Source organism: Citromicrobium bathyomarinum (assembly GCA_001306305.2).
In the GTDB taxonomy this organism is placed as follows: Bacteria; Pseudomonadota; Alphaproteobacteria; order Sphingomonadales; family Sphingomonadaceae; genus Alteriqipengyuania; species Alteriqipengyuania bathyomarina.
Genome location: CP155577.1, coordinates 1,007,164 through 1,120,536 on the forward strand (window position 1 = coordinate 1,007,164; position 113,373 = coordinate 1,120,536).

The following is a 113,373-nucleotide window of genomic DNA, read 5'->3' on the forward strand; positions in this document are numbered from 1 at the left end:
TCGTGGGCGTGGGCAAGGTCCGCGCGGAAGTCTCCGCCGAAATCGACCGCGATCAGACCCGCGAAGAGTCCGAAGTGTTCGATCCCGACACGCAGGTGATCGCCCGCCAGATCTCGGTCGAATCCGGTGACCAGAACCGTGAAAACGCTGGTGCTACCCCGGGCGTCACGGTGGGCGCGCAGCTTCCCGAAGGCGGCGACGTCATGGGTGGCGGCGGTGACACCCGCGAGAGCGCCCGCAACGAAACCTCCGAAGACATTACCTTCCAGAACAGCAGCCGTCGCACGCTGACAACCCGCACGCCGGGCAAGGTTTCTCGCCTGACCGTGGCCGTGATGGTCGATGGTGGTGAACAGGGTCTGCCTGCGCCGCAGGTCCAGCGCCTGACCCGGCTGGTCGAGAACGCCGTCGGCTATGATGCAGAGCGTGGCGACAGCGTGATTGTGGAAAGCATGCCTTTCGCCCAGCCCGATGAAATTGCCGATGCCGAAGGAGACTTTTGGTCCGACCTTCCGCTTGGCCAGCTGTTCGATCTGGGCAAGCTGCTGGTGATCGCAGTGGTCGGCCTGTTCGTCCTGCGGATGCTGCGCCCCAAGAACGTGCCCGCGTCCGCCGCCGGTCAGCTGCCGTCGCCAGAGCAGAACGTGATCGACCTGACCCCCGAGGGGCGGGGCGGCGAGGAGCAGCTCGAAAACGACGGGGCCCCCGCGCTGAGCGGTCCCGAGCTGGATGACGAAATTGCGCTCGCTCAAGTCGAAGGCAAGCTCAAGGCCTCGGCACTCAAGAAAATCGGCGATGCCGTTGCCGCCAGCCCGGCCGAATCCGCCGCCGTCGTTCGCCAATGGCTTAGCGCCTGAAGGATACTCTCATGACCGAAATGGACAATGACATCGCCGCCGCTCCGATCGAGCAGAACTCGGAAGCCTTCGTTGACCTGCCGTCTCTTGGAGAGACCGCTGCGCCCGAACCGCTGGAGGATCTTGCCGTGTACGAGGGTGACGGTGGCGCGCTTGGGCTCGACGCGGTCCACGAAGTGCCGGTCAAGATGCAGGCCGTGCTGGGCCGCGCCCGTATGACCGTCTCCGAACTGATGAGTATCGCTCCGGGACGCGTGGTCGAACTGGATCGCAAGGTTGGCGAGCCGGTCGACATCTTCGTCAGCAACCGCCTGATCGCCCGTGGCGAGGTGGTTCTGATCGACAAAGCGCTGGGCGTGACCCTGACCGAGATCGTGCACGAAGACGACTGATGAACGGATCTCTCTCAACTCCGGTGCGCATGACGCTGGTCGGCGCGCAGCACTCGATCTTCCGGCAAGCGGCGCATATGGCGCGCGAGACGGGTGCTCTTGTCACCATGGCGGATGACGAGCGCTCGGCAATGGACCTGCTGCGTCGTGCTGGCGGGGATCTGGTGATGATCGACGTGGCGCTGGACGTGCCCGGCTTCATTGCCGCGCTGCATGCCGAACGCATCGCTGTTCCCACGATCGCCTGCGGCATCGATGCCAGTGCCCAGAGGGCTGTGGCCGCCGTGCGCGGCGGCGCGCGCGATTATCTGCCACTGCCGCCCGACCGCGATCTGATTGCAGCGGCCATCATGTCCGTCGCGCGCCCCTCTCGCCAGATGATCGGCGCGTGCGAGGCGATGCGGCAGGCGATGGAGTTTGCAACGTCCATGGCCGCCACCGCCGCGCCGATTCTGATCCGGGGGGAACCGGGGACCGGCAAGGAAGTCATGGCCCGGCTGGTTCATGCCAGCTCTGGCAGAGCAGGCCATTTCGTGACCGTCGAGTGCCATGGCGTGTCGCCCGAAATGCTCGAATCGGAGCTGTTCGGTCACGAGCCCGGCGCTTTTCCTGGCGCGATTGCGCGTCGGGTGGGCCGTGTGGACGAGGCGGAAGGCGGCACGATTTTCGTGCGCGGTGTCGAAGCACTCTGCCCGACCTTGCAGGCGCGGCTGCTCGACGTGCTGCAAACGAGGCAAACCCGTGCGCCGGGAAGCACCCGCCAAGGCGCGCGCCTGATCACCAGTTCAACCGTGGATCTCGGGTCGCTGGTTGAGCAGGGCCGGTTCCGCGCGGACCTGCACGCCCGGCTTGGCTTGGCAGAGATCGGGATGCCGCCGCTGCGCGCCCGGGGGCAGGATGTCATTGAGCTCGCTCGGCATTTCGCTGCGCAGTTCGCCGACGTTTACGCGATGCCGGTGCCCGGCTTCGATGACACGGCAGCTCGCGTGCTTGCAGGCTATACCTGGCCCGGCAATGTCAGCGAGCTTGAGACGACCATTCATCGTGCCATCCTGCTCGCGCGATCGGGCACCATCGGTGCCGAGGCGCTGGTGCACGCCGATGGTTCGCCGATCGAGCCTGACCGTCCGGTCGGCGAAGACGGTCTCCATGTCGAACAGCTGGTCGGCCATACGGTCGCAGAGGTCGAACGCGAGCTGATCCTCCACACGCTGGAGCGGTGCGGCGGCAATCGGACGTCTGCCTCGTCGATCCTGGGCATTTCGGTGCGCACGATGCGCAACAAGATCAACAGCTTCGTTCAGGCGGGCATCAGCGTCGCCCCGTCCAAGTAATACCCTCGTAACAGGTCGCCCGTGCCATGCCCCAGAATCTGACCAGCTTCCTCGAACGCATCGGTGCCAACCGCGATCTCGCGCTGGCGATCGGTGTGATCGGCATCATTGCGATGCTGATCCTGCCGATGCCGGCGTGGTTGCTCGATTTCGGGCTCGCGATCTCGATCACGCTGTCGGTGATGATCCTGATGACCTCGCTGTTCATCGAGAAGCCGCTGCAGCTTTCGGCATTTCCGACGATCCTGCTGATCGCGACCATGCTGCGCCTGGGCCTGAACCTCGCGTCCACCCGGCTGATCCTGGGCCACGGGCACGAAGGGCCACAGGCCGCAGGCGGCGTGATCGGCGCTTTCGGGCAGTTCCTGATCGGCGGCGAGACCGTCATCGGCCTCACCATCTTCATCATCCTGGTGGTGATCAACTTCGTCGTCATCACCAAGGGCGCCGGGCGCATCGCGGAAGTCGCCGCACGCTTCAGCCTCGATGCGATGCCGGGCAAGCAGATGGCGATCGACGCCGATCTGGGCGCGGGGATGATCAGCGAAGAACAGGCGCGAGAGCGTCGCAAGGAACTGGAAGCCGAAAGCGGTTTCTTTGGCGCGATGGATGGTGCCTCCAAGTTCGTTAAGGGCGATGCCATCGCCGGGCTGCTGATCACCGCGATCAACGTGATCGTCGGGCTGATCGTCGGCGTGGCGATCCACGGCGTCGAGTTCGGCGAAGCCTTCACCACCTATACTCTGCTGACGGTCGGTGATGGACTGGTCAGCCAGATCCCGGCGCTGATCGTCTCGACCGCTGCGGGCCTGCTCGTCTCCAAGGGCGGCATGTCGGGCAAGACCGGCAATGCGCTGGGCGAACAGCTGGGCCGTTATCCCAAGGCGTTCGCCATGGTGTCTGTGCTGATGGGGGCGTTCGCGCTGCTGCCCGGTTTCCCCTTCCTGCCCTTCGCCTTCGTGTCCGCCGCCAGCGGCTATTACGGCTGGTGGGCCAGCCGCAAGCACAAGCAGCAGCTTGCGCACGAACAGGCCGAGAAGGCCCAGGCCGAGATCGCTTCGGCCGAGACCGAGGAACCCATTGCCAATACCATCGCGATCGACGCGGTGCGGGTTGAGCTGGGCTATGGCCTGCTGCCGATCATCAAGGGTTCGGCCGCCGAGCCGCGGCTCGACGATCAGGTGCGCGCGCTGCGCCGCCAGATGGCGACCGATTATGGCTTCGTGCTGCCCGCCGTGCGCATTATCGACAATATGGGGCTGGGCGCGCACGACTATCGCGTCTTCATCCGCGAGACCGAGGTCGCGGCGGGCGAGCTGCGGCTCGACAAGCTGATGGTCATCAACCCGGGCGGCGGCGATGTCGGCCTGCCGGGCGACCCTGCGCAGGAGCCGGTGTTCGGCCTGCCCGCGCTGTGGATCGATCGCGAACTGCGCGACGAGGCGGGCCTGCGCAATCTGACCGTGGTCGACTGCGGCACCATCGTCACCACCCATCTGGCGGAACTGGTGAAGGACAATATCGCCGAGCTTCTTTCGTACACCGAAACGCAGAAACTGCTGAACGAGGTGCATACCGACGCGGAGAAACTGGTCGCCGACCTGGTGCCTGCGAAGATCAGCATCTCTGGCATCCAGCGGATCCTGCAGAACCTGCTCGCCGAAGGGGTCTCCGTGCGCGACATGGCGACCATTCTGGAAGCGATCGCCGAAACCGCTCCGCTGACGCAGAACCTGACCCAGATTACCGAGCACGTCCGCGCCCGGCTGGCCCGGCAGATTTCCGCCCAGCAGACCCGCGACGGTTTCATCCCGATCCTGACCCTGTCGCCCGACTGGGACCAGCAGTTCGCCGAAAGCATCATCGGCGATGGGGACGAACGTCACCTCGCGATGGCTCCATCCAACCTGCAGCGCTTCATCACCCAGGTGCGTGAACTCTACGACACGCTGGCCGCGAGGAACGAGATTCCCTGTCTTCTCGTCAGCCCGTCTATCCGCCCGTTCGTGCGCTCGATCATCGAACGCGTGCGCCCTGCGACCGTGGTTCTCTCGCAAAACGAGATCCATCCGCGCACCCGCGTTCGTTCGGTTGGCAGCATCGGTCAACAAAATGTGCTCGAAGCGCCCTGATCGCTTTCATCATCCTATAATGCTCTTAGGCGCCCCCCGGGCGAAAGGACCGCATGACCCAACTCCTCTCGCTTGTTCCCGGCAACAGCTCCCCTTCTGGATTGTCTGGGGGCGCCACCCCATTCCCTTCGCAAGGCCCCTCCTTCGCGGCACTGCTGACTGCGCCTTCGTCGCAGCAGGCGACGCAGCTGAGCGGGTTTGCAGGCCTGCGCAATATGCCGGGCATGATCCTCGACGGTAGCCAGCAGCTTGCGCGCCCTGGTGTGATCCCGGGCCAGCTCGCCGCTGCCTCTGGCATGGCGGGCCAGACATTGATGCCCGATCCCGCAATGCCGCCGGTGGCGACCACTGTCGCGGCCGACGTATCTGCCCAGCCGGTCGATGCGCCGCCCGCCGATAATCCCGGGCAGAGCGCCATCCAGCTCGCCGATCTCCAGCCTTCGCCGGAAGGCGAGGGCTTGCCGACGTCGCTGGGCGTCCAGGCCGAGGGGGACAGCCCCGTGACTGCGCCGGCTGAACAGGTGCGCGATGCGGAGCCCGTCTCGCAGCCCAACCCTGCTCGCCCAGACCCTATCTCGCAGCCGATTGCGCAACCGATTGTGCAGGCAACGCCCGAGCAGGCTCTCGAACAGCCCGCCCCGCCTGTCGGTGAAAACACCGACACCGCGATCGAACAGGTGCCCGTTCACACGGATGCTGAGCCTGTGCCGGTCGATCAGCCCGAGAGCGATCCCGACGTCGTCCCGAGCGCTGAGGATACGCCAGAGGCGCGCGACGTTGTTGTGGCGATGCCCGCAGATGCTGTGGCCGAGGCGATCCCTGCGATCCCCGCGCGGCAGCCTTCTGTGGTTCCGGATGAACCCATTGCGGACGATATTGCTCAGGACGACAGCAACATTTCGGTGTCCCCTCGTGACACTCGCCAGGCCCCCGATGTCGCTGCGCCCCGCTTCACGGCGGCCAAGGCACCTGAAAACGGTAACACCGGCGATTTTGCCCAGCTCGTGAAAGAGAATGGCGCAGATGCCGCCGCCCCTGCAAGTGAAGGCGGGGAGGGCACGGCTGACATGCTGGCCCAGCCCCGGCTTGATCCTGCCAAGCCGGCTCTAGACACCGTCAGGCCCGCCGCCTCGGTTCCCGGAACCGTCTCCGCCCGGCCGGGCGAGATCGGGCATCAGCTTGGCGTCGAGATCGCCCGGCACAGCCGCGATGGTCGCGACAGCCTCACCATCCGCCTCGATCCGGCGGAAATGGGCGAGATCCACATCCGCCTGCAGTTCGACGACAAGGGCACCATGCGCGCGCATGTGACCGCAGAGAGCGCCGCGGCGCTGGATATGCTGCGGCGCGATAGTGGCGATCTGGTCCGTGCGCTGGGTGATGCTGGCGTGCGTACCGATGCCCAATCCTTCCAGTTCGAGGCGCGCAGCCAGGGTCGTGGCGACCAGCAGGGCCAGCAGAACCGCCCCGAAACTCCTTCCGGTGCGAATACCGCACAATCCGAAACCGAGGGCGATGACGGCGCGCAGCCAGCCCGCGCGAAGCGCCTCGGTAGCGGAAGCCTAGATCTCTTCGCTTGAGGACCAAGACATGACAGTAATTTCCTCGATGACGTCCGGCGTGCCGGGCAATGGCACCGGCGGTGCGGCGGGAGCCGAACTGAACGCCAATTTCGACATGTTCCTGAAGCTGCTGACCACGCAGATGCAGAACCAGGATCCGCTCGATCCGATGGAAACCTCCGAATATACCCAGCAGCTGACGCAGTATTCGCAGGTCGAGCAGTCGATCCAGCAGACCGCCGCGCTGAAGGATATTCTCTCTGCGCTTTCGACACAGGATATCGCCCAGTCGGCGAACTTCCTGGGCCAGCGCGCGGAACTCGACAGCAGCACCGCCGGCCTCTCTGGGGAAACGCCCGCGCAGTGGGCCTGGTCTGCCGATCGCCCGATCCAGAGCCTGACCGCGACCATTACCGATGCGCGCGGAAGCGTGGTCGAAACGCGCGAACTCGATCCGGCGACCGCTGGCAATTTTGTGTGGGATGGTTCGCTTACCGGCGGTGGCTCGGCCTCGGAGGGGGCCTATACGCTCTCGCTCAGTGCGGTCGACGGCGCAGGGCAGGACGTGCCGGTGGGCGTTCGCAGCACCGGTGTCATCGACGAGGTGGTGACGCGCAATGGCGCGGTGTTGCTGGGCATCAACGGCCTGAACTTCCCTGCCTCCGTGCTGGCTCGGGTGGTCGCAGGTCAATAAAGATTGTGCGAGCGCGTCCCTGCGCCCGCACAATCCTCTATAATGTAACAAGGTCGGCAGTTTCCCAGTCTCCCTCTGCCAGGCCTGACTTCCGGGGCACTCTCCACCTCCCTCTTGCGGCGTAGAGATGCGGTTCCGTCTCTCGCCCGCCCCGGAGGTCAATTTTTTTTCATTCTTTTGCAGACAAGGCCACCGGATTGCCGGACGATGACCGCGTGCAATTTTGCGCCGCTCGTTCGCCCGTGCCCGTGGCCGCGCTGATCCTGTGCAAGTCTGAGATCTGGGCCCCGGATCGACCTTGTTCGACAGCACCCTGGGCTGCCCCGCGACAGACGCCTCGCAGTCAGTGAAGGTAGGACTGCCGCCCCCGGCCCAGCTCGCGCGCATGCGCGCAGACTATGCACAGCTCGGCGTATACGCGATCCCACAATGCCAGGACGATCCTGAGCGGTTCATCAGCATTGAGCTGGTCGATGATCACCGCTGCCTCAGGCTCGGGCTCCAGCTGGAAGCGGGTCGGAAAGGCGCCCCCGATCTCTTCTTCGGGCATGGTGCCCGGCACGGCAAGGCGGGCCGACATGATGTAGCCGAGCAGGATATCCGCGCCGTAGGCATCGAGCATGACTTGGCCCGACTGCGGGGCATTGGGTCGATCTATCAGAATCAAGGCCCCACCGGGATGGGGCTCTACGCTGATCCGCACGACTTCCCCGTAGGGATCGGCAATTTCGCGAATGCGGGGAAAGTTCGTCGCCAAGGGTACTGATACCTGCCTGATGTTCTTGCTGCCGCATTCGGCAGCGTCGGCGGCGCTTCATGCATCGCGCGACGGGAAAACAAAAGGGGCCGGACTTGCGCCCGGCCCCAGGTGGCCTTCCCCCCGAAAGGGGAAGGACTTCGTCGACCGATTAACGGAAGAGCGAAGTGATCGTCTGCGGCGCCTGGTTGGCGATCGACAGAGCCTGGACACCCAGCTGCTGCTTGACCTGCAGGGCCTGCAGCTTGGCCGATTCCTTGGCCAGATCGGCATCGACGAGGTTGCCGATACCGCTCTCGATCACGTCGGACAGCTTGCTGTTGAACGACAGCTGCCCTTCGATCTTGCGCGAAGCCGAACCCAGAGTGCTCAGCGTCGACGTCACCGTGGCGGTCACGGTGGCGATTTCGGTCAGTGCGGTATCGGCATCGGCTTTGGTTCCGAGACCGGTGCCAAGGGCGGTGGTGACGTTGGTGTCGAAGGCCTGGTTGGCCACGCCGATCGTGCTCGTGGTATCGAGCGACTGCAGCGCGGAAACCTTACCGGTCGAGGTCGCGTCATCCTTCAGAACGTTCGTGCCGTTGAACTCCGACGAAGCGATGATCGTGGTGATCTGCTCCTTCAGAGCCGTGTAGTCGGCATTGATCGCGGTACGGCTTTCAGCATCCAGGCCGTCATCCGACGCCTGAATGGCCTTTGCCTTCATCTGATTGAGGACGTCGGAGATCTGCTCCGCACCCGCAATCGCCACGTCGACGGTGCTCTTACCCCGGTTGAGCGAGGAATTGACCGCCGAGAGACCACCCACGTCGCCGCGGAGAGACTGTGCAATCGTGAACGATGCTGAATCGTCCTTGGTCGATGCGACGTTCAGGCCGGTGTTGATACGGCTCTGAACCTGCGACAGACCCCTGTTGGTCTGGTTCAGGCTCTGCAGAGCTGCCATCGCGCCGGTGTTGGTATTGACTGAGAACGCCATTTTTCATTTCCTTCTTGGATAGGCGAACCGCATTCTGCGGTCCCGGCCAGAAGCGCTGGCCACGACGCACAACAAAAACTGCGGTGCGCCTTTCATTCTGGAAAGAAATGGCACTCCATCCCAAGCGGATCGGCAGATATTTTTGCCTCTCCGCGAAGACGTATCAGAACGGGAACAGCGCTTCGTAGATCTGCTGGCCCCAGCGCGCCTGCTGCACATCGGTCAGCTGGCCGCGTCCGCCATAGCTGATCCGCGCCTCGGCGATCTTGCCGTGCTGGATGGTGTTGCCCTTGGCGATGTCCTGCGGTCGCACGATGCCGGTCACGATCAGTTCGCGCAGCTCGAAATTGACGCGCATCTCCTGCCGTCCGCGGATCACCAGATTGCCGTTGGGGAGCACGTCGGTGACGATCGCCGCCATCGTCATGTTGATCGTCTCGCTGCGGGTGGTGCTGCCCTGACCGCCCGAGGCCGAGTTCGACGTTGCATCGACCGCCTGGGCAGGATTGCCGGGAAGGAGGTCCTGCAGGCCGAGCAGGGCGCCGATGCCCATGCTTTCCGAGCCACTACGCGAGCGAGAGGTCGAATTGCCGAACTCGGCCTTGTCGGCGATGTTGATCTCTACCGTCAGGATGTCGCCCACGCGCGAGGCGCGCTGATCCTGAAACAGTTCCCCAGCGCCGGCGCGAAACAGCGAGGCGTTGGGGGCCTGAGCTTGGGCAGGAGCTTGCGGAGCGGGCGCGGTCGGCACGGTTCCACGCATCCGGACTGGGTCCGTGCTTGCGATGGACGGCTCGTAAGCAGGGGTGGTGTAGGCCTCTACCGGCGACATGGACGGTGCCTTGCCGACATTCTTGAGGCGATCGATCGTGCCGCAACCCGACAGCAGCGACGCCGTGACGGCGATCGTAACGACTTTTTTCATCTGAGTTTCCTTGGCTTGTGGCTCAGGGGGCGAGCACACGAACGGTGCCGGCGCCTTCGACGACACCCTGAAGCGTCTGGTTGGTGGCTTCGCTGAAGACGCGCACCTGCTCGCCCAGCGCGGCATCGGCCAGCGCGCGGCCCATGGCGGTGATCGTCAACGCGCCTTCGCGCACGCTGATCTTGACCGTCTCGCCCCGTTTGACGAGCCGCGGTTCGGCGAGGTCGCTCGCGCGCACCGGCATTCCCGCGCGCAGCGTGCGCCGCGCCTCCATGCCTGCCGCCTGCTGCGCGGCGAGGCTTCCCCGCGCCTGCGCTGCGGTGACTTCCTCGGGCGCGAAGTCGCGCTCCGACAGCAGGTCGCCGCGCTGGATCGGGCGGGTGAGAACGTCTGCCACCACGCCATCGCCCGTGCTCTGTGCGTGGAGCGCGCCGCATGGCAGCAGCGCCAGCCCGGCGAGCAGCGGGGCGGTGAGCAAGAAACGCCGGGCCATCAGCGCAGCTGGCTCGTCGTGCCGAGCATTTCGTCGGCGGTCTTCACGACCCGGCTGTTCATCTCATAGGCGCGCTGCGCGGTGATGAGCGCGGTGATTTCCGCGACCGGATTGACGTTGGAGGCTTCGACGAAACCCTGTGCCACGCTGCCGAAGCCGGGTTCGCCCGGCGCTGCGATGGTCGGCTCGCCAGACGCTGCCGTGGCGAGGAACAGGTTGTCGCCCTTGGCTTCCAACCCGGCCTCGTTGACGAAGGTGGCGAGTTCGATCTGGCCGACGGTCTGCATCTCGGTCTCGCCGGCGATCTTGATCTGGACCTCGCCCGTGCGCGACACCGCGACATCGACCGCGCCCTGCGGAATGGTGATGCCCGGCTCCACGACGAGACCCTGCGAGGTGACCAGCTCGCCCTGATCGGACAGCTGGAAGGTGCCGTCGCGGGTATAGCCGATCTCGCCGGTCGGCATCTGGACTTGGAAATAGCCAAGCCCCTGGATCGCCAGGTCGAAGCGGTTGTCGGTCTGCACCAGCGCGCCCTGTTCGGCGATGCGATAGACGCCGCCGGTGCGCACGCCCGCGCCGATCTGAATGCCCGTGGGCGCGCGCGCCTCGGGCCCGGCGGAAGACGCCCCGGGACGGGAGACCTGCTGATAGAGCAAATCCTGGAACTGGGCGCGCTGACGCTTGAACCCGGTGGTGTTCATATTGGCGATGTTGTTGGAGATAACGTCGACATTGGTCTGCTGGGCGAGCATGCCGGTGCCGGCGATCGAGAGCGAACGCATGATTTTCTATCCTTCTTCGAGATTGTCTTTGTGAGGCGGGTCAGCCGACGCGGCCAAGCCGGTCGAGCGCGCGCTTGCGCATGTCGTTGAGGCTTTCGGTCATTCGGACGCTGTTCTGGTAGGACCGCAGGATGTCGATCATCGCGGTCGTCTCCACGATCGGCTGGACGTTGGACCCTTCCACTCCCCCGCTGCGAAGCTTGGTTTCCTCGGCGGGGAGCACGCGGCCTTCCGCACCGGCGTAAAGTCCGTCGCCCTTGGGGGCGAGACCGGTTTCGTCGTCGAATACGGTGACCGCCAGGCGGCCGAGCGCTCCGTTCGCGCCCATGACGCTGCCATCGGCGGCGATTGAGACGCGGCCGACTTCTTCGGGCGGCACCACGATCGGCTGCCCGCCTTCGTCGAGCAGACGCTGGCCGCCAGCGGTGGCGAGTTCGCCGGTTTCCAGAACGCTGACGAAGCCTGCGCGTGTATAGGCGGTGCCTGCACCGTCGGGCAGTTCCACCGCGAGGTAGCCCGGCCCGTCGATCATCACGTCGAGCGGATTGCCGGTCGGCTGGAAGGCGCCGAGCGACGTATCGTGAATGGCGCGCAGATCGAGCACGAACGAGGTCGGTTTGGCATCGTCGATGATCGCCTCGTCGGCGCGTTCCACATATTCGCGGAACATCGGCTGTTCGCGGCGAAAGCCGACGGTCGAGGTGTTGGCCAGATTATTGGCGACGATGTCCATCCGTCGCCTCAGCGCCTGTTCCTGGCTGAGCAGAACGTATGAGGAAATATCCATCGGCTTGCCGCTCCGAAAAAACTGCTTCGAAAATCGCCACTGGGCAAATCTTGCCGGGTGACGATCCTATAATAGGAGAAAATCACCGCCGACGTTTCGACCGCCGGCTTTTGGTAAAGAAAGGCATTCGAGCCATGACCACCGACACTCAGGACGAGGCCAAGCCCGAAGAGGGCGCAAAGCCGCCGCGCTTTTCCAAGAAGAAAAAGATCATTGCTGCGGCAGGCGCGGTCTTGCTGGTTGGCGGTGGTGCCGGGGCCTTTCTTATGGGCGGCGGCAGCGATGCCGAGGCCAAGGAGTCCGGCGATCATTCGGGCAAGGAAGCCAAGAAGGATGCGGGCCACGGCGAAAAATCGGGTGGTGGCCACGGCGAAGAGGGCGGGAGCGGGCTGGTCGAAGTCGCCCCGCTGATGGTCAACCTGCGCACCAATGATGGCCAGGCCCGGTTCCTGAAGCTGCGTATCATGCTGGCACCGGGCTCGCCCGAGGATGCTACGACGATCGAAGAGAACCTGCCGATGATCATCGATCGCTACCAGCCGTTCCTGCGCGAACTGCGCCCGGAAGATCTGGCCGGATCGGCGGCGGTCTACCGGCTCAAGGAAGAACTCATTTTGCGCGCAGCGGACACGGTGGGCGAGGGCGTGGTCGCCGACGTTCTTATTCAGGACATGGTCCAGCAGTGATGACCGACGACGATTTCGAAGAGTTCGACCTTCCCGATCCCCCGGCAATGGACATGCCGGAGGGGGCGACGTTCGACCAGGCCAGCATCGATGCGCTGTTCGGCGATTCCAGCTCGGACCTGCCGCAAAAGAGCGGCCTGCGCGCAGTGATCGAATCCCGCGTCGTCAGCCATGCCCGGCTGCCGATGCTGGAAGTGGTGTGCGAACGCATGGTCCGTTCCTTCGCCACCAGCATGCGCAACCTTACTTCGGACGCGATCGAGGTCTCGCTCGACGATATTGCCTCGGTCCGCTTCGGCGACTTCATGAACCGCGTTCCGCTGCCTTGCATGATCGCCGTATTCAAGGTGCCCGCGTGGCAGGACTACGGTCTGGTCACGATCGAGGCGAACCTGATCTATGCCGTGGTCGATGCGCTGCTGGGCGGACGCAAGGGCGCTGCCCCGCGCAAGATCGAGGGGCGCGCCTTCACCACGATCGAGACGACGCTGGTATCGAAGATGATCGAGCTGGTGCTGCGCGAATTCAGCACCGCATTCGAACCGATCGCGCCGATTACGATGGAGCTCGAACGGATCGAGACCAGTCCGCGTTTTGCGGCCATTGCAGGCCCCACCAACGTCGCATCGGCCGCAACCTTCGCCGTCGATATGGACGGGCGGGGCGGCAACTTCACCATTCTGCTGCCCTTCGCCACGCTGGAGCCGGTGCGCGGCAAGCTGTCGCAGCGCTTCATGGGTGAAAAGCTGGGCGGCGATAACACCTGGCGCGATCACATGCGCAACGAGATTCTCCGGACCGAGGTCGAAATCTACACCGTCCTTGGCGAACGCGAGATGCGGCTCGCCGACGTTCACTCGCTGGAAATCGGCCAGACGATTCCCTTCGACGTGACGCCGGACGACCCGTTCGAGGTCTGCTGCGGGGGCGTGCCGCTGGCACGGGCGCAGATCGGTCGCCAGCGCAATCACGTCGCCATCGGCATCGTCGACACCATCAAACAGGGTCAATCGCAATGAGCTTCACCGTCTTCACCAATGTCATCACGGTCCTCTTCTGCATCGCGGTGCTCATCCAGAGCGTACGGATGATGCGCAGCCTCAAGCAGGTTCGCGAGGGCCAGCTCGATCGTACCGTTGGCGCTCTCGATACGGCCACGGCGAAGGCGCAGGGCGTGCTTTCGGAGCTGAAGCAGACGCTGTCGATCGAAGGGACGGCCCATGCGCGCGCGCTGGGCGATGCGCGCGAGGTGCGCGAAGAGCTCCATCTCATGATCGGCATTGCCAATGCGATGGCGGAGCGCCTGATCGAGGCCGCCTCCGTTGGCTCGGCTCAGGAAACCAAAGCGGCCAAGGTGGCCAAGGCGACCCGTCCGGCGCGCACGCGCAGCACCAAGCCGACGCAGTCCAAGGCCGATACGCCCAAGGCGACCAAGGCCGCAGATGCCAAGACCAAGAGAGCTACGAGCACGAGCGCCACCGCTCCAAGTGCGAAAGCTCCGAGCGAGAAGACACCCTCCGCAAAGCCCACCACCGCGCAGCCGACGGCCGCCACCGCGACCGCAGCGAAGCCTGTGGCGACCAAGAAGACTCCGGCCCGCACGTCGCGCAAAAGCTCCACGCGTGCTGCCGGTGTTAAGGAAGCAGCATGACCATCAAGCGCCCCTCTTTGTTGATGCTGATGGCAGGTGCCGCCGCGCTCTCGACGCTGGCCCACGGCGTCAGCGCCTCGGGCACAGGCGAAGAGAAGGCACCGGCCAAGGCGTCGCAGTCGCGGCTTGGCTCTGCCATCCAGTCGGAACTGAGCGAAAAAAGGCAGACCGCCAAGGAGCGCGAACGTGCGCTCGACCTGCGCGAACAGGCGATCAGAGCGTCGGAGAAGCGGCTGAAGGACAATCTGCAGAACCAGCAGCAGCGGCCCCAAACCGATGGCGCGGCCGCGGCCAAGGCCGACGCAAAAGCCGATAAGGCGGCCGAGGAGGCAGAGACGCTCGATCAGCTGGCGCGGATCTATCAGTCGATGAAGCCGAAGCAGGCGGCGGTGGTTTTCGAACAGCTGGACATCGATGTGCAGATCGCCGTGGCGCGCAAGATGCGCGAGCGCTCGACCGCGCAGATCCTCGCTGCGATGACGCCGGCGGCTGCGGCGCGGCTGAGCATGGCGCTGGCGGGCAAGCGGCCTGCGCCGCCCAAACGGGTAAGGCCCGAACCCGTCGGGTGAGCTGAACGCTCGCCCGGCGGCAATAACGTTAAGTGGAAGCTGAGGGTCAGGAGGTTCGGGCAGCCACCTCTACCAGCAGCACCCTGTCGATCCCTTCGTAGCGTGCGTGCAGGGCTTCGGTCAGTTCGTCCGACAGCCGCTGCGCATCCACCGCCAGGAATGGCGACGCCCGCAGGCGGGAAAACTCTGCCCCCGTGGCGAGGGCTTCGGCACGCAATCCCGGCAGCTCTGCGGCAATTTCCTTGGCCGCCTCGGCGTCGTGCGCCTCCAGAACGATGCGGAATCGCAAGGTACCCTGAAGCTTGGCACCGTCGACGATCGGCACTGCGATCGCCTCCATATCGATCAGGTCCTCGGCGGCACCCTTGCCGCCGCCGCCTGCCCCCGAGGCGCTGCTAACAGGCACCGCAGCGAGGAGGGCGCCGCCCAGCAGGAGTTTCTTGCTATTCATGTCGCGCTGCCAATCCGTTCGAAAAAGGGGTGCTGCAGCCGGCCTGCAAGCCGGTCTCTACCCTATAATAGAGGATATCCCGACCGGAGCGGACATGAGCTACGACCAAAAACCCAGCCGCATCAAGCTTGTCAGCACTGGCGGGTCGGCGCGCGCGCCTCAAAATGCGCCCACCGACACCCAGCCGCTGCAGCAGGCAATCGAAGAAGCACAGCGGCCCGAGGTCGAAGTCGCGCCCGCTCGCCGCTTCTCGATCCTGTCCGCAATTCTGTTCCTCGCCGGTTGCGCCGTTGGTGGCGCGGGTCTCGTCGCCTGGCCGCATCTGGTCGGCTGACACATTCATGCGCAAAATCGTAGCCCTGTCTGCCACCTTGACGCTGGCGTTGGCCGCTTCGGCATTTGCCGAAGACGGCACGCATGGCCATGAAAAACCCGCCGACGGTCAGGCCGAGGCAGACGCCGCCACCCAGGGCGATGGCCCGCTCGACGCGCCTACCGGGGACGCGATGCCGAGCGTTCGGCTGCCCGGCTTCGCCGCCGCGCTGGCCAACCAGCCGCTGGCTCGGGATGCCGACGGCTGGCCGGTCGTGTCCGACCACGAGGCGTGGCAGGCGATCGCGGGAAGCAACGAACAGACGCGCCAGGCGGCCCGGTGGCGCTATGCGCGCAGCCTGATCGGCAAGGGCCGCGCGGCGGAGGCCTATGGCGTGCTCGTCACGATGGCGAAGGACGATCCCGATCTCTCGCTCGTCCCGGCGCACCGGCTTGCGCTCGGGGCCACGCTGGTGGAACTCGACCGGCCGATGGACGCGCTCGATATGTTGGCGACCGAGCAGCTCGCGCAGAACCCCGAAGCGTGTGCCTGGCGGCTGCGGGCGATGGCAGCGCTGGACATGACCGCCGAAGCGGTCGGCGAGTGGACCTGCGCGCGGGGGGCTATCGCTTCGCGCACTCCGCAGCAGGGTGGATCCTTCCTGCTCGCCGCGGCGCAGGCCGCGCTCGATGAAGGACGCCCGCGTAGTACGCTCGCTTTGCTCAAATATCTCCCCGATGCAGACCCCGATGCCAATCTGATCCGTGGTCGCGCGCTCTTCAGGCTCGGCAGCGAGCAGCAGGCGCGGCTCCGGCTCGACCGGGCTGCGGAGAATGGCTCCCAAGAACAGCAGATCGATGCGCGGATCTCTTTGCTCGAAGGGCTGGTCGCGCAACGCCGCGCCAAACCGGGAAAGGCGCTCGAGCAGCTTGAACGGCTCGGCTACGTCTGGCGTGGCGGGTCGCTCGAACGACGGGGTCTCAAGCTGAGATTCTCGCTGGCTGAAGAGCTGCATGACGACCGTGCGGCGCTGGCCGCCGGTGCGGCGCTCCTGCGCTATCATCCGGTATCAGTCGATACCGGTGAGATGCTGCAGGTGCTGCAAGGTCGGCTTCAGGCGATCCTTGCGCCGGATAGCAAGGTACCCCTGCCTGAGGCGGCGGGGTTGTTCTGGGATTACCGTGATCTCAGCCCGAGCGGGGCTGGCGGCGATCTGCTGGTCAGTCGACTGGCCGATCGGCTGCAGGGCGAGGGGCTGTATGAACGCGCGGCGGAACTGCTGGACTATCAGCTGATGGCCCGGGCCAAGGACGTTGCGCAAGGCCCGCTCTCTGTCCGGGTGGCGAAACTCTATATTCTGGCAGACAAGCCGACCGATGCCGTGCGGGCGCTGCGCGCTACCGATGGCAATATCTATCCCAACCCGATGCTGTGGGCACGTCTGCGGATAGAGGCGGTCGCGCTGCACAAGCTGGGACGGACCGACGAGGCGCTGGCGGTTCTCGACGGGGTGCCGCAAGGCGATGCCATTCGCGACGAGATCGAATGGGGGCGCCAGAACTGGCAGGCACTGACCGGTTCGGACGAAGTGTTACCTTCGCAAAGCGGGGGCCTGACCCAAGTGGAGCAGACCGTCGTCCTCCGGCGCGCTGTCGCGCTCGCCATGCTGGGCCGCGAGACATCCCTGCAAAGCTTGCGCGCGCGCTATGCCACCGCCTTTGCCGGGAAGCCGACTGCGGCCGCGTTCGATCTGCTGACAGGTCCGGTTGAAGATCTGGATCCTGCCGCAGTCGCGCAGGCCATGGCCGCTATGCCGACGGCGAGCCCGGCGGGCGAATTCGCCGACCTGCTGGCGGGCGAAACCCGCAAGGCAAAGACCAAAACCAAAAAATCCTAGCTAGCGCCCGGGGGCGGCATGGCTTGCCATGCATCCCCCGCGCGTAGTCGCTGGCCTTTGGCTAGAGGTACTTGGTGAGATTGAGCTGGCTGAGCTGTGCGAAGACGGAATAGCTCGCCTCCAGCGTGGCCTTCTGCTGCGCGAGGTCGACCGCGACCTGGCCCAGATCCGCGTCTTCGTTCGCCGCGATGATGTCGCTGAGGACCAACGAACGCTGTTCGGCACGTTCGCCGAGCGTTTCCACGCGCGCCTGCTTGCGCCCGTTTTCGGCATTCGCAGCGCGCAATCCGACAGAGCCCGTATCGATCTGCACGAGTGCGTCCTGCAAGGCGGTTTTCTGTGCATCGGTCAGCCGTTCGCCGATCGGGCCGGCGGCCGCCAGAGTGCGAAACGCTTCGTAGATTTCTGCACCGAGATCGCTGGCCGTAATGCCATATGTTACCGAAGTGCCCTCGGAGAGATGCGCGACGGCGCGCACATCGTCGTTCCTGAACGCGTCGGACGCCGGCGTGGCGGCCACGTCGGCCAGGCTTTCGGGGGCGAAGGGCAGCACATCGGTGCGCGAGCCGCCGAATAGTGGGATACCGCCTTCCTTGGCGTTGAGGCTGCTGCGGAACTGTTCGAACGCGCCCTTTATCGTTTCCTGCAGGCCCGAGGAATCTTCCGTCCCGATCGCGGTTGCCATGCGGGTGCGCAGGTCGATCAGGGTGTTGTCGAGGCCGGTGACGTGCGCATCGTAGATCGCGAGCGAAGTGGTCACGTGCTTGGAGACGACCGCCTGCGCCTCCTGCTTGGCGAGCATCGAGCGTGCCGACATAGTGCGCACGGCTTCGGTACCCAGGCCCGCATAATCCTGCGCCTTCTTGCCGGTCGACAGCGAGGTCTGCGTCTTGGCGAGATTTTGCTGAGCGCGCTGGATGGCATCGGCCATCGTGCGTTGCAGCGGAATGGTGGCAACCCGGGTCATTGGATGTCCTTTCAGCGGACCATATCGAGGAGAGTGTCGTACATTTGGGTGGCGGTCGTCATGACGCGCGCGGCGGCGGAATAGCTGTTCTGGAGGACCACCATCTGCGAGAGTTCCTCATCCAGATTGACGCCGGAGAAGCTGTCGCGCCGGTTGATCGCGTCGTCGCGCCGCGCAGCGGCATCCACCAGCATGTCCTGCGCGCGCGCGGCCTGGGTTCCGGCGCGGCCCATCAGCAGGCTGGAGAAACGCTCGATCGTCGCCGACCCGGCCTTGCCGAAGTCGATCGGCTTACCCAGCGCTTCGACAAGGGCACCGGCAACCCGCGTGTCGCCACCGCCCAGCGCAGGCTCGCCAACGGCGGCATCCGTCCGCAGGCGGGAGAGCGGCAGCCGGTCGGCGCTGGCCAGAACGTCGCTTCGCACGCCTGCTTTGTTCAGCCCGCTGGCACTGCCGGTCAGCCCGGAGAGCGCGGTAAAGGATACGCCGGTGCCGAAGCGGTCGGTCGAATCCGTGGGGATGGAAAGCAGTGCACCGCTGGCCCCCGGGGTGGGCGTAAAGGATATGCGGCCCCGGTCATCCAGCGCAAAACTGCCGAACTTTGCCAGCGGGCTCTGCCCCAGCTCGGTGACCAGATCGCCCATGGTCGGGCCGACCGTGCCGGTAAGCGTGGTGGTCGCGAGAGAGCGGCCGGTGGCATCGCGCAGCACCAGCTGCGCGGACTGTCCGGCGCCGAACCCGTGCGGATCGCTGGCGACGAAACCCGGCGCGACGAGCGTTGCGGACTCGCTACGGACCACGTCGTTGAGGCCGAAATAATGCGAGAAGCCGTTACCCGCGCGCGCGCTTGGCGGATCGCCCTGCGCCACCGCGACCCCGTTGCTGCCGCTTGTCGCGACGAAGGACAGGCGCCCGTCCTGCAGGGCAACGGTGGCATTGCCTGCCAGACCACCATTGATCGCGGCGATGGCATCGTCGACGGTAGCCAGTGGCCCCAGCGCGTCGAAATCGACCGTGGTGCTCGCGACGAGAATGCCGCTCTTGTCGGTTACCGCGAAGGTTGCCTGTCCGGTGAACCCTAGGCGGTCGCCGCCAATCAGCCCGGTAGGCCGGCCGTCAAGCCGGTTAGGAGGCGGGACCGCGGTGCCCGAGTTGGACACCGAATTGAGGGTTTCGGCGAGGCCGCCGAACAGCGAACCGATCTGGTCAGAGAATTCCGGCAAGGCACGATCGCGCAGGTCGAGCAGCCCGCCAAGCTTGCCGCCGATCGCAGAGGAATCGAGCTTCTCGCCCGTCGCAGTGGTCGGCTCACCCGCCTCGTTGGTGAAACGGATGTCGATCACCGGGTAGGTCGGCTGCGCGACCCCGTCGCCAGGGCTCGGGTAGGACAGCTTGCGGAGCCGACCGTCGAGCAGGACCGCGCCATTGGCGGAGTCGATGTTGACCCGGCCATCGGGCTGTTCGCGGATCGAGATCTTCATCATTCCGCTCAATTCCTCGAGCGCGGACATGCGCTGATCCTCGGCCCCGCCGGCACTGCGGCCAAGGCCGCGAAGCTGCGCGACCGTTGCGTTCAGCCCGTGGATGCGCTCGAGCAGGTCGTTAACCGTCTCGATCGAGTACCCGACCTCCGATTCAACATCGCCACGCAGCACCTGGATATCGTCGTCGAGCTGGCGCAGGGAGCCGATCGCATCCTGCACCTCGGCGACGAAGTTCGACGCGTTCTGCGATGCGCTTCGCCCGCTCGTCAGCGCGATCGCCGATGCACTGATCGCGTCGAGCCGCGCGGGCACGCCGCTTTCGGCCCCCGGTGCGCCCAGGAATGCCTGCAAGCGATCCATGTAGTTCGCGGTCACCTCTGCGCGGCCCATGTCGCCCGCGCGAAGATATACCGTCTGCTCCAGAAAGCGGTCGGCGATCCGGGTGGGCTCGCCGATGACGACCCCGTTGATACGGCCCTGGGTCACACCCGTAGAGAGGGATACGCGCTCGCGCGCGTATCCCGGCGTACTGATGTTGGCGATGTTGTTGGATACCGATCTGATGCCGGCCTGCGACGCCGACAGGCCGGACACCGCCGTTCCCAGGATATTGCTCAGCGACATTAATCAGTTCCTCGCCCGACCAGGCTCTAGCGCTTGAGCGCGCTGACTTCCTGGAGCATGTCGTCAACCGTGGTGATGATCTTGGACGATGCGCTGTAGGCCCGCTGGAAGCGGATCATGTTGGTGAATTCCTGCGCCAGATCGACGTTGGATGCTTCCAGGGTGCCGGCCGAAATCGTGCCGCTGCCCAGCTCTCCCGGGCGCCCGATGGCGACATTGCCCGACTGCTGAGAGACAGTGTAGGCATTGCCCGGCAGGCGCGAGAGACCGTCCGGATTGGCGAAGGTCGCCATCGGCAGCTGGAACACCGGACGCGAGGTGCCATCGTCGAAGACGGCGCTGACGATACCGTCCTTGCTGACTTCCACCGAGACGAGATTGTTAAGCATGCCGCCGTCGGTGCTGGATGCGATCAGCGCCGAGCTGCTGCCGAACTGGGTCAGCCCGTCGAGCCCGTCCTGACTGCCAAGGTTGAGGTTGATCGGAGAGGAGCCGGCCTGGTTGGCCCAGGAGACGTTGAGCGTTCCGAACAGGGCAGGCGAGGAGTTGGCGAGATCAAGGCTGCCGTCGGGGTTGAAGGCGACGTTGCCGCTGGCCAGCAGGCCGTTGGCCGCGGTCACATCGGCGGGGTCGCCATAGATCTCCGAAACCCACTGGTTGGGGCCGGTCTTGACGAAACCCATCGTTACCTGGTGGCCGCCACCCTGCGCATCGAAAATCTCGAAGGTGCGAGAGAAATGCGGCTCCAGAGCGCCAGTCGCCATATCGCCTGCGGCATAGGCACCGGTGAACGGCTCCTGCGTCGATTGCAGGTTGATGCGAGCGGTGAGGCGGGTGGTGGCCGTGGCGGTGCCGGTCAGCCCGCTCAGTCGGACAGGTTCCAGCTCGCTCACGCCGCCGGTGCTGGTGTAGCCGCCGGTCGTGTCCAGCCGCCAGCCCTGCAGGAAATAGCCACCAGTATTGCGCAGATAGCCCTGCTCGTCCGGGCGGAAAGCCCCGGCGCGGGTGAATGCGATGCCGCTATCGGCGCCGCTGCCCGTGCGGGTGACGAAGAAACCGCCCCCGTCGATGCCCAGATCGGTCTGGCTGGAGGCTGCCTGGAGGAGCCCCTGCTTGGAAATCATCGCGCGGGGTGCCGCCGCAACGCCGCCAGCCGAATAGCTGCTCTTCAGACGTCCGTCCGTGACGAGAGTGCGAAAGTCCGCCTCTGCGCCTTTGTATCCCACGGTGTTGATGTTGGTGATGTTGTCGGCAACCGTCGCCATCGCGCTCGATTGGGCACCGAGGCCGGACACACCGGCGTACAGGGCAGAATATAGGCTCACTGAATTGCAACTCCTGCTTGGCGGGCACGCGCGCCCGGTCACAAGAGCATTGTAGGAGAGCGGCATAGGCAAACCCAAAAGCAGGCAATTTTTTCCGACCCGGCCCCGGCACCACTCGCACCCCTCTATAATGGTCCCATCAATCAGAAGGGACATGCGATGCTCCATATTACTCTTCGCGAAGGCGAAAAGGTCGTCATCAACGGTGCGGTGCTGCGCTCGACCGGTCGCGCAGAGATCGTCGTCGAAAACGCTGCGGCAATCCTGCGCGGGCGCGACGTCATGTCGCCCGCAGAAGCGAACACTCCGGCGCGCCGGCTCTATTTCGCGTGCATGATGGCTTATCTCGATCCGGCCAACCTGACCCAGTATCAGGGCCGCATCCTTTCGCTGTTCGAGGATCTCGTCGAAGCGGTGGAAGCACCCGAAGCAAAGGCGCACTGCGTGTCGTTCGCGCGCAGCGTCGCCTATTGCGATTTCTATCGCGCGCTCAACGATTGCCGCGCCCTGATCGCCTACGAAACCCAGGCGCTGGCCCGTTTCGCCCCGGTCGAAGAGGCCGAAACCGTCCAAGCGGCCAACGCGGCCTGATCCTTTCGCCATGCAGACGCTGGCATCCGCCGCGCGGGCAATCCGCGCGTTTCCGCCCGATCGGCACTTCGGCTCCGTCGCCGCCGTACGCGGCGCGCTGATCGAGGTCGAAGGGTTGGTCGGCTCCGCCCGGATCGGGTCGCGCATAGCGATCGAGTGCGAGGGCGGGACCGTGGATGCAGAGATCACCGGGCTCGACCGGCAGACCGCGCATTGCCTGTCGTTCAACGATCCGCACGGGATTGCCACTGGGACCCGCGTTGACCTGATGCCAGGGCAGTCGATGCTGCGACCGACCGACCAGTGGCTGGGCCGCGTGGTCGACGGGCTTGGTCGCCCGATGGACGACAAGGGGCCCCTTCCTGTCGGCCCTGAAGCGCGCCTGTTCAAGGCCGACCCGCCGGCAGCTGCCAACCGCACCCGCGTGGGGCGCAGGCTTGAAACGGGAGTGCGCTCGCTCGACCTGTTCGCGCCGCTTTGCCGGGGGCAGCGGCTGGGACTGTTTGCGGGCTCGGGCGTCGGCAAGTCGACCCTGCTGTCGATGCTGGCGCGCTGGGTCGAAACCGACATCGCGGTGATCGGCCTGATCGGCGAGCGCGGCCGCGAAGTTCAGGAATTCATCGAGGACGATCTGGGGCCGGAAGGTCTGGCGCGCAGCGTGGTGGTCGTCGCGACCTCCGATTCGCCCGCGCTCATGCGTCGCCAGGCGGCCTGGACCACGCTCGCCATCGCCGAGCACTTCCGTGATGCGGGCCGCGACGTGATGTGCCTGATGGATTCGGTCACCCGCTTCGCCATGGCGCAGCGCGAGATCGGCCTTGCCAATGGCGAGCCCCCGGCGACCAAGGGCTATACGCCCACCGTTTTCGCCGAACTTCCGCGCCTGCTCGAACGCGCGGGCCCCGGCGGTCCCGGTCAGGGATCGATCACCGGTCTGTTCAGCGTGCTGGTCGACGGCGACGATCACGACGAACCGATCGCCGATGCGGTGCGCGGCATTCTGGATGGTCACATCGTCATGTCGCGCAAGATTGCCGAGCGTGGTCGCTTCCCCGCTATCGACATCCTCAAATCGGTCTCGCGCATGCTGCCCGACTGTCACGAGGAGGAGGAGAACCGGCTGCGCCTCGCGGCGCTGCGGCACCTCTCCAACTATGCCGACATGGAAGAGCTCGTCCGGCTGGGTGCCTACAAGTCCGGCTCGGATGCAGAGGTGGACGAAGCAATCCGCCTCGCCCCGGCAATCGAGGACCTGCTGAAGCAGCGCAAGGACGATCGCGGATCGCTGGCCCACAGCTTCGCCCGGCTCGCCGAACTGATGACGGAGACTTCGCAGTGAAGACGCCCTTCGACACCGTCCTGCGCATGCGGCGCCGGGAAATCGACCGCACCCGCATCGCCATTCACATGGAAACCACGCGGCTCACGGAGATCGATCAGCAGAGCCGCGCGCTGGAGGAAGAGCTGGCGCGCGAGTACGAGGTCTGCGCGCAGAGCTGGGCCTCGTCTGCCGAGGCATTTGTCCGGCGCAGGATGGCGCAGCAGGCGGACCTGGTGGCGCAGCGCGTCGCCGTATCGGAGGAAATCGGCCGCCTGAGGCGCGAGGCGGTCGACGCCTATGGTTCGCAGCACGTGCTGGAAAACGCCGCCGAGGCGTTTCGAGACGATCACCGGCGGCAGCAATCGCGGGCCGAGCAGCGCGAAACGGACGATCTGTGCGCGGCGCGCGTGGTTCCCGCCACGCGCACACGGACCGAGCCTACCATTCCGCAGCTTACGGCCCGGTGACGTGCGATGCAGCAGGTAGGACTCGAATCGCTCTCCCCGCAGGACCGGGCACGCGTCATCTATACGCAGGCCCGTTCCGAGATGACCGACCGCCTGTGGCAGGCGGCCATCGGCAGTGCGCAAGACGATAAGTCAGGCGCGCAGGGGCCGTGTCGCCACGGTCCCATGGGGCTCCCGATGGGGATGATGGACCTGTTCGGCACCGGTCAGGATGCCAGCGCGCTGGCGATGGCCTTCGAAGCCATGCAAGGAGCCGGTGCGAAGCCGGGGATCGGGATCGACTCCATTCGACCCCCGGTGGCCAAGCCCGAGATTAGCATCGAACCGATCGTTCCGGCGGTGACCAAGCCGGGCCTCGGTTTCGATGCGCCGTCGCCCTCCAGCCCCGTCATCAAAGAGAGTTCCGCCAGCGGCCCACTGGGCAGCCTGGGGGCCAATTCCGGCTACGCGGCGACCTTGCAAAGGGCTGCCGAGCGTAGCGGACTGCCCGCGACCACGCTTGCCGCGATCGTCGATGCAGAGGCGGCCAAACGCCCGGATGGCAGCTGGAATCTGATGTCGCGCAATCCGCGTTCGAGCGCGGCGGGGCTGGGCCAGTTCCTTTCCGGCACATGGATCGGCATGGCCCAGAAGCCCGGCACCTGGCTGTATGACGTGGCACAGCAGAAGGGTTGGCTGACCGAGAGCGGCCGCGTCGCTCCCGCGGCACGCGGATCGCTACTCGCGCTGCGTTACGATGCGACGGCGTCGATCAACAGCATCGCCGATTATGCCACATCCAATATCGCGACCATTCGCAGGTCGGGCGTCAGGACTGGAGACGATCCGCAGGCGCTCGCCCGGATTGCCTATCTCGGCCACCATCTGGGGCCGGGAGATGCGATCCGCTACCTAAAGGGCGGATTGGCGGAGGGTCGGGCCACCGTTTTACTGAAGGCGCAGATCGGATCGGCATCGGCGCGCGAGCGGATCGCCCGTACCGGCGATGCCGCGCAGGCGCACCGTGACTGGCTCAACGGCTACATCGCCCGCAAGATCAGGCCCGATCGGTTTGCCGCCCTGCCGCAGGCGGCCAGCAGCTGATCCAGACAGACAGACAGACGGACTGCCGACAACCCGCAGGATGCCTGATTTTCCGGGGAAACCTGCCGGCCCCGGTGGCCTGCGATGCGCCCCGAGGCGGGGCTCCGAAACCGTCCGGGCATGACCGTAGTGGCCCTTCCGTAAAAGTACTGAAGCCAAGTTCGGTATGGTTCCTTAAAGGAGAAAACCGGAACCGCCAAGAAAGAGGTCGTTTATAGGCGGGCTACTATCCCTTGATCGTCACAAGACAGCATTTGACGTAAGGGGAGCGTACTCATGTCGAAAAGTACTGAAGCACTGGAAGTCGCGGTAGCCGAAGTTATCGCCAACATGAATTCGGACGGATCGCGTGGATCCGCTCGTCAGCGCGCAAATATCGACCGCGCTTTTATCAGAATTCTCAAGATCGCAGCGCCGCGTATTCGGCACTTCATTCGCCAATACGGCCTGGCTGCTCATTATGAAGACGCCGAGCAGGTCTGTGCGATTGCAGTCCACCGCGCGATCGAGGCCTATGACCCGACCAAGGCCAAGTTCACCACCTTCCTCAACTGGCAGATCCGTGGCGAACTGCAGAGCCTGCGCTTCCGCCTGATGACCGATCAGCGGCCGTCCGCCCGCAAGGTGGAAGCGGTGACGATCGCTCTCACCACCGGGTCGATCAGCGACGATGGCGAGGAAACCAGCCTCGAAGCGCTGATCGAAGACGAAGCGGCGCTGGAGCGGACCGAGAGCTCCGCCTCGGAACATCTCGCCAATCAGGCCTGCATCGCGCTGGTCGACGCCTATATCGAAGCCGAACGCAAGACAGGGGTCGAACAGTTGCGCAAGCGCGCCCGGACCCGTCGTCCCGCCCGTGACATCCGCGAATCCCGCCCCGATCTTCCGGCGAGTTTTCGTGCCCACATGGCAGGCCCCGACCCGGTCGAGCTGGAAAAGCTGCACGAACGGCTGGAGCGCGATCGTGCGATTATCGAGCGCAGCATGTTCTCGGGCGATACCAAGTTGGCGCTGAGCATCGATAACAGCCTAACCCGCGAGCGGATCCGCCAGATCGTGCGCCGCGCTGGCAAGCACATGGCGCAGCTGGTGCAGACCGATCCCCGCTTCGCCATGCTGGCAGAGCAGGCCGGGGTCGCGATCGAACCGGCGACGGCGACACGCCCCGCAACTCCTGCGGCACCTGTCGGCATGCTGCCGTCCATGAACCAGCCGCACAATCAGACGATCACCGTTTCTGTTCCGGCGGAGCCCGCTGCGGATCGGCGTGCGGTGCGCGGTCCTTCGGTCACTCCGGTGCGGCACCAGTCGGGTGGGCTGTCTGCCTGACGTCGGCGGCACCGGATGCCAGGAAGTGGCCTAACGCTCACCCTTTCAACAAAAGAGGCCTCCGCCCCTTGGAACAGGGCGGAGGCCTTTTATTATGCCCGCAATGCGAGCACTCGTGGCGCCAGTGGCGCAAACCGCACCGGCTCAGTCGACCATCGTTGCTACGATCTTTCGTAGCTCGGGGGTTGGGATTGTCGCAGGGGCGGGCGCGTGGCCCGTGAGTGCCCGTGCATGGACTGCGCCATAGCGCAGCGAAAGCTTGGCGCGAGGCGCGCCGTGCGAATTCGAGATATTCATCTGTAAGTATGTCCGGCGGATATTTTCCCGCCGCCTTCTGGTATTGTCAGCGCCTGCCACCGCGGCTGCGCGCACCGGCGGGCCCTTGCCCGGGTGTGCGCTCGCGGAAGACGATCCGGCCTTTGCTCAGATCGTAGGGCGTCATTTCGACATGTACGCGGTCTCCAACGACCGATCGGATACGATAGCGACGCATCTTGCCAGCAGTGTAGCAGATGATGCGATGCTCATTATCGAGGGTGACGCCGAAACGTCCGTCAGGCAGGATCTCGTCGATCGCGCCTTCCATCGTGATGAGCTCTTCTTTCGCCAAACCATAGTCCTTAGCGTACGTAAAATCATCCGTGCGGACGTATTCCGTCACGGAGCCGTGGTGTGTGAAAAGGAATTGGTGCCGAACTTGCGCTCAGGCGCATATCTCGGCGGTAACAATCCGTCGCAAACGACGTCAGGCAACATCAATATAGCAGTAAGTGAAAAAATTACAATGGCGCTGGATTGGCTTTTGCATTTGAGCGGCTGCCAGCAATATTTTTTCTGGCCTGGGGGCGGGCGGCCTCTTCAGCGACGCGGGTTCTGATCGAAGCTCGCCTCCTAACGCCAGCGGTCCTTGCGCTTGCGTTTGCGATCGCGCCTGTAGGCAACGATGCCGAGCGCGGCCGATAAAATCAGAAGCGCGATAATCGAATAGGCAATTATGAGGCGAGTTTCCATGTTTCCTCCGGAAAGCGGAGGACAGGATTATCCGGCGCAGCTGCTGGTACCATGTGGCAATAAATAAACAAGAAAATATAGGCGACATGGATAAGCCGCGCCGTTAGGCGAAGTAAGGGGGAATCGCTGCGTATATCGCGAGGGAATTCGTCCGGGTATATAATTGACCGGAAGGCTTCATTTTTGAGCGTCCCCCCCGGTGTTTCGATGTTCCGCTTCAACAAGCCCGCGTCGCTTGATCGGGCGCGACCGCCACCGCGCCGCTTGACGAATCCGCCGCCATATCTACTGGTGCGCGCGGGATTTTTCGCCGACGGCCTGATGCTAGCTGGATGATCGCAGTGGGCAGGCCAGGGGGGAAGCGAGTGCTTTGCGTTGATCCCCCATCCTCCCTCCACCGGTCCGGCCCATCCGGGCTGGCGAGGCGCGCCAGGGTTCGAAAAGGCTGCTGACAGTGCTGTTTACTGACCCGGCCTACCTCTTCCTGTTCCTGCCGATCGTCGCCTTCGTGTGTGCAGGTGTGCGCTCGCGCTTCGGGGTCGAGTGGGCGCTGGCCTTCCTGTTCGTCGCCTCTTGCGCATTCTACGTCGGCTGGGGCGTCGACTATCTGATCATGATGCTGGCGAGCATCCTGGTGAACTGGGCCGCGTCGCAGTCGCTGATCCATCTGGGGGACGATCGCAAACCGCTGCGCAGGGCGATCTTCTGGGCTGGCATCGCGTTCAATTTCGGTGCGCTGATCTGGTTCAAATACTCGTGCTTCTTCCTGAATTACGCGGAAAGCTCGGCCGCCTTCAACGCCGGGCTGGTGGCGATCCCGGTCGGCATTTCCTTCTACACCTTCCAGCAGGCGGTCTTCCTGCTCGACGCGTACCGGCGCGACCGCGAGGTGATCGACTATCTGGGAACGGAGCGCGGCGCGCGCGGACGGGCGCGCGGCTTCGTGCGCTACGCCGCCTTCATCGCCTTCTTTCCCCAGCTGGTGATCGGCCCGATCGTCTATCTGAAGGAATTCGCGCCGCAGGTTCGCAATGCCGATTTCGGGCGGCTGGTGCGCATCAATATCGAAGTCGGCCTGTTCCTGATCATCGTCGGCCTGTTCAAGAAGGTGCTGATCGCGGACAATATCGCGCGCTATGTCGACCCCGTGTTCGACATGGTCGCGGTGGGCGGCGAACCCAATCTGATCGACGCATGGACCGCCGCGTTCGGCTACTACGCGCAGCTCTATTTCGACTTTTCGGGCTATAGCGACATGGCGCTCGGCTCGGCTCGCATCCTCGGCATCATCCTGCCGATCAACTTCGCCTCGCCGCTCAAAGCGAACTCGATCGGCGACTTCTATCGCCGCTGGCACATCACGCTGACCCGCGTGATCGCGCTTTTCATGTACACGCCGCTGTCGCTGTTCGGCGCGCGGTTCGCGGCGAGGCATATCAAGCGGAAGCCGCTCGCCCGGTTCCCGCTGATCTGGCTTCCGCTGCTGGTCAATTTCGAGGTGATCGCACTGTGGCACGGCGCGACGATGACCTTCGTGCTGTTCGGCCTGCTGCACGGGTTGTGGTACGTGCTGGAGATTGAGGCGAAGAAGACGTCGGCTTGGCGCACGTGGAAATCACGCTCCAGCGAGACCGCGCGCAACATCATCGGCCGGGTCGCCTTCACCGTGCCGATGGTGCTGTGTTTCGCGCTGTTCCGGTCCGAAAGCGTCACCACTTGGAGCCATATGGTGGGCGCCATGTTCGGCCAGCAGGCGCTTCCGCTCGATCAGGTCGGTCTGCGCGATTTTGGCGAGCTGGCGCTGGTCTTCGCCATTCTCGGCTTCTGCTGGTTCCTGCCCAATGCCTACGAACTGGCGCGCGATCACAAGCCGGGGCTGTTCACCTGGACCTACCCGGCCAACCGCAACCTGCTGGCGCGGATCAAATGGGCGCCCAACATCATCTGGGGCGCGATCATGGCGGGGGCCTTGCTCGCCACGCTCTATTACGTCAGCCGTCTTCCGCCGTTCATCTATCTGGGATTCTGAGCGACCGTGACGAAGCCCGACGACAGCACGACCTCTCCTGCCGAACGCCAGCGCGGTCGCCGGATCCTGCGCTCTCCCTTCATCCTCGCGATCCTGTCGGTGGTCGCGTTCTTCTGGGTGGTGACCGGGGCGGTGATCGCGATCGACCCGCTCGACCTCTATGACTGGGGTGAGCCGCCGCGTCTGCTGCCGGACTATAACCGCCACACCAATCGCGAGATGTACATGGTTGCGGCGCGTACCGACGTGGACGTGCTGCTGCTCAGCAGCTCGACGCTCGCCGCGATCACCAGCGATGAGATGGAAAAGAGCTTCGGCGTCGAAAAGGCGTTCAACTTCGCGGTCTCCGGCCCACGCCCCGCAGACCGCCGTTTCCTGCTGGAGCAGGTGGCCGCCCATTCGCCCGCCGAGCGGGTGATCGTGAGCTTCGACTATCTCTTCGTGCTGCCGCCCGACTACGCATCGGATCTGTTGCCGACCTATCTGTACGACGACAATCCGCTCAACGACCTCAGGATCGCATCGCCAAACGTGCTTCGGCTGACCATGCAGAAGCTGAAGGGAGAGCCGATCAGGCTACCTGGATGGGAGTATTCCACCGCGTTGGCGGCCGAACGGCAGGAATATGCGGCGTTCCAGCAGAAGCTGACAGAAGAGCGCGAGGACGACCGGCACCGGGCATCCGCCGCAGATATGGACAGCGCATCGCAGGACTGCGCGGACTACCCGCTGGTCTCGCAGATCCTCCCGGAACTGGTCGACCGGATGACCGCGCGCGGCAAGACAGTCGATTTCGTGATCCCGCCCTATTCCCTGCGGCTTTATCGCAGCTGGCAGGATTATGGCGTCGCGGCGGAGGTTGCCATGGCCGAACCCTTTCTGCCAAAGCAGATCGCGATCCGCCGCTGCCTCGTCCGCGCCTTTGCCGGGCGTGACGATGTCAGGGTGTTCGCTTTCGACAACGAGACCTGGATTACCGGCGACCTGACCAATTATCGCGACGAGGCGCACGTACAGAACCCGGCCATCTACCGCTTTATTCTGAACAGCATGGCGCGGGGCCGCCATCGCCTGACGACCGGGAATTTCGAGAATTACGCAGCTAGGCTGACCCGCAATGTGGAGCAGGGCGCGGGCACAGAGATGAACCAGAAGGGGCCGACGACATGAACAGGCTGGAACAGCATTCGACCTTGTCGCGGCTTTATGCGCTGCAGCTCGAGGTGTTTCCCCAGCATGAGGATTTCCTCAGCCGCCGGATCGCGAACAGTTCCGACGAGCATCTCGTCGAACTGGAGCATCTGGCGCAGGTGATCGCGCGGATCGGCGAAGGCAAGCTGGAGACGATCGCGCGCGACTATGCGTGGCTGACCAACGAGATGCTGGAAGAGGAATACTACTTCCGGCGCCATGGCACCTATCGCCTCTCCACCTTCGAGGAGGCGGAGCGCACGGTCTACGCCAATGCGGAGTTCATGCAGAAATACATGAACGGGGTGCTGTTTTCCCACCTGTGGTGGGGCAATCACTCGCGCGTGATCATCCACTTCCATCGCGAATTCCTGTCCCGCATCAAGCAGGGCGCGCATCATCTGGAAGTCGGGCCGGGCCACGGCCTGCTGCTGTATCTGGCCGCCAATTCGCCGCGCACCGGATCGGTGACCGGCTGGGATGTCAGCGCGACCAGCCTGCGCGACACGCGCCACGCGCTCGAGGCGATGGGTGTGCAGAAGCCGGTGACGCTGGAAGCGCACAACATCGTCGATGCGCCCTCGGGCAAGTTCGACAGCCTGACCTTCTCCGAAGTGCTCGAACATCTGGAACAGCCGCGCGATGCGCTGAAGACGCTTCGCGCGCTGCTCAACGACGGGGGCAAGATTTTCGTCCACGCGCCGGTCAACTCGCCCGCGCCCGATCACATCTATCTGTTTCGCGAGCCGGAGGAGATCGTCGAGATGGTGCGGGATGCGGGCTTCGCGATCGACGAGACGGTGAATTTTCCCGGCATGGACGCCTCGCTGGAGCGGGCGCGCAAGCTGAAGCTGACGATCTCGACCATCGTCGTCGGGACCGCGATCTAGAAAGGGTGCAGATGACCAGGGAAGACGTTTACGCAAAGCTCGAACCGATCTTTCGGGAGCTGTTCGATCAGTACGAAGGGCCGATCACCGACGAGCTGACGGCCAATGATGTCGAACAGTGGGACAGCCTTGGCCATGTGCAGCTGGTCGTCGCGCTGGAGCAGGAATGCGGCGTGCGCTGCGCTCCGCAAGAGGTCACCGGACTGCCCGATCTGGGCGCGCTGGTCGATCTCTTCGCCGCCAAGACCCAGGCCTGAGCCGCGCCGGGGCGGGCGGTGACGTGATGGCGGGCTGCTGAGAATGGCGATGCTCGAATGGAAGCCTCCGCTTTCGCCGCAATGGGGCGAGCGGAAGTCTACCGCCGATGCGCTGCTGACCGAGGCGGGAAACGGCGCTGAGCTAAGTCCCGACGCGCAGCGGCAACTGGCCGAGTGCCTTCACCGCATGGCCAGCGAAAAGCTGGGGCCCATGCAGCAATTGCAGCTGGAACGGCTGGCGCGCCGTGCGGTCCAGGCCGTGCCGCAGCTGGAGCCGTTTCGGTTTCTGAGGGTCGGCATCGTCTCCGATCGCACGCTCGATTTTCTGGCCCCCGCGCTTCAGGCAGCCGGGCTCGCGCGGCTGCTGCTGATCGAGCCGGTGCTGGCACCGCCGGGCAGCGCGGCATCGCTGGCGTTCGGCGCAGGCGACCCGTTCGACGGACCGGTGGACATCGTACTCTACTGGCACGACGCCACGATGACCCACGCCCGCACCGCGCTGCTCGACACGCAGGCGCAAGAGGCGGCGATCCACGCGAGTACGGCGGCGCTGCGACAGACGGTCGAAGCCCTGCAGGCAAAGTGCCGCGCGGACGTGCTGGTATCGACCACACCGCTGCCGCCTGCACAGCGCGTCTCTTCGATCGACGCAATCACGCCCGGCTCCATGGCGGCGCATGTCGCACAAACCAATGCGGCGGTGTTCGAGGGCGCGGCGCGCGGTGACTGGACATTGATCGATATCGCCGCGCTCGCCGCCGATGTGGGGCACGCGAGCTGGTTCGATCCGATGCGCCTGTTCGATCTCAAAGTGCCCTTCGCGATGGAACTCAATCCCGTGGTCGCGGACCATGTCGCGCGCCACCTGGCGGGGGCGTTCGGAAAGGCGCGGCGTGCGCTGGTGCTCGATCTCGACAACACGCTGTGGGGCGGGGTGATCGGCGATGACGGGCTGGAGGGGATCGAAGTCGGGCAGGGCAGTGCGGCGGGCGAGGCCTACCTTGCGCTGCAGCAGCTCGCGCTCACCCTCAAGGATCGGGGCGTTGCGCTGTGCGTATGCTCCAAAAACAACGACGAGACTGCACGCCAGCCCTTCGCAGAGCATCCCGACATGCTGCTGCGGCTGGACGACTTCGCCGTGTTTCATGCCTCCTGGGACGACAAGGCAAGCGGCGTCAGGGCCATCGCGCAGGCGCTGCGGCTGGGGCCGGAATCGCTCGTCTTCATGGACGACAATCCGGCGGAGCGCGCGCGGGTGCGGCAGGAGCTGCCCTTCGTCTTCGTGCCCGAACTGCCCGAGCAGCCGTTCCGCTACGCCACGATCCTCGCCGCGTCGGGCGCATTCGAGCATGGGTCGCTCAGCGGCGACGATCTCGCCCGCGCGCAGTCTTACGGCAGCGATGCGAAGCGGGTCGAGATGCAGGCGGCCATCGGCAATTACGAGGATTACCTGCGCGCGCTCCAGATGGAGATCTCCATCACCCCGTTCGACGATATAGGCCTGCCGCGCATCGCGCAGCTGGTGGCCAAGTCGAACCAGTTCAACCTGACCACGCGGCGCTACGGAAAGGACGAACTCGCCCGAATGCAGGCATCAGGCGATGTGCTGTGCTGGCAGGTGCGCCTCAGCGACCGGTTTGCCGATCACGGCATGATCGCGGTCGTCATCGTGGCCAAGCGCGGGGATGACTGGGTGATCGACACCTGGCTGCAATCCTGCCGGATTTTGCAGCGCGGGGTGGAGCAGGAGATCGCCAACCGGCTGGTCGAGGCTGCGCGTCGCGAGGGCGCGGGCCGCGTGCTTGGCGAGTATATCCCAACCAGCAAGAACGCGCTGGTTGCCGATCTCTTCCCCCGACTGGGCTTCGCAGCCATCAACGCACCGGCATACGGCGACGAGGCAAGCGAATGGTTCGCCTGTGAGGTGGATGGCTTTACAGCGCATGCGACCTTCTTCGGGTCGCCGGATGCAGGCCACCCGTCCTGACCCGCTAGGGCTTCTCCAGCAGGGCGAGCAGAGCGAAGCTCGCCAGCCAGTGCTCTCCCATATAGTCGCCGGTCACATGGGGCAGCGCGGCTTCGAGGTGCGCGGTGGCGCAGGCATCGATCAGGTCGCGATCCTCGGCATGGCTGAGTGCGGGGAGGATCGCGCGCAGCGCCCAGGCGCGGCTGAGATTGAGCCCATCGAGATGGGCGATCTTGCCGTCGCTCCGGTCGGAGACGCTGGCGGGCCGAAGCCGCTCAAGCCAGCGATTGTCGAGCACCAGTCCGGCGAACCAGTGAGCAAAATCGACCCGGGACATGACGTTGCGCATTAGCAGCGAAGCGCTGAGCACGGGGGAGAGAAACTCGTCGCCGCCCGGCTCCCATCCGGCATAGTTGCTGCGCTCGGCGAATACCCGATCTGCCCAGGTATCGATCGTTTCGACCAGTTTCGGGTCGCGGGTTTCGGCCCACTCGCGCGCCAGCGTCAGCGCGAAGGCAGTGTTGTAATGCGTGCCGACAAAGACGGGGTAGGTGAGGACGCCCAGATAGTCCTTGAACGCCTGCGCGAAATGGCGCGCCAGCGGCTCCAGCCGTGCGGCCCATTCTTCGTCATGGCGCGCGGCTTCGTGGTGCAGATAGAGCAGCCAGCCCCAGCCATAAGGCCGTTCGAACCCGCGCGACGAAGGCCGCTGCGCATAAGCCAGCTCGACCCCGATCTTCTCGGGCGTGAAGGTGCTGTCGGCTAACGCTTCTATGTCGCGCGCCTCGTCGCTGTAGGGAAACAGGCGGCGCAGCGTGAGCAGGGTCCACCAGCCATGCACGCAGGAATGCCAGTCGAAACTGCCGAAGAAGCACGGATGCAGTTCGCGCGGGGGGGATACATCGGCATCGCCATCCATCACATGGTCGAGCTTGTGCGGATATTCGCGCGCCACGTGGCCCAGCGCGGCCTGCGCGAAGCGGGCCGCCGTTTCCTGCGTCAGCTCCATAGCAGGAACCCTCCGATATAGATGATTGCGATGTTGCAGACCCACAGCGGGATCGCGGTCCACACCTGCTGTTTGATCACGCCGTTCTGATCGTCAAGCTCCAGCAGCGCGGCGGGCACGATGTTGAAGTTGGCCGCCATCGGGGTCAGCAGCGTGCCACAGAAGCCCGCCAGCATCCCGACCGCGCCGATCACCGCCGGGTTGCCGCCATAGCCTTCCACCAGCAGCGGAATGCCGATCGCGGCGGCCATTACCGGGAAGGCGGCGAAGGCATTGCCCATGATCATGGTGAAGATCGCCATGCCGAGGCAGAACACGATCACCGTCAGCAGCACGCTGCCTTCGGGAATAACCTGCCCGGCAAGGCTGCCGATGATGTCGCCCACCCCGGCCACTGCGAACACCGCGCCCAGCGCCGCGAGCATTTGCGGCAGGATCGCCGCCCAGCCGATCGAATCGAGCAGGCGGCGGCCTTCTTCCGCAGGGGCGAGGGCAGGGGGCTTCAGCCACGCCATCGCCACCGCCAGCGCGACCAGCACTCCGATCGCGAACAGCAGCAGCGTCTCGCGCCGGGGCTCGAACAGGCCGGTCCCGCTGAGGGGCGTCCAGTTATATGCGAGCGTGCCTGCGACCGCGACGAAGGGCACGATCAATGCAGGGACGAACAGCCTGTTGCCCTTCAGCTCGGCCAGCTTGAACCGCTCTTCCAGCGTGGTGGTGGGCGGATCGCTGCGACCCAGCCCGCCAACGCCTGCAATGGCGACCAGCGCCAGCACCAGCACTCCGTTGAGCAAAGGCGTAAGGTGGCTCCCGAACAGGAAGCTCACTGCGAGCAGGCCCCAGAAGGCGGCGTTGCCCCACCGCTTGCCATTGCTGCGATCGAGCGCGCTCAGCACCGCCCAGATGGCGAAGAAGATGCCGGCGAGGATATAGAGCCATTCGTAGGTGATCACTGGCCGTCTCCCCGTTTGGTAAGGACGACGGTGGGTTCTTCGACAGGCCTGTCTCTGTGCGCGATGGCCGATGGAAGCCGGCCCAGTCGCCGGTCCATCGTCATGATCCGGCTCGAATGGATCAGGAAGGCGCAGATCGCGGTCGGGATCGCCCAGACCGAGAGTTGCAGCGGCGTCATCGGATAGCCTGCCGATTCGAATACGCCCTGGATCAGCAGGATGGAGGCGATCGCGAAGAAGATGTCCTCGCCGAAGAACAGCCCGACATTGTCGGTTGCCGCCGACATGGCGAGCACTTTCTGACGCTCTCCATCGGGCAGGTCGCCGTGTGTCTTGACCGCCGCCGCCTCGGCCATGGGCGCAACCAGCGGGCGGACCGCCTGCGGGTGTCCGCCGATGTCTTTCATGCCGAGCGCTGCGGTCAACTGGCGAAACGCGAGGTAGATCACCAGCAGCTTGCCCATGGTCGCCCCGCGCACGCTTTCGATCAGACCGCGCGCGCGCTGCTGCAATCCGTATCGTTCCAGCAGGCCGATCACTGGCAGGATGATCCAGGTGACCGAGATGTAACGGTTCTCGTTGAACGCCTGGCCCAGCGCCTCGATCACCGAAACCGGGTCTAGCCCGGCCAGCAGCCCGGTCGCGATCGCCGCACCGACCACAACCAGCAGCGGATTGAATTTGAGCGCGAACCCGATGACGACCAGCGCAATGCCGATCAGCGGCCAGTAGTTCATCCGTTTGTCTCTCCATACCCGCCCCCGCCGGGCGTGAGGATCACGAAACTGTCGCCCGGCTGCATGTCCGCGCTGTCGGTCGCCGACAAGTCCTCGCGCGATCCGTCGGTGCGTTCGACCCAGTTTTCCCCCGGCAGCGCATCGCCGCCGCCCGCGATCCCGCGCGGGGGTACGGTGCGCCGGTTGGCGAGGATGTTCGCGCGCATCGGCTCGAGGAAGGTCACCCGCCGCTCGACCCCGTCACCGCCGGTATGCGCGCCCCTGCCACCCGATCCGCGCCGGATCGCGAAGGTGTCCAGCCGCACGGGCAGCCGCGTCTCGAGGATTTCGGGGTCGGTCAGGCGGCTGTTGGTCATGTGCGTCTGCACCGCGCTGGTGCCGTCATGGTCCGGCCCCGCTCCCGATCCGCCAGCGATCGTCTCGTAATATTGATGGTTCTCGTTGCCGAAAGTGAAGTTGTTCATCGTGCCCTGGCTGGGCGCGAGGCGTCCGGTCGCGGCGAACAGGCAGTCGGTCACCACCTGGCTGGTCTCGACATTGCCTGCGACCACTGCTGCGCCGGGCCTTGGGTTGAGCATCGATCCTTCGGGTACGATCAGCTCGACCGGGCGCAGGCAGCCGTCGTTCATCGGGATCGGATCGTCGATCAGCGTGCGCAGCACATAGAGCGCGGCGGCGCGGGTGATCGATCGCGGCGCATTGAAATTGTTTGGCTGCTGATCGCTCGTGCCGGTGAAGTCGAACACCGCAGAGCGGGTCGCATCGTCGATCCGGATCGCGACCTGCACCTGCGCGCCATTGTCCATCGGGTAGGTGAACGCGCCATCCTCCAGCCGGCCAAGCAGCGCGCGCACGCTCTCCTCCGCATTGGCGAGGACGTGATCCATATAAGCGGTGACCATCTGCGCCCCGCGCTCGTCCGCCGCCTGATGCAGCAGCTCCGCGCCTCTGGTGCAGGCGGCCAGCTGGGCGCGCAGGTCCGACAGGTTGCGGTCGGGCCGCCGTGCCGGGTACTTCGCGTCCGCCAGCGCCGCGCGGACCGCATCCTCGCGGAAGGTGCCCTCATCGACCAGCAGGAGGTTGTCGATCATCACCCCTTCCTGCTCGATCGTGCGGCTCTCGGGCGGCATCGAGCCGGGCGCGATCCCGCCGATATCGGCGTGATGGCCGCGCGCGGCGACAAAGGCGTCGGGCGTGTCGCCGTCATCGGAATAGAACACCGGTGCGATCACCGTGATGTCGGGCAGGTGAGTGCCGCCGCGGAACGGATCATTCACCACATAGGCATCGCCGCGCCGGATGCCGCGACCATCGCGCGCATCTCCGCGCACTTCGATTACTCGGGCGATGCTGTCGCCCATGCTGCCCAGATGCACCGGAATATGCGGCGCATTGGCGATCAACTCTCCGCGGGCGTTGAACAGCGCGCAGGAGAAATCGAGCCGTTCCTTGATGTTCACCGAGGTCGCGGTGTTCTGCAGCACCACGCCCATTTCCTCGGCAATCGCCATGAACAGGTTGTTGAAGATCTCCAGCCTGACCGGATCGACCTCGGTCCCCGCCGCGCGCGTGCGTTCGAGCGGGACCGTGCGGCTCAGCACAAGGCTGCCTTCCTTGGCCAGCTGCGCTTCCCATCCTTCGTCGACCACGGTGGTAGAGCCCGGATCGATCACCAGCGCGGGGCCTGCGATCGCCTGCCCGGTGGAGAGCGCGGCGCGCTCGTAGGTCGGCCATTCGCCCGAGGCTTCCCCATCGACCGCGACGGGTTCGATCGGCGCATCGCCAAGCCCGCCGGAGGTCCCGCTCGCCTCCACGCTCAGTGCTTCGACGATGATCGCGGCGTCCTTGTCCGAATAGCCGTAGCGCTGGCGGTGGAGCACGCGGAAGGCGGCGTCCATCGCGTCCGCATCGGTGCACTCGATGGTCAGCATGGAATCGCTGCCGTCGAACCGCAGCCGTGCTCGGGCGGCGAGCGTGACGTCCTTCGCGGCGATGCCCTGCTCGGTCAGTGCGGCGCGAGCCTCGGCCCGCAAGGCATCGAGTTCTTCGGCAAAGCCATCGTGCAATGGCCGGACCAGGCTGACCTCGCGGATCGCCTTTACGGGGGCGAGGCCGATGCCGTAGGCGGAGAGGATACCGGCGAGCGGATGGACCAGCACGGTCTCGATCCCCAGCTCGTCCGCCACCTTGCACGCATGTTGCCCGCCCGCGCCGCCGAAGCAGGCGAGGGCATATTCGGTGACATCATGCCCGCGCGCGACCGAGATCTTGCGGATCGCATTGGCCATGTTGTCGACCGCGATCGCCAGGAAGCCACGCGCGATGTCTTCCAGAGGTTTGGGTTCGGGCAATTGGGCCGCGATCTCTTCCAACCGTTTGCGCGATGCTTCGGGGTCGAGCGGCTGGTTGCCCTCCGGTCCGAAGACATGCGGGAAGAAGGCCGGATCAATCCGCCCGAGAAACAGGTTGCAGTCGGTCACCGTCAGCGGGCCACCCTTGCGGTAGCAGGCCGGGCCCGGGTCCGCACCGCCGCTTTCGGGCCCGACGCGGAAACGTGCGCCGTCGAAGCTGCACACCGAGCCACCGCCCGCCGCCACGGTGTGGATCTGCATCATCGGCGCGGCGACCCGCACGCCTGCGACAAGGTTCTCCGCCGCCAGCTCCAGCTCGCCCGCATAATGCGCGACATCGGTACTGGTCCCGCCCATGTCGAAGCCGATCAGCTTGCGATGGCCGAGCGGCTCGCCCGCCGCGACCATCCCGACCACGCCGCCAGCTGGGCCCGACAGAATCGCGTCCTTGCCGCGAAACGCGCCGACCTCCGCCAGCCCGCCATTGGATTGCATGAAGCCGAGCCGTTCGACCGGGGGCAGGTCCCGCTGAAGCCCGTAGGTGTAGCGTTTGAGCACCGGGGAGAGATAGGCGTCGACCACGGTGGTATCGCCGCGCGGCACGTATTTGATCAGCGGCGCGACCTCGTGGCTGACGCTGACCTGCGTGAAGCCGAGTGCGCGCGCGATCTCGCCCAGCCGCGCCTCATGATCGCGGTATTTCCAGCCGTGCATCAGGATGATCGCCAGCGCATCGAACCCCTCGTCGCGCAGGTTCTGCAACGCCGCGCGCGCGGCATCATCGTCGAGCGGGTGCAGGATCGTTCCGTCGGCTCCGATCCTCTCGTCGATCTCGACAACCTTGGCAGGCAGTTGCTCGGGAAGGATGATGTGGCGGGCGAAAATCTCGGGCCGCGCCTGCGCGCCGATCCGCAAGCCATCGCCGAAGCCGCGCGTGGTCACCAGCGCGAGGCGTTCGCCCTTGCGCTCCAGCAGCGCGTTGGTTGCCACGGTGGTGCCGATCCGCAGTTCGGCGATCGGCGCCTCTCCATGCTCCGTCATCAGGCGGCGAACGGCTTCGGTCGCGGCATCGTCGTAATGGCCGGGATTTTCGGAGAGCAGCTTGTCGGTCACCAGCCGCCCGTCGGGCGTGGTTGCGACCACATCGGTGAAAGTACCGCCGCGGTCGACCGCGAAGCGCCATGCGCGGGAATGTTCGGTCACGAAGGCTCGCTCGTCTTGCCGTAGAAGGGAGGCGAAACGTTGTAGGGCTGTGCGCGGGCTTGTCCAACCGGGCATGCAGGCCGCGATGCCGTTGTCGGGCGAACACCATTTGCGCCGGACTATTGTCAAGAATCTGTAGCACAGAACCCGATCAATCGATGCCAGGCGGCGAGATCGTCGAGAATCTCCTGCCTATAGATGATTGGAAATGCGAATTGATCACTGTTGCTCAAAAATAGATTGGCATGTAAAAATTGGATTGGGCGATTCGGCTTAATTGTGGTGATTGATTTCGCTGCGAGCAGAGGCGATTGGGTGAAGGGGGTGGCTTTATGCCGACAATTACGTTCAGCGAGCGATCAGTAGGAACGCGTAACCCGACATTTTCTTTCGACGAAAACACCGTTCGAACCTCGGGGCAGATCGTTCGCGATGGCGCTCAGCCAGCGTCCCCCTCTTTTGCCGCAAACAGTAACTATTTCGGCCCTGTTTTCCTGTTTTTCGAGCGGGCCGTTACTTCGGTCTCGCTCGCCGCCGGCTATTTCGACAATCTCGGCAGCACGCGGATCGAGTTTCTGGACGGCTCTGGCCGAGTACTGAGTTCGATTCTCAATTCCGCGTTCGGCGTACAGACCTACAGCTTTGCCAGCGAAGCGGGCATCGCCTCGGTCCGTGTGATTGATGAATCCTATGACGCCGCCGGGTTCTCGATCGACACGGTGATTTTCGGAGATCCCGTTGCCTCGCTCTCTCCGCCTGTGGTGAGCCAAACGGCAGGCGCTCTCCTCCTCGATCGCGATTTCGGACAGGTCGGCCCATCTTCGCTGGTCTTCAGTGAGGAGCTCGGCCCCGGCGACAGCTTGGACACGATCGCATTCACGGCAGCGGCTCCGGGGGCGATTACCCTGACCGTCGCGCTTGATTCCGATCCGCAGAACGTCCGCGCAATCACCTTCGCGGTGACCGAAGGACGCAACTTTTTCAGCTTCCGGCCTCCCGAGGCTTACACAAGCGATCAGTCCTACACCGTTCGGATGGATGTCGACATTCAGCAACCCGATGCCGAACGGCTCATGGATGCCTGGATCAGCGACACGGCGGCCGCCATACTGGGCGGCACGTTCGATTTTCAGGAAGCGAAGTTCGATCTTCTTGAAATCGCGCAAAGGGTCGATTCTCCCGATGGTGCTGCGCGCCTGCTGGGCAAGGTGGCGGGGGTGTACAGCCTTGTCGGGCTGGTATTCGACGCCTCCGTTCGAACTAGCCGGGTTCGCAATGCGGAAGATTTTCGCGAAGAGTTTTTCGTGCAGGCTTTCGATGCCGCGACGGAGACTCTCGTCTCTTCCGGGCCTGCCGCCGTGGGCGCGATGACGCGACATCCGATAGGTATCGCCCTTGGTATCGTCACGGGCTTCGTCGGAGGTGTCGCGTATACGGTTTTCTTCAGTGATGACGTGCAAGACTATGCGAGGACGCTTTACAGGGAGTCCTTCCAGTCTCTCGATGATCTGCCATACATGTACGACACCGATTACGCCGACAGTAATACCGCGCCGATAAGCTTCGATGCCGATTACTATCTCGACACCTATGCGGACGCTGCGACCGCCGTCGCCAACGGCGACTATGCGACCGCCTATCTGCATTACATTGGCGTGGGGGCGGCGCTCGGCTATGCGCCCGCAGAGGGGGTGGCTCCAATCCCGGCCTCGGCCATTGCCAGCGAGACGACCCCAGAGCTCGCCCGGCAAGGCTACAACAGCGCGCTCTTCATCCAGGCAGCCGGCGATTTTTCGGGCGATACCGCTTCCGCCACTGAGATCGGGATCGCCGCGACACTCAACGATGCGCGAACCGCCGGATCCGAGCTGGGCCTGAGCGGTGCACTGTTCACGCTTGCCAACCGGATCGCTCAGGACGTTGCCGTCAACCGGCTCGTGGAGCCTTCGGTCGCGTTCACGCCGACCGATCTGCAAGGCTGGATCGCCACGATGTCCAACGGGCAGGCAATTCCGGACGCATTCGCATCCTATCTCGGAGGAAGTGCGAACCTCCAGTTCTTTGCGGTCTATTCCGACGATGTGCAGCCCGAAGACATTCTTTCGCGCTTCCTTGCCGACGCTGAAGCCGCCCCAAGCCTGCTTGGCACGTCGATCCGGAGCATCGGCATCGGTGAACATGCGGGCGTCTACGTCATCGCGGTCAGCACCAGCGTCGCAGGCTCCGGCCCTGCCGAAGACGCGGCACCTCGCGAGCTTGTTCTGGCGGGTGATGAAGGCGCCGATACATTCTATGCGGGTGGCGGAGTCGCCAATCTGACCGGTCGGGATGGCGCCGACATGCTGGTTGGCAGTGCGTACGCGGACCGCCTCGACGGCGGCGCGGGAGACGACGTCATCCGGACCAACGGCGGGGCGGATATCGTGTTCGGGGGCAGCGGAAACGACCGCTTCATCATCGATTCCGGAAGCGCGCCGGTAGATCGGCCCGACATCGTCAAGCTGGTAACACAGGTAAATGGAACCCGCGAAACCGCGATCACGCTCGAAGGGGGGTTCGACCTTGTCTCCGACTGGAGAATTGCCGACTCCGCGACAATCCCGCATGCGACCGTCAACGCCGTCTCCAGCAGCGGGCGGGAGTTCTACGCGGTGACCGTGGCCCAAGGGGCCACGATCGTCATCGATATCGATCGGACGACCGATTTCGACAGCGCGCTCAGGATAGTCGATTCCGCTGGGCAGACAATTTCAGCCAACGCGACTGCCAGCGTGATCGATCCGGGGAGCGATTTTACCTACGATGCCTATCTCACGCACACGTTCGAAGCAGGCGGCACCTATTACATCGAAGTCACCAACGAGCGCGGGGAGATGCCGGCAGGCTCTTCCTACACCATGAATGTTTCCCTCACCGGGGCGACCATCCCGTCGCTCAGCGCTGCTGCGACAGTCTATGGGGGGACGGGCGACGATGTTTATGAGGTGGCTGGCGCTGGCGATTTGCTGGTCGAATATGCCGGGGGAGGCACCGACACGGTCCTTAGCCGTGTTTCCTACACACTCGGCGCGAATATCGAAAACCTCACGCTCGTCAGTGGATCGGGTGCAGTCGAGGCTGCCGGAAACGACTTGGATAATCTTCTTCGCGGGAACGCGGCAGACAATGTGATCCGCGGAGGCGCGGGCGACGATATTCTGGTGGGAAGCGGCGGGAACGATGCGATCGACGGGGGCGCTGGCACGGATACTGCAGTGTTCTCTGGCAACCGGTCGGACTATACCATCTTCAATATTGCCAATGGTCAGGTCCAGCAGATCAGCGGGCCCGACGGCGTCGACACGCTGTTCAGCGTTGAACGCCTCGCTTTCGACGATGGCATTTACGCGCTCGGCGCACAGGCTGGCGAGTTGCAGTTCCGGTATGACCAGTTTGGCGCCGGAGATGCCGCAGGCGGCTGGTCGAGCAACGAGCGCTATCCAAGGACCGTCGCAGATGTGAACGGGGATGGGCGCGCCGACCTGATCGGATTTGCGTCTTCGGGTACTTTCGTGGCGCTTGGCCAGGCGAATGGCACCTTCGCGCCGCTCCAGCTGGGCATTGCCGGCTTTGGATCGGCGGATGCCGCAGGCGGCTGGGCGGATGGCGACCGGTTCCCCCGCACGATGGGTGACGTAAACGGCGATGGCCGTGCAGACATCATCGGCTTTGGCAGCGGTGGTACCTACGTGTCTTACGGCCAGGCGAGCGGCACCTTCGCGGCACCGGTGCTTGCCTTGGCGGGTTTCGGCTCCGCCGACGCAGCGGGCGGATGGCTCGACAACACACGCTTCCCGCGCGAAGTGGCGGACGTGAACGGCGACGGACGCGACGATCTGATCGGTTTTGGCGGTGCAGGCGTCTACGTGTCGCTGGCGCGCGCCGACGGCGGCTTCGGGAACACCTATCTGGCAACGAACAGCTTTGGTTTTAGCCAGTCCGCTGGCGGCTGGAGTAACAACGACCTCTACCAACGCACTCTTGCCGACATCAATGGCGACGGTCGTGCGGATATTGTCGGTTTCGGGAGTGGCGGGGTCTACATCTCCTACGCGCTCGAAAACGGAACTTATACCGACCCCGTCCTCGGTTATAGCGGATTTGGCTCGGCCCCGTCTGCCGGCGGGTGGCTGACACAAGACCGGTTCCCGAGAATGCTTGGCGATCTGAATGGCGACGGAGCCGTGGACATCGTCGGCTTCAGCTCGAACGGCACGTGGGTGGCACTGGGCGATGGTGAGGGCGGGTTTTCCAACGCAACGCTCGCGACCGATCAGTTCGGCTATGGTGATGCAGCCGGAGGTTGGGCCACCAATGATCGTTTCCCTCGCATTCTGGCCGATATCAATGGCGACGGGACCGACGATATCGTCGGCTTCTCGTCCGGCGGCGTAGTCGTCGCTTACGGCGGCACCAGTGACTGGGTCCGCATCGGCCCTGCGCTGGACTATTACGGTGAGCCTGGTTTCGGGACCGCGCAAACCGGTGCGGACCTGCTGTTCGATGTCGCGTCCAATCAGGCCCTGTTCGGCGAGCTGCGTGACAACGAAGTCCATCTGCCCAGTGACAGGATGCTGCACCCCGTGGTGTTCGACGAAGGATCGCGCGAGCTGTTGATCGGTCCCGACCAGCCCGTCTTCCGCTTCGAAAACAGTTCCAGATGGGGCCGCGCCTCGGTGATGGAGAGCGAGGTCGAACTCGCCGGCCTGCAGGTCTTCGATGCGCCCGACACGCATGTTGTCGAGCCGGGCTTTGAGTACGGCGCCGCAAGTGCCGCGATCCGCGCATTGCAGGCAGAGGAGAACTTGTTGGGCGATGCGCTGCATCAGCCGCTCGTCGTCTCATCCATTGCGCCGGAACTGGAACCGCTGATCGACAATATTGCGCTGTTCTAGCGGATCACTGCTGACGCGAGAGACGCGGGGCTGCTTCGCCGTTCGGCGTGTGCCGACCAGCGCCGCCTCTCTCCAGCCAGGTCTGCCAGAGCGTCGGCGCATCAATCCGGTATGCGGAAAACGCCCCAGACGGGAAGGTGGTCGGACGCGCGCGAGGCGAGCGGGCTGTGGTGCACGCCGAACTCGACGGCCTCCAGCGGTGCTCCGTGAATGATCCGGTCGAGCCGCCCCATCGGGCGCTGGCTGTGGAAGCTGCGCCCGCAATCGAGCACGGTGAAGTGGCGTCCGAATTCCTTGAGGCAGCCGCCGTTGGGTCGCCATTCATTGAGGTCACCCGCCAGCAGCGTGGGCCGCTGCTCCTGCGCCACGCGTGCCAGTTCGGCGATCGCGCGCGCCTGTCGCACGCGCCACAGGCCGGACAGGTCCAGATGCATGCCGAACACGGTCAGTTCCGGCCCGGTGGGAAGCCGCAGGGTCGCGGTCACGACCCCGCGCGGTTCGAGATAGGGAATATGGAGGACGTCATGCTCCAGGACGGCGATGTCGCGCCTGACCATGATCGTGTTCCCGTGCCAGCCCATTGAATCGTGCTGCACGTCGAAGGGCACCGGCATGTAATCGGTATGCTGCTCGACCAGAAAATCGGGCAGGGTGCGCTCGCGCTGCCCGAACCGCCGGTCTGCCTCCTGCAGGACCACGACGTCCGCATCGACCTCACCCAGCACTTTGAGGATGCGTGACGGATCGCGCTTGCGATCCGTGCCGACCGCCTTGTGGATGTTGTAGCTCGCGAGCTTGAAGGTGGGATTGGCCATCGTTTCAGATCAGCTCGCTCAGCATTCGTGCGGTGTTCTCCAGCACCTTGTGCATCAGGGGGCGATGCTTCCATTCGGCGAACGACACGGGAGTGGATTGTTCGAGATAGCGATTTTCCACCTGCTGGAGGTCTTCGGCGAAAGCGTGATCGTAACATAGCAAATCGATCTCGGCATTCAGTTCGAACGAGCGCATATCCATATTGCTCGATCCCAGAATCGAAACCTCGTGATCCACCCGGGAATGCTTGGCGTGCAGGAATTCGGGGCCGAACAGGTGAATTTCTGCCCCGAGCGAGAGGATTTCCTCGTAATAGCTGCGCTGCGCCAGCCCGGCGAGGTACTGATCGCATTTCGCCGCAGTGATCAGCCGCACCCGGACCCCGCGCAACACCGCGCCGCGGATGGCCGTCAGCAGCGAGTCATTGGGCACGAAATAGGGCGTGACGATAACGATCTCTTCGCTCGCATTGTGCATCGCCTGCGCCACGATCAGATCCATCCCGCCAACCGGATTGTCCGGCCCGGTGGCGATCATCTGCGCCGCCAGTCCGGCTTCCACGGGTTCGAGCGGAGGGAACATCGCTTCCTCGACCAGCTGCTCGAGCGTTTCGAGATACCAGTCGCACACGAAGATCGCCTGCAGCTGAACGACAAGCGGCCCTGTAACGCGAACCGCGAGTTCGCGGTTGGCCTGTCTTCCATGATCTTCTGGCGCCCAGATATTCTGCGAGCCGGTGTAGCCGACCCGACCATCCACCACCACGATCTTGCGGTGATTGCGCAGGTCCACGCGTGAACTGGACAGACGCCGGCGTAGCGGCAGGATGTCGTGCACCTCGATGCCCGCAGGCTCCAGCCGCCGCTTGATCGATGCAACCGAGCCGTAGGAGCCCAGCGCATCGATCAGCAGGCGGCAGGTCACACCCCGCGCGCTCGCCCGTTCGAGTGCCGCGAGCACGCGATCGCCCGCACGGTCGTTCTTGAAGATGTAGAACTCGACATGCACGTGGTGCCGGGCGCGGTCGATATCCTCGACGATCCGGTCGAACGTGGCGTGATAGTCACCGAGCGGCTCGATCCGGTTGCCATCGACCGCCGGGAACTGGCCCAGCCCGTGTGCCAGGTTGGCGAGCGAGTGATTATCCTCGCAAAGTCGGGGCGATATCTCTGCCTTGTCGAGCCCCGATTGCCGGGTAATCCGGTCCAGAATGCGCGGCAGGTCCGCGACCCGCTCCTGACGCTGCTTCGCATATTGCGGCCGACCGATCAGCCAGTAGATGAGCAGCGCGACCCACGGCAGCGCAAAAAAGATCAGCAGCCAGTTACGCGCCTCTGCTGGCGGGCGGCGGAAGGGCACCACCACGAAGGCAATCATGGCGATGATCCAGCCGATAATTGCGAAGAGGTGGTCCCAGATCCACTCGAAGGTGCCGTCGACGATGCTGCCGATATCGATCATCGGGCGTACCCAGCATCTTTGAATGGCAGAAAATCGAACATCGTGTGATTGACCCGATCGGCTCTTGCTTGGTTAACGGCCGGTGGCGGCTTGCCGTTTCCGGAAAGTTTCGGATTCTTCGCGTATCAAGGATGCTTCGCAAGCGTTTTCGCGGCGGAGCAGACCATCAGCGAGCCGGCACGAGAGCGCCGCGTCGGTTGCCTCGCCGCTGTGAACACTCCTTTTACGCATATTTACTAGGACGGATGCGCAAAACCGGAAGGGCCTCATTTCGTGCATCGCAAGTTCTGGCTGAGCGAGAGATCGCGCCACGTGTACATCGCGATTGCAATCGCGCTGTTGGCGGGTGCGATTTCCCTTCTCAAGCCCTTGGACATCACTGCGTGGGCGATCCAGTCCAAGCTCGGCGACAGAGAGTCTAGCGGCACCATCGCGCTTGTCGAAGTGGGTGCATACACGGACCAGAATGCGGCCGAAGGAAATCGCCGCATAGCGTCGTTGGTCAGCAAGCTCCGCGATGCGGGCGCGCGCCGGATCTTCGTGAACATCCCTCTCCGACGTAGCGACACGCCTTCAGCCGACCTACGCCTCAAGCGCGTTTTCGCCGAGAATCGCAATCATGTCTTTCTTGCGGACAAGGGTCCCCCGCGCAGGGAAGCGGGTGTCTTGGAGCGGCGTCCAGACGCTTCGTTTGCCGCAGGATCGCAAACTTTCGATAACTATATCGAACAGGACTTCCTGGGTTTCGTATGGAACATCAAAGCGCGGGGGCGCGACGGGCGCGAAAGCCTGGCCTTCGCGCTTCATCCGGGCGGTGAGGCGCGGAGCCAGGTCTTCATCGATGGAACGATCGATGCCTCGTCGATTCCCAGAATCGACGACGAAAACCTCGATGCTGCCATTGATAGCTTCGACATCCCCAACACCACGTTCGTGATAGGCGTCACGCGGCTCGGTAACGAACTGCGGATCGCGAACGACGGCTACGTGGCGGATTCGGTTCCGCACATCCTCGCCGCGGAAACCCTACTCCGCGGTACAGGACAACACATTCCGTTCTATGCCTTCCCGCTCGCGGTCGGATTTGCGCTGCTGCTCAGTGTGTGGCTCGCGCGAACCGCTAGGCTGAGGCGAATTCTTTATGCCGCCTGCGTCCTTGCCCTCCTCGGCGGAGTTGCTCTGACAGGCGTTGCAGGAATGCAGGCGAATTTCGGCGATACGTTCCTGCTCTTGACGCTTTACGCGATTATGCGCGGATTCGTCCTGTACAAGCAGCGCCACCTCTACATCGACCCGATCAGCAAGCTGCCCAATTTCTCGGCATTGAGGCGCGATTTCTCGGCTAGCGAAGGGCAGGGCGATCTGGGTGTAGTGGTCGTCAAAATCCTCCGCCTGGACTCCATTTTTGCGCACCTCAGCGAGGGAGAAAAGCGCGCCTATCTGAGACAGATATCGGACCGCTTGTCGATCACGGGCAAGAATACGAAGATCTATTTCGACGGCGGGAAGTACTTCGCATTCATACTGGATGCGGCGATCGACTATGAGTCCCACCTGTCGGGTTTGCGCGCAATCGTTTCGCAGCCCATCATTATCGCCAGCAAATCGATCGACGTCGCGGTCACGGTCGGGGCAGATTTTTCTTCACGAGGCCTGCCCGCGCACAGAATGAGCTCGGCCATTGCGGCAGCGGATCACGCGCGCGAAGCATTCCAGCCCGTCTTCATCGTTTCGGACGCCTGCCATGACGACGATGAATGGGACCATTCGCTGACGGCGCGACTGGCCGAAGCGCTTGCCGAAGATCGCATTTCGATCAAGCTCCAGCCGCAAGTCGACTTCAAGACCGGTAAATTCGTGGGTGCCGAAGTGCTGGCGAGATGGCAGGATGAAGCGGGCAACGAGATTTCGCCGGCGCGCTTCATCCCGCAGTTCGAGCGCATGGCACGGCTCGACGAGCTCACAAGTCGAATTCTCGACAAGGCAATGGCTGCCTTGCGTTCCTTGCAGGAGTCGGGGTGCGCCCTTCCTCTTTCGGTTAACGTATCAGCCGTGCAGTTCGTGGACGAACGCATCGCCGAAATCGTTGAAAAGAGTCTCAGAGAGTACAACGTCGATCCCTCGCTCCTGAAGATCGAAGTGACCGAAACCGCCCGGATCGAGGATTTCGAAACCGCCTGCCAGATCGTCGAGCGTCTTCGCAAGCAAGGCATCACATTCTCGCTCGACGATTTTGGCGTGGGCAGCGCCAATCTGGAGGCGTTGCAACGGCTTCCTTTCGACGAGGTCAAGATCGACCAGCTCTTCATCCAGCAGCTCGCCGGATCATGCAAGACACGCGCGATCGTCGAGGGCGTCCTTCACACTGCATCGAAGGCGGGAATGACGTCTGTCGCGGAAGGGATCGAGGATCTCGAGACGCACGCCTGGTTATCCAGCCTGGGCTGCGATCGCGGCCAGGGCTACTTCATCGCCAAGCCGATGCTGGTGTCCCAGTTTACCAGTCTGATCGAGCTCAACCGGTATGTCACACCACGTCCGGATTATGGTTAAGGGTTTACTAACATTCTTGGTTAATATACGTAAACGTCCTCTATCCTTAGAACCAAGGGGACGAAATATGTGGGATATCTGGGAATGGATCTTCGGTCGCTAAGCGATCGTCAGTTCAATCAACGAAAGGCCCCGTTTTCGGGGCCTTTTTTGTTGGTTGAACAAGGCTGAGCGGACCGCTTGGCGGCATGTCCGGCAAAGCAATGTCACCTCCGCCAGCGGCTGGATGCCGCGCGAGACGAATCGGGTTTCAGGGGCTTTTCGGACAGCAAAATGCGCTGCCGGGATTGGCGGGTCTTCGGCGAGGAAGAGGGAGAGCTAGGAATTCTTGGCCTTCAGTCGTCCATTCATTCGCAGCGAGCCCGCGCAAGCACGCGCTTTGGGTGGTCCGGCAGGGCCGGTATCGTTTGTCCGGATCCCTTAAGGAGATTTTGGTGCGGTCGAGAAGACTCGAACTTCCACGGCCTTGCGGCCACAACGACCTCAACGTTGCGCGTCTACCAGTTCCGCCACGACCGCACACAAGCCCGTAAGTTTCGGGCTGCATCCGGGGCCAGCCAGTCAGGCTCTGCCCCGTGAGGAAGCGGCCCACTAGCAGGGGGCGCGGCACCCCGCAAGCGGGTTTGCGGAACAATCTTGCAAGAATCTCCACACGCGTCCGCTGTGTGGCTTTTGCGTCAGGACGGGCTCCAGCCGATCTCCGCAAAACGCGCCGATTTGGGCAGGTCGGTGATCGCCTCGTTGATGCTGAGCGTCTCGCCCGGCTGCAGGCGGCCCTGACGGGGAAGGATTTCCCAGTTGTAGACCTTGCGATTGCGCGAATCGTACAGGACGATCAGCACCGGCGGCACCGTCTTGGTTTCGCGCCCGACATTTTTGATCTCGCCCGCGACGCCGAAATATTCGCTGCCGTCGGGCAAGGTGCGCCGATCCTGCTTGCTGGCCGGGAATTCGAGCACCAGGTCGGGCTCTTCCATCGCGAAAGTCGGCCGGCTCACCGGCACCCAGTCGGGCAGGCCCGCATAGCTTACCGCCGCGATCGCACCGACCGAGATGACCGCGAACAGGCTTGCCGCCATGCCCCACATCTTGAGCGGATTGCGCCGCGGGCGGAACGGCGGCTCGGCCGAGAACTGGGAGCGGTCCTCGCTCGCCCGTTCGCGCGGCTCGGCAGCGGCGATCGGAGGAACGTCGTGCCAGGGCTGGCGCGCGGTCGGCTCGTCCTCGACGCTGGTCGCGGTGCCATCGCGCTCAAGCTCTTCGAGGTCGAGTTCGCTGCCCGACTGGAACCAGCTATGGCGGCACCGGGCGCAGCGCACCGTGCGTCCTTCGGGGCCGATCGCGCTATCGGGTACGGCATAGCGTGTATCGCAGGCAGGGCAGGCGAGTATCATAGTGTCTTTTGCATTACGCCCGGCAAGCGGCGGCAGGCAAGCTTCCCGTCGGTGGACGGGCCGGTTTTGCGCCTTTTGTCCACACACAATGCCCCCTATATCCCCTGCTTGGTTAACGATGGGACGGGTCGACAGGTGATGAGGCAGCACGATGTCGGGGGGTGACGGCGAAGTCGCGTTCTTCGACAATGTCGGCCTGCGTTACGGGACCGGCAAGGAAATCCTGACCGACGTCAGCTTCTCGCTGTGGCCGGGCAGCTTCTATTTCCTGACCGGCGCAAGCGGGGCGGGGAAGACGAGCCTGCTCAAGCTGCTGTACCTTGCCCAGCGCCCGTCGCGCGGGATCATCCGCATGTTCGGCAGCGACGTCATCACCCTGCCGCGATCCCGCCTGCCTGGCTTCAGGCGGCGGCTGGGCGTGGTTTTTCAGGACTTCAGGCTGGTCGACCATCTCTCCGCGTTCGACAATGTCGCGCTGCCGCTGCGCATTGCGGGGGTCGACGAGAGCGAGCTTGTGCAGCCGGTATCCGACATGCTCGAATGGGTCGGCCTCGCGCATCGGGCCGAGGCGCGGCCCGAGACATTGTCCGGCGGGGAGAAGCAGCGGGTAGCGATCGCGCGTGCGGTGATCGGCCGGCCCGACATGCTGCTGGCCGACGAGCCGACCGGTAACGTCGATCCCGACATGGCATTGAAGCTGATGCGCCTGTTCGAATCGCTCAACCGGCTGGGTACGACGGTGATCGTCGCGACCCACGATGTTCACCTGCTGCAGAATGTGCGCAGTTCGATGATCATGCGGCTGGACAAGGGGCGCTTGGCGGACCCGACCGGCGCGCTGCGCTATCCCCCGCGCAGCCCCGCGGGCGGGAAGACGCCGCGATGAGCCAGCCACCGCTCAGCGATGCGGCGCGCGCAGGCCATTCGCCCTTTGCGGGCGAAAAGGCGCGCGCGCTGATCCCGCAGGCGCGGCTGGCCGGGCCGATGCCGTGGGTGCTGGCGATCATGGTTGCGCTAACCGTGTTGGCGGCGGGCGCGGGGCTGTCGCTCGGCAATCTGGCGGGCGATGCGCGTTCGGAATTGTCGGGCGGGGTGACCGTGCAGATCCTCGACGCCGATCCGCGCAGCCGGGCCGAGCAGGCGCAGGCTGCGCAGGCCGTGCTGCAGGGCATGGATATGGTCGCGCAAAGCCGGATCGTGCCGCAGGAAGAGCTCGACCGCCTGATCGAGCCGTGGCTGGGCAATGCGGGCGATGCAGAGACCGTGCCGGTGCCCGCGCTGATCGACGTGCGGCTGGGCGGCAAGGCGACCCCGCAGGCGATCGAGGCGCTGGCAGACGCGCTCGCCGGGACCGCGCCCGATGCGCGGATCGATGCGCAGTCATCCTGGCTGCAGCCGGTGTTCAGTGCGCTCAGGTCGCTCCAATATCTCGCGCTCGCGCTGGTCCTGCTGCTGGCGGTGACCAGTGCGGCGGCGGTGTTCCTCGCGGCCAGAAGCGCGCTGGGCAACAACCGCGCGACGATCGAGATCGTCCACCTGCTGGGCGGGACCGACGGGCAGATCGCGCAGCTGTTCCAGCGGGCGGTGCTGGTCGACTCGATCCTGGGCGGTGTTGCCGGGCTGGTCCTCGGGCTCGCCGCGGTGCTCGCCCTCGGCTACCAGTTCGCGGCGCTCGACAGCGGGATGATCGCGAGCGCGGGGCTTGACTGGATCGACTGGATCGTGATCGCGCTGATCCCGGTTTTCGGGGTGTTGCTGGCGGTCGCGACTGCCCGCTTCACCGTCCTCGCGGCAGTAAGGAAGATGTTGTGATCTGGCGTGTCGGTCTTGCCATCGTGCTCGTCTGGGTGCTCGGCTTCATCTGGTTTGCCGGCTGGCTGCCGGGCCCTGCGCCGATGGAGCGGACCGATGCGGTGATCGTGCCCACCGGCTATGCCGGGCGGATCGAGCGCGGGCTGGAAGTTGTCCAGACCGACAGCGCCGACACCCTGCTGGTCACCGGCGTCGATCCCGAGGTCAAGCCGGGCGAGTTTGCCGCGCAGTTCAAGGTGCCCGAGGATGTGATGGAATGCTGCGTCACGCTCGGCTTCGCGGCGACCGATACGCGCGGCAATGCGCAGGAAACGCGCGAATGGGCGGAGGCGCACGGGATCAAGAGCCTGCGCCTCGTCACCAGCGACTGGCACATGCGCCGCGCGGCGACCGAGCTGCGCCGCCAGCTTCCCGGTGATGTAAAGCTGATCAAGGATGCGGTGCGCAGCGAGCCGAGCCTGTGGCTGCTGCTGATCGAATATCACAAGTGGCTGGTCAGCCGCACGGTGGGGCCGCTGTTCTCCTGATATGAACCTGATCCGCAGCCTCCTGTTCTATGCCGTTTTCTACGCTGGCACGCTGGTGTTGCTGGTGCTGGTGCCGTTCCAGGGGCGGCAGAGTATGCGACGGGTTGCAGGCGCGTGGAGCGGGCTGCATCGCTGGGCGCTGCGCCATATCCTGCGTATCCGCGTGATCTGCGAGGGCGCGCCGATCGATCGCCCGGCCCTCTACGCCATGCGGCATGAGAGCTTTTTCGAAGCGATCGACTCCGCGAAGCTGTTCGATGCGCCGGTGGTGTTTGCGAAGCAGGAACTGCTCGAAATTCCCGTCTGGGGCGGGGCCGCGACCAAGTACGGCATCATTCCGGTCGCCCGCGCGGACGGGGCCAAGGCGCTGCGCGATCTGATGCGCGCGGCGAAAGAGGCCAAGGCGGAAGGCCGCCCGTTCCTGATCTTCCCCGAAGGCACCCGCACCCCGCATGGGGAAGAGGGCGATATCGTCTCCGGTTTTGCAGGGCTCTACAAGCTGCTCGGCCTGCCGGTGGTGCCGGTCGCGGTGAACAGCGGGCCGCTCTATCGCAGCTTCGTGAAGCGCCCCGGGCAGATCACCTATCGCTTCGGTGCAGCCATCGAACCGGGCCTGCCGCGCGCGGAGGTCGAGGCGAAAGTGCGCGAGGCGATCAACGCGCTCAACCGGTAATAGCGCGCTCGATCGCGTCGCCGACCACCGCCATATCCTCGGCGCTGCCAATGGTGATGCGCAAGGCTTCGGCCAGGCCCTGCCCGGGCAGGTGCCGCACCGCGTAGCCTGCATCGGCGATGGCATCGCGCACGCGCTCCGCCGTCGGCTGGTCGGCAAAGCGGACCAGCACGAAATTCGCCTCGCTCGGCACGAGAGAGCCGCCGCGATTGCCCAGACCCTCCAGCCGGGCGACGAAATCCGCGCGCACCTGCGCATTCGCCTCGCGCGATCGGCGCAGGAAATCCTGGTCGCCCAGCGCGGCCAGAGCCCCTGCTTGCGCGGCGCCGGTCACGTTGAACGGCCCGCGTATCCGGTTGAGCGCATCGACCAGAGGCGGCGCTCCGGTCGCCCAGCCGACCCGTGCCGAGGCGAGGCCGTAGATCTTGGAGAAGGTCCGGGTAACCAGCACATTCTCCGCCTCGCCCGCCAGAGCGAGCCCGGGCGCACCCTCGTCGTCCAGATATTCGGCATAGGCCTGGTCGAGCACCAGCAGCACGTCGCCCGGCAGGCCCGCGTGCAGCCGCATAATCTCCGAATGGGGCAGCCAGGTGCCCGTCGGGTTGTTGGGGTTGGCGATGAACACGATCCGCGTCGCGGGCGTCACCGCCGCGAGCAGCGCGTCGACATCGGCCCCGAAATCCTTCGCCTTCGCCTCCACCGGCACCGCGCCCACACGCCGGGCGGCGATCGGGTACACGGCAAACGAGAATTGCGGCATCAGCACTTCGTCGCCCACCCCGGCAAAGGCCTGCGCGGCGAGGTTGAGCAGCTCGTCCGAGCCGGTTCCGCACACGATCCGCGCGGGGTCGATCCCGTGGAGTTCGCCCAGCGCAGTGCGCAGCGCGATGCTGTCCGGATCGGGATAGCGCGCCGCCTCGCGGCTCTGCATCATCGCCGCCAGTGCCGCTTCGCTGCACCCCAGCGGGTTCTCGTTGGCGGAAAGCTTCGTCAGCGCGCGCCCGTCCGCCGCCTTGGCAACGCCCGGCACATAGGGCGCGATGTCGAGGATATAGGGCTTGGGCGTGGGGATGGACGGGTTTGTCATGGACCCAAGCGCTTACGCAAAATCTGCACTTTCACAAGCATGCGAAGTGGCGGTAAGGCGACCGGCGACAATGCCAGCCTGTAATCCCGACCTGTGCCTGACGCTGCCCGATCCGCTGCCGCTGGATAGCGGCGCGACGCTCGCGCCCGTCACCATCGCCTATCAGCAATATGGCGAGCTTTCGCCGAGGCGCGACAATGTGGTGCTGATCTTCCACGCGCTGACCGGCGACCAGTATGTGGCGAGCCCGCATCCGGCGACCGGCAAGCCCGGCTGGTGGGACCGGATGGTCGGCCCCGGCAAGCCGATCGACACCAACCGTTTCTGCGTGATCTCTACCAATGTGATCGGCGGATGCATGGGTTCGACCGGCCCTGCAAGCGAAGGGCCCGACAGCAAGCCCTACGGCCAGCGCTTCCCGGTGGTGACCATCCACGACATGGTCCGCGCGATCGCGGGCCTGCTCGACGTGCTCGGAATCGACAAAGTCCACGCGGCGGTTGGCGGGTCGATGGGCGGGATGCAGGCGATGGCCTTCGCGTCCGATTTTCCGGGGCGGGCGGAGCGCGTGCTGGTGCTGGCCAGCGCCGCGCGCCAGTCCGCGCAGAACATCGCCTTCCACGAGGTCGGGCGCCAGGCGATCATGGCCGATGCCAACTGGAACGGTGGCGCGTACTACGATGGCGCGCATCCCGATGCCGGCCTCGCGGTGGCGCGGATGGCAGCGCACATCACCTATCTTTCCGAAGCGGGGCTGACCGAGAAGTTCGGGCGACGCCTGCAACAGCGACCCGATGGCAGCGATGGTGCCAAGTCCTTCGGGTTCGAGGCGGATTTCCAGGTCGAATCCTACCTGCGGTATCAGGGCAGCGGATTCACCCGACGCTTCGACGCCAATTCCTACCTCTATATCACCCGCGCGATCGACTATTTCGATCTGGCGGAAACACACGGCGGGCGGCTGGCCGATGCCTTTGCGCACACCTCTTCGCGCTTCTGCATCGTCAGTTTCGATACCGACTGGCTCTACACCACGGAGGAAAGCCGCCACATCGTGCGCGCGCTGAATGCGGCGGGCGCACCGGTCAGCTTCGTCGAGCTGTCGTCGCCTTATGGCCATGACGGGTTCCTGCTCGATACGCCGGGTCTGGACGAGGTCGTACAGGGGTTCGTGTCGTGACCGAAGTCCCTGAAGGCTATGACCTGCGCGAGGGGGCCGATGCCCGGTCCGCGCACGCTTTTCTGACGCACAGCTACTGGTCGCCGGGCATCCCGCTCGAAACGGTCGAGCGCGCGCTGGCCAACAGCCTGTGCGTGTCGGCGCTGCATGGCGGCGCGCAGGTCGGCATGGCGCGGGTCATGACCGATCGGGCCACCTTCGCCTATCTCGCGGATGTCTATGTGCTCGACGGGCATGGAGGCAAAGGGCTGGCCAAGGCGCTGGTCGGCCATCTGCAGGAGCATCCCGAGTTGCAGGGGTTGCGCCGCTGGATGCTGGCGACACGCGATGCGCACGGTTTGTACGAAAGCCTCGGCTGGCAGTCTCTTCCCGACCCGAGCCTTTTCATGCAGCGCCATTTCCCGGACATCTACGCATGAGCAAGCTTCCCGATCTGCGCCCCGATCTTGCGGCGATTGCCGGGACGATCCCTGACGGATCGCGCGTGCTCGATATCGGCTGCGGAGAGGGAACGCTGCTCGCCGCGCTGGCGGAGCACAAGGGAATCGACGCACGCGGTCTGGAGATCGACCCGGAACGCGTGGCGACTTGCGTGTCGCGCGGGCTATCGGTGGTGCAGGGCGATGCCGAGGCCGATCTGGTGCATTACCCGGACGACGCGTTCGACTACGCGATCCTCGGCCAGACGATCCAGATGGTCGATCGGCCTGCCGAGGTGATCGACGCACTGCTGCGCGTGGGCCGCTCTGCCTTCGTCAGCTTCCCCAACTTCGCGCACTGGCGGATGCGGGTCGCGCTGGGGCTGGGCGGGCGCATGCCGGTGACACCCGCGCTGCCCGAAAGCTGGCACGCGACCGGCAATATCCGCAATCTGACCGTGGTCGATTTCAAGGAACTGGTGAGCGATCGCGGCGCCCGGATCGAGCGCGCGTGGTATTTCGGCAAGGGCCGCGAGATCGGCGAATTCGGCGCAAACCTGTGCGCCGAATTCGCCCTGTTCCTGATCGGGCGCGGTTAGGCCCGCATTTCTCCCCTCCCCCTGGGGAGGGGCAGGGGGTGGGGGGTCGGCATTGGTGGTTTGTGCCGCCCAAAGCCACGAACGCCGTACACCCCCTCCCATCCTCCCCCTCAAAGGGGGGGCGTTGCGGGCGTCAGCCCGGGCGATACATCGCGCAGATCTTGTTGCCCGCGGGATCGCGCAGATAGGCGAGATACAGCTTCATCCCCGCGCCTTCGCGCAGGCCCGGCGGGTCTTCGATCGCGGTGCCGCCATGGGCAAGGCCGGCCTCGTGCCATGCATTGGCCTGTTCCTCGCTGGTCGCGGCAAAGCCTATGGTCGAGCCATTGCCGCAGCTTGCGGGCTGGCCGTCGATCGGCTTGGTGATCAGGAAGATGCCACCATTGTGCATGTAGATCACCCGGCCTTTGGGATCGACCGAGCCCTCGCGCCCGCCGAGCGCCTTGAAGCACGCATCGTAGAAGGTCTTGGACGCCTCGATATCGTCGGCGCCGAGCATCACGTGGCTGAACATATTTTTCACTCTCCCATATTGGTTTCAGTCTGCCACCTTTCCCTAGCAGCGCGGGCGCGTCGTACAATGCGGGAATGGGGAGGAATGCCCTTGCCAGCGCCCTCCCGCTACGACACTCTGCTGTCCAGATGGCGCGTTTCCCGTTTTCAGCGATCGTCGGTCAGGACGAGATGAAGCAGGCGCTGCTGATCGCCGCGGTCGATCCTGCGATCGGCGGGGTGATGGTGTTCGGCGACCGCGGGACGGGCAAGTCCACCGCTGCGCGCGCTCTGGCAGGCCTGCTGCCGCCGATCAGCGCAATTCAGGATTGCCCCTACGGTTGCTCGAAGGACGATCAGGCGCGCTACCCCGATGTCTGCGGCACCGGCCCGCTGCGCAAGCGCCCCGTGCCCTTCGTCGACCTGCCGCTGGGCGCGACCGAAGATCGCGTGCTGGGCGCGCTCGACCTCGAACGTGCGCTGCGCAGCGGCGAAAAGGCGTTCGAACCGGGCCTGCTCGCCAAGGCGCATCGCGGCTTTCTCTATATCGACGAGATCAACCTGCTCGAAGACCATCTGGTCGATCTGCTGCTGGATGTCGCCGCCTCGGGCGAGAACGTGGTCGAGCGTGAAGGGCTGTCGGTCCGCCATCCGGCCAAGTTCGTGCTGATCGGCAGCGGCAACCCGGAAGAGGGCGAGCTGCGCCCGCAACTGCTCGACCGGTTCGGCCTGTCGGTCGAAGTGCGCACGCCGGGCGACATCGAATCCCGCGTCGAAATCATGCGGCGGTGTGCGGCGCAGGAGAGCGACTCTCAAGGATTTGCGGATGACTGGGCGGACGAAGACGCCAAGGTGCTGCGCCGGGTGGACCGGGGGCGCAAGCGGCTGGCCTCCGTGACCATTCCCGACGCGTTGCTGCATAAGGCCGCCGAGCTGTGCATGGCAGTGGGCGCGGATGGGCTGCGCGGCGAGCTGACGCTGATGCGCGCGGCCAAGGCGCTGGCCGCGCTGGAAGGTGCCAAGACGGTGGGCCAGGCGCATCTGGTCGCGGTCGCCCCCTCGGCATTGCGGCACCGCCTGCGGCGCGACGTGCTCGACGAGACCGGCTCGACCGCGCGGATCGAGCGTGCACTCGACGAAGTGTTTGCGTGAGCCGGGCAGAGCCCGCACCGCCCGACCCGGCACGCGATGCGTGCCTCGCTCTCTCGCTGTTTCTGACCGCTCCGGCCCAGCTCGGCGGGCTCAGCCTGCGCGGCAGCGGCCTCGCGCGCGAGGCGTTGCTGGAGATGCTGCGCGATACCGGCGTGGCGGTGCGGCGGATGCCGGCGCATGTCGATGATGAGCGGCTGCTGGGCGGGATCGACCTCGCCGCCAGTCTCGCGAGCGGGCGCACGGTCCGCGCGCGCGGCCTGCTGGAAGAGATCGCGGGCGGGGTGCTGGTGGTGCCGCTGGCCGAACGGCTCGACCACGCGGTCGCGGGGCGGCTGGCGCAGGCGCTGGATGGCGATGCGCGGTTCGGGCTGGTGCTGCTCGACGATGGAATCGAGGACGAAGGACCGCCCGCCGCGCTGCTGGAGCGGATCGCCTTCCACTGCGACCTGACTCGCGCGGGGCCGGTGGAGGGCGCGCTGCGCAGCGCCGACCCCGCCAATGTCGCGCCGCTGGACGAAGAAGCGCTGCATGCGCTCGCCGCAACGGCCGCCGCGCTGGGCGTCGACTCGGTCCGCGCGCTCAATTTCGCGAATGCTGCCGCCCGCGCCCATGCCGCGCTGGAAGGGCGAGGGGCGGTGAGCGAGGACGACATCGCCGCCGCCGCGCGGCTGGTGCTCGGCCCGCGCGCTACCCGACTGCCCGAGATGCCGGAGCAGCCCGAGGAGGAGCCGGCCCCACCGCCCGACGACACCGACGCGGGCGAACGCGACGAGGCGTCCGATCCCGGCGACACCCCGCTCGACGATGTCGTGCTCGACGCCGCGCTGGCGAGCATTCCGCCCGATCTGCTGGCTCGTCTCGCAGAGGGCAAGGCGCGGCGCAGCAGCGGCAGCGGCGGGGGCAAAAAGCGCATCTCCGGCCTGCGGGGAAAGCCGCTCTCGGCGCGGCCCGGCAGCCCGCGTGGCGGGGCGCGGCTGGCGCTGGTCGATACTCTGCGCGCGGCGGTGCCGTGGCAGCAGCTGCGGCGGCGCGAATACGAAGCCGCCAACGACCGCCTGATCATCCGCAGCTCCGACATCCGCGTGCGCCGATACGAGGAGCGCAGCGGTCGCGTGACCATCTTCTGCGTCGATGCCTCGGGCTCGGCGGCGGCGGCGCGGCTGGCCGAGGCCAAGGGCGCGGTCGAGCTGATGCTCGCGCAGGCCTATGTGACGCGCAGCGAGGTCGCGCTGGTCGCTTTCCGGGGGACGGGTGCGGAGCTGCTGTTGCCGCCCACCCGATCGCTCACCCGCGCACGCCGCGTCCTCTCGGGGATGCCGGGCGGAGGTGGCACGCCGCTCGCGCTGGGGCTCCAGGCGGGGCACCAGCTGGCCGAGGCGGTGCAGGCGCGGGGCAAGACCGCGCATCTGGTGATCCTGACCGACGGACGCGCCAATATCGACGCCGAGGGCAAGGGCGGCCGCCCGCAGGCCAAGGCCGACGCGCTGGATGCTGCGAGAGCGATCGCCGCGCGCGGGATCGATGCGCTGGTGGTCGATATATCGGCGCGCACTGCGCCCGAGGCGGGCGAGCTGGCGCAGGCGATGCACGCGCGCTTCCTCGCGCTGCCGATGGCCGATGCGGCGAAGCTGCACGCGGCGGTCAATGCCGCCGCCCCGCAGGCGCGCGCCGCATGAGCGAGCCGCTCAACTGGGACCGCGACGGGCGCCACTGGCCGCATCGCGACGCCAGCCGCTTCGTGACAAGCGGCGGCCTCCGCTGGCACGTGCAGGTGATGGGGCGGGCGCTTGGCACCGCGCCGGTCCTGCTGCTGCTCCACGGCACCGGCGCTTCGTGCCATTCGTGGCGCGGCGTGATGCCGCAGCTGGCGGACCGCTACACCCTGATCGCGCCCGACCTGCCCGGCCATGCCTTTACCGGCAGCGTGCGCGATGCGCAGATGACCCTGCCCGGCATGGCCGATGCGGTGGATGGCCTGATCCAGACGATGGACATCGCACCCGCCGCGATCATCGGCCATTCGGCGGGCGCGGCGATCGCGCTGACGCTGGTGCAGGGGCGCTATCCCGATACGCCGGTGATCGGCCTAAACCCCGCGCTCGCGCCGTTTCCCTGGCCCGCGACGCAGGTCTTCCCGGCGGTCGCGCGGCTGCTCGCGCTCAATCCGCTGGTGCCCAAGTTCTTCTCGGGCATGACGCGTCTTGCCGGCGATACCGAGGGTTTCATCCAGCGCTCGACCGGCTCTCGCCTCGATCGCGAAGGTGCGCGCTGCTACGCGACGCTGCTGGGCAACAGCCGCCACGCGCGCGGTGCGCTGGCGATGATGGCCAATTGGGATCTGGACACGCTCGACCGCGCGCTGCCGGGCATCGCGAACCCGGTGCTGCTGATCCATGCGCGCGGCGACGATGCCATTCCGCTCAGGGGCGTGAAGGATGCCGCGCGCAAGCTGCCCGACGCCACGCTGGAGGTGCTCGACGGCCTCGGCCACCTCGCGCACGAGGAACAGCCCGAGCGGGTGGCGCAGCTGATCCGCGCGTTTCTGGAAGGCCGTGCTATCTAGGCCGTCAGGGGAGAGCGAGCGATGGAACGCTTCGGCGAGCATTTCGGCTGGATCGAGATCGTGTTCACCGCGGTTGCCGCGCTGGGCTTTGCCGGCTGGCAATACTGGTCCGTCAGCCGGGAGATAAGGCGCGACAAGGAGAAGAAGGAGCGCGAGGCCCGCGACGAGTGAGGCCGCTTCGGGTTTATGCGCCGACCCGCGGCATCCGGTAGGGCAGCATGAACTGCACCACGGGCGATGCAAAGCGCTTCAGGTTCAGGCTCTCTTGCACTGCAACCACCTGTTCGCCGTAGATCCGCGCGCCCAGCGTCGAGCGGGCGTAGAACGGCGAATCCTCCCATGTCTTGATCACGCTCGCATGGCCGCGATCCGCGCGCGTGCGGCGTTCCATCTGCCATGCGGTGTTGGGCAGCGGCGCGGCGAGCGGCAGTTCCGCCTGCTGCGGCAGGCCATAGGCATCGAACCGGATCGCGCTGGCAAAGCGCGAGCCGTCGCTGCGTTTGCCTTCATAGCTGACCACCGCGCCTTCTTTCAGATGCGCGCGCGACCAGTGCCACACGTCGAACCCGTCTTCGAGCGACTCGCTCCCGAAATTGGAATCGAGATAGGCGCGGCCCGTCCAGCTGAGTGAAGGCTCGTGCATCTCCACCTCGATCCGGGCGCGCGGGGCGAGACAGTGCCAGTGGTGCTTTGCGCCCGGATCGAGCGCGAAGCCGACCGGGTTGAGCGCTTCCGGGATCACGCGGATGACCCCGCGAACCGAGCGCTGCCAGGGGATGCCCAGCCGCTTGTCGCGTTCCTCGATCGCGATTTCCAGCGCCTCGCCGGTCCAATGCACGCTGCTCGGCCCGATCGCCAGCGTGTCGCGCTCCTGCACCACTGCCTCGCCGCCGCGCTCGGTCATCGCCCAGCGCGCCCTGGGCCCGTAGAGCGCGACATTGAGCGCTGCGTGGTTCAGCGGATCGCCGCGCCCGCTGGCCTTGTAATAGGGGGAGAAGACGCTGCCGAGAAAGGCGATGATGGTCAGGCCGTGCTGGCCGTCTTGCGAGATCGCGTCGACATACCACCAGCCATAGCCGTCCGGCGGGATGGCCGCATCGAAGCGAGGCGTTCCATCGCCGCGCGCGCCCCGATCTGCCCGGACAAGGCGGCCATCGGCACGCCCGCGCCCGGATGGGTGCTCCCCCCGACGCAGAAGAGCCCAGGGATCCGCGTGGCTGCCCCCTGGCGCAGGAAGGACGCCGCCCATCCGTGCGAGGCCCGTCCATAAAGGGCCCCACCCGTCGAAGGGAACAGCGCGTCGAAATCCGCCGGGGTGACCAGCCGGTGCGGGAAATTCGCCTCCAGCTCCAGCCCGCAGCGGGCGAGGCTGCGTGTCATGCTGCGCGTGCATTGGTCGAGCTCCTTCTGGGTAAAGTCGTGGCGGTCGCCATTGGCCGGGGCGTTGACGATCACTTGGAAGCGCTCGCGCCCGGGTGGCGGAGCGGTGCCTTCGGCGAGGTCGGCGGCGCGATCCTGCGCGCAGATGTAGACCGACGGATCGTCGATCTGGCGGCCCTGCTTCAGCTGGTCGAACTCGGCGCGGTAGTCGGGCGAGAAGAACACGTTGTGGCGCGACAGGGGGAAGCCGTCGGTCTTGGCGTGCGCCAGCCACACCATTGCGGAGAGCGAGCGGCGGCCCTGCGGTACGCGGCCGATCGCGCGCTGTGCCTCCTCGCCGAAACACCCGTGGGCCAGCGCTGCCGGATCGGCATTGCACAGCACCGCATCGGCTGCGATCCGCTCTCCATTGGCCAGGACGACGCCCGATGCGCCCTTGCGGTCGGTCTCTATCCGGGCGACGCCTTCGCCCAGCCGGAAGCGTGCGCCGTTCGCCTCTACCAGCGCCCTGAGCGCCTCGGCCAGCGCGCTCATCCCGCCCTCGATCAGCCATACGCCGCGCGCCTCGACATGCGCGATCAGCATCAGCGTAGCGGGGGAGGAGAAGGGTGAGGAGCCGCAATAGGTGGTGTAGCGAGCGAATAACTGGCGCAGGCGCTGGTCCTGAAAATGCTCGCCCAGCACCTTCCACAGGCTCTCGTAAGGGCGGATCGCGGCGAGATCGCCAAGCCGGGTGAGGCCGATCCGCTGCATCAGCGGCAGCGGCCAGAACACCTTGCCCTGCCGCAGCAGGCTTTCGTCGAGGATGTTGTAGATCCGCCGCGCCTCGGCCCGGAACGCGCGATAGCCGCGCGCCGCATCGGCCCCGGCGAAATCGCCGATGGCCTCTTCGCTGCGCATCGGATCGGCGAACAGGTCGAGTCGCTCGTCCTGCGACCACGCGTGGCGCGCGATGACTTGCGCGGGCCTGATCGAGAGTGCGGAGTGGATGTCGCTGCCGCAGACGCGGAACACCTCCTCGAACACCTCGCGCATTGTGAACACGGTCGGCCCCGCGTCGATCGGCTGGCCGTCGACCGCCAGCCTGCGGGCCTTGCCGCCGACATGGGGCTCCTTCTCGATCACGGTGACGTCGTATCCGCGCGCGGCGAGGAGCGCGGCGCAGACCAGCCCGCCGATGCCGGCTCCGATCACGACAGCCTTGCCGCTCATCCTCGCGCTCTCCCACAAGACGATTGCTATTGACATAGCATGTGTCCAACACACTGGACAAATGATAATCGGTCAAGCGCTATCGGATGGTCCTCCCCGTGGTTGGAGAATGCGCCTGCTGGGCTGGCGTAACCGGATTCTGGGCAGCGCCCGGTTCCAGCGCCACGCGGCGGCGAACCCTTTTCTACGTCCGATCGCGAGGCGGCGGGCAGGCGCGCTGTTCGACTTGGTGGCGGGCTTCACCTATTCTCAGGTACTGTTGTGCGCGGTTGAGAGCGGTTGTGTGCAGCGCCTCGGCGAAGGGCCTGCGAGCGCGGACGAGCTGGCGCGACTCGCAGGATTGTCGCCCGATGCAACGCTCAGGCTGCTGCGCGCGGCGGCGGCGATCGGGATCGTTGAGAATGCCCGGGGCGACTGGTGGGTGCTCGGCCGTCACGGGGCTGCGCTGCATGGCAATGCCGGCGCGCTGGCGATGATCCGCCATCATACCCTGCTCTACGCCGATCTTGCCGATCCGCTCGCCTTGCTGCGTGCCGATCGCGCGCAACCGACCGCGTTGTCGCATTTCTGGTCCTATGCAGGGAGGGCGGCCGAGGCCGATCCGCAGCGTGCGGGCGCCTATTCGCAGCTGATGTCCGCTTCGCAAGCGCCCGTCGCGCAGGAGGTTCTGGCGGCGTACGACCTGTCGCGCCATGCCTCCCTGCTCGATGTCGGCGGTGGGCAGGGCACGTTTCTGGAGGCTGTCGGTGCCGCGCATCCCGCGCTCCGACTCGGCCTGTTCGATCTGCCCGAAGTGACCGCGCGACTCGAGGCGGGCCGAGTCGCCGTGCACCCCGGCAGCTTCTTCGAGGATGCCCTGCCGCGCGGCTATGATTGCATCTCTCTGGTCCGAATTCTCCACGATCACGACGACGGCCCGGCGCTGGAAATCCTGCGCAACATCCGTGCCGCGCTGGAGCCGGGCGGCGCACTGCTGATCGCCGAACCAATGGCCTGCACGCCCGGCGCCGAAGCCATGGGAGGTGCCTATTTCGGCTTCTATCTCTGGGTCATGGGTCAGGGCCGCCCCCGAACCACGAGGGAAATCCATTCGATGCTGCGCGACGCTGGTTTCGCGCGAAGTCGGCGGATTGCCACGCGCCAGCCGCTGATCACCTCGCTGATCGTCGCCACAGCCTGACAACTAATCTGTCATCTGGAATTGACAGTATTGGCTGTCACGCGTAGCCAAAGGGTGGGCCATCGCACCTTCCGGGCGCCGACGGACCCAAGTGAAGAGAGGGACCGACGCAATGCATGCAATGGCCGTCACACTCGAAGGACCGGGGCGCCTCGCGCTCAAGCGTCTCGAGCTGCACGCGGTCGAGGCATCCGACGTGGTCGTCTCCATTCACTGGAGCGGCGTCAGCACCGGTACCGAGAAGCTGCTGTGGACCGGCGAGATGCCGCCCTTTCCGGGCATGGGTTATCCGCTGGTGCCCGGCTACGAATCGGTCGGGCGGATCGTCGATGCCGGGCCCGACGCGACGGGTCGCATTGGCGAGTGGGTCTTCGTCCCCGGTGCCAGCTGCTACGCCGATGCACGCGGACTGTTCGGCGGCGCCGCGAAAACGCTGATCGTCCCATCCGCCCGCGCGCTTCCGATCCCCGAGTTGCTCGCCGAGCAGGGCGTGCTGTTCGCGCTCGCCGCGACCGCGCAGCACGCACTGGCTGGCGGCGAGCCGCCTGATCTGATCGTCGGGCACGGTGTGCTCGGCCGCCTGCTGGCGCGCATGACGATCGCCGCGGGCGCGCCTGCCCCCACCGTGTGGGACAACAAGGCGCACCGCCGCACCGGTGCGATCGGCTATGACGTGATCGCGCCCAAGGACGACGACCGGCACGATTACCACGCGATCTACGATGCCAGCGGCAGCAGCGACGTGATCGATATCCTGATCGGGCGTCTCGCGCGGCAAGGCGAGATCGTGCTGGCCGGCTTCTACGCCAACCGTATCAGCTTCGCCTTTCCTGCAGCCTTCCAGCGCGAGGCGCGCCTGCGCGTTGCCGCCGAATGGCAGCCCGAAGACCTCGCCGCGACCCACACTCTCATCGAAAGCGGTGCGTTGGACCTTGCTGGCCTCGTCACCGACGTGGCCCCGGCGAGCGATGCGCGGACCGCATATCCCACGGCTTTCGAGGATCAGGAATGCCTCAAGCTGGTGCTGGACTGGAGCGAACTTGCATGACCCATCTGGACCAATCTTCTGCCCTCGACGCCCTGCGCGAAGAGGCCGCGATCGAACCTGATCCGGTTCACGATGGAGAGGTGACCAAGGAAACGCAGGTCATCGCGATCTATGGCAAGGGGGGCTCGGGCAAGAGCTTCGCGCTGTCCAACCTCAGCTACATGATGGCGCAGCAGGGCAAGCGCGTGCTGCTGATCGGCTGCGATCCCAAGAGCGACACCACCAGCCTGCTGTTCGGCGGCAAGGCCTGCCCGACGATCATCGAAACCTCCTCCAAGAAGAAGCTCGCAGGCGAGGAAGTCAGCATCGAGGATGTCTGCTTCCAGCGCGACGGCGTGTTCGCGATGGAGCTGGGCGGGCCCGAGGTCGGCCGCGGCTGCGGCGGCCGGGGGATCATCCACGGGTTCGAACTGCTCGAGAAGCTGGGCTTCCACGAATGGGGCTTCGACTACGTGCTGCTCGACTTCCTGGGTGATGTCGTGTGCGGCGGCTTCGGCCTGCCGATCGCGCGGGACATGTGCCAGAAGGTGATCGTGGTCGGCTCGAACGACCTGCAATCACTCTACGTCGCCAACAACGTGTGCAAGGCGGTCGAATATTTCCGCTCGATGGGCGGCAATGTCGGCGTCGCGGGCATGATCGTAAACAAGGATGACGGCACGGGCGAGGCGCAGGCCTTTGCGAAAGCCGTCGACATCCCGGTGCTGTGCGCGATCCCCGCGAACGAGGAAATCCGTCGCAAATCGGCCAACTATCAGATCATCGGCAAGCCCGGCGGCGAATGGGCCCCGCTGTTCGAAGAGCTGGCGTTGAACGTCGCCAGCGCCCCGCCGCAGCGGCCGACGCCGCTTGAAGGGGACGGCCTGCTCGACCTGTTCAGCCCTGAAGATACCGGCGGCAACGTCCAGCTGATCCCGGCGACCCAGGCCGATATGCGCGGCGGCTCGTTCGAGCCCAAGCCGAGCCTCGAAGTCGTGTACGACGAGGTTTGATGGAATGAGCGACGCCATCATCCCCGATACGAGAAGCGCCGACCGGCTCGATCTTGGCAAGCCCGACGGGGGCGACTGCGCCAGTGGCGACACGATGCGCGAGGCTGCCCGCAAGGCCGGCAAGAGCGACATCCTCGACCAGTATGCGCGCGACTATCCCCTCGACGAGGCCAAGCAGGGCCCGCACGACCAGCCGCAGAGCATGTGTCCCGCATTCGGCTCGCTGCGCGTCGGCTTGCGGATGAAGCGCACCGCAACCGTGCTCTCGGGCAGTGCGTGCTGCGTCTATGGCCTGACTTTCACCTCACACTTCTACGGCGCGCGACGCACGGTCGGCTACGTGCCCTTCAGCTCCGAAACGCTGGTCACCGGCAAGCTGTTCGAGGATATCAAGGAAGCGGTCGAGCAGCTGGCCGACCCGGCGCAATACGACACGATCATCGTCACCAACCTGTGCGTGCCCACCGCCAGCGGCGTGCCGCTGCGGCTGCTGCCCGACCAGATCAACGGCGTGCGCGTGATCGGCATCGACGTACCGGGCTTCGGCATCCCGACCCATGCTGAGGCGAAGGACGTCCTCGCCGGGGCGATGCTCAAATATGCGCGCGAGGAGGCCGAAGAAGGCCCCGTTGCGCGCCCCGAAGGCCCAAGGGCGGATCGCCCGAGCGTGGCGCTGCTGGGCGAAATGTTTCCCGCCGATCCGGTGGGCATCGGCATGATGCTGGAGCCGCTGGGGCTCGCCGCAGGGCCGGTCGTCCCGACACGCGAATGGCGCGAGTTGTACAGCGCGCTCGATTGTTCGGTCGTCGCCGCGATCCACCCCTTCTACACCGCCAGCGTGCGCGAGTTCGAGGCGGCGGGGCGCTCGGTGGTCGGCTCGGCTCCGGTCGGGCGCGACGGCACGGCGGCCTGGCTCGATGCCATCGGCGCGGCCTGCGGTGTTGCGCAGGGCAAGGTGGACGCGGCCAAGAGTGCGTTTATGCCTGCTATCGAGGGTGCGCTCGCCGCGATGCCGGTGAAAGGCCGGATCACGGTTTCGGGCTATGAAGGCTCCGAACTACTGGTCGCGCGGCTGCTGATCGAGAGCGGCGCGGATGTGCCCTATGTAGGCACCGCCTGCCCGAAGACGCGCTGGTCCGATCCCGACCGCGAATGGCTGGAGGCAAAGGGCGTGCGCGTCAATTACCGCGCCACGCTGGAAGAGGACATCGCGGCGGTCGAGGAATTCGGCCCCGATCTGGCCATCGGCACGACCCCCGTGGTCCAGCACGCCAAGCAGCGCGCCACCCCGGCGCTCTACTCCACCAATCTCATCTCGGCCCGCCCGCTGATGGGGCCGGCGGGTGCGGGCAGCCTCGCGCAGGTGGTCAACGCCGCGCTGGGCAACAAGGCGCGGTTCGACCGGATGCGCGACTTCTTCGAAGGCGTCGGCGCGGACGACAATGCGGGTATCTGGGAAGATACCCCCGTCGACCGCCCGCAGTTCAAGAAGAAGTTCGCAGCGCAAACCGCAGCCGCGCTCAAGGCGGCAGAGGCGGTGGGATCATGACCCTCGTCCTCGATCACGATCGCGCCGGGGGCTACTGGGGCGCGGTTTATGTCTTTACCGCGATCAAGGGCCTGCAGGTCGTCATCGACGGGCCGGTCGGGTGCGAGAACCTGCCCGTAACCAGCGTGCTTCACTATACCGATGGCCTGCCACCGCACGAACTGCCGATCGTCGTCACCGGGCTGGGCGAGGAAGAGCTGGGCAAGACCGGCACCGAAGCCGCGATGAAGCGCGCGTGGAAAACGCTCGACCCCGAACTGCCCTCGGTCGTCGTCACCGGTTCGATCGCCGAGATGATCGGTGGCGGTGTCACGCCCGAAGGCACCACGATCCGCCGCTTCCTGCCGCGTACGATCGACGAGGATCAGTGGGAAAGCGCCGACCGTGCATTGAGCTGGCTGTGGACCGAGTTCGGGCCGAAGAAGATGCCCAAGGCCAAGGCGTTGAAGGATGGCGAGAAGCCGCTCGTCAACATCATCGGCCCTGCCTACGGCATGTTCAACATGGCCAGCGACATGGCCGAAATCCGCCGCCTGGTCGAAGGGATCGGGGCGGAGGTGAACTGTGTCTTCCCGCTCGGCAGTCACCTGGCCGACATGCGCAAGCTGGCGAACGCCCACGCCAATATCTGCATGTATCGCGAATATGGCCGCAACCTGTGCGAACTGCTTGAGCGGCCGTTCTTCCAGGCGCCCATCGGGCTGACCTCGACGACCAAATTCCTGCGCGCGCTGGGCGAGGAGCTTGGGCTCGACCCCGAACCCTTCATCGAGAAGGAAAAGCACACCACGATCAAGCCGCTGTGGGACCTGTGGCGCTCGGTCACCCAGGATTTCTTCGGCACCGCCAATTTCGGGATCTGCGCAAACGAGACCTACGCGCGCGGCATCCGGCACTTCCTCGAAGACGACATGGGACTGCCGTGCAGCTTCGCTTTTGGACGCTGCGCGGGAGTGAAGCCGAAGAACGAGGACGTGCGCGCCGCCATCCACGCCAATCCGCCGCTGGTGGTTTTCGGCAGCTATAACGAGCGGATGTACATGGCCGAGGTCGCAGGGCGCGGCCACGGACCGCAAGGCCAGTTCATCCCGGCGAGCTTCCCCGGCGCGGCGATCCGGCGGCACACCGGAACGCCCTTCATGGGCTATTCGGGCGCAACCTACCTCGTGCAGGAGGTGTGCAATGCGCTGTTCGATGCGCTGTTCCACATCCTCCCGCTCGGCACCGACATGGACAAGGCCGATGCGACGCCCGCGCGCAAGCAGGCCGCGCTGGGCTGGGAGCCTGCGGCCAAGGCCCGGCTCGACCAGATCGTGGAGGCACAGCCCGTGCTGGTGCGGATCTCCGCCGCCAAGCGCTGGCGCGATGCCGCCGAAGCCGCCGCCCGCCGTGCGGGCGAAACCACTGTCACCGCCGACCGGCTTGCCGACGCCCCGCTCGAAGGGGCGGGCCGGTGAGCCGCGGCCATCCAATCCACCCGGTCACGGGCCCAGAAATTCGTGGGGGAGAGCAGTTTCTCACGCGGATACCGCCGGGGCGGCGACGCCCCACCTTGTCCAGCAAGTTTGGAGATTGACCAATGAACGATCCGACACCTGGCGATGATCGCTTCGGTCTGCGGACCTACCTGACGCCGGAAGAAGCCAAGGAATTTCACAAGATTTTCCTGGGTTCCTTCATGGGCTTCACCGGGATCGCCGTCCTCGCCCACATCGCGCTGTGGATCTACAAGCCCTGGCTCTGACCGATCCGCCTCGCTCGTTCGACGCGCGTTGGCGTCAGCGAGCCACAACTGCCGTAACCACATGAAAGGAATTATGAAATGTGGAGAATCTGGCTCATTTTCGATCCGCGCAGGGCGCTTACCGGCCTGTTCGTGTTTCTCTTCGTTCTCGCGCTGCTGATCCACTTCATCCTGCTCAGCACCAACCGGTACAACTGGCTGGATGGCGCAAGTGCCGCCCCGGCGACGACCACTGCGGCGGTCGAAGGCCCGGCGACGACGGGATAGCAACCCGCCGGACGTGACGGGGGCGGGCCTGAACTTCCGTCCCCGCAGCCGGCGCCGCGGAGGCGGCACGGCACAAATATGTGGGATGAACCCTGCGAGCCCCGCCTGACGGGGCGGGAAGGATGGACCTATGGCCCTGCTGAGTTTTGAGCGGAAATACCGTGTGCGTGGCGGCACGCTGATCGGTGGCGACCTGTTCGATTTCTGGGTCGGTCCATTTTACGTCGGGTTCTTCGGTGTGACCGCGGCGATCGCGGCGTTGCTGGGCACGTTGCTGATCTTCGCTTCGGCCTCACAGGGGCCAACGTGGAATCCGTGGCTGATCTCCATCGAACCGCCCCCCATCGATGCGGGGCTTGCCGCCGCGCCGCTCAACGCTGGCGGCTACTGGCAGATCATCACCGTGTGCGCGCTGATCGCGTTTGTTTCATGGGCGCTGCGGCAGGTGGAAATCTCCCGCAAGCTGGGGATGGGCTATCACGTGCCGGTCGCCTTCAGCTTCGCCATTCTGGCTTATGCCACACTGGTTGTAATCCGACCGCTATGGCTGGGGGCGTGGGGCCATGGCTTTCCTTACGGCATATTCACCCACCTCGATTGGGTATCCAACACCGGATATTCCTACGTCAACTTCCACTATAATCCGCTGCACATGGTCGCGATCACGTTCTTCTTCACGACCTGCCTCGCGCTGGCGCTGCACGGTGCGCTGGTCCTGTCTGCAGTCAACGTGCCGCGCGGTACGGAGGTGAAGTCGCCCGAGTACGAAGATACCTATTTCCGCGATTTCGTCGGCTATTCGATCGGCACGATCGGCATCCACCGGCTGGGCCTGCTGCTGGCGCTCAACGCCGGGTTCTGGAGTGCGGCCTGCATGATCCTCGCCGGGCCGCTGTACCAAGGCAGCTTTCCCGAATGGTGGAGCTGGTGGCGCAGCATCCCGATCTGGTCCTGAGGAAGGGAGTACGTCATGGCACGCTACCAGAATATCTTCACGCAGGTGCAGCTTGAAGGGCCCGCCGAGATGGGCATAGACCTTCCCTTCACCGATGAGCCGCGCCTCCCGATTCACTCCAACGCCTACTGGTTCGGCAAGCTTGGCCAGGCGCAGCTGGGGCCGATCTATCTCGGCTGGCTGGGCGTCGCCTCGCTGCTGTTCGGCTTCATCGCGATCGAGATCATCGGGCTCAACATGCTCGCCTCGGTCAACTGGAGTCCGGTGGCCTTCGTGCGCGAGTTCTTCTGGCTCTCGCTCGACCCCCCGGGGCCTGAATGGGGCTTCTCGCCCTTCGTCCCGCTGGCCGAAGGTGGCTGGTGGATCATGGCCGGGTTCTTCCTGACCACGTCGATCCTGCTGTGGTGGGCCCGGACCTACCGCCGCGCGAAAGCGCTGGGGATGGGCCTGCACGTCTGCTGGGCCTTCGCCAGCGCCATCTGGCTGTATCTGGTGCTGGGCTTCATCCGCCCGGGGCTGATGGGCAGCTGGTCGGAGGCGGTGCCTTTCGGGATATTCCCGCACCTCGACTGGACCAACAATTTCTCGCTGATCTACGGCAACCTGTTCTACAACCCGTTCCACGCGCTATCGATCGCTTTCCTCTACGGATCCGCGCTGCTGTTCGCGATGCATGGGGGTACAATCCTAGCGGTCAGCCGCTACGGCGGGGAGCGGGAGATCGAGCAGATTACCGATCGCGGCACCGCGTCCGAAAGGGCCGGCCTGTTCTGGCGCTGGACCATGGGCTTCAACGCGACGATGGAATCGATCCACCGCTGGGCATGGTGGTTCGCCATCCTGACCACGCTGACCGGCGGGATCGGCATCCTGCTGACCGGCACCGTGGTCGACAACTGGTACCTATGGGCGCAGGAACACCACTACGCACCGCCGCCGCGCTGACGCGTGGTTTCAAACCCCGACACGCGAGAGCCTGGCCCTGATGGCCGGGCTCTTGTCATTTCGGGATCAGCGGGTGGCGCGCAGCCTGTGCCGCAGGTCGAGCAGATGCAGCGGGAAGGCGAGTGCGACCGGCAGCGAGACCCAGTACCACTCCGCGCCTACAAGGGCCGCGCGCAGGCCGAGCACGATCAGCGCGGCAGGTCCGATCAGGCCGATAATCGCGGTGAAGGCCCAGCCGCGCTGGGCGAGGATTAGCGCTTCGATCGCCAGCACGCCGAGCACGATGTCCGCCGCATGACCGCTGGCGAACAGCGCCTCCATCATGGCTGCCGCCATGCTAGAACGGGCCGTTGAGCTGGACGATGTTCCAGTTGAGCGCGCCCGCGATGCTGACCCAGATCAGGTAGGGGACCAGCGCGAGCGCGGACAGGCGCGAGAAGCGCCCGCAATAGAGGATCAGCACCAGCACCGAAAGCCACAACAAAACCAGTTCGGCGAAGGCCCAGTCGGGCCTCTGCAGGCGAAAGAACAGCAGGCTCCACATGATGTTGAGGAAGCCGTTAAGCGCGAACAGGCCGATGGTGGTGGTGCGCGCATTGGCATTGGGGGCAGAGAGCCAGGCACTCACCGCAGCAAGCGCGGCCAGTGCGAAAATGGCGGTCCATGCGATGGGGAAGACGTAGCCGGGCGGGGTCCAGTCCGGCTTGGCGAGCGACTGATACCACGGGCCCAGATCGGTGATCGTGCCGCCCAGCATCGCCACGCCAAGCGCGGCAATGCCCGCCACCAGAATCGGCAAAAACCAGCTGCGCCCCATTACGTCGGTATCCTCAAGCGGGTGCCTTCAACCCCAGCAGATGGGCGCAATCCTTCAGGAAGATGCGGACATGCGCAACCGGTTTTGCGCGCACCAGCCGCTTGTTCATATAGGCTTCCCACGTCAGCTGCTGCACATCGCGGTCGGCGCACATGGTCACGAACCGCTCGCGCCGCTTGTCGCTCGAATACCAGAAGTGCTGCATCATCCCGAGCACCCAGAACACCTTGCCGTGTTCGCGCATGAAGGCCTTGCGCGCACCGCGCAGCGCAGCAGGCTGCCCGGTTGCAAGGAACTGCGCGGCGGCCTGCGCCACGCAGCGCCCGCCCATCATCGCGTAATAGATCCCCTCGCCACTGGCCGGAGCGACCACGCCTGCGGCATCGCCCGCAACGATCACGTCAGCGCCGTTATCCCACCGCTTGAGCGGCCTGAGCGGGATCGGCGCGCCTTCGCGGCGGATCGTCTCGCAACCATCGAGCTCCAGATCGCCGCGCATGCGTGCAACCGCGCCGCGCAGGGAGAAGCCCTTGTTCGCGCTGCCCACACCCACGCTTGCCGTCTCGCCGTGGGGGAAGACCCAGGCGTAGAAATCGGGCGACAGGCGGCCCTGATAAAACACGTCGCAGCGCGATGCGTCGAAGTGATCGCTGTCGTTCGCGGGCGACTGGATGATTTCGTGATAGGCGAAGACGCACTTCATCCGCTCGGCACCCGCGATGTTCTGTGCGGCGACCGCAGAGCGTGCGCCGTCCGCACCGATCACCAGCCTTGTGCGTACCCTGCGGATCTCGCCGCCGCGCTGCTCGCGATAGCAGACGGTCGGCGGCTGGCCTTCTTCGCGCTCGATCGTCTCGAACGTGCCGGTGCGCCGCTCGGCGCCTACTTCCGCCGCACGCTCTCGCAGCCATTCGTCGAACACGTCGCGGTCGACCATCCCGACATAGCCGATCTCGCCCACCGGCATGTCGACCGTGCGGTTCGACGGGGCGATCATCCGGGCCGAGCGGGCGCGGGCGACCAGCAAGTGGTGGGGGATCTCGAAATCTTTGAGCAGCCGCGGGGGGACCGCGCCACCGCACGGCTTGATCCGGCCCGCCCGGTCGAGCAGCAGCACCCGGTGGCCCTCGCGCGCAAGTTCGGTTGCGATCGTGGCTCCGGAGGGGCCGCCGCCGACCACTACTGCGTCGTAAACCGTCTCCGTCATGCCGCTGCCACTCCCTTGTCTGCCATTGGTGCCCTGCGGGTCGCCTGCACCGCCAGCACGGCGGCGAGGATGAACAGGCATGCCTCGATCGCGAAGACCAGCTGGAAGGCCGCGCCGTCGCGGCCGATAAGATGGCGCGCCGCATCGACGCCGAGCGCGCCGGTCAGCCCGCCGAGCCCGAAGGCGACCGCCTGCGCCGCGCCCCACACGCCCATGCGCACGCCCTCGCGCGTATTCTCACCTGCACCCGCGAGACCCATCATCGCGCCGATCGCGGAGACTGCGAACACGCCGTTGCACAGGCCGAGAACGAAGACATTGGCGGCCAAGGGCCAGCCCGGCCCGGCCAGTGCCGCTATCGCGAGGCCTGCGAGCGCACAGCCAGAGCCTGCGCAACCGGCGACGATCCACACGCGCAGGTCCACCGGTAGCCGTCCTGCAAAGGCGCTGCCGCCCACGCCCGCGATAATCATTCCGAGCAGCACGCCCGAATGCTGGGTGCCCGAAAGGCTGGTGGATTCTCCGGGCGACATGCCGAAGACCAGCCCCGCGAAGGGCTCAAGGATCAGGTCCTGCATCGAATAGGCGAGCATCGAGACGAAGATCAGCACGGTGAAGCGCCGCGCGGCGGCCTCCTGCATGATCTCGCGCAGCGCCTCGGCGAAGCCGGGAACTTCGCCGCGGGGCCGGTCGGAGAAATCCTGCATCGCGCGCGGTTCGAGCCGCCAGATTGCCGCGCAGGCGAGGGCGAATGCGGTGAGCGCGACACCGCTGGCAACGCCGATCAACCGCGCCTCGCTGAAGGGGTCGAGCAGGGCGCCCGCGACGCCAGCGGCAACCACGATCCCTGCGATCATCATCGTCCAGGTAACCGCCGCCGCCGCCGCGCGCCGTTCGGGCACGACCCCCGAGGCCAGCAGCGCGAGCATGGAGGTGCCTGCCGCGCCAACGCCTGCTCCGATCATGGTGAAGGCGAAGATCGCCAGCGCGCCGCCCAGCAATGCCGAGTCGGGCATCATCACCGTCGCGCGCACCGCCAGAAGTGCCCCGCCTGCCAGCATCGCCATACCGCTGACGATCCACGGCGTGCGCTTGCGGCCCCGGTCCGACCCATGGCCCCACAAGGGGCGCGTGAGCTGGACCGCATAATGCCACGCGACCAGCCCGGCGGGGACTGCCGCGACGAGAGCGTATTCCACCACCATCACCCGGTTGAGCAGCGAGCTCGCCAGCATCACGATCGCGCCGATCGCCGCCTGGATCAGACCCAGCCGGATGATCGCGATCCAGCCGAGGCCGGTCGAGGACGGGAGCGACGTGGCACGACCCATCAGATATAGCCCCCCAGGCCAAGCCCGGCGGCGAGCATTCCAAGGACGTAAAGCGTCACCCCGGTCGCGCCGTACCACGGGGCATTGCGGGCCGGATTGCGCAGCAGCTTGGGCATCAGAGCGAACTGCCCGATCAGCAGTGCGGCGACGATTGCCGCCGACAGGGTCAATCCCCAGGCAAGCAGCAGCGCGACCACGATCGCCTGCGCGCCTGCCATCGTCGCACAAGCGAGAAGACTCGCACGGCGCACCCCTAGCACGACCGGGAGCGAACGCAGCCCGGTCGCCCGGTCACCCTCGACCGCCTTGAAATCGTTGAGCGTCATGATCCCGTGCGCGCCGATCGAATAGAGCAGCAGCACGGTAAGGACCGATGCAGAGGGCATTGCGCCCAGCATCACCGTCGCCCCGGTAAACCAGCTCAGCCCCTCATAGGTCAGGCCAACCACGGCGGGACCCCACCATCCGCTCGACTTCAGGCGGAAGGGCGGGGCGCTGTAGGCCCAGGCCAGCGCCAGTCCGATCACCGCCGCACCCAGCACCAGCGGGCCCAGCGCCGCCGCGAGCGCGAGCGAGAGAAGCGTGCCGATTATCGCGATGTACAGGCCCCAGCGCCCGGCGATCCGGCCCGAGGGAATTGGGCGGTCGGGTTCGTTGATCGCGTCCACGTGCCGGTCGAACCAGTCGTTCACCGCCTGGCTGGTGCCGCACACCATCGGCCCGGCCAGCAGCACGCCACCGGCGACCAGCAGCCAGCGCCCGTCGATGGCCGCGCCGGAGGAAACGACTCCGACCGCGAAGGCCCACATCGGAGGAAACCAGGTGATCGGTTTGAGCAGCGCAAGGACATCGCGAGCCGCAGGCGGCGGCGACGTCTTTAGAGGGAGCGCCGAACGTTCCATGCCGGGCAGCGTATGCCTCGGCACAGCGCCCGTCAAACCATTTTGACAGTCAATCTGTCAGTCAGAGATTACCTGGTTTCTTCGCCCTGCTTGCCGAGGCCATAGCGGTTGAGCTTGGAATAGAGGCTCTGCCGGCTGAGGCCGAGAATTTCGGCGGCGGAGGCGCGGTTGTCCGAAGTGTAGAGCAGCGCCGCCTCGATACACAGACGCTCGATCAGGTCGGTGCTTTCGCGCACGATGTCCTTCAGCGGCATGCGCCCGACCAGATCGGTCAGTTCCTCGACCGAGCGGGGCAGTTCCTCGCCCGCTCCGCTGACATCGCGCAGGCGGCGGCCGATGGGCCGGATCACGAAACCGAAATGGCGCGGTTCGCCGTCCTTTTCGGTGCCGGTCGCGACGGAGGAAATTTCGACCGGCTCTTCCGCCGTTCCGCTCAGCGTGCGCACGACGCTGGATACGTTGCGGGCGACGCCTTCCTTCTCCATCTGCCCCGCGATCAGGTCCAGATCGATCCCGGGCCGACCGATGAGGCGCGAGAGCGAGCGGCCGTGCAGCTGCTCCTCGCTCGCGGCGTCAACCAGCTCCACGAAGGCCGCGTTGGCGCGCAGGATCCGCATGTCTTCGTCGGCGACGACGAAGGCGTCGGGCATTCCCTCGATCACCGACGCGAGGGCATGGTCGTCCGAAGGCGCACTTTCGTCCGTCGGGTTGACGATCAGCAGCAGATATTGGCGGCGATTCTGGCTGAATCCGGTCGCGGTAACCACTGCTTCGCGGCTTCCCTTGGCGAGTCTGACAGGGATCGGCGCGGCGGCATCCGCGCCGAGGGCGGAGCCCAGCTGGTTCGCCAGCCGATCGCGCGAGCCGCTGTGAAACAGCCCCTCGAGCTTCTTGCCCTGCAGGCTGTCGGGGCGCACTCCGGCGAGCTTGTAGGCTGCCGGGTTCGCCTCGCGGATGCGGTGGCTGTCCGCCTCGACGATCAGCACTGCCTCGCGCGAGCGGTCGAACAGCATGCGATAGCGCGCTTCGAGCTGGCGCATGCGCATATAGTCGCGCTCCAGCGCCTGCTGCACCTGCAACAGGCGTTGCTGGGTGCGGGCTGCGTCGCGCAGATCGCGGCCCAGCGCGAGGTGCCGCCCTTCGCTGAGGCTGACGAGCGCGTAGCGTACCGGCACATCGCCCTGGCTGGTCGGGTGGTTGACCTGCCGCCAGCGGCCAGCCTCGCCCTTGCGCGCGGCGGCGAGCATTTCCATCACCTTGGGACGGCTTTCGATGGTTACCGTTTCGAGCCAGTTCGCCCCGGCCCACTCGACCAGATCGGGAAACTCCCGCTCGTCTACCGACACGTCGAGGATATGACCGGTATCGTCGAGCACGAGCGCGATGTCACCCGCCGCAAGGGCCAGGCGTTGAGCGGAATCTGCGTCGAGCGCGCCGAAATGCTCGGCGGGATTGCCGAATTTGCGATCCGCGTCGGAGCGGTGCTTCTTGGTCAGCATCTGGTACTCGCCCCCTCATCAAGTGGGGTTAAGGACTAGTCCTGTCTTCGCGACCATCTGTTCGGCGAGCTCGAGTGCCGCAAAGGCATCGTTCGCCGTACCATCTGCACCAACCTCGTCTGCAATGTTCGGATTGGCGTTGACCATCCGCCCACCGATCATGATGCAGGTCTGTGGATTGGACGAAACCGTGCGGATCGCCCGGATCAGGGATTGGAGCGCGGAGCTAGGGCAATCGTTTGTCACGGTCAATCCCACCAGATCGAAGGGTTTCCGGGAAATCACGGAGAGCAGCTCGCGCCGCTGCGGATCGATCAGAGCTTCGCTTTCCCACCCTGCGCGAGCGAAGACTTCATCGATCATCAGTGCGCCGAATCCGTGCTGATCTCCAGGGATGGCGGAAAACAGTGCCCGTGCAGGGGCTTGCATGGCGCGCTCGACCGGCGGGGTGCGCGAGGCGATCTCGCGCATCACTTCCTGCAGGCGCCACAGGCCCATGGTGACCTCGACGAAATCGCATTCGTCCTCTTCCCACAACACTCCCAGCTTGCGGGCGGCAGGGGCGAGAAGGTCGAGGAAGATGGAACGGATATCCTGCCCGGCGCTCATCAGCGCTTCCACTTCGAGCAGAGCGCGGTCGGCCTCCCATTCGAGCAGATTGACCGCGAAGCTTTCCGCATCGTCGGGCGTGATCGGAGCGCGCTCCTCGACGATCGTTGCCGGGCGTTCGCGCGAATGCGCGAGCATCAGGCGCGGAATCATCTGATGCTCGACAATGTCGACCAGATCTCTGGTGTGGGCCTGTTCCGCTCGTCGTCTCGAGCCCCGGGGGCTCGGGATCATGCTGCGGAAGGCGGTGGAACCCTTGCCAAATACCGATGCCATTTCAGACTCTCCCCAGTCTGTTAGCGGCGCGGAGTGCGTCGACTCGGGCATACATTTGCGAGTGCCACTCGGCCCGGGCTGAGAGAAGCGTACGCCTTAAGTTGAAGAAGCGCAAATTCTCATCTGTCCAATCTACTTGTCGTCATGAGAGATTGACACTCTCGCGCAATGAGGCCTAGTCTTCATCGCGAGAGAGGAGGTCGTCGAAGCCAGTATGACGCACGACGGATCGCCAGAAGCAGCCCTGAAGACCGGCGTGATCACACGCCCGCAGGCCGCTGCGCTCTACACTCCGGAAGAGCGCGCGCGCCGCGACTCGAGTGTGTGGACGATCGTTCAGGGCGTCCTCGCCCCGGTGCAGTTCGCGATCTTTCTCATCAGTCTTGCGCTGGTGCTGCGCACGCTGGTGACGGGGGAGGGCGCGTTCGCCGCCGACCTTTCCATCCTCGCCAAGACTTTCGCGCTCTACGCGATCATGATCACCGGCTCGATCTGGGAGAAGGTCGTATTCGGCAAATGGCTGTTCGCGCGGCCCTTCTTCTGGGAAGACGTGTTCAGCATGGTCGTGATCGGCCTGCACACGGGCTATCTGGTGATGCTTTTCGGCGGGATCGGTAGTGTCGAGACGCGGCTGCTGGTCGCGCTTGCCGGGTACGCCGCCTACGTCATCAATGCCGGGCAGTTCCTCCTCAAGCTGCGCGCCGCGCGACTCGCGGGTCAGCCTGCCGCGCAGCCAATGGCGGTGCCGGCATGAAGGCCGACGCATTCTCGCTGCCCGCAGATAGCGGCTGCGGCGCACCTCCCGAACGCGAGGTGCTCCGCGAGCGCGGCCAGCGCGAGGTTTTCTGCGGGCTAACGGGGATCGTCTGGCTTCACCGCAAGATGCAGGACGCGTTCTTCCTGGTGGTCGGCTCGCGTACCTGCGCACATCTGCTGCAATCTGCCGCAGGCGTAATGATCTTCGCCGAACCGCGCTTTGCCACCGCGATCATCGAGGAACGCGATCTGGCAGGCATGGCCGATTGCCATGAAGAGCTGGATCGCGTGGTCGACCGGCTGCTGGCACGGCGGCCCGAGATAAGGCAGCTATTCCTGGTCGGCTCGTGCCCGTCCGAAGTGATCAAGCTGGACCTTGGCAAGGCGGCCGAGCGACTCGGCGCAAAGCACGCAGGCCAGGTCCGCATCCTCAACTATTCGGGTAGTGGGATCGAGACGACTTTTACCGAAGGCGAGGATGCCTGCCTCGCCTCGCTGGTGCCGGTCATGCCTGCGAGTGCGCCCGATGCCGCACCGCAGCTGCTGCTGGTCGGATCGCTGCCGGACATCGTCGAGGACCAGTTCCTGCGGCTGTTCGCTCAGCTGGGGATCGAGAATGTCGGCGTGCTGCCCGCGCGCACCGCAGACGGGCTCCCCGCCATTGGTCCGAACACCCGGATACTGCTCGCACAGCCCTTCCTCGGCGAAACCGCGCAGGCGCTGGAAGGGCGTGGGGGACAGCGGATCGACGCGCCGTTCCCGTTCGGTGCCGAGGGCACCACCGCCTGGCTCAAGGCCGCGGTGCAGGCTTTCGGGATCGACGAGATGCACGCCAGCGCCGTGATCGCGCCGGGCCGCGAACGGGCCAAGCGCGCGCTCGAACACCATCGAGAAAAGCTGGCGGGCAAGCGGATCAGCTTCCTTCCCGACTCGCAGCTTGAAGTGCCGCTCGCGCGCTTTCTCGCCACCGAGCTGGGCATGGAGCCGGTCGAGGTCGGCACGCCCTATCTCAACCGCAAGCTCGTCGCGCGCGATCTCGATCAGCTGCCCGAGACGACCCGGATCAGCGAAGGGCAGGATGTCGACCGCCAGCTCGACCGGGTGCGCGCCGACCGGCCGGACCTGACCGTGTGCGGCCTCGGCCTCGCCAACCCACTGGAGGCCGAAGGGCTCTCTACCAAGTGGGCGATCGAACTGGTCTTCTCGCCCATCCACGGGTTCGAACAGGCGGGCGACCTCGCCGAACTCTTTGCGCGCCCGCTGCGCCGCCGCGATGTGTTGCAGGTGTAGCGGTGCAGCTGTCTGTCTGGACCTACGAGGGACCTCCTCATGTCGGCGCGATGCGGGTCGCGACAGCGATGCGCGGAGTCCACTACCTGCTCCACGCACCGCAGGGCGATACTTATGCGGATCTGCTATTCACGATGATCGAGCGGCGCAATGCCCGCCCGCCGGTCACCTACACCACCTTCCAGGCGCGCGATCTGGGCAAGGATACCGCCGACCTGTTCCAGCGCGCGGCGCGCGATGCCTATGCGCGGTTCGACCCGCAGGTGATGCTGGTCGGATCGTCATGCACCGCCGAGCTGATTCAGGACGATCCGGCGGGAATGGCCGAGGCGATGCGCCTGCCGTGCCCGGTCGTCCCGCTCGAACTGCCGAGCTATTCACGCAAGGAAAACTGGGGCGCGGGTGAGACCTTCTACCAGATCGTGCGCCATCTGGCGGACCGAGATGTGCGTCCGACGGCGCGTGATGGCCGTAAGCCGCTGGTCAACATTCTCGGCCCAGCAGCACTGGGCTTTCGCCACCGCGACGATGTGCGCGAAGTGCGCGGTATCCTCAACCGGCTCGGTATCGACGTGAACTGTGTCGCACCGCTGGGCGCTTCGCCCGCCGACATCGCCCGGATCGGTGCGGCGGACTTCAACATCGTGCTCTATCCCGAAATCGGCGACAGCGCCGCCCGCTGGCTGGAACGCGAGTTCAAGCAGCCACGCACCAAGACCGTACCCCTAGGCGTTGGCGCAACCCGCGAGTTCATTGCCGAGGTCGCCGCGCTGGCGGGCGTCGATCCCGAACCCGCACGGGCCGACGGCGAGTCGCGCATGCCGTGGTGGAGCCGCTCGGTCGATTCGACCTACCTGACGGGCAAGCGCGTGTTCGTGTTCGGCGATGCCACCCACGCGGTTGCTGCTGCGCGGGTCGCGCACGAAGAGCTGGGTTTCAAGGTGGTCGGGCTCGGCTGCTACAACCGCGAATTCGCCCGCGAGGTACGCGATGCGGCGCGAGCTTATGGCGTCGAACCTTTGATCACCGACGACCATCTCGAGGTCGAGGACGCGATCGCCGCCGCCGCGCCCGAGCTGGTGCTGGGCACGCAGATGGAACGTCACATTGCCAAGCGGCAAGGCGTGCCCTGCGCGGTGATCTCGGCCCCGGTGCACGTGCAGGACTTCCCCGCGCGCCACAGCCCGCAGATGGGTTTCGAGGGCGCGAACGTGCTGTTCGACACTTGGGCGCACCCGCTGGTCATGGGGCTGGAAGAGCACCTGCTGACCATGTTCCGCGAGGATTTCGAATTCTCCGACGATGCTGGGGCCTCGCATCTGGCCGCCCATTCGCCATCTCGTCATGCTGAACCTGTTTCAGCATCCAGTGCGCCAACGGCTCCGACCTTCCAGGAGGAGGACTGGACCCCGGGACAAGTTCGGGGTGACGATGAAGATACGCTCTGGACCGCCGAGGCCGAGGCGGAGCTGAAGAAGATCCCCTTCTTCGTACGCGGCAAGGCAAAGCGGAACACGGAAACCTACGCGTCCGAACAGGGCCGCGCCGCAATCGACCTCGAAACGCTGTACGACGCGAAGGCGCATTATGCCCGCTAGTGCGCTCCCCGCCACGCGCGTCGTGATCGTGACGCTCGACAACCACCTCAAGGGTGCGGTCGAGCGGGCAAGCGCGCGGCTGGCGGACGAGAATATCGCGATCGTGCTCCACGCCGCGTCCGACTGGGACCGCGTGCCAGGCTCGCTCGAACAGACCGAGCAAGACGTCGCACAGGCCGACATCGTCATCGCGACGATGCTGTTCCTCGACGATCACGTGCGCGCGATCATGCCCGCGCTCGAGGCTCGCCGCGAAGACTGCGACGCGATGCTCGGTCTGATGTCGGCGGGCGAGGTGGTCAGGCTGACCCGGATGGGCGGCTATCGGATGGACGCCCCCGCCAAGGGCCCGCTCGCGCTGCTCAAGAAGCTGCGCGGCTCGGGCAAGCCGGGGGCCAGCTCGGGCGCGGGACAGATGAAGATGCTGCGCCGCCTGCCCAAGATCCTCAAGTTCATTCCGGGCACCGCGCAGGATGTGCGCGCCTATTTCCTGACGCTGCAATACTGGCTCGCCGGGTCGGACGACAACGTGGTCGCGATGGTGCGGGCGCTGATTGACCGGTACGCCGCCGGCGAGCGCGAGGCACGGCGCGGGGCGACCCATGCCGACGCGCCGCAGGATTATCCCGAGGTCGGCGTCTACCACCCGCGCACCGACCAGCTGATTTCGGAAAGCGCGCGCCTGCTGCCGCGTCTGAAGGGCGCGCATGGACGGGTCGGCCTGCTGATGCTGCGCTCCTACCTGCTGGGTCGCGACACCGCGCACTACGATGGCGTGATCGCTGCGATGGAGGCTGCCGGGCTGGAGGTCGTTCCGGCCTTCGCTTCCGGGCTCGACGCACGTCCTGCGATCGAAAAATTCTTCGTCAAGGATGGCAAACCGACAGTCGATGCAATCGTCAACCTGACCGGCTTCTCGCTGGTCGGCGGGCCTGCCTACAATGACACGGAGGCGGCGGTGGAAACGCTGTCCGGGCTCGACCTGCCCTATATTGCCGCGCACCCGATCGAGTTCCAGTCGCTCGAATCCTGGGCCGAGGGGCGGCTCGGACTCCTGCCGCTCGAAACCACGATGATGGTCGCAATCCCCGAACTCGACGGAGCGATCGCGCCCAGCCTGTTCGGTGGGCGCAGCGACGATGCCGAAGGCCCGGTGCGTGCGATGCGCGGTCATCCGGAGCGCGCCGCCGCGCTTGCGGCGAAGACCGCAAAGCTGGTCACGCTGCGCAAGTCCGCGCGGGCAAGCCGCAAGCTCGCGATCGTCATCTTCAACTTCCCGCCCAATTCGGGCGCGACCGGCACGGCCGCGCATCTCGCGGTGTTCGAGTCGCTCCACGCCACGCTCGTCCGGCTCGACGCCGAAGGCTACGCGGTCGATGTGCCCGAGAGCATCGACGCGCTGCGCGATGCGGTGTTGCACGGCAATGCGGATATGTTCTGCGCCGACGCCAATGTCGCCGCGCGCATTCCGGCGGACGAGCATGTCCGCGCCGAGCCGTACCTGAAAGAGATCGAAGCGCAGTGGGGCCCCGCGCCGGGCAAGCAGCAGGCCGATGGCTCGGCGATTCACATCTACGGCATTGAGCTGGGCAACGTCTTCGTCGGCGTGCAGCCCGCCTTCGGGTACGAGGGCGATCCGATGCGGCTGCTGTTCGAGGGCGGCTTCGCCCCGACGCATGCGTTCTCCGCTTTCTACCGCTGGATTCGCCGCGATTTCGGTGCGGATGCCGTGCTGCATTTCGGCACCCACGGCGCGCTCGAATTCATGCCCGGCAAGCAGTCGGGGCTGAGCGGGGATTGCTGGCCCGAGCGACTGCTGGGCGACCTGCCCAATTTCAATCTCTACGCCGCCAACAACCCGTCCGAAGGAATCCTCGCCAAGCGGCGCGCTTCGGCCACGCTGGTCAGCTACCTCACCCCGCCGCTGGCCGAGGCGGGCCTGTACAAGGGCTTTGCCGACCTCAAGGCGCTGACCGAGCGCTGGCGCGGGTCGACCGACGCGGAGGAACGCACATCGGTCGAGGCGATGATCGCCGATGCCTGCGACACGCTCGAGATTTTCATGGGCGATATCGAGGACCTCTCGGGCCGCCTGTACGAGCTGGAGCGCACACTGATCCCGCACGGGCTCCACGTGTTTGGCACCAACCCCGAAGGGGAGGAGCGCGAAACCCTGCTCGACGCCATCGAGTGCGCAGACGCCGACGCCGATCGCGAAGCTTTCGAAGACAAGCTCGATGCCAATGACGAGATGTCCGCGCTGATCCACGCGCTCGACGGCGGCTACGTCTTGCCAGCGCCGGGCGGCGATGTGCTGCGCAATCCGGACATTCTTCCGACCGGCCGTAACATTCACGGGTTCGATCCCTTCCGCATCCCCAGCAGCTTTGCGGTCGCCGAGGGCGCGCGGCAGGCCGAGCAGCTGCTCGCCCGTCACCGCGCTACGAAAGACAAAGCGCCCGAGAGTATCGCGATGGTGCTGTGGGGCACCGACAACCTCAAGAGCGAGGGCACGCAGCTGGCGCAGGCGATGGCGCTGATCGGCGCGCGTCCCCGGCTCGATTCCTATGGTCGCCTCAGCGGGGCCGAACTGATCCCGCTGGACGAGCTGGGCCGCGCGCGGATCGACGTGGTCGCAACGCTCTCGGGCATCTTCCGCGACCTGCTGCCGCTGCAGACCCGCATGCTCGCCGAAGCCGCGTGGCTCGCGACCATCGCAGATGAGCCGGTCGAGCAGAACTTGGTGCGCAAGCACAGCCTCGCCTTTGCCGAGGCGCATGGTTGCGACCTCGAAACCGCGAGCCTGCGGGTCTTCTCCAACGCCGAGGGCGCGTATGGCGCGAACGTCAACCAGCTGATCGACGGCGGGGTGTGGACCGATCCGGACGAACTCGCCAACGCGTTCGAGACGCACAAGGGCTATGCCTACGGTCCCAAGGGTGCCCCGGTGCAGCGCCGCGAGCTGTTCGCCTCCGCACTCGCCTCTGTCGACTTCACCTACCAGAACCTAGAGAGCGTGGAGGTCGGGATCACCGATCTCGACCAGTATGTCGATGGGCTGGGCGGCATGAACCGCGCCATCGCACGCGCGAAGGGCGGCGAGGAAGCGCCGGTCTATATCCTCGACGCAACGCACGGGGCGGCGAAGGTGCGCACTCTGGGCGAACAGATCGACCTCGAAACGCGCACCCGTACGCTCAACCCCAAATGGTACGAAGGCATGCTCAAGCACGGCTTCGAAGGCGTGCGTCATGTTGAAATGCACGTGACCAACACGCTCGGCTGGTCGGCGACGACCGGCGATGTGAAGCCGTGGGTCTACCAGCAGATCAGCGAGACCTTCGTGCTCGACGAAGCGATGCGCGCGCGGCTTTCCGCGCTCAATCCGAAATCATCGGCGCGGGTGGCGAACCGCCTGCTCGAAGCCTGCGAGCGCAAGCTCTGGGAACCCGACGACAACACACTGGCAGCCCTGCGCGCGGCGAGCGACGATCTGGAAGATCGGCTCGAAGGCGTGGTCGCGGCCGAATGAGGAGAACGTGATGCTAGACGCCGCGACACAGGCACCGCCGGATGGCGACGGTTCAGTCCAGGTCCAGCTCGACCCGAGCGACAAGATCAAGGGCGCGAAGGTCTTCGCGGTCTACGGCAAGGGTGGGATCGGCAAGTCGACGACCTCGTCCAACCTCTCCGCCGCGTTTTCCAAGCTCGGCCACCGGGTGCTGCAGATCGGCTGCGATCCCAAGCACGACAGCACCTTCACGCTAACCAAGAAGCTGATGCCGACGGTGATCGATGCGCTGGAGCAGGTCGAGTTCCACAGCGAGGAACTGCGGACCGAGGACTTCATGTTCGAAGGATACAACGGCGTGATGTGCGTCGAGGCGGGCGGGCCGCCTGCGGGCACGGGCTGCGGCGGCTATGTGGTCGGGCAGACGGTGAAGCTGCTGAAACAGCACCACCTGCTCGAAGACACCGACGTCGTCATCTTCGACGTGCTGGGCGACGTGGTGTGCGGCGGGTTCGCCGCGCCGCTGCAACATGCCGAGCGTGCGCTGGTGGTAGCCGCCAACGATTTCGACAGCATCTTCGCGATGAACCGGATCGTCGCCGCGATCGGCGCGAAGGCCAAGAACTACGATGTTCGCCTCGCCGGGGTGGTCGCCAATCGTAGCCGCGAGACCGACGAGATCGACCGCTTCTGCGACGAGATCGGGATGCAGCGGCTGGCGCATTTTCAGGATCTCGACGCGATCCGCCGCAGCCGCCTGAAGAAGTGCACTTTGTTCGAGATGGAGGAGTGCCCCGAGGTGCTCGCCGCGCAGCTCGAATATATCCGTCTCGCGCAACTGCTGTGGGATGGGGTCGACCCTTCCGAAGCGACCGCGATGAAGGACCGCGATATCTTCGATTTTCTGGGGTTCGAGTAATGGCAAGTCATGCAATTCAGCAGGGAGGGGCGACCCCCTACGATCTCAACCGCGATCGGCTGGCGACCTACTTCGACAGCACCGCGCAGAAGGCGTGGATCGACCTGACGTCGGACGCGCCAGTCAGCGGGATTCGCGCGACCGTGCGGGCGGGGCGCGATGCGATGCGCCAAACCCTGCTGTCGTGGTTGCCGCAAGACCTGCGGCGCACCCGCGTGCTCGATGCCGGGTGCGGCACCGGTGCCTTGAGTGTCGAAGCGGCGTTCCGCGGCGCGGAAATGACCGCGGTGGACGTTGCCGCGGGGCTGGTCGAAGTGGCACGGCGGCGCGAGCCCTCGTTCCTCGGCCATGGCAGGATCGCTTGGCGCGCGGGGGACATGCTCGACCCTGCACTGGGCGAATTCGCGCATGTCGTGGCGATGGATTCGCTGATCCACTACCGCGAGGCGGATCTGGTCGCGGCGCTGGCCGAGCTGGGTGAGCGGACCTCGCACTCGATGCTGTTCACCTTCGTGCCGCGGACGCCGCTGCTGTTCGCGATGTACCAGGCGGGCAAGCTGTTCCCGCGCAGCGACCGGTCGCCCCGGCTGGTCCCGATCCTGGAAGACAGGTTGCTCGCACAGCTGGAAAGCCACCTGCCCGACTGGCGCGTGGCTCGCAGCGAGCGGGTTTCCAGCGGGTTCTACATCAGCCACGCGATCGAACTGGTCCGCCGCGGATGAGCCAGAGCGCGCCTCTTGCTGCCAAATGGATGCAGGTGGCCACGGCGTGGCTGCCCTTCGCCGATGCGGCGAGTGCGGAGCTGCCGCTGTCGCGCCTTTTGCGGCTGGCGCTGTTTCAGGTGAGCGTGGGGATGGCAGCGGTGCTGCTGACCGGCACGCTCAACCGGGTGATGATCGTCGAGCTGTCGATCCCCGCCGGGCTGGTCGCCACGATCATCGCGATCCCGCTGCTGGTGGCACCCCTGCGCGCGCTGATCGGCCACAAGTCGGACACGCATCGCTCGGTGCTCGGCTGGCGGCGGGTGCCCTATATCTGGCTGGGGACGCTGATGCAGTTCGGTGGCCTGGCGATCATGCCCTTCGCGCTGCTGCTGATGTCCGACCCCGATCATGTCCGGCTGGGGATCGCCTTCAGCGCCATCGCCTTTTTGCTCACCGGGCTGGGGCTGCACACCACGCAGACCGCCGGGCTGGCACTGGCGACCGATCTTGCCCCGCAGGACAAGCGCCCACGCGCGGTCGCGCTGCTTTACGTCATGCTGCTCGCGGGCACGATGCTGGCCGCGCTGGCGATCGGATCGCTGCTGGTCGATTTCTCGCCCACGCGGCTGGTGCAGGTGATTCAGGGAGCCGCCGCGCTGACGCTGGTGCTCAATCTGGTGGCACTGTGGAAGCAGGAGCCGCGCGGCTCCTCGCGCATGCCCTCTGACCCCGAAGGGCCGAGCTTTGCGACGCTGTGGCGTGCATTCGTCGCGGAAGAGCGCACCGCACGCCTGCTCGCCGCGATCGGCATCGGTGCGGCGGCCTTCGCGATGCAGGACGCGCTGCTGGAGCCCTATGGGGGCGAGATTCTGGGCCTGTCGGTCGGCAGCACGACAATGCTGACCGGGGCATGGGCTGCGGGCGCGCTGGCGGGTTTCTGCCTTGCCGGGCGCAGCCTGTCGCACGGAGGCGATCCGCTGCGGCTGGCGGGCACTGGTCTGGTCGCCGGGATCGCCGCATTCCTGCTGGTGCTGTTCGCCGCGCCCTTCGCCTCGATCCTGCTGCTCTATGCCGGAGCCTTCGCGATCGGGCTTGGTCTCGGCCTGTTTTCGGTCGGCACGCTGACCGAAACCATGGTTCGCGCGCGGGGCGAAGGCGCAGGCCTTGCGCTGGGCGCATGGGGCGCGGTGCAGGCGAGCTGTGCGGGCCTTGCGATCGCGATCGGCGGGGCCTTGCGCGATGCGCTGTCGCACACCGCGTCTGCCGGCGGATTGTCGGGCGCGCTCAACACGCCTGCTGCCGGTTATGCCGGGGTCTATATCATCGAAATCATGCTCTTGCTGGCCGCGCTCGTGGCGCTCGGCCCGCTTATCGCGCGGCGTCGCGCCGACAGCCCGCAGCCCATCGCGGGCCCCTTCGGCCTGTGCGAGTTCCCGACATGATGGCCACCCAAGGAGAATCCCAATGAGCGACCCGACAATCGTGGGTTCGATCGACATCGCGGAGCTGGTATTTCTGGCCTTCGTGCTGTTCTTCATCGGCCTGATTTTCTACCTGCGGCGCGAAGACCGGCGCGAGGGATATCCGCTGGAGGACGAGAGCACCGGCCTGGTGGAATCGTCCGGCGGCGCGCTTAGCCGAGCACCTACCAAGACCTTCATCCTGCCGCACGGCCGGGGCACGGTAACCGCCCCGACCGGGGGACGCGACAGCTTCGACGTGGCCGCGGTGCGCAGCTTTGCCGCCTCCGGCGCGCCCTATATCCCGACCGGCAATCCGCTGATCGACGGCCTTGGGCCGGCATCCTGGGCGAACCGCAAGGATCTGCCGGATCTGGCGGCGGATGGTCGCCCGCGGATCGTGCCGCTGAGCCTCGACGCACACATCGCGATCGCCGCACGCGATCCCAATCCGATCGGGATGAGCGTCATCGGGGCGGATGGGAAGGTCGCAGGCACGGTCAGCGAAGTGTGGATCGACCGCGCCGAGCATGTGATCCGTTATCTCTCGGTCGACCTCAGCATGGGCAGGACCGTGCTCGCGCCCATGGCGATGGCGCTGGTGCGCGGACGGCAGGGCCGGATCGTGATAGATGCGCTGACTGCCGATCAGTTCACGGGCGCTCCTGTTCCCGCAGCGCCGGACCAGATCACTTTCTATGAGGAAGAGCGGATCGTCGCCTATTTCGGCGGCGGCTATCTCTACGCCACGCCCGAGCGGCAGGAGCCTGCGTTGTGACGGCACGCAAATCTCCTTCGCTCAGTCCGACGCAGATCGACGTGCTGTGGCATCCGCAGGCGGACGAGACGGTGCTGTGGCGGGGCCGGCCCGATCCCATGGTGCTTGCCCGCAGCGCGTTCCACACTCCGCTGGTGGCAGGCTATTTCGCGCTGCTCGCCCTGATCGCCGTCGCGATGGGCAGCGGACCGGGCGGTATTGCGACCACGCTCGCCGCAGGCGCGGCGGTGCTCGCGATCCTTTATGCGACGGCCTTCGCCTCGGCGCGCACCACCCGGTATATCCTGACCGACCGGCGGGTGATCCTGCATATCGGGATCGCGATCGAGAAGACGGTCAATATCCCGCTGAAGCAGATCGGTGCCGCGCATCTGAGCGAGCGGGGCAAGGGCTTCGGGGAGATCGCGCTGGAGCCGAATGGAGAGCGTACGCTCGGCTACCTGCTGCTGTGGCCGCATGCGCGCCCGTGGCGCTTCGCCAAGCCGCAGCCGATGCTGCGCGCGCTGCCGGGGGCGGCCGATGTCGCCGAGCAGCTGGCCCGCGCGGTCGCGGCGCATGAGGCGATCGAACGCGGACAGGCGCAGGAGCGACCTGCACAGGCGCGCACGCCTGCGATGGAGGGCGCGCTGGCATGAGCCTGCATCACGATCACGCCGAACCCTCTCCCAAGGCGCCGCTGCTGGTGATCGCTGCGATTGCCGCGCTGTCGCTCGCGCTGGCGGCATCGGCCAGCTTCGGTCTGGTCGAGCGCGACGCGGTGCCCAATGTGTCGCGCGCCGCTGCCGGGACCCAGGCCAACGCGATCCGCAGCCTGACCTTTGCCGACGCACCCGATGGTGCGGTGCTGATCGACGACGGCACGACAGGCGAGCGGATCGTGCGGGTCGAGCCGGGCACCGGCGGCTTCATCCGCTCCACCGTGCGCAGCCTCGTCCATATCCGTCGCAGCCAGGGCATTTCCGCGCGCACGCCCTTCACCCTGACGCGGTGGGACGACGGCTCGCTCACGCTGAGCGATCCCGCGACCGGCCGCGCGCTCGAACTGGGCGGGTTCGGCGACGATAACCGCGCGGTGTTCGCCGCGCTGCTGCCAGAGGAGGCCGCGTAATGGCGCGTCAGACCTTCGAGATTTCGTGCCGCATCCTGGTCGAGCAAAGCTCCGAGCATTTTCACGCGCATGTCGAACTGCCGGAGACGGTGGCGATGGAGGCGGGCGACAGGGTCCGCGTGCAGGGCGATCCGATCTCGATCCCCTTTGGCAGCCGCGAGGTGTTCGAGCGCACCGCGACCGTGACCCGTGCAGGGCCGGTCATGCGCAACCTCACCCGTATCGCGGCCTATTTCGACCTCGCCGAACTCTACGAGGTCAGCTTCAACGCCGGGAGGATCAAATGAACGCCTACAAGCCGATGACCAGCGAAGAGGCGATGGCTCTCGCCACGCAGGACACGATCCTGACCCCGCGGTTCTACACCACCGATTTCGACGCGCTCGATGCGATCGACGTGTCGCCGGTACGCGATGAGTGGGACGCGCTGATCGAAGAGATGATAGGCGATCCCAACAAGACCCACTTCAAGCACAATGACAGCTTCACCGGCGTGATCGAGAACCTGCCGCCCGCGCTGCGCAAGGAGTTCACCGATTTCCTCGTCAGCTCGATGACCTCGGAATTTTCCGGCTGCGTGCTCTATGCCGAGATCGCCAAGCGGACGAAGAACCCCGACGTGAAGCAGCTGTTCAAACTGCTCGCCCGCGACGAGAGCCGCCACGCGGGCTTCATCAACGAAAGCCTGAAGGATGCGGGGATCGGCGTCGATCTGGGCTTCCTGACGAAGACCAAGAAATACACCTTCTTCAAACCGAAGTTCATTTTCTACGCGGTCTATCTGTCGGAGAAGATCGGCTACGCGCGCTACATCACGATCTACCGGCATCTGGCCGCGAACCCGCAGCACAAGTTCCACCCGATCTTCGACTGGTTCGAGGAGTGGTGCAACGACGAGTTCCGCCATGGCGAGGCCTTCGCCATGCTGTTGCGGTCCGATCCCAAGCTGCTGCAGGGCAAGAACAAGCTGTGGATCCGCTTCTTCCTGCTGTCGGTCTACGCGACCATGTTCGTGCGCGATCACAACCGCCCGGTGTTTCACGAGGCGCTGGGCGTCGATCCGACCGAGTATGATTACGAGGTCTTCTCGGTCTGCAACCAGATCGCCCGGCAGGTCTTCCCGGTGGAGCTGGAGACGGACGATCCCGCCTTCCGCGCCAAGATGGCCCGGTTGCGCCGCGCGGCAGACCGGATCGATGCGGGCAAGGCCGAGGGTGGCATCGGCGGTCTGCTGAAGCGTGCAAGCGGCATGGCCGGGGCGGGCGCTGCCTTTGCCAGCATGTATTTCCACCGCACGCGGACCAATGAACTGCCGCAGAGCGTCAGGCTGCAACCGGCATGGTGAGCTTTACCGGCCATGTCCTGCCGGTGCTGGCGACCATCGCGGTGTGGTTCTTTGCCACCGGGCTGATCGCCTGGGCGGCGAATGCCCCGCGCGAAGCCCACGGCCGCAGCCTGGCATGGGCAGGCATCGCGGCTGCGGTGGGCATGCTGTGCGTGATCGGCTCGGCGCAGATGACCGGTGCGGGCGGGGCGTATCTCGGCTTCGCGGGCGCGATGGCGATCTGGGGGTGGCATGAATTCGCCTTCCTGACCGGCGGCGTCACCGGCCCCCGGCGCGAGCCATGCCCCGAGGGCGCACAGGGCATCGTGCGCTTCGCAAAGGCGAGCGCGGCGGTGCTGCATCACGAGATCGCGCTGGCGGCGACCGCAGCGATCCTGATCGCGCTGTGCTGGGGCCAACCCAATCCGATCGGCGCGCAGGTCTTCGTATTGCTGTTCGCGCTGCGGCTGGTCGCCAAGCTGAACCTGTTTGCGGGCGTGCCCAATGCCAGCACCGATATCCTGCCGCGCCACCTGGCCTATCTGACCAGCTATTTCGGCCCCAACCGCTTCACCGCGCTGCTCGCCCTGAGCATTGCGGGCACGCTGGTGCTGGCCGGCTGGCTGGGCGCGATCGCTGCGGAGACGACAGGCCCGGGTGCCTCGGTTGCGGCGAGCCTGCTGTTTGCGATGGCGGCGCTGGGCGCACTCGAACACCTGTTTTTTGCCCTGCCGTTGCGCGATGGCGCATTGTGGGGATGGGCTATTGCCGCGCGCGACAAGCGGGCGCACGCGAACGCGATGAGGGGTCTATAATGCACGAGACGGAGATTTCCCCGATGGACTATAATGCCTTCTTCAAGGACGAGCTCGATGGCGTGCGCGAAGAGGGGCGTTATCGTGTGTTCACCGACATCAAGCGCCATCGTGGTGCCTTCCCGCAGGCGACCCGCTTCATCGGCGACGAGACGCAGCCCGTCACCGTGTGGTGTTCCAACGATTACCTGGGCATGGGCCAGCATCCGGTGGTGGTCGACGCGATGCATGCCGCGCTGGATGAATGCGGCGCGGGTGCGGGCGGCACGCGCAATATCTCGGGCACCAACCACTATCATGTCGAGCTGGAACGCGAGCTTGCGGACCTGCACGGCAAGGAAGCGGCGCTGCTGTTCACCAGCGGCTATGTCTCCAACTGGGCGGGGCTGGGCACGCTGGCGGCGAAGATCCCGGGCTGCGTCGTCTTTTCCGACGCGCTCAACCATGCGAGCATGATCGAGGGCATTCGTCACAGCCGTGCGCCGTACAAGATCTGGTCGCACAACGACGTCGAGGATCTCGACCGCAAGCTGTCGGACTACGGACCGGACGTCCCCAAGCTGGTCGCGTTCGAAAGCGTCTATTCGATGGATGGCGACATCGCGCCGATCGCCGATATTCTCGACGTGTGCGAACGCCATGGCGCGATGAGCTATATCGACGAGGTTCACGGCGTCGGCCTCTACGGCCCGCGCGGCGGCGGGGTCGCCGAACGCGAAGGGCTGATGGATCGGATCACCGTCATCGAAGGGACGCTGGGCAAGGCGTTCGGCGTGATGGGCGGCTATATCGCCGCGAGCGCCGACCTGATCGATTATGTCCGCACCTTTGCCAGCGGGTTCATCTTCTCCACCGCGCTGCCCCCCGCCGTGGCGGCGGGTGCGGCGGCGAGCATTCGTCACCTCAAGGCGAGCGAGATGGAACGCGCGCGGCACAAGGACCGGGTGGCGCAGGTGCGGCGGCGGCTGGATGCGATCGGCATCCCGCATCTCGACAATCCGAGCCACATCATCCCGGTGATGGTCGGCGATGCCAAGAAGTGTAAAATGATCAGCGACTGGCTGATGGACAACCACGGCATCTACGTGCAGCCGATCAATTACCCGACCGTGCCGGTGGGGACCGAGCGGCTGCGGATCACCCCGTCTCCGGTGCACACCGATGGCGATATCGGGCGGTTGATCGACGCGCTGAGCGAGATCTGGTCGCAGTGCGAACTGGCGCGGATGGACGCGGTCGCCTGATGGCACAGGCGCGCGTCCGGAACTAAATGCTGCACTAACCCGTTGAAAGAAAAGGGGCTGGAGGGAGAAAGCGAGAAATCCCTCATGTCCGTTTCAAACATGCCGTTGCTGGCGGTGGCCGCACCGCTCAACATCATGACGCTGCTGATCGTGCTCGCGATCATCGCGGTGGTGTTCTTTCTCTTCATTCGCAAGCGGTCCAACCGCCATCCGATGGACACGCCCGAGGGCAAGGCTGCCGAAGAGATGCGCCGCCGCGAAGCGGAAGAAGAGCGGCGCGAGGAGGGGCGGCCGAAGGTCGACTGAGGTCGAGCGGGGCTGACGCCGAGATCGGAAACTCCCCCAAGACAAAGAAAAGGGCGCCGCCGCATATCGCGGCAGCGCCCTTTCTGTGTCGATTGTGAAATCCGGTCTTACGACTGGGTTTCAAGATAGGCGATCACGTCCGCGCGCTTCTGCGGGTCCTTGATGCCCGGGAAGATCATCTTCGTGCCAGGAATGGTCGCCTGCGGATCGGCGAGGTAGACGAACAGTTCTTCCGGCGTCCAGGTGATGCCGCTGTTCTTGTTCGCGTCGGTGTAGTTGAAGTCTGCGACCGTACCGGCTTCGCGGCCGACAACGCCGTGCAGCGACGGGCCGGTCTTGTTCACGCCCGCTTCGACCGAGTGGCAGGTGGTGCAGACCGCGAACGCCTTTTCACCAGCGGCGGGATCGCCGGTCAGGCTGGCGAATTCGACGTCGGCTGCAGGGGCAGCAGTGTCGGCGGCCGCAGTGGTCGCAGGCGCCTCGGTGGTGGTGGTCGCCGGAGCAGCCGGTTCTTCGTCGGCGCGGCTATTACAGCCAGCGGAGACAAGCAGGCACGCCAGAGCCATGCTGCCGACAAAACCATGAGATTTCTGCATTTAATTATCTCCTCACCTGAACCAACTCACTTAACAGACTCGGTATAAACCCTTTCAGTCGTCATTCAAAGGACGACCTTTATCTGAACGAGCGGCGGCGTTTTCGGTTTCCTTGATGAAACGATGGCGGATGCGCGAGACGAGCAGAAAGATCGTCAGGATCACGACCGGGGCGATCAGCGCGATCGCCACATCGACTTCGTGCCCTTCCTCGCCGAAGCCGACCGCGCCCTTGGCCATGTAGGCGATCAGCGCGACCGCGTAGTAGCTGGCGGCGATCACCGACAGCGCCTCGACCAGGTTCTGCAGCCGCAGCTGCAGGTTGAAGCTGCTTTCCATCGACCGCAGCAGTTCGAGGTTCTGCGCCTTGATCCGCGTATCGATCCGCGTGTTGAGCAGCGCGATCACATCGCCGCTGCGTTCCGACAGGCGCCGCAGGCGGTTGACGAAGGTCTCGATCGTGCGCGTCGCGGGGACCAGCCTGCGTTCGGTGAAATCGGTCAGGCTCTGGTACCCGTCGATCGGCTGGACATCGAGCGCGTCGAGCCGGTCGGCGGCGATCTGGGCATAGGCCTGGCTGGCACTGGTGCGATAGGAGTTTTCCGCCCGGATCTGCGCCAGCTCGGCAGAGACCTGCGAGAGGTCGTGCAGCAGCCGCTCGTCCCCGCCTTCCGCTTCATTGACCAGCGCCTGCGCATGGGCGGCGAGCCGCTCTTCCAGCGCGTTCAGTTCAGGCATCAGCCGCTGCACGCGCGGCAGGCCGACCAGCGCGAGATTGCGGTAATTGCCGAGCTCCTGCAGCCGCTGGACGATCCGTCCGAGATCGTCGGGCTGGCGCCCGGGCGCAGAGACCAGCAGGCGGCCATAGCCATCGTCACGAATGCGGAAATCGGACCACACGCGCACGCCCGAACACACGTGGCACGATACCAGGTCCGCGTCTTCGAAGCTCATTTCGGGGAGCAGCGCCTCTGCCTCTGCCTCGCCCGGTTCGACGAAGACCCTGGTCGCGCGCAGGACCGATCCGGGCCACGCGCCGAACCATTCGGTCAGCGGCGCCATCGCGTCCTGCCCTTCGCGCGGGCCAATCAGGGTGATGGTGGTCGCTTCCGTGTGGCGTTCCCACAGAACGGTCAGGTCGCCCGAGAAATGGAGCACCGCGTGGCGGCTTTCCTGTTCGATTGAAAGCGGCTTGAGCGGCAGCGAGGAAAGGTGGCGCTGTTCCTCCCCGCGACGATCCTCGGCGATCAGGTAGACCATCTGCACGATGCGCGCGGGGGCATGGACCGGGGCAAAGCGGCGCAGGTGCATCTCGTGCACCAGTTCACGCCGCAAGGGATGCTCCGTGAAGGCCATGGCGTGCAATACACCAAACCGGCCAATTCAGGAAGCGGAACGAAATACGGCCCGCAGGTCAAGAAAAAAAGGGGGCGATTGGCCCCCCTTTTCTCAAAATCAGCTTTCGTGGACGGTCTTGGGGACCATGCAGTGCATCACGCCTTCGGCGCCGTCTTCCTGCCCGTGGCCGGACCACTTGACCCCGCCGAAGGGCGCATCGACCGCGCTGACATTCGCGCCGTTGATCGCCAGCATCCCGGCCTCGACATCGGCGGCCAGGCGGCTGCGCAGCTTGGGATCGTTGGTCCATGCATAGGCGGCAAGGCCGTACGGCAGGCGGTTCGCCTCCTCGATGATCGCGTCGGCATTGGCCATCGGGTTGATCAGCGCGATCGGGCCGAACGGCTCTTCGTTCATGATGTCCGCATCGGTGGGCACTTCACTGAGCACGGTCGGTTCGAAGAAGAAGCCCTGGTTGCCGATCCGCTCGCCCCCGGCATCGACCTTCGCGCCCTTGTCCTTCGCATTGGCGATCTTCTTGGCGAGGCCTTCGGGCCCGCGATCATTGGCCATCGGGCCCATCCGCGTGGCATCGTCGAACCCGTTGCCCACGGTGATCGCTTTGGCCCGCTCGACGAAGCCGTCGCGGAAGGCGGGGAACAGGTCCTGTTCGACCAGGAAGCGGGTCGGGCTGACGCAGACCTGGCCTGCGTTGCGGTATGCCGCCCCGACCATCGTATCGAGCACGGTGTCGACGTCGCTGTCCTTGAACACCATGATCGGCGCATGGCCGCCCAGTTCCATGGTGGTGACCTTCATGTCGTCGGCCGCCAGCTTGGTCAGGTGCTTGCCCACGGCAGTCGAGCCGGTGAAGGTGACCTTGCGGATGATCGGGCTGGCGAGCAGGTGGCGGCTGACCTCGTCGGGCACGCCGAACACCACCTGGCAGACATCGCCCGGCACGCCCGCGTCGAGCAGCGCCTGCACCAGCGCGATGCCCGCCGCAGGGGTTTCCTCGGACGGCTTGACGATCACCGAGCAGCCCGCCGCGATCGCGCCGCCGATCTTGCGTGCGACATTGATCGCGGGGAAGTTCCACGCGGCAAAGCCGGCGACCGGGCCGACCGGCACGTAGATCACGCGCGCGCTCTGGCCGGTCGGGCGGACCAGTTCGCGCCCGTAGGTGCGCTTGCACTCGCCGGCATAGAATTCGAACAGCATCGCGCAGTAGATCACTTCGCCGATGGCTTCCTTGACCGGCTTGCCCTGTTCCTTGGTCAGCAGGGTGCCGATGTCCTTCGCGCGTTCGCGGAGCAGCTGGCCCGCCTTGGTCAGCACGGCAGCGCGCTTGTCCGCGCTTTCCTTGCGCCAGGCGTGGAAGCCCTTGTCCGCATTGGCGAGCGCGGAGTCGAGATCGTCGGTGGTCGCGGTGGGCAGGCTGCCGAGCACCTCGGCGGTTGCGGGGTCGATCACCTCGATCATGTCGCGGCCCCCGCCGGAAACTTTCTCGCCGCCGATCAGAAGGTGGAGATTGGAATGGTCGGACATGGCTCGGGGCTCCTCTTATAGCAACGGTTCGTCTTGTTTTCGTCCCGCTCCCCAGAAAGGGGCAGCGCTGCGTCGGGGCATCAGGTATAGGTCCGGGCCATGATCGCCAAGTTCCTTGCTCTCGTTTTTTTCGCGACCCAGGCCCCAGCCCAGCCCGCGCCACAGGACGCGCCTGCCGCCGACGCGCTGTCGCCGCTGCCGGCGGACCAGCAGGGCGCGATCCGCTGCTCCGCCGCGTTCGCGCTGGTTGCCGAGCGCCAGCGGCAGGGGGACGAGGCCGCGCTGGTCTACCCGCCGGTGGGGGAGCGGGGGCGCGAGTTCTTCGTGCGCACCGGCGCAAGGCTGATGGACGAGACGGGGATGACCCGCGAGGCGGTGGAGGCACGGCTGCGCGCGCAGGCCGGGGTGATCCTTGCAGAGGGCTCGCTCGACGAGATCATGCCCGCCTGTCTGATGCTGCTCGACGCATCGGGGCTTTAGCGCGGCGGGCTGAACTGCCGCTGCGCAAAGTTTCTTTTCAGCATCTGGATTTGCCGCCCCACATGGCCCATCTGCATCGGCCATGTGGACCATCCACCAATTCCCCCTGTGCCCGTTCAGCCGCAAGGTACGCATCCTGCTGCGCGAAAAGGGCGTGCCCTTCGCACTCCAGCGGCTCGACCCGTGGAAGGCGGCGGATGACTTTTTCGATATGAACCATGCGGGCCGCGTGCCCGTGGTGGAGGAAACCGAGAAAGGCATCGTGCTGAGCGATTCGACCGCGATCTGCGAATATTTCGAAGAGACGGTCGACAAGGCGCCGATGATCAACGGCTCCGCGCTCAACCGCGCCGAAATCCGCCGGCTGGTCGCGCTGTTCGAGGAAAACCTGTTCGGCGATGTGACCATGCCCATGCTGCACGAGCGGATGAAGAAGCGGCTCGTGCTGCGCGAGCCGCCCGACTCGCGGATCATCCGCGAGGCGATGAAGCTGGCCCACGCGCATCTCGACTATCTCGACTGGCTGCTCGACCACCGGGCGTGGCTCGCCGGGCCGCAGATGAGCCTGGCGGACATCACCGCCGCCGCGCAGCTTTCCGTGGCGGATTATCTGGGCGGGATCGACTGGAAGGACCACGAGCCGACGCGCGACTGGTACGCCGCGTTCAAGAGCCGCCCGAGCTTCGGCCCGCTGCTGGCGGACAAGATGGACGTGATCCAGCCGTCGGCACACTACGCCCAGCTCGACGACTGATACGAAACCCGCGCGCCGCGCAGGCGTTGGTCCGGCAAAAGGAGATTTCCCGATATGTCCGACAAGCTCGATCTGACCGAAGCAGAATGGCGCGAACGCCTGACCCCCGAACAGTTCCAGGTCCTGCGCGAAGGCGGGACGGAACGGGCCTTCACCGGCGCCTACGACAAGTTGAAGGACGAGGGCGAATATTACTGCGCGGGCTGCGGCTCGCTGGTGTTCCGCAGCGATGAGAAATACGACAGCGGTTCGGGCTGGCCCAGCTTCTATGCCCCGGCGGATGACGGCGCAGTCGAAACCGAGCAGGATACCTCGCACGGGATGACCCGGACCGAGGTGATGTGCGCCAAGTGCGACGGGCATCTGGGCCATGTCTTCCCCGATGGGCCCAAGCCCACGGGACTGCGCTATTGCATCAATTCCGCCGCACTCGAGTTCGAGGCGGCAGGCGATCCCCCGGTCGGGAGCTGAGTGGTTAATTGCGGCAAAAAAATGTCGTTCATTCGCCATTGAGCTTCGCCTATGCATAGCGGCGAACTTCACGGGCGCGCATGACGACGCGCCATAGGCTGGGACGACCCTGAATGGCGAGGAATACTACCGCACGCGGAGCGGGGCGACGCTTTCCCGGCGCACAGACGTGGGAAAAGACGCCCCGCTGGCTTCGCCTGACGCTGATGTGGGGCGCCGGGCTGGCCACGCTGGCGGTTGTCTTCCTGCTGCTCGCAGTCGCCTTTGCCGCCCGTTCGCTGCCGTCTTATCAAGAGCTCAAGGCGGCGCAGAACGCGCAGACCATCGTCGTGCGCGCGGCCGATGGCAGCGAGATCTTCGAACTCGGGCCGAGCTATGGCGAATGGCTCGACAGCGACGAGATTCCCGACGAGATGAAGCAGGCGATGGTCGCGGTGGAGGATCGGCGCTACTATTCGCATCCCGGGGTCGATCCGATCGGCCTCGCCCGTGCGCTGTATGTCGCGCTCACCGGTGACGGGCGGATCGCCGCGACCTCCACGATCACGCAGCAGCTTGCGCGCAACGTCTTCCTCAATTCCAACCGCACGCTCGACCGCAAACTGCGCGAGGGCGTGCTTGCGCTCGCGCTGGAGGCGAAGTTCAGCAAGGAGCAGATCCTCGAACTGTACCTCAACAAGGTCTATTTCGGCGGCGGCGCCTACGGTATCGATTCCGCCAGCCGCAAGTTCTTCAGCCACCCCGCGACCGAGCTTTCGACAGCGGAGGCGGCGATCATCGCCGGGCTGGTCAAGGCTCCGAGCCGCTATTCCCCCACCGCCGATGTCGACGCCGCCGTGGCGCGCGCGCAGGTCGTGCTGCGGCTGATGCGCGAACAGGGCCGGATCACCGCCGCGCAGGCGTCGGTCGATCCCTCTGCGGTGAAGCTGAAGAAGGATGTCGGCCAGAACTCGGTCCGCTATTTCACCGACTGGGCGCTGCCGCAGCTCGATCTGCTGCTGCCCAACACGATGGAGCCGATCGAGGTGTGGACCACGCTCGATACCGGGATGCAGCGCGCGGCCACCGCTGCGGTCAAGGCCAACGCCCCCAAGGGCACGCAGGGCGCGCTGGTATCGATGGACCGCGACGGCGCGATCCGCGCGCTGGTCGGCGGCACGGATTATGTGACCAGCAATTTCAACCGCGCGACCGTTGCCCAGCGGCAGCCGGGATCGGCGTGGAAGCTGTTCGTCTATCTCGCCGCGCTCGAATCCGGCTACCGCGCGGATGACACGGTGGTCGACGCGCCGATCACCATCGATGGCTGGAGCCCGAAGAATTACAACGGGCGCTACGCGGGCGAGATGACCCTGCGGCAGGGCTTCGCCTATTCGGTCAACACGATCGCCGCGCAGCTGGGCAACGAGGTCGGCTTCGGCACGGTTGCCTCTATGGCCCGCCGGTTCGGTATCGGCTCGGACATCTCCACCTACCCCTCGATGGTGCTGGGTACCTCCGAAGTCCGCCTGCTCGACATGACGCGCGCCTTCGCCTCGGTTTCGGATGGTGGCATGGCCGTGCAGCCCTATGGCATCGCCAAGGTGACCACCGCCGATGGGCAGACGCTGTACGAGCGCGAGCCGCCGCAACAGGTGCGGCTGGTGCCCGACTATGTCGCAAGCCAGATGACCGACCTGCTGCAGGCGGCGGTGCAGACCGGCACCGGTCGCGCGGCGCAGATCGGCCGCCCGGTCGCAGGCAAGACCGGCACCACCAGCTCCAACAAGGATGGCTATTTCGTCGGCTTTTCGTCCGGCCTGACCACCGGCGTGTGGATGGGGCGCGACGATAACAAGGCGGTCGCGGGCCTGTCCGGCGGGGCGGCACCGGCGAAGGCCTTTGCCGCCTTCATGCGGTTTGCAGTCAAGGATCGCCCGGTCGAACCCTTCGACACCGATACCGACCTGCCCGAATGGCAGGTCGAGCCGGACGAGGAATTCTACTACGGCGATCCGGAGGATTATTACTTCATCGACGAGCAGGGCAACCTGATCGAGCCGGGCCGCCGCCCGAGCGAAGAAGGCCCGGCGAGCGAGGGCGCGACCGAGCGTCCGCGGCAACCGGGCGAGGGTGCGGATGGCGAGCCGCAGGCGATCGACGACGATTTCCTCGACCGCGCGATCGGTGGCAACAACCAGGGCGGGCAGGGCAATCGCCAGCAGCCGCCCGCGCAGCAGCCCCCGCCTCAGCCGCGTCAGCAGCCCGAGCGCAACGAGCCGCCGCAGCAGCGCCAGCAGATCTACTAGGCGCAGCTATCGGCTTGGTCGCGACACTCCCCCCGGCCGACAGTACCGCGCAAAGGAAAGCCCCGGAGGATCGCTCCTCCGGGGCTTTCTTGTTGTTAGGCTCCCCACAAGGGGGCGTCGGTGGCGAACCCTTACTGGATCCGCACGCCGATATAGCCGGACGGGCCACGCACGCGCTGGATGCGCAGCACGACCGAGGGGCGACCATCCGCTTCGGCGGCGCGAACGATTTCCTCCAGCTGTGCGGTGGTGGTGACCGGCTGGTAGTTGGCCGACAGGATGATGTCGCGGCGCTGGATCCCCTTGCGCGCCGCGTCCGAGTTCTGGTTGACCGCTGCCACGGCCAGCCCCTGCGTATCCGCCGAGACGCCCAGCTGGCGCGCGATCGTCGGATTGATCGGCACGACGCCAAGGCCCAGCTTCTCTGCCAGGAATTCGCCCTGATCGAGCGGCGCGTTCATCTCGTCTTCTTCGTCGTCGGCACCGAACATCTGCGACTGGGCCAGCTCTTCCGCGCTCGGGCGGGTGCCGACCTTGACGTTCAGCTTGCGCCGCTTGCCGTCGCGGATCAGTTCGACGGGGACGGTCGTGCCCGGCTTGATGTTGGCCACCAGGAACGAGAGCGTCTGGTCCGGGGTCACTTCACGGCCATTGACCGAGACGACGACATCGCCCGCCTCGATGCCCGAGCGCGCTGCCGCCTCGCCATCGACCACCGACTGCACGATCTCGCCACGGTTGCGCGGCAGGCCGAGCGCGGCGGCGAAATCTTCCGTCACCGGGCCGATGCTGACGCCCAGATAGCCACGTTCGATGGTTTCGCCCTTGCGCAGCCGCTCCACGATCGGCGCGGCGGTGTCTGCTGGAATGGCGAAGCCCACGCCCACGCTGCCGCCCGAGGGCGAGAGGATCGCGTTGTTGATGCCGATCACGTTGCCCTGCATGTCGAACAGCGGGCCGCCCGAGTTGCCGCGATTGATCGCCGCGTCGGTCTGGATGTACCGGTCGTAGGCACCCGCGCCCGCAGTGCGCAGGACCGACGAGATGATCCCGCTGGTCACTGTGCCGCCAAGGCCGAAGGGGTTGCCGATCGCGACCACCCAGTCACCCGCGCGCGCCTTCTCCGAATCGCCGAACTTGACGAAGGGGAAGGGTTCGCGGCGGTCGATCTTGAGCACCGCGAGATCGGACTCGGCATCCTTGCCGATCAGCTTCGCTTCATATTCGGTGCCGTCGGGCATGGTCACGGTGATCTCTTCGACGGTGCCGTTGCCCTGCGGGGTGACGACGTGGTTGTTGGTCACCACATAGCCATCGGCGGAGACGATGAAGCCCGAGCCGAGCGACTGTCCTTCGCGGGTGGTCGGCTGGCCGCCGCCACGATCGCCGAACATGCCTTCGAACGGGGTGCCCGCGAAGGGGTTGGTGCTTTGCACTTCGACCCGCTGGCGGGTGGAGATGTTGACCACCGCCGGGGCGAGTTGCTCGGTCAGGTCGGCGAAGCTCGCCGGGGCACCCGCACGGGGGACCGCCGTCTGGATCTGGGGGTCCGCATTCTGGGCAACTTGCGCGCCAGCCGGTTGGCCGGTCACGAGGGAAATGGTCGCGCCGCCGATCAGCAGCGCCGAAGTCAGGCCATAAGCATATCGCACGGGTCTCACGTCCTTCTGGTTCCTTTTTTCTACTCGTCGACCTCACCCCTGTCGGTAACGCAGGGGGGCCGTTCTCTATCCCCGCCGCACTCAAAGGGGCGGGCGCTTAATCGCGTTTGAACGGCCCGGCATCCCGCACTGAGAACGCCGGGCTGTTCGACGAACGGTCAACGGCGTCCGCGGAACTGCCGCAGATATTCGTTGTCGGGCGAGAGGATGATATTGCTCTCGCTCTTGGGCTGACCGTTTTCGTCGGTCGCCGCGAAGGTCGTGTCGTAGCTCTGCATCGCGCGGTAGAAATCGTAAAATTCCGGGTCCTTGCCGAATGCGGTGGCGTAGACCCGCGCGGCTTCGGCATCGGCCTCTGCGCGGATGATCCGCGCATCGCGGCTGCCCTGCGCGCGGATCGTGCGCGCCTCGCGCTCGCGATCGGTCTCCATCCGCTGGAACGCCGATTGCAGCGGCGCGCCATCGGGCAGGTCGGTGCGCTTGATCTGCACGTCGATCACTTCCGCGCCGTACTGGCGGGCCTGCCGGTCCAGATTGGTGCGGACCACGGCCAGCGCGCTGCCGCGCTCTGCGGTCAGCATGGCCTGGAAGGTGCGGCGGCCGAGTTCCTGCCGCAGGACCGAGTTGAGGATCGGTTCCAGCGCGGTGCGCACCCCTTCGGTGGTGCCCGCACGTTCGACCATGCGCACCGGATTGACGATCCGGAACCGGGCATAGGCGTTGACCAGCAGGCGCTGCTGATCTTGCGAGAGCACTTCCTCGTCGGTCATTTCGAGGTCGAGCACGCGCTTGTCCACGCGGCGGACCGTATCGACGAATGGAATGCGCAGATATAGCCCGGCGCCCTTGGTGCCGTTGATCGTGTTGACCGTGCCGACCGGCTCACCGGTGCGCAGGACGACCGCCTGCTCACCTTCGGGGACGATGTAGATGCTCAGCATCAGCGCGACCAGGCCGACGCCGGCGAGGACCAGCAGGCTACTATATTTTTGCCACAGGTTGCTCATGATCACTGGCTCCCGCTGGCGTTGGAATTGGTGGAAGGCTGGGCCGGCTGCGCGGGCGTCACCGTGGTCGACCGGCGGCGGTTGACCTCGGGCAGCGGCAGGTAGGGCGTCACATTGTCCGTCTCGACAATGGTTTTGTCGGTCTGGCTCAGCACGCGTTCCATGGTCTCGTAATAGAGCCGGCGGCGGGTGACTTCGGGCGCGAGGCGATATTCCTCGTACACCTTGTCGAACGCCTCGGCCTCACCCTGCGCATTGGCGATCACCTGCTGGGCATAGCCGCGCGCCTGGTTACGCGCCGCGTCGGCATTCTGTTCGGCGACCGACACGTCGCGGAAGGCATCGACCACTTCGCTGGGCGGGTCGGCCTTGTCGATTTCCACACCAAGCACGTTGATCCCGGCGCGATAGCGGTCGAGCACGCGCTGCATCCGCTCGCGCACCGCCAGTTCGATTTCCGCACGACCCTGGCCTGAGAACGTCTCGTCGAGGGTCTTTTCCGCGACCGTCGCGCGCATCGCGGCCTCGGCCACTTCGTTGACGGTCTCTTCCGGTTCGGCGAGGCGGAACTTGAACTGCTCCAGATTCTTGATGTTCCAACGCACGATATAGCTGAGGTCGACCAGGTTCTGGTCGCCGGTCAGGATCAGCTTGGCGCGGGCCTGGCTGCCCGGGATCTGCACCGCGCGAACCCCTTCGACATCGACGACATCGACCGTTTCGATGGGGAAGGGCGCGGTGAACTTGAGGCCGGAATCGAGCGTGCGGGTATAGGCGCCGAAGGTCTGGACCACCGCCTTTTGCTGCGGGCCGATCAGGTGCGTGCTGGTCACGCCGATCCAGATCAGCACCACTACCGCGACGATCACCGGCACCCAGCTCTTGCCGCCGGGGCGCTCGGGCATGCGGAAATTGGGGCCGCCGGGGCCACCCGGGCCGCCGGGGCGACGCCGTGGGCCTTCGGGGCCGCGGTTCTTGAAGATATCCTCGATCGAGGCGGAACGCCGCTCTCCATCGCGGCCGCCCTGCGGCAGCCACGGATTGCGTGGGCCCTTGGGCCGGTCCTCCGAAGGCTTGCCGTCCGAGCCATCGCCATCGCCGCCGGGCGCGCCGGAGCGGTCGCCACCGTCGTCGTCGCCGCCGGAAGAACTGCCCCAGGGATTTTTGCCAGCCATCGCCAGCGCGATTCGCGAGTGAAACCCGTCCAAGATTTTCATGCCATCCTGTATAGGAACCAAGTTTCACGAAAAACAGGGGTTGCCCGCGCATTTTTGCTGTTAATGACGGGCGCGTGACGAGCAACGGACAGACAGAGCTGGAGACGGTCAGGAAGGCGCTACCCGCCGACCTGGCCACGCGGATCATCTCGGCGCGGCAGCGCGAGGATCGATGGACGCTGGTGGTGGATGGCGAGGGGCTGGATGCCCCCGCGCGAGAGCGGATGGAGGCGCAGCTGCACAGCGCGCTTGCGCCCGGCGATGCCGATCCCGCACCCGCGATCGCCTTCATGGGCGAACGTGTGCGCCGCCGGATCATCGCGATCGGATCGGGCAAGGGCGGGGTCGGCAAATCGACCGTGACCGCCAATCTCGCGGTTGCGCTGAAGCGTGCAGGGGTGAAGGTCGGCGTGATCGATGCCGATATCTACGGCCCCTCGCAACCGATCCTGCTCAAGAGCGAGGATCTGAAGCCCGAGGCGGAAGGCGAGACGCTGCAACCCGTGCGCGGCGTGGCGGATATTCCCATGCTTTCGATGGGGCATCTGGTCGCCAAGGGCCGCGCGCTCGCGTGGCGCGGGCCGATGGCTGGGCGCGCGCTGGCGCAATTGTTCGAAGCCAACTGGGGCGATACCGAGCTGCTGCTGGTCGACCTGCCGCCGGGCACCGGCGATGTGCAGATCACCATGCTCCAGAAGTTCAAACCCGATGGCGCGGTGATCGTGTCGACTCCGCAGGACCTCGCGCTGGCGGACGCTGCGCGCGCGGGCTCGCTGTTCGATCAGGGCGAAGTGCCGATCCTCGGCCTGGTCGAGAACATGGCCGGCTATGTTTGCCCCCATTGCGGCGAGGCGAGCGATCCGTTCGGTTCGGGCGGGGTGGAACGCGCGGCGGGCCGCCTCGACCTGCCGTTCCTCGGGCGCATTCCGCTGAGCCACTCGGTGCGCGAAGCGAGCGATGCGGGCGATCCGGTCGCGCTGGGCGATACGCCCGAAGCGCAGGCGTTCCACGCCATTGCGCGGCAGATCGCGGTGGCCGAGGGACTCGCGAAGGCATGACCGTGCTGCGCCGGGATGCTCCGGCCCGGCGCGGCTTTCACGTCTCCCGGCGCGGCGTGCTCGCGGGCGCGGCTGCCGGTGGCGGGCTGGTGGTCGCTTACCTGCTCTTGCCACAGCGATTCGACGCGCCGCTGAAACCCGGCGAGGGCGAGGCCGGGTTCAACGCCTGGATCAAGATCGCCACGGATGGCGTGATCACGGTCGCGGTGCCGCAATGCGAGATGGGGCAGGGCGTCACCACGCTGATCCCGCAGCTCGCCGCGATGGAGCTGGGCGCCGACTGGCGGCAGATCGCGGTCGAGCCTGCGCCGCCTGCAGGTGCCTATCCGAACCTTGCGCTCGCCAGCCACTGGGCACCGCTGTGGATGGCGGGCGGAGCCGACCTTGCCAGCGATCCCGACTCGCTGCTCGCGCGCCGCTTTGCCGAGCGCACGCGCTTTACCGCCACCGCCGCAGGCACCACGCTCGCCTCCTACGAAATCCCCGTGCGCGAGGCTGCGGCGACCGCGCGATCGATGCTGATCGCCGAAGCGGCGGCGCGGTGGGATATCGCGCCCGAACAGTGCCGCGCGGCGGATGGCTTCGTGATCGCGGGCAAGCGCCGCCTGCGCTTTGCTGAGCTTGCCGAAGGCGCGTCGCGGCGCGATCCGCCATCGGTCGCTCCGCTGCTCAGTGAAGAGCCCGCCGAGGCACCGACCGGGGCGGGAACGGGCGGCGACACGGCCTTCCCCCGGCTGGACCTGCCCGCCAAGGTCGACGGCAGCTTTCTGTTCGCGGGCGATATCCGCCTGCCCGGCATGGCCTTCGTCGCGATCCGGCAGGGGCCGCTCGCCAATGCGCGGCTCAAGAGCTTCGACCGCAAGGCGGCGGCGAACATGCGCGGGCTGCTGGGCATCGTCAAAGCCAACCGCTGGCTCGCGGCTGCCGGGGAGACCTGGTGGGCAGCGGAGCGCGCGCTGGCAGCGATGAAGCCGGTCTTCGCGCTGGCCAACCCTGCCGATAGCGACATCATCGCCAATGCGCTCGCGAAAGGGCTGGAAAAAGGCCCGGCGCAGAGGATCGCGCTGATCGGGGCGAGCGAGGTGGTCGACGGAAAGCCGACCGTCACGCGCCGCTACGACGTCGCCCCCGCCGTGCACGCGCCGATCGAAACCGCGAGCGCGACCGCGTGGCTCAAGGACGGCAAGCTGACGCTGTGGATCGCCAGCCAGGCGCCCGAGCGCGCGCGGGTCGCGGCGGCGCGCGCGGTCGGCATCGGAGTGGAAGATGTGGTGCTGGTGCCGATGGCGGCGGGCGGCAGCTTCGATGCGCGGCTCGACCACACCCACGCGATCCAGGCGGCGGTGATCGCGCGCGAGCTCGACCGCCCGGTGCAGCTGGTCTGGTCGCGCTGGCAGGAGATGATCGGCAGCCCGCCACGCGCGCCAGCCGCCGCAGAAATATCCGCGCGGCTGGGCCGTGACGGCAGCATCATCGCGCTCAAGACCACGATCGCGATCCCGCCCTTCATGCGCGAACAGGGTGCGCGCCTGTTCGACAACCGCACCACCATCGCCGCGCGCGAGGAGAGCGCGGGGCAGGCGGACCCGCTGGCGCTGTCGGGCGCGGTGCCCGACTATGAAATCCCCAATCTTGCGGTCGATCACGTGCCCGTCTCGATCGGCCTGCCGGTGGCGCGGATGCGTGGCGGCGGCGATGCCCTGAGCGCGTTCTTCTCCGAAAGCTTCATCGACGAACTTGCCGAGGCGCTGGGGCGCGAGAAACTGTCTTACCGCGTGGCGATGCTGGGGCCGGACCTGAAGATGGTCGAGGTGCTGCAACGCGCCGCGCGGCTGGCCGAATGGAACGGTGGCGAGGTTGCCAGCGGGCAGGGGTTGGCCTGCCACAAGATGACGCTGGGCACGCGCAGCGGGCGGATCGCCTGCGTTGCCGAGGCGCGCGCAGGCGAGGGCGGGGTGCGGGTCACGCGGCTGAGCGCGGCGGTCGATATCGGGCGGATCGTCAATCTCGATCTGGCGCGCCAGCAGATAGAAGGCGGGCTGATCTACGGCCTGTCGCTCGCGGTCGGATCGGCGATCGGGTTCAATGGCGGATTGCCCACCACCAGCCGTCTTGCCGGGCTCAACCTGCCTACGCTAGCCGACACGCCCCAGATCGCGGTCGAATTTGTCGCCAGCGACGATCCGCCGTTCGATCCCGGCGAACTGGGCACAGTGATCGCCGCCCCGGCGATCGCCAACGCGCTTTCCTCGGCCACCGGGCAGCGGTTCCGCAGCCTTCCGCTCGATCTCGCATCGGCGCAGCCATCTTGAGAGGCGCCATTGTGAACACTGGCACCTTGACGAATGCGCTCGCTTGCCCTTGGCGGTGCGCATGACCTGGCAGGATCAGCAACTCCCCGAGGGGCACCCCTCCGTACGCTCGGGCAAGATCGGCGTGCTGCTGGTCAACCTGGGCACCCCCGTCGCGCCGACCACCGCCGATGTGCGGACCTATCTGGCCGAATTCCTGTCGGACAGGCGCGTGATCGAGATTCCCGCGCTGGTCTGGCAACCGATCCTGCGCGGCGTCATCCTCAACACCCGGCCCCAGAAATCGGCGGAAGCGTACCGCAAGGTGTGGAGCGAGGACGGCTCCCCGCTCGCCGCGATTACCAAGGGGCAGGCGGTGGCGATGCAGGGCGCGCTGGGCGGCGACGGGCGCGTGATGGTCGACTGGGCGATGCGCTACGGCGCGCCGTCGATCCCCGACCGGCTCGCCGCCTTGCAGGATGCCGGGTGCGACCGCATCCTGCTCGCGCCGATGTACCCGCAATATTGCGCCGCGACGACCGCCACCGTGGTCGACAAGGCGGGCGACTGGCTGCGCGAACAGCGCTGGCAGCCGAGCCTGCGCACCCTCCCGCCCTATCACGACGAGCCGCTTTATATCGACGCGCTGGCCGCGGATATCGGTCGCCAGCTGGATGCGCTGGACTTCGTGCCCGAACTGCTGCTGCTCAGCTTCCACGGGATGCCCGCGCGCACGCTGACCCTGGGCGATCCGTACCACTGCCACTGCCACAAGACCGCGCGCCTGCTCGAAGCGAAGATGGCGTCACGGGGCCTGCGTTTCCGGACCAGCTTCCAGTCGCGCTTCGGCCGGGCCAAGTGGCTCGAACCGGCCACCGACGCGGTGCTGGAAGAGGAAGCGCGCAGCGGCACGAAGCGAATCGCGGTGGTTGCGCCCGGTTTCTCCGCCGATTGTCTGGAAACGCTCGAAGAGCTGGCCATCGAAGGGCATGAGCAGTTCGTCGAAGCGGGGGGCGAAGAATTCGCCGCGCTCGCCTGCCTCAATACATCGGATGCCGGGCTTTCCATGCTCGAGACGCTGTTGCGGCGCGAACTGGCAGGGTGGATCTGACGACTGGATTTGCCGCGCGAGCTAATTTACATTGGGGTTAATAAGGAGAGGATACCCGATGGCAACGCTCGCAGCTCACCAGCCCGCAAACGTCCGTCCGCAGCACTGGAAGGACGCCAACCCGACCAAGGCCGACCTGTCGCATATTCCCGGCGAACAGGGCCTGCCGGTCGTCGGCAACACCTTGAAGATGCTGGCAGATCCGGTCGGGTTTACCAAAGGCATGGTCGAGAAATACGGCCGCGTCTATCGCAACAACGCGTTCGGCGGCACGGTGGTGGCGCTGATCGGCGCGGATGCGAACGAGCTGGTGCTGTTCGACCGCAACAAGATCTTCTCCAGCGAACAGGGCTGGGGCCCGATTCTCGACAAGCTGTTCCCGCGCGGGCTGATGCTGATGGATTTCGACCATCACCGGGCCGACCGCAAGGCGCTGTCGATCGCCTTCAAGCCCGAGCCGATGCGCCATTACGTCGGCAGCCTCAACCGCGGGATTTCGGAGCGGATGGAGGAATGGGGCGCAGGGGAGATGAAGTTCTACCCCGCGATCAAGCAGCTGACGCTGGACCTCGCGGCGGACAGCTTCATCGGCATCCCCTTCGGTGCGGAAGCGGACAAGGTGAACCAGGCCTTTGTCGACATGGTCCAGGCCTCGGTCGCGCCGATCCGCCAGTCGCTGCCCTTCACCAAGATGAAGCGCGGCACCGATGGGCGTGCCTATCTGGTCGAATATTTCACCAAGGAAACGCAGCGCCGCCGGGCCGAGGGCGGCGGGCAGGACATGTTCAGCCAGTTCGCCACCGCCACGCGCGACAATGGCGAATTGCTGCCGGTCGACGAGGTGGTCGACCACATGAACTTCCTGATGATGGCCGCGCACGACACGATCACCTCCTCCGCGACATCGCTGGTCTATTACCTCGCCAGGAGCCCCGAATGGCAGGACAAGCTGCGCGAGGAACTGCGCGCGATCACCGGCGGGGAAGGGCGTGCGCTGAATTACGAGGAGCTTGCCAAGGCCGAACTGACCGAGATGGCGTTCAAGGAAGCGCTGCGGATGATCCCGCCGGTCCCCACGATCCCGCGCCGTGCGCTGGAGGCGTTCGAGTTCGGCGGGTATCACATCCCCGCGGGCACTCCCGTCGGCGTGAACCCCACCTTCGTTCACAATGACCCGGAAATCTGGGATTCGCCCGAAACGTTCGATCCCATGCGCTTCACCCGCGAGGCGGAGAAGGCGCGGCACAAATATGCCTGGGTGCCCTTCGGCGGCGGCGCCCACATGTGCCTGGGGCTGCATTTCGCCTATATGCAGATCAAGATCCTGATGGCGCACATGCTGACCCGTTACCGGATCGAAGTGGCGGAAGATTACGCGCCCGACTGGCAGGCGTGGCCGATCCCGCAGCCCAAGGACGGGCTGCAGATCAGGCTGGTGCGGATCTGAGAAAAGTCGCTCCTCCCCGTTTTCGCGTCAGCGCAAATGGGGAGGTGGCAGGCGCCGCAGGCGGGTGACGGAGGGGTAATGGCGCAAGCGCCCCTCCACCCCGACACCTGCGGTGTCGCGGTCCCCCTCCCCATTTGGCTTCGCAAAACGGGGAGGATCGAAGCTAGAAATCGATCGCGATTCCGTCCTTCACCCAGTCGCCGTAGCGCGTGGGGCTGAGGCCCTTGGGATCCTCCACGCTCGCGTCGATGGGTTCGGGCGCTGGCGCTGGATCGTCTTTCCAGTGCGCAGGCTTCTTGAAGTCTTCGGGGCGTTCGGTAGCGCGTTTCATATGAGAGAAATGATCCTGTTCGCCCCCGGTTTCAAGCATGGCCAATAACAGCAACGATATTCCCGGCCTGCCCGCACGCCGCGCCGCGCTGCGCCTGCTCGACGGCGTGCTGCGCCGGGGCGAGACGCTGGAGCAGAACGAGACGGCGGCCCTGCGCGGTCTGCCTGCTTCCGACGCCGGGCTCGCGCGCGCGATTGCGGCGGAAACGCTGCGCTGGCTGGTCGATTTCGACGCGCTGATCGACAGCGCGACGCGCGAGGTTCTGCCCGAGGATGCCAAGCCGCGCACCGTGCTGCGGCTGATGCTGGCGCAGTGGCTGCGGCTCGACACGCCGC

General features: G+C 65.8%; 104 protein-coding genes and 1 tRNA gene (2 of these 105 cut by a window edge). 68 read left to right on the forward strand and 37 right to left on the reverse strand.

What is annotated here, in order from left to right; all coding sequences use genetic code 11:
- From fliF to VO57_005240, 6 genes are all read left to right on the forward strand, one after another.
- On the forward strand, nucleotides 1-857 hold the 3' portion of the coding sequence (fliF, locus tag VO57_005215; protein XBL71291.1) for a flagellar basal-body MS-ring/collar protein FliF. It extends 679 nt beyond the left edge of the window; 857 of the gene's 1,536 nt are visible here — the last part of the coding sequence; its start codon lies beyond the left edge, outside the window; its stop codon occupies nucleotides 855-857.
- Between the two features lie 20 nt (nucleotides 858-877).
- Nucleotides 878-1,249, forward strand: coding sequence for a flagellar motor switch protein FliN (gene fliN, locus VO57_005220; protein XBL71292.1), 372 nt, complete (start codon nucleotides 878-880; stop codon nucleotides 1,247-1,249).
- Entirely contained in the window at nucleotides 1,249-2,583 is a 1,335-nt protein-coding gene (locus VO57_005225) for a sigma-54 dependent transcriptional regulator (protein ID XBL70743.1), read from the forward strand. The genes fliN and VO57_005225 overlap by 1 nt, the downstream gene beginning before the upstream one ends.
- A 26-nt stretch (nucleotides 2,584-2,609) precedes the next feature.
- Complete coding sequence (flhA, locus tag VO57_005230; GenBank protein ID XBL70744.1) at nucleotides 2,610-4,715, forward strand: flagellar biosynthesis protein FlhA; 2,106 nt, start codon at nucleotides 2,610-2,612, stop codon at nucleotides 4,713-4,715.
- Nucleotides 4,716-4,930: 215 nt separating this feature from the next.
- Nucleotides 4,931-6,295: a flagellar hook-length control protein FliK gene (locus VO57_005235; protein ID XBL70745.1), complete on the forward strand. Its 1,365-nt coding sequence runs from the start codon at nucleotides 4,931-4,933 to the stop codon at nucleotides 6,293-6,295.
- Between the two features lie 10 nt (nucleotides 6,296-6,305).
- On the forward strand, nucleotides 6,306-6,971 hold the full coding sequence (locus tag VO57_005240; GenBank protein XBL70746.1) for a flagellar hook capping FlgD N-terminal domain-containing protein: 666 nt from the start codon (nucleotides 6,306-6,308) through the stop codon (nucleotides 6,969-6,971).
- 343 nt (nucleotides 6,972-7,314) lie between these two features.
- On the opposite strand, the gene VO57_005245 is transcribed toward VO57_005240, so the two are convergent.
- The 6 genes from VO57_005245 to VO57_005270 form a co-directional block, all read right to left on the reverse strand.
- Nucleotides 7,315-7,593, reverse strand: a complete 279-nt coding sequence (locus tag VO57_005245; protein ID XBL70747.1) for a hypothetical protein — start codon at nucleotides 7,591-7,593, stop codon at nucleotides 7,315-7,317.
- Between the two features lie 286 nt (nucleotides 7,594-7,879).
- On the reverse strand, nucleotides 7,880-8,707 hold the full coding sequence (locus VO57_005250) for a flagellin (protein XBL70748.1): 828 nt from the start codon (nucleotides 8,705-8,707) through the stop codon (nucleotides 7,880-7,882).
- Between the two features lie 163 nt (nucleotides 8,708-8,870).
- Entirely contained in the window at nucleotides 8,871-9,632 is a 762-nt protein-coding gene (gene flgH / locus VO57_005255) for a flagellar basal body L-ring protein FlgH (protein XBL70749.1), read from the reverse strand.
- A 22-nt stretch (nucleotides 9,633-9,654) separates the two neighbouring features.
- Nucleotides 9,655-10,125, reverse strand: a complete 471-nt coding sequence (gene flgA / locus VO57_005260; protein XBL70750.1) for a flagellar basal body P-ring formation chaperone FlgA — start codon at nucleotides 10,123-10,125, stop codon at nucleotides 9,655-9,657.
- Nucleotides 10,125-10,910: a flagellar basal-body rod protein FlgG gene (flgG, locus tag VO57_005265; protein XBL70751.1), complete on the reverse strand. Its 786-nt coding sequence runs from the start codon at nucleotides 10,908-10,910 to the stop codon at nucleotides 10,125-10,127. Before flgG ends, flgA begins: the two co-directional genes overlap by 1 nt.
- 40 nt (nucleotides 10,911-10,950) lie before the next feature.
- A complete protein-coding gene (locus tag VO57_005270) occupies nucleotides 10,951-11,697 on the reverse strand; it encodes a flagellar hook-basal body complex protein (GenBank protein XBL70752.1) in 747 nt (248 codons plus the stop codon).
- 134 nt (nucleotides 11,698-11,831) lie between these two features.
- Here VO57_005270 and VO57_005275 point away from each other — a divergent pair, with 134 nt between their 5' ends.
- Genes VO57_005275 through VO57_005290 form a run of 4 tightly spaced genes read left to right on the forward strand, consistent with a single transcriptional unit; the run spans nucleotide 11,832 to nucleotide 14,603 of the window.
- Nucleotides 11,832-12,383 carry a flagellar basal body-associated FliL family protein gene (locus VO57_005275; GenBank protein ID XBL70753.1) on the forward strand — a complete coding sequence of 184 codons (552 nt, stop codon included), beginning with the start codon at nucleotides 11,832-11,834 and terminating at the stop codon, nucleotides 12,381-12,383.
- The gene (gene fliM, locus VO57_005280; GenBank protein ID XBL70754.1) at nucleotides 12,383-13,402 is read left to right on the forward strand and encodes a flagellar motor switch protein FliM; all 1,020 of its coding nucleotides are present in this window, start codon (nucleotides 12,383-12,385) and stop codon (nucleotides 13,400-13,402) included. The genes VO57_005275 and fliM overlap by 1 nt, the downstream gene beginning before the upstream one ends.
- Complete coding sequence (locus VO57_005285; GenBank protein ID XBL70755.1) at nucleotides 13,399-14,034, forward strand: DUF6468 domain-containing protein; 636 nt, start codon at nucleotides 13,399-13,401, stop codon at nucleotides 14,032-14,034. The genes fliM and VO57_005285 overlap by 4 nt, the downstream gene beginning before the upstream one ends.
- Nucleotides 14,031-14,603 (forward strand): hypothetical protein, encoded by a 573-nt coding sequence (locus VO57_005290; GenBank protein ID XBL70756.1) that lies wholly within the window; start codon nucleotides 14,031-14,033, stop codon nucleotides 14,601-14,603. The genes VO57_005285 and VO57_005290 overlap by 4 nt, the downstream gene beginning before the upstream one ends.
- Before the next feature lie 46 nt (nucleotides 14,604-14,649).
- On the opposite strand, the gene VO57_005295 is transcribed toward VO57_005290, so the two are convergent.
- Nucleotides 14,650-15,054, reverse strand: a complete 405-nt coding sequence (locus VO57_005295; GenBank protein ID XBL70757.1) for a hypothetical protein — start codon at nucleotides 15,052-15,054, stop codon at nucleotides 14,650-14,652.
- A 94-nt stretch (nucleotides 15,055-15,148) separates the two neighbouring features.
- Between VO57_005295 and VO57_005300 the strand changes: the two genes are divergently transcribed.
- Together VO57_005300 and VO57_005305 are read left to right on the forward strand one after the other, a co-directional pair.
- The gene (locus VO57_005300; protein XBL70758.1) at nucleotides 15,149-15,388 is read left to right on the forward strand and encodes a hypothetical protein; all 240 of its coding nucleotides are present in this window, start codon (nucleotides 15,149-15,151) and stop codon (nucleotides 15,386-15,388) included.
- A gap of 7 nt (nucleotides 15,389-15,395) precedes the next feature.
- Nucleotides 15,396-17,264, forward strand: a complete 1,869-nt coding sequence (locus VO57_005305; GenBank protein ID XBL70759.1) for a hypothetical protein — start codon at nucleotides 15,396-15,398, stop codon at nucleotides 17,262-17,264.
- A 61-nt stretch (nucleotides 17,265-17,325) separates the two neighbouring features.
- Here VO57_005305 and VO57_005310 read toward each other — a convergent pair whose 3' ends face one another.
- Genes VO57_005310 through VO57_005320 form a run of 3 tightly spaced genes read right to left on the reverse strand, consistent with a single transcriptional unit; the run spans nucleotide 17,326 to nucleotide 21,604 of the window.
- Nucleotides 17,326-18,231, reverse strand: a complete 906-nt coding sequence (locus VO57_005310; GenBank protein ID XBL70760.1) for a flagellin — start codon at nucleotides 18,229-18,231, stop codon at nucleotides 17,326-17,328.
- Nucleotides 18,232-18,242: 11 nt separating this feature from the next.
- Nucleotides 18,243-20,339, reverse strand: coding sequence for a flagellar basal body rod C-terminal domain-containing protein (locus VO57_005315; GenBank protein XBL70761.1), 2,097 nt, complete (start codon nucleotides 20,337-20,339; stop codon nucleotides 18,243-18,245).
- Nucleotides 20,340-20,365: 26 nt separating this feature from the next.
- Nucleotides 20,366-21,604, reverse strand: a complete 1,239-nt coding sequence (locus tag VO57_005320; protein XBL71293.1) for a flagellar hook protein FlgE — start codon at nucleotides 21,602-21,604, stop codon at nucleotides 20,366-20,368.
- A 219-nt stretch (nucleotides 21,605-21,823) separates the two neighbouring features.
- Here VO57_005320 and VO57_005325 point away from each other — a divergent pair, with 219 nt between their 5' ends.
- From VO57_005325 to VO57_005345, 5 genes are all read left to right on the forward strand, one after another.
- Nucleotides 21,824-22,255, forward strand: coding sequence for a flagellar biosynthesis repressor FlbT (locus tag VO57_005325; protein ID XBL70762.1), 432 nt, complete (start codon nucleotides 21,824-21,826; stop codon nucleotides 22,253-22,255).
- Between the two features lie 10 nt (nucleotides 22,256-22,265).
- The gene (gene fliI, locus VO57_005330) at nucleotides 22,266-23,594 is read left to right on the forward strand and encodes a flagellar protein export ATPase FliI (protein XBL70763.1); all 1,329 of its coding nucleotides are present in this window, start codon (nucleotides 22,266-22,268) and stop codon (nucleotides 23,592-23,594) included.
- The gene (locus VO57_005335; GenBank protein ID XBL70764.1) at nucleotides 23,591-24,043 is read left to right on the forward strand and encodes a hypothetical protein; all 453 of its coding nucleotides are present in this window, start codon (nucleotides 23,591-23,593) and stop codon (nucleotides 24,041-24,043) included. The genes fliI and VO57_005335 overlap by 4 nt, the downstream gene beginning before the upstream one ends.
- 6 nt (nucleotides 24,044-24,049) lie before the next feature.
- Nucleotides 24,050-25,126: a peptidoglycan-binding protein gene (locus tag VO57_005340; GenBank protein ID XBL70765.1), complete on the forward strand. Its 1,077-nt coding sequence runs from the start codon at nucleotides 24,050-24,052 to the stop codon at nucleotides 25,124-25,126.
- 276 nt (nucleotides 25,127-25,402) lie between these two features.
- Nucleotides 25,403-26,455: a sigma factor gene (locus VO57_005345; GenBank protein XBL70766.1), complete on the forward strand. Its 1,053-nt coding sequence runs from the start codon at nucleotides 25,403-25,405 to the stop codon at nucleotides 26,453-26,455.
- A 343-nt stretch (nucleotides 26,456-26,798) separates the two neighbouring features.
- Here VO57_005345 and infA read toward each other — a convergent pair whose 3' ends face one another.
- Nucleotides 26,799-27,065 carry a translation initiation factor IF-1 gene (gene infA / locus VO57_005350; protein ID XBL71294.1) on the reverse strand — a complete coding sequence of 89 codons (267 nt, stop codon included), beginning with the start codon at nucleotides 27,063-27,065 and terminating at the stop codon, nucleotides 26,799-26,801.
- An 855-nt stretch (nucleotides 27,066-27,920) separates the two neighbouring features.
- Between infA and VO57_005355 the strand changes: the two genes are divergently transcribed.
- The 5 genes from VO57_005355 to VO57_005375 are packed head-to-tail and all read left to right on the forward strand — an operon-like array spanning nucleotide 27,921 to nucleotide 33,820.
- Nucleotides 27,921-29,495, forward strand: coding sequence for an MBOAT family O-acyltransferase (locus tag VO57_005355; GenBank protein XBL70767.1), 1,575 nt, complete (start codon nucleotides 27,921-27,923; stop codon nucleotides 29,493-29,495).
- A 6-nt stretch (nucleotides 29,496-29,501) separates the two neighbouring features.
- A complete protein-coding gene (locus tag VO57_005360; protein XBL70768.1) occupies nucleotides 29,502-30,665 on the forward strand; it encodes a hypothetical protein in 1,164 nt (387 codons plus the stop codon).
- A complete protein-coding gene (locus tag VO57_005365) occupies nucleotides 30,662-31,576 on the forward strand; it encodes a class I SAM-dependent methyltransferase (GenBank protein ID XBL70769.1) in 915 nt (304 codons plus the stop codon). The genes VO57_005360 and VO57_005365 overlap by 4 nt, the downstream gene beginning before the upstream one ends.
- A gap of 11 nt (nucleotides 31,577-31,587) precedes the next feature.
- Nucleotides 31,588-31,833, forward strand: a complete 246-nt coding sequence (locus VO57_005370) for an acyl carrier protein (protein ID XBL70770.1) — start codon at nucleotides 31,588-31,590, stop codon at nucleotides 31,831-31,833.
- A 43-nt stretch (nucleotides 31,834-31,876) separates the two neighbouring features.
- On the forward strand, nucleotides 31,877-33,820 hold the full coding sequence (locus tag VO57_005375) for an HAD-IIIC family phosphatase (GenBank protein ID XBL70771.1): 1,944 nt from the start codon (nucleotides 31,877-31,879) through the stop codon (nucleotides 33,818-33,820).
- 4 nt (nucleotides 33,821-33,824) lie between these two features.
- Here the strand turns inward: VO57_005375 and VO57_005380 are convergent, their stop codons facing one another.
- Genes VO57_005380 through VO57_005395 form a run of 4 tightly spaced genes read right to left on the reverse strand, consistent with a single transcriptional unit; the run spans nucleotide 33,825 to nucleotide 40,052 of the window.
- On the reverse strand, nucleotides 33,825-34,808 hold the full coding sequence (locus tag VO57_005380; GenBank protein XBL70772.1) for a DUF2891 domain-containing protein: 984 nt from the start codon (nucleotides 34,806-34,808) through the stop codon (nucleotides 33,825-33,827).
- Nucleotides 34,799-35,761 carry a DUF979 domain-containing protein gene (locus VO57_005385; GenBank protein XBL70773.1) on the reverse strand — a complete coding sequence of 321 codons (963 nt, stop codon included), beginning with the start codon at nucleotides 35,759-35,761 and terminating at the stop codon, nucleotides 34,799-34,801. Before VO57_005385 ends, VO57_005380 begins: the two co-directional genes overlap by 10 nt.
- Nucleotides 35,758-36,498, reverse strand: coding sequence for a DUF969 domain-containing protein (locus VO57_005390; protein ID XBL70774.1), 741 nt, complete (start codon nucleotides 36,496-36,498; stop codon nucleotides 35,758-35,760). The genes VO57_005385 and VO57_005390 overlap by 4 nt, the downstream gene beginning before the upstream one ends.
- Nucleotides 36,495-40,052 (reverse strand): hydantoinase B/oxoprolinase family protein, encoded by a 3,558-nt coding sequence (locus VO57_005395; protein ID XBL70775.1) that lies wholly within the window; start codon nucleotides 40,050-40,052, stop codon nucleotides 36,495-36,497. The genes VO57_005390 and VO57_005395 overlap by 4 nt, the downstream gene beginning before the upstream one ends.
- Before the next feature lie 332 nt (nucleotides 40,053-40,384).
- On the opposite strand from VO57_005395, the gene VO57_005400 reads away from it, so the two are divergent.
- Nucleotides 40,385-44,986 carry an FG-GAP-like repeat-containing protein gene (locus VO57_005400; protein ID XBL70776.1) on the forward strand — a complete coding sequence of 1,534 codons (4,602 nt, stop codon included), beginning with the start codon at nucleotides 40,385-40,387 and terminating at the stop codon, nucleotides 44,984-44,986.
- 101 nt (nucleotides 44,987-45,087) lie between these two features.
- On the opposite strand, the gene VO57_005405 is transcribed toward VO57_005400, so the two are convergent.
- Nucleotides 45,088-45,801, reverse strand: a complete 714-nt coding sequence (locus tag VO57_005405) for an endonuclease/exonuclease/phosphatase family protein (GenBank protein XBL70777.1) — start codon at nucleotides 45,799-45,801, stop codon at nucleotides 45,088-45,090.
- 4 nt (nucleotides 45,802-45,805) lie between these two features.
- A complete protein-coding gene (gene cls, locus VO57_005410; protein ID XBL70778.1) occupies nucleotides 45,806-47,263 on the reverse strand; it encodes a cardiolipin synthase in 1,458 nt (485 codons plus the stop codon).
- Between the two features lie 273 nt (nucleotides 47,264-47,536).
- Here cls and VO57_005415 point away from each other — a divergent pair, with 273 nt between their 5' ends.
- Nucleotides 47,537-49,816: a GGDEF domain-containing phosphodiesterase gene (locus tag VO57_005415; GenBank protein ID XBL70779.1), complete on the forward strand. Its 2,280-nt coding sequence runs from the start codon at nucleotides 47,537-47,539 to the stop codon at nucleotides 49,814-49,816.
- A gap of 432 nt (nucleotides 49,817-50,248) precedes the next feature.
- On the opposite strand, the gene VO57_005420 is transcribed toward VO57_005415, so the two are convergent.
- Nucleotides 50,249-50,335 (reverse strand) — tRNA-Leu (locus VO57_005420).
- A 158-nt stretch (nucleotides 50,336-50,493) separates the two neighbouring features.
- Complete coding sequence (locus VO57_005425) at nucleotides 50,494-51,210, reverse strand: zinc-ribbon domain-containing protein (protein ID XBL70780.1); 717 nt, start codon at nucleotides 51,208-51,210, stop codon at nucleotides 50,494-50,496.
- Between the two features lie 151 nt (nucleotides 51,211-51,361).
- Between VO57_005425 and ftsE the strand changes: the two genes are divergently transcribed.
- From ftsE to VO57_005445, 4 genes are read left to right on the forward strand one after another with little or no spacing between them, the layout of a single operon-like run.
- The gene (gene ftsE / locus VO57_005430) at nucleotides 51,362-52,096 is read left to right on the forward strand and encodes a cell division ATP-binding protein FtsE (protein ID XBL70781.1); all 735 of its coding nucleotides are present in this window, start codon (nucleotides 51,362-51,364) and stop codon (nucleotides 52,094-52,096) included.
- Nucleotides 52,093-53,022: a cell division protein gene (locus VO57_005435; GenBank protein ID XBL70782.1), complete on the forward strand. Its 930-nt coding sequence runs from the start codon at nucleotides 52,093-52,095 to the stop codon at nucleotides 53,020-53,022. Before ftsE ends, VO57_005435 begins: the two co-directional genes overlap by 4 nt.
- On the forward strand, nucleotides 53,019-53,549 hold the full coding sequence (locus VO57_005440; GenBank protein XBL70783.1) for a YdcF family protein: 531 nt from the start codon (nucleotides 53,019-53,021) through the stop codon (nucleotides 53,547-53,549). Before VO57_005435 ends, VO57_005440 begins: the two co-directional genes overlap by 4 nt.
- Nucleotide 53,550: 1 nt before the next feature.
- Nucleotides 53,551-54,222, forward strand: a complete 672-nt coding sequence (locus tag VO57_005445) for a lysophospholipid acyltransferase family protein (GenBank protein ID XBL70784.1) — start codon at nucleotides 53,551-53,553, stop codon at nucleotides 54,220-54,222.
- Here the strand turns inward: VO57_005445 and VO57_005450 are convergent.
- A complete protein-coding gene (locus VO57_005450; GenBank protein ID XBL70785.1) occupies nucleotides 54,212-55,309 on the reverse strand; it encodes a histidinol-phosphate transaminase in 1,098 nt (365 codons plus the stop codon). The two genes, VO57_005445 and VO57_005450, sit on opposite strands and share 11 nt — an antisense overlap.
- Nucleotides 55,310-55,379: 70 nt before the next feature.
- On the opposite strand from VO57_005450, the gene VO57_005455 reads away from it, so the two are divergent.
- The 3 genes from VO57_005455 to metW are packed head-to-tail and all read left to right on the forward strand — an operon-like array spanning nucleotide 55,380 to nucleotide 57,507.
- On the forward strand, nucleotides 55,380-56,489 hold the full coding sequence (locus VO57_005455; GenBank protein ID XBL70786.1) for a homoserine O-acetyltransferase: 1,110 nt from the start codon (nucleotides 55,380-55,382) through the stop codon (nucleotides 56,487-56,489).
- Nucleotides 56,486-56,908, forward strand: coding sequence for a GNAT family N-acetyltransferase (locus VO57_005460; protein XBL70787.1), 423 nt, complete (start codon nucleotides 56,486-56,488; stop codon nucleotides 56,906-56,908). The genes VO57_005455 and VO57_005460 overlap by 4 nt, the downstream gene beginning before the upstream one ends.
- On the forward strand, nucleotides 56,905-57,507 hold the full coding sequence (gene metW / locus VO57_005465) for a methionine biosynthesis protein MetW (GenBank protein XBL70788.1): 603 nt from the start codon (nucleotides 56,905-56,907) through the stop codon (nucleotides 57,505-57,507). Before VO57_005460 ends, metW begins: the two co-directional genes overlap by 4 nt.
- A gap of 133 nt (nucleotides 57,508-57,640) precedes the next feature.
- Here metW and VO57_005470 read toward each other — a convergent pair whose 3' ends face one another.
- Nucleotides 57,641-58,021 (reverse strand): VOC family protein, encoded by a 381-nt coding sequence (locus tag VO57_005470; protein XBL71295.1) that lies wholly within the window; start codon nucleotides 58,019-58,021, stop codon nucleotides 57,641-57,643.
- A 128-nt stretch (nucleotides 58,022-58,149) separates the two neighbouring features.
- Between VO57_005470 and bchI the strand changes: the two genes are divergently transcribed.
- From bchI to VO57_005490, 4 genes are read left to right on the forward strand one after another with little or no spacing between them, the layout of a single operon-like run.
- Nucleotides 58,150-59,151 carry a magnesium chelatase ATPase subunit I gene (gene bchI, locus VO57_005475; protein ID XBL70789.1) on the forward strand — a complete coding sequence of 334 codons (1,002 nt, stop codon included), beginning with the start codon at nucleotides 58,150-58,152 and terminating at the stop codon, nucleotides 59,149-59,151.
- The gene (locus VO57_005480; protein ID XBL70790.1) at nucleotides 59,148-60,827 is read left to right on the forward strand and encodes a magnesium chelatase subunit D; all 1,680 of its coding nucleotides are present in this window, start codon (nucleotides 59,148-59,150) and stop codon (nucleotides 60,825-60,827) included. Before bchI ends, VO57_005480 begins: the two co-directional genes overlap by 4 nt.
- Nucleotides 60,824-61,714, forward strand: a complete 891-nt coding sequence (gene bchO / locus VO57_005485; GenBank protein ID XBL70791.1) for an alpha/beta fold hydrolase BchO — start codon at nucleotides 60,824-60,826, stop codon at nucleotides 61,712-61,714. Before VO57_005480 ends, bchO begins: the two co-directional genes overlap by 4 nt.
- Before the next feature lie 21 nt (nucleotides 61,715-61,735).
- Nucleotides 61,736-61,885 (forward strand): hypothetical protein, encoded by a 150-nt coding sequence (locus VO57_005490; GenBank protein ID XBL70792.1) that lies wholly within the window; start codon nucleotides 61,736-61,738, stop codon nucleotides 61,883-61,885.
- A gap of 13 nt (nucleotides 61,886-61,898) precedes the next feature.
- On the opposite strand, the gene VO57_005495 is transcribed toward VO57_005490, so the two are convergent.
- Complete coding sequence (locus VO57_005495; GenBank protein XBL70793.1) at nucleotides 61,899-62,618, reverse strand: hydroxyneurosporene dehydrogenase; 720 nt, start codon at nucleotides 62,616-62,618, stop codon at nucleotides 61,899-61,901.
- 119 nt (nucleotides 62,619-62,737) lie between these two features.
- On the reverse strand, nucleotides 62,738-64,306 hold the full coding sequence (crtD, locus tag VO57_005500; GenBank protein XBL70794.1) for a 1-hydroxycarotenoid 3,4-desaturase CrtD: 1,569 nt from the start codon (nucleotides 64,304-64,306) through the stop codon (nucleotides 62,738-62,740).
- Between the two features lie 109 nt (nucleotides 64,307-64,415).
- Here crtD and VO57_005505 point away from each other — a divergent pair, with 109 nt between their 5' ends.
- The 9 genes from VO57_005505 (at nucleotide 64,416) to pufM (ending at nucleotide 72,986) form a co-directional block, all read left to right on the forward strand.
- Nucleotides 64,416-65,486: a methyltransferase gene (locus VO57_005505; GenBank protein ID XBL70795.1), complete on the forward strand. Its 1,071-nt coding sequence runs from the start codon at nucleotides 64,416-64,418 to the stop codon at nucleotides 65,484-65,486.
- A 112-nt stretch (nucleotides 65,487-65,598) separates the two neighbouring features.
- Nucleotides 65,599-66,534 carry a chlorophyll synthesis pathway protein BchC gene (gene bchC, locus VO57_005510; protein XBL70796.1) on the forward strand — a complete coding sequence of 312 codons (936 nt, stop codon included), beginning with the start codon at nucleotides 65,599-65,601 and terminating at the stop codon, nucleotides 66,532-66,534.
- Entirely contained in the window at nucleotides 66,531-67,526 is a 996-nt protein-coding gene (locus VO57_005515; protein XBL70797.1) for a chlorophyllide a reductase iron protein subunit X, read from the forward strand. The genes bchC and VO57_005515 overlap by 4 nt, the downstream gene beginning before the upstream one ends.
- A 4-nt stretch (nucleotides 67,527-67,530) precedes the next feature.
- Complete coding sequence (bchY, locus tag VO57_005520; GenBank protein XBL70798.1) at nucleotides 67,531-69,075, forward strand: chlorophyllide a reductase subunit Y; 1,545 nt, start codon at nucleotides 67,531-67,533, stop codon at nucleotides 69,073-69,075.
- On the forward strand, nucleotides 69,072-70,532 hold the full coding sequence (bchZ, locus tag VO57_005525) for a chlorophyllide a reductase subunit Z (GenBank protein XBL70799.1): 1,461 nt from the start codon (nucleotides 69,072-69,074) through the stop codon (nucleotides 70,530-70,532). The genes bchY and bchZ overlap by 4 nt, the downstream gene beginning before the upstream one ends.
- Before the next feature lie 122 nt (nucleotides 70,533-70,654).
- Nucleotides 70,655-70,819: a light-harvesting antenna LH1, beta subunit gene (gene pufB, locus VO57_005530; protein ID XBL70800.1), complete on the forward strand. Its 165-nt coding sequence runs from the start codon at nucleotides 70,655-70,657 to the stop codon at nucleotides 70,817-70,819.
- A 78-nt stretch (nucleotides 70,820-70,897) separates the two neighbouring features.
- Complete coding sequence (gene pufA / locus VO57_005535; GenBank protein ID XBL70801.1) at nucleotides 70,898-71,086, forward strand: light-harvesting antenna LH1, alpha subunit; 189 nt, start codon at nucleotides 70,898-70,900, stop codon at nucleotides 71,084-71,086.
- 130 nt (nucleotides 71,087-71,216) lie between these two features.
- Nucleotides 71,217-72,041 (forward strand): photosynthetic reaction center subunit L, encoded by an 825-nt coding sequence (gene pufL / locus VO57_005540; GenBank protein XBL70802.1) that lies wholly within the window; start codon nucleotides 71,217-71,219, stop codon nucleotides 72,039-72,041.
- A gap of 15 nt (nucleotides 72,042-72,056) precedes the next feature.
- A complete protein-coding gene (gene pufM / locus VO57_005545) occupies nucleotides 72,057-72,986 on the forward strand; it encodes a photosynthetic reaction center subunit M (protein ID XBL70803.1) in 930 nt (309 codons plus the stop codon).
- Nucleotides 72,987-73,052: 66 nt separating this feature from the next.
- On the opposite strand, the gene VO57_005550 is transcribed toward pufM, so the two are convergent.
- The 7 genes from VO57_005550 to VO57_005580 form a co-directional block, all read right to left on the reverse strand.
- Nucleotides 73,053-73,322: a hypothetical protein gene (locus VO57_005550; GenBank protein XBL70804.1), complete on the reverse strand. Its 270-nt coding sequence runs from the start codon at nucleotides 73,320-73,322 to the stop codon at nucleotides 73,053-73,055.
- A 1-nt stretch (nucleotide 73,323) separates the two neighbouring features.
- Nucleotides 73,324-73,803, reverse strand: coding sequence for a TspO/MBR family protein (locus tag VO57_005555; protein ID XBL70805.1), 480 nt, complete (start codon nucleotides 73,801-73,803; stop codon nucleotides 73,324-73,326).
- Nucleotides 73,804-73,816: 13 nt separating this feature from the next.
- Complete coding sequence (locus tag VO57_005560; GenBank protein ID XBL70806.1) at nucleotides 73,817-75,010, reverse strand: geranylgeranyl diphosphate reductase; 1,194 nt, start codon at nucleotides 75,008-75,010, stop codon at nucleotides 73,817-73,819.
- The gene (locus tag VO57_005565) at nucleotides 75,007-76,341 is read right to left on the reverse strand and encodes a BCD family MFS transporter (GenBank protein XBL70807.1); all 1,335 of its coding nucleotides are present in this window, start codon (nucleotides 76,339-76,341) and stop codon (nucleotides 75,007-75,009) included. Before VO57_005565 ends, VO57_005560 begins: the two co-directional genes overlap by 4 nt.
- Nucleotides 76,341-77,243, reverse strand: coding sequence for a chlorophyll synthase ChlG (gene chlG, locus VO57_005570; GenBank protein XBL70808.1), 903 nt, complete (start codon nucleotides 77,241-77,243; stop codon nucleotides 76,341-76,343). The genes VO57_005565 and chlG overlap by 1 nt, the downstream gene beginning before the upstream one ends.
- Nucleotides 77,244-77,311: 68 nt before the next feature.
- Nucleotides 77,312-78,742 carry a transcriptional regulator PpsR gene (gene ppsR / locus VO57_005575; GenBank protein ID XBL70809.1) on the reverse strand — a complete coding sequence of 477 codons (1,431 nt, stop codon included), beginning with the start codon at nucleotides 78,740-78,742 and terminating at the stop codon, nucleotides 77,312-77,314.
- An 18-nt stretch (nucleotides 78,743-78,760) separates the two neighbouring features.
- A complete protein-coding gene (locus VO57_005580; GenBank protein XBL70810.1) occupies nucleotides 78,761-79,678 on the reverse strand; it encodes a cobalamin B12-binding domain-containing protein in 918 nt (305 codons plus the stop codon).
- A 205-nt stretch (nucleotides 79,679-79,883) separates the two neighbouring features.
- On the opposite strand from VO57_005580, the gene bchF reads away from it, so the two are divergent.
- The 15 genes from bchF to VO57_005655 all read left to right on the forward strand — a co-directional run bounded on the left by bchF (nucleotide 79,884) and on the right by VO57_005655 (nucleotide 95,440).
- The gene (gene bchF, locus VO57_005585) at nucleotides 79,884-80,381 is read left to right on the forward strand and encodes a 2-vinyl bacteriochlorophyllide hydratase (protein XBL70811.1); all 498 of its coding nucleotides are present in this window, start codon (nucleotides 79,884-79,886) and stop codon (nucleotides 80,379-80,381) included.
- Nucleotides 80,378-81,673: a ferredoxin:protochlorophyllide reductase (ATP-dependent) subunit N gene (locus VO57_005590; protein XBL70812.1), complete on the forward strand. Its 1,296-nt coding sequence runs from the start codon at nucleotides 80,378-80,380 to the stop codon at nucleotides 81,671-81,673. Before bchF ends, VO57_005590 begins: the two co-directional genes overlap by 4 nt.
- Before the next feature lie 2 nt (nucleotides 81,674-81,675).
- Nucleotides 81,676-83,271 carry a ferredoxin:protochlorophyllide reductase (ATP-dependent) subunit B gene (gene bchB, locus VO57_005595; GenBank protein ID XBL70813.1) on the forward strand — a complete coding sequence of 532 codons (1,596 nt, stop codon included), beginning with the start codon at nucleotides 81,676-81,678 and terminating at the stop codon, nucleotides 83,269-83,271.
- The gene (bchH, locus tag VO57_005600) at nucleotides 83,261-86,803 is read left to right on the forward strand and encodes a magnesium chelatase subunit H (GenBank protein XBL70814.1); all 3,543 of its coding nucleotides are present in this window, start codon (nucleotides 83,261-83,263) and stop codon (nucleotides 86,801-86,803) included. The genes bchB and bchH overlap by 11 nt, the downstream gene beginning before the upstream one ends.
- Nucleotides 86,804-86,813: 10 nt before the next feature.
- Nucleotides 86,814-87,701: a ferredoxin:protochlorophyllide reductase (ATP-dependent) iron-sulfur ATP-binding protein gene (gene bchL, locus VO57_005605; protein ID XBL70815.1), complete on the forward strand. Its 888-nt coding sequence runs from the start codon at nucleotides 86,814-86,816 to the stop codon at nucleotides 87,699-87,701.
- A complete protein-coding gene (bchM, locus tag VO57_005610; GenBank protein ID XBL70816.1) occupies nucleotides 87,701-88,423 on the forward strand; it encodes a magnesium protoporphyrin IX methyltransferase in 723 nt (240 codons plus the stop codon). Before bchL ends, bchM begins: the two co-directional genes overlap by 1 nt.
- Nucleotides 88,424-88,458: 35 nt before the next feature.
- A complete protein-coding gene (locus VO57_005615) occupies nucleotides 88,459-89,847 on the forward strand; it encodes a BCD family MFS transporter (protein XBL70817.1) in 1,389 nt (462 codons plus the stop codon).
- Nucleotides 89,848-89,869: 22 nt separating this feature from the next.
- Nucleotides 89,870-90,643 (forward strand): photosynthetic reaction center subunit H, encoded by a 774-nt coding sequence (gene puhA / locus VO57_005620; protein ID XBL70818.1) that lies wholly within the window; start codon nucleotides 89,870-89,872, stop codon nucleotides 90,641-90,643.
- The gene (gene puhB, locus VO57_005625; protein XBL70819.1) at nucleotides 90,640-91,278 is read left to right on the forward strand and encodes a photosynthetic complex putative assembly protein PuhB; all 639 of its coding nucleotides are present in this window, start codon (nucleotides 90,640-90,642) and stop codon (nucleotides 91,276-91,278) included. Before puhA ends, puhB begins: the two co-directional genes overlap by 4 nt.
- The gene (gene puhC / locus VO57_005630) at nucleotides 91,275-91,751 is read left to right on the forward strand and encodes a photosynthetic complex assembly protein PuhC (GenBank protein XBL70820.1); all 477 of its coding nucleotides are present in this window, start codon (nucleotides 91,275-91,277) and stop codon (nucleotides 91,749-91,751) included. The genes puhB and puhC overlap by 4 nt, the downstream gene beginning before the upstream one ends.
- Nucleotides 91,751-92,038, forward strand: coding sequence for a hypothetical protein (locus VO57_005635; protein XBL70821.1), 288 nt, complete (start codon nucleotides 91,751-91,753; stop codon nucleotides 92,036-92,038). Before puhC ends, VO57_005635 begins: the two co-directional genes overlap by 1 nt.
- On the forward strand, nucleotides 92,035-93,096 hold the full coding sequence (gene acsF, locus VO57_005640) for a magnesium-protoporphyrin IX monomethyl ester (oxidative) cyclase (GenBank protein ID XBL70822.1): 1,062 nt from the start codon (nucleotides 92,035-92,037) through the stop codon (nucleotides 93,094-93,096). The genes VO57_005635 and acsF overlap by 4 nt, the downstream gene beginning before the upstream one ends.
- Nucleotides 93,090-93,890 (forward strand): putative photosynthetic complex assembly protein PuhE, encoded by an 801-nt coding sequence (gene puhE, locus VO57_005645; protein XBL70823.1) that lies wholly within the window; start codon nucleotides 93,090-93,092, stop codon nucleotides 93,888-93,890. The genes acsF and puhE overlap by 7 nt, the downstream gene beginning before the upstream one ends.
- 23 nt (nucleotides 93,891-93,913) lie before the next feature.
- A complete protein-coding gene (gene hemA, locus VO57_005650; GenBank protein ID XBL70824.1) occupies nucleotides 93,914-95,134 on the forward strand; it encodes a 5-aminolevulinate synthase in 1,221 nt (406 codons plus the stop codon).
- A gap of 84 nt (nucleotides 95,135-95,218) precedes the next feature.
- Nucleotides 95,219-95,440 (forward strand): hypothetical protein, encoded by a 222-nt coding sequence (locus VO57_005655; GenBank protein XBL70825.1) that lies wholly within the window; start codon nucleotides 95,219-95,221, stop codon nucleotides 95,438-95,440.
- A 107-nt stretch (nucleotides 95,441-95,547) separates the two neighbouring features.
- Here VO57_005655 and VO57_005660 read toward each other — a convergent pair whose 3' ends face one another.
- The 3 genes from VO57_005660 to VO57_005670 all read right to left on the reverse strand — a co-directional run bounded on the left by VO57_005660 (nucleotide 95,548) and on the right by VO57_005670 (nucleotide 98,922).
- The gene (locus VO57_005660) at nucleotides 95,548-96,036 is read right to left on the reverse strand and encodes a cytochrome c family protein (protein ID XBL70826.1); all 489 of its coding nucleotides are present in this window, start codon (nucleotides 96,034-96,036) and stop codon (nucleotides 95,548-95,550) included.
- Between the two features lie 54 nt (nucleotides 96,037-96,090).
- Nucleotides 96,091-97,392, reverse strand: coding sequence for a DUF3422 domain-containing protein (locus tag VO57_005665; GenBank protein XBL70827.1), 1,302 nt, complete (start codon nucleotides 97,390-97,392; stop codon nucleotides 96,091-96,093).
- A 99-nt stretch (nucleotides 97,393-97,491) separates the two neighbouring features.
- Entirely contained in the window at nucleotides 97,492-98,922 is a 1,431-nt protein-coding gene (locus VO57_005670) for an NAD-dependent succinate-semialdehyde dehydrogenase (protein XBL70828.1), read from the reverse strand.
- A 99-nt stretch (nucleotides 98,923-99,021) separates the two neighbouring features.
- On the opposite strand from VO57_005670, the gene VO57_005675 reads away from it, so the two are divergent.
- The 4 genes from VO57_005675 to VO57_005690 all read left to right on the forward strand — a co-directional run bounded on the left by VO57_005675 (nucleotide 99,022) and on the right by VO57_005690 (nucleotide 102,915).
- Nucleotides 99,022-99,402: a hypothetical protein gene (locus tag VO57_005675; GenBank protein XBL70829.1), complete on the forward strand. Its 381-nt coding sequence runs from the start codon at nucleotides 99,022-99,024 to the stop codon at nucleotides 99,400-99,402.
- Between the two features lie 82 nt (nucleotides 99,403-99,484).
- Entirely contained in the window at nucleotides 99,485-100,156 is a 672-nt protein-coding gene (locus VO57_005680) for a glutathione S-transferase family protein (protein ID XBL70830.1), read from the forward strand.
- A 54-nt stretch (nucleotides 100,157-100,210) separates the two neighbouring features.
- Complete coding sequence (msrB, locus tag VO57_005685) at nucleotides 100,211-100,627, forward strand: peptide-methionine (R)-S-oxide reductase MsrB (protein XBL70831.1); 417 nt, start codon at nucleotides 100,211-100,213, stop codon at nucleotides 100,625-100,627.
- 206 nt (nucleotides 100,628-100,833) lie between these two features.
- Nucleotides 100,834-102,915, forward strand: a complete 2,082-nt coding sequence (locus VO57_005690) for a PBP1A family penicillin-binding protein (GenBank protein XBL71296.1) — start codon at nucleotides 100,834-100,836, stop codon at nucleotides 102,913-102,915.
- 131 nt (nucleotides 102,916-103,046) lie between these two features.
- On the opposite strand, the gene VO57_005695 is transcribed toward VO57_005690, so the two are convergent.
- The 3 genes from VO57_005695 to VO57_005705 all read right to left on the reverse strand — a co-directional run bounded on the left by VO57_005695 (nucleotide 103,047) and on the right by VO57_005705 (nucleotide 106,800).
- Complete coding sequence (locus tag VO57_005695) at nucleotides 103,047-104,567, reverse strand: Do family serine endopeptidase (GenBank protein XBL70832.1); 1,521 nt, start codon at nucleotides 104,565-104,567, stop codon at nucleotides 103,047-103,049.
- Nucleotides 104,568-104,734: 167 nt separating this feature from the next.
- Entirely contained in the window at nucleotides 104,735-105,583 is an 849-nt protein-coding gene (locus tag VO57_005700) for a protease modulator HflC (protein ID XBL70833.1), read from the reverse strand.
- 2 nt (nucleotides 105,584-105,585) lie between these two features.
- A complete protein-coding gene (locus VO57_005705) occupies nucleotides 105,586-106,800 on the reverse strand; it encodes a protease modulator HflK (GenBank protein XBL70834.1) in 1,215 nt (404 codons plus the stop codon).
- Nucleotides 106,801-106,874: 74 nt separating this feature from the next.
- Here VO57_005705 and VO57_005710 point away from each other — a divergent pair, with 74 nt between their 5' ends.
- From VO57_005710 to VO57_005725, 4 genes are all read left to right on the forward strand, one after another.
- Nucleotides 106,875-107,858, forward strand: coding sequence for an Mrp/NBP35 family ATP-binding protein (locus tag VO57_005710; protein ID XBL70835.1), 984 nt, complete (start codon nucleotides 106,875-106,877; stop codon nucleotides 107,856-107,858).
- Nucleotides 107,855-110,170 (forward strand): molybdopterin cofactor-binding domain-containing protein, encoded by a 2,316-nt coding sequence (locus tag VO57_005715; protein ID XBL70836.1) that lies wholly within the window; start codon nucleotides 107,855-107,857, stop codon nucleotides 110,168-110,170. The genes VO57_005710 and VO57_005715 overlap by 4 nt, the downstream gene beginning before the upstream one ends.
- 61 nt (nucleotides 110,171-110,231) lie before the next feature.
- Entirely contained in the window at nucleotides 110,232-111,260 is a 1,029-nt protein-coding gene (gene hemH, locus VO57_005720; GenBank protein ID XBL70837.1) for a ferrochelatase, read from the forward strand.
- Between the two features lie 58 nt (nucleotides 111,261-111,318).
- Entirely contained in the window at nucleotides 111,319-112,707 is a 1,389-nt protein-coding gene (locus tag VO57_005725; protein XBL70838.1) for a cytochrome P450, read from the forward strand.
- 163 nt (nucleotides 112,708-112,870) lie between these two features.
- Here VO57_005725 and VO57_005730 read toward each other — a convergent pair whose 3' ends face one another.
- Nucleotides 112,871-113,077, reverse strand: coding sequence for a DUF1674 domain-containing protein (locus VO57_005730; protein XBL70839.1), 207 nt, complete (start codon nucleotides 113,075-113,077; stop codon nucleotides 112,871-112,873).
- Between VO57_005730 and VO57_005735 the strand changes: the two genes are divergently transcribed.
- A protein-coding gene (locus VO57_005735) for a methyltransferase domain-containing protein (protein ID XBL70840.1) crosses the window boundary here: on the forward strand, nucleotides 113,076-113,373 show its beginning. It continues 959 nt past the right edge of the window; only the first 298 of its 1,257 coding nucleotides appear in the window; it begins with the start codon at nucleotides 113,076-113,078; its stop codon lies off the right edge, out of view. The two genes, VO57_005730 and VO57_005735, sit on opposite strands and share 2 nt — an antisense overlap.

What these genes read in the sequence shown, in the direction of transcription:
- fliN (XBL71292.1), top strand. Translation starts at nt 878, where the DNA reads ATGGACAATGACATCGCCGCCGCTCCGATCGAGCAGAACTCGGAAGCC.
- VO57_005225 (XBL70743.1), top strand. Translation starts at nt 1,249, where the DNA reads ATGAACGGATCTCTCTCAACTCCGGTGCGCATGACGCTGGTCGGCGCG.
- flhA (XBL70744.1), top strand. Translation starts at nt 2,610, where the DNA reads ATGCCCCAGAATCTGACCAGCTTCCTCGAACGCATCGGTGCCAACCGC.
- VO57_005235 (XBL70745.1), top strand. Translation starts at nt 4,931, where the DNA reads ATGCCGGGCATGATCCTCGACGGTAGCCAGCAGCTTGCGCGCCCTGGT.
- VO57_005240 (XBL70746.1), top strand. Translation starts at nt 6,306, where the DNA reads ATGACAGTAATTTCCTCGATGACGTCCGGCGTGCCGGGCAATGGCACC.
- VO57_005245 (XBL70747.1), bottom strand. Translation starts at nt 7,593, where the DNA reads ATGCTCGATGCCTACGGCGCGGATATCCTGCTCGGCTACATCATGTCG.
- VO57_005250 (XBL70748.1), bottom strand. Translation starts at nt 8,707, where the DNA reads ATGGCGTTCTCAGTCAATACCAACACCGGCGCGATGGCAGCTCTGCAG.
- flgH (XBL70749.1), bottom strand. Translation starts at nt 9,632, where the DNA reads ATGAAAAAAGTCGTTACGATCGCCGTCACGGCGTCGCTGCTGTCGGGT.
- flgA (XBL70750.1), bottom strand. Translation starts at nt 10,125, where the DNA reads ATGGCCCGGCGTTTCTTGCTCACCGCCCCGCTGCTCGCCGGGCTGGCG.
- flgG (XBL70751.1), bottom strand. Translation starts at nt 10,910, where the DNA reads ATGCGTTCGCTCTCGATCGCCGGCACCGGCATGCTCGCCCAGCAGACC.
- VO57_005270 (XBL70752.1), bottom strand. Translation starts at nt 11,697, where the DNA reads ATGGATATTTCCTCATACGTTCTGCTCAGCCAGGAACAGGCGCTGAGG.
- VO57_005275 (XBL70753.1), top strand. Translation starts at nt 11,832, where the DNA reads ATGACCACCGACACTCAGGACGAGGCCAAGCCCGAAGAGGGCGCAAAG.
- fliM (XBL70754.1), top strand. Translation starts at nt 12,383, where the DNA reads ATGACCGACGACGATTTCGAAGAGTTCGACCTTCCCGATCCCCCGGCA.
- VO57_005285 (XBL70755.1), top strand. Translation starts at nt 13,399, where the DNA reads ATGAGCTTCACCGTCTTCACCAATGTCATCACGGTCCTCTTCTGCATC.
- VO57_005290 (XBL70756.1), top strand. Translation starts at nt 14,031, where the DNA reads ATGACCATCAAGCGCCCCTCTTTGTTGATGCTGATGGCAGGTGCCGCC.
- VO57_005295 (XBL70757.1), bottom strand. Translation starts at nt 15,054, where the DNA reads ATGAATAGCAAGAAACTCCTGCTGGGCGGCGCCCTCCTCGCTGCGGTG.
- VO57_005300 (XBL70758.1), top strand. Translation starts at nt 15,149, where the DNA reads ATGAGCTACGACCAAAAACCCAGCCGCATCAAGCTTGTCAGCACTGGC.
- VO57_005305 (XBL70759.1), top strand. Translation starts at nt 15,396, where the DNA reads ATGCGCAAAATCGTAGCCCTGTCTGCCACCTTGACGCTGGCGTTGGCC.
- VO57_005310 (XBL70760.1), bottom strand. Translation starts at nt 18,231, where the DNA reads ATGACCCGGGTTGCCACCATTCCGCTGCAACGCACGATGGCCGATGCC.
- VO57_005315 (XBL70761.1), bottom strand. Translation starts at nt 20,339, where the DNA reads ATGTCGCTGAGCAATATCCTGGGAACGGCGGTGTCCGGCCTGTCGGCG.
- VO57_005320 (XBL71293.1), bottom strand. Translation starts at nt 21,604, where the DNA reads ATGGCGACGGTTGCCGACAACATCACCAACATCAACACCGTGGGATAC.
- VO57_005325 (XBL70762.1), top strand. Translation starts at nt 21,824, where the DNA reads ATGCTCCATATTACTCTTCGCGAAGGCGAAAAGGTCGTCATCAACGGT.
- fliI (XBL70763.1), top strand. Translation starts at nt 22,266, where the DNA reads ATGCAGACGCTGGCATCCGCCGCGCGGGCAATCCGCGCGTTTCCGCCC.
- VO57_005340 (XBL70765.1), top strand. Translation starts at nt 24,050, where the DNA reads ATGCAGCAGGTAGGACTCGAATCGCTCTCCCCGCAGGACCGGGCACGC.
- VO57_005345 (XBL70766.1), top strand. Translation starts at nt 25,403, where the DNA reads ATGTCGAAAAGTACTGAAGCACTGGAAGTCGCGGTAGCCGAAGTTATC.
- VO57_005365 (XBL70769.1), top strand. Translation starts at nt 30,662, where the DNA reads ATGAACAGGCTGGAACAGCATTCGACCTTGTCGCGGCTTTATGCGCTG.
- VO57_005370 (XBL70770.1), top strand. Translation starts at nt 31,588, where the DNA reads ATGACCAGGGAAGACGTTTACGCAAAGCTCGAACCGATCTTTCGGGAG.
- VO57_005375 (XBL70771.1), top strand. Translation starts at nt 31,877, where the DNA reads ATGGCGATGCTCGAATGGAAGCCTCCGCTTTCGCCGCAATGGGGCGAG.
- VO57_005380 (XBL70772.1), bottom strand. Translation starts at nt 34,808, where the DNA reads ATGGAGCTGACGCAGGAAACGGCGGCCCGCTTCGCGCAGGCCGCGCTG.
- VO57_005390 (XBL70774.1), bottom strand. Translation starts at nt 36,498, where the DNA reads ATGAACTACTGGCCGCTGATCGGCATTGCGCTGGTCGTCATCGGGTTC.
- VO57_005400 (XBL70776.1), top strand. Translation starts at nt 40,385, where the DNA reads ATGCCGACAATTACGTTCAGCGAGCGATCAGTAGGAACGCGTAACCCG.
- VO57_005405 (XBL70777.1), bottom strand. Translation starts at nt 45,801, where the DNA reads ATGGCCAATCCCACCTTCAAGCTCGCGAGCTACAACATCCACAAGGCG.
- cls (XBL70778.1), bottom strand. Translation starts at nt 47,263, where the DNA reads ATGATCGATATCGGCAGCATCGTCGACGGCACCTTCGAGTGGATCTGG.
- VO57_005425 (XBL70780.1), bottom strand. Translation starts at nt 51,210, where the DNA reads ATGATACTCGCCTGCCCTGCCTGCGATACACGCTATGCCGTACCCGAT.
- ftsE (XBL70781.1), top strand. Translation starts at nt 51,362, where the DNA reads ATGTCGGGGGGTGACGGCGAAGTCGCGTTCTTCGACAATGTCGGCCTG.
- VO57_005435 (XBL70782.1), top strand. Translation starts at nt 52,093, where the DNA reads ATGAGCCAGCCACCGCTCAGCGATGCGGCGCGCGCAGGCCATTCGCCC.
- VO57_005445 (XBL70784.1), top strand. Translation starts at nt 53,551, where the DNA reads ATGAACCTGATCCGCAGCCTCCTGTTCTATGCCGTTTTCTACGCTGGC.
- VO57_005450 (XBL70785.1), bottom strand. Translation starts at nt 55,309, where the DNA reads ATGACAAACCCGTCCATCCCCACGCCCAAGCCCTATATCCTCGACATC.
- VO57_005455 (XBL70786.1), top strand. Translation starts at nt 55,380, where the DNA reads ATGCCAGCCTGTAATCCCGACCTGTGCCTGACGCTGCCCGATCCGCTG.
- metW (XBL70788.1), top strand. Translation starts at nt 56,905, where the DNA reads ATGAGCAAGCTTCCCGATCTGCGCCCCGATCTTGCGGCGATTGCCGGG.
- VO57_005470 (XBL71295.1), bottom strand. Translation starts at nt 58,021, where the DNA reads ATGTTCAGCCACGTGATGCTCGGCGCCGACGATATCGAGGCGTCCAAG.
- bchI (XBL70789.1), top strand. Translation starts at nt 58,150, where the DNA reads ATGGCGCGTTTCCCGTTTTCAGCGATCGTCGGTCAGGACGAGATGAAG.
- bchO (XBL70791.1), top strand. Translation starts at nt 60,824, where the DNA reads ATGAGCGAGCCGCTCAACTGGGACCGCGACGGGCGCCACTGGCCGCAT.
- VO57_005490 (XBL70792.1), top strand. Translation starts at nt 61,736, where the DNA reads ATGGAACGCTTCGGCGAGCATTTCGGCTGGATCGAGATCGTGTTCACC.
- VO57_005495 (XBL70793.1), bottom strand. Translation starts at nt 62,618, where the DNA reads ATGACCGAGCGCGGCGGCGAGGCAGTGGTGCAGGAGCGCGACACGCTG.
- crtD (XBL70794.1), bottom strand. Translation starts at nt 64,306, where the DNA reads ATGAGCGGCAAGGCTGTCGTGATCGGAGCCGGCATCGGCGGGCTGGTC.
- VO57_005505 (XBL70795.1), top strand. Translation starts at nt 64,416, where the DNA reads ATGCGCCTGCTGGGCTGGCGTAACCGGATTCTGGGCAGCGCCCGGTTC.
- bchC (XBL70796.1), top strand. Translation starts at nt 65,599, where the DNA reads ATGCATGCAATGGCCGTCACACTCGAAGGACCGGGGCGCCTCGCGCTC.
- VO57_005515 (XBL70797.1), top strand. Translation starts at nt 66,531, where the DNA reads ATGACCCATCTGGACCAATCTTCTGCCCTCGACGCCCTGCGCGAAGAG.
- bchY (XBL70798.1), top strand. Translation starts at nt 67,531, where the DNA reads ATGAGCGACGCCATCATCCCCGATACGAGAAGCGCCGACCGGCTCGAT.
- bchZ (XBL70799.1), top strand. Translation starts at nt 69,072, where the DNA reads ATGACCCTCGTCCTCGATCACGATCGCGCCGGGGGCTACTGGGGCGCG.
- pufB (XBL70800.1), top strand. Translation starts at nt 70,655, where the DNA reads ATGAACGATCCGACACCTGGCGATGATCGCTTCGGTCTGCGGACCTAC.
- pufA (XBL70801.1), top strand. Translation starts at nt 70,898, where the DNA reads ATGTGGAGAATCTGGCTCATTTTCGATCCGCGCAGGGCGCTTACCGGC.
- pufL (XBL70802.1), top strand. Translation starts at nt 71,217, where the DNA reads ATGGCCCTGCTGAGTTTTGAGCGGAAATACCGTGTGCGTGGCGGCACG.
- pufM (XBL70803.1), top strand. Translation starts at nt 72,057, where the DNA reads ATGGCACGCTACCAGAATATCTTCACGCAGGTGCAGCTTGAAGGGCCC.
- VO57_005550 (XBL70804.1), bottom strand. Translation starts at nt 73,322, where the DNA reads ATGGCGGCAGCCATGATGGAGGCGCTGTTCGCCAGCGGTCATGCGGCG.
- VO57_005555 (XBL70805.1), bottom strand. Translation starts at nt 73,803, where the DNA reads ATGGGGCGCAGCTGGTTTTTGCCGATTCTGGTGGCGGGCATTGCCGCG.
- VO57_005560 (XBL70806.1), bottom strand. Translation starts at nt 75,010, where the DNA reads ATGACGGAGACGGTTTACGACGCAGTAGTGGTCGGCGGCGGCCCCTCC.
- VO57_005565 (XBL70807.1), bottom strand. Translation starts at nt 76,341, where the DNA reads ATGGGTCGTGCCACGTCGCTCCCGTCCTCGACCGGCCTCGGCTGGATC.
- chlG (XBL70808.1), bottom strand. Translation starts at nt 77,243, where the DNA reads ATGGAACGTTCGGCGCTCCCTCTAAAGACGTCGCCGCCGCCTGCGGCT.
- ppsR (XBL70809.1), bottom strand. Translation starts at nt 78,742, where the DNA reads ATGCTGACCAAGAAGCACCGCTCCGACGCGGATCGCAAATTCGGCAAT.
- VO57_005580 (XBL70810.1), bottom strand. Translation starts at nt 79,678, where the DNA reads ATGCCCGAGTCGACGCACTCCGCGCCGCTAACAGACTGGGGAGAGTCT.
- VO57_005590 (XBL70812.1), top strand. Translation starts at nt 80,378, where the DNA reads ATGAAGGCCGACGCATTCTCGCTGCCCGCAGATAGCGGCTGCGGCGCA.
- bchH (XBL70814.1), top strand. Translation starts at nt 83,261, where the DNA reads ATGCCCGCTAGTGCGCTCCCCGCCACGCGCGTCGTGATCGTGACGCTC.
- bchL (XBL70815.1), top strand. Translation starts at nt 86,814, where the DNA reads ATGCTAGACGCCGCGACACAGGCACCGCCGGATGGCGACGGTTCAGTC.
- bchM (XBL70816.1), top strand. Translation starts at nt 87,701, where the DNA reads ATGGCAAGTCATGCAATTCAGCAGGGAGGGGCGACCCCCTACGATCTC.
- puhA (XBL70818.1), top strand. Translation starts at nt 89,870, where the DNA reads ATGAGCGACCCGACAATCGTGGGTTCGATCGACATCGCGGAGCTGGTA.
- puhC (XBL70820.1), top strand. Translation starts at nt 91,275, where the DNA reads ATGAGCCTGCATCACGATCACGCCGAACCCTCTCCCAAGGCGCCGCTG.
- VO57_005635 (XBL70821.1), top strand. Translation starts at nt 91,751, where the DNA reads ATGGCGCGTCAGACCTTCGAGATTTCGTGCCGCATCCTGGTCGAGCAA.
- acsF (XBL70822.1), top strand. Translation starts at nt 92,035, where the DNA reads ATGAACGCCTACAAGCCGATGACCAGCGAAGAGGCGATGGCTCTCGCC.
- puhE (XBL70823.1), top strand. Translation starts at nt 93,090, where the DNA reads ATGGTGAGCTTTACCGGCCATGTCCTGCCGGTGCTGGCGACCATCGCG.
- hemA (XBL70824.1), top strand. Translation starts at nt 93,914, where the DNA reads ATGGACTATAATGCCTTCTTCAAGGACGAGCTCGATGGCGTGCGCGAA.
- VO57_005655 (XBL70825.1), top strand. Translation starts at nt 95,219, where the DNA reads ATGTCCGTTTCAAACATGCCGTTGCTGGCGGTGGCCGCACCGCTCAAC.
- VO57_005660 (XBL70826.1), bottom strand. Translation starts at nt 96,036, where the DNA reads ATGCAGAAATCTCATGGTTTTGTCGGCAGCATGGCTCTGGCGTGCCTG.
- VO57_005665 (XBL70827.1), bottom strand. Translation starts at nt 97,392, where the DNA reads ATGGCCTTCACGGAGCATCCCTTGCGGCGTGAACTGGTGCACGAGATG.
- VO57_005670 (XBL70828.1), bottom strand. Translation starts at nt 98,922, where the DNA reads ATGTCCGACCATTCCAATCTCCACCTTCTGATCGGCGGCGAGAAAGTT.
- VO57_005675 (XBL70829.1), top strand. Translation starts at nt 99,022, where the DNA reads ATGATCGCCAAGTTCCTTGCTCTCGTTTTTTTCGCGACCCAGGCCCCA.
- VO57_005680 (XBL70830.1), top strand. Translation starts at nt 99,485, where the DNA reads ATGTGGACCATCCACCAATTCCCCCTGTGCCCGTTCAGCCGCAAGGTA.
- msrB (XBL70831.1), top strand. Translation starts at nt 100,211, where the DNA reads ATGTCCGACAAGCTCGATCTGACCGAAGCAGAATGGCGCGAACGCCTG.
- VO57_005690 (XBL71296.1), top strand. Translation starts at nt 100,834, where the DNA reads ATGTGGGGCGCCGGGCTGGCCACGCTGGCGGTTGTCTTCCTGCTGCTC.
- VO57_005700 (XBL70833.1), bottom strand. Translation starts at nt 105,583, where the DNA reads ATGAGCAACCTGTGGCAAAAATATAGTAGCCTGCTGGTCCTCGCCGGC.
- VO57_005705 (XBL70834.1), bottom strand. Translation starts at nt 106,800, where the DNA reads ATGAAAATCTTGGACGGGTTTCACTCGCGAATCGCGCTGGCGATGGCT.
- VO57_005715 (XBL70836.1), top strand. Translation starts at nt 107,855, where the DNA reads ATGACCGTGCTGCGCCGGGATGCTCCGGCCCGGCGCGGCTTTCACGTC.
- hemH (XBL70837.1), top strand. Translation starts at nt 110,232, where the DNA reads ATGACCTGGCAGGATCAGCAACTCCCCGAGGGGCACCCCTCCGTACGC.
- VO57_005725 (XBL70838.1), top strand. Translation starts at nt 111,319, where the DNA reads ATGGCAACGCTCGCAGCTCACCAGCCCGCAAACGTCCGTCCGCAGCAC.
- VO57_005730 (XBL70839.1), bottom strand. Translation starts at nt 113,077, where the DNA reads ATGCTTGAAACCGGGGGCGAACAGGATCATTTCTCTCATATGAAACGC.